Source organism: Aliarcobacter trophiarum LMG 25534, assembly GCF_003355515.1.
Lineage (GTDB): Bacteria > Campylobacterota > Campylobacteria > Campylobacterales > Arcobacteraceae > Aliarcobacter > Aliarcobacter trophiarum.
In genome coordinates this window covers 57,672-173,014 of sequence record NZ_CP031367.1, presented here as the reverse complement: position 1 = coordinate 173,014, position 115,343 = coordinate 57,672, and the positions used below count along the sequence as shown (strand labels likewise).

The window sequence follows — 115,343 nt, the reverse complement described above, 5'->3', positions numbered from 1 at the left end:
GGCTTTTTGATATACTTTTGTTAGTACAAAAGAATTATAATTTATTTTAATAGCAGTAAACTAGCATTTTAAAAATTTTATTTTCTACAATGTCAAAGATTACTAGATGGAGAGTTTTTTGTATAAAAAAGAGTTAAATATTATAGAGAAATCAAATAGATTTAGACATAGAGTTGTTTTTAATAAAAATCTTTTAGATTTAGCATCAAATGATTATTTGGGACTAGCAAAAAATAGGATACTTTTTAAAAAAGCTTATAAAAGAGTTTTAAAAAATCACTATTATTCACCAAAAGCTTCAATGCTTGTAAATGGATACTCAAATATTCATAAGAAATTTGAAAAACTACTTTGTAAAGTCAATGGTTTTGAAAGTGGAGTTATTGTAGGAAGTGGTTTTTTAGCAAATATCTCTATGATTGAAGCCTTAGTACGAAAAGGAGATACTCTTTTTATAGATGAAGAGTATCATGCAAGTGGAATTTTAGCCTCTAGGCTTCTTCCTAGCAACCAAGTTATAACATTTCTACATAACAATGAAAAAGATTTAGAATCAAAATTGCAAAATTGCGATACAAAAGGAAGAAAAATTATTGCAATAGAAGGTGTTTACTCTATGAGTGGAAATTTAGCAAAAAAAGAAATTTTTCTTCTAGCAAATCAATATAACTCTATCTTAATTGTAGATGAAGCTCATAGTAGCGGAGTTATTGGAGAAAATCTTTTAGGAATTTTTGACTATTATAATATCAAAATAGAAGAAAACCATATAAAAATGGGAACTTTGGGAAAAGCGTATGGCTCTTATGGGGCTTATATTTTAGCTTCAAAAAATATTATTGAATTTTTGCAAAATAGAGCAAAACCAATTATTTATTCAACAGCACCATCTCTTTTTGATACTGCTTTAGGGTATGAGAGTTTAAAGTATATTTTAAAAAATAGAGAAGCATTAAAGCAAAAAATTAAGGAAAACTTAAGTATAATCCAAAGCTATTTAGGAATAAGCTCAAAATCACTTATTATTCCAATATTAGTAAACGATAATAAAAAAGTCTTAAAGATACAAAATATCTTAAAAGAAAATGGCTTCTTGGTTGGTGCGATACGACAACCAACGGTTAAACAAGCGATTATTCGACTTATTGCAAAAATAGATATAAATTGTGATAATTTGAAAAAAGTTTCTAATTTAATAAAGGAATTAAATGCAGATAAATGATTTAGTAAAAGGTAATAAAAAGTTTAGAGAAGCCAGATTTTCTAAATATGAGACAGATTTAAAACAACTTACAAAAGATGGGCAAAACCCTGATATTTTATTTATTGGTTGTAGTGATAGTAGGGTTACTCCTGAACTTGTACTTGATACAAAACCAGGAGATATGTTTACTCTTAGAAATGTTGGGAATTTCGTACCACCATATAATCCAGATAATGATTATCATGGAAGCAGTGCTGTTATTGAATATGCTGTAAATGTACTAAATGTAAAACATATTATTGTCTGTGGTCACTCTTATTGTGGTGCTTGTAGAAGTTTATATAAAGATTTAGGAGATAGTTCTGAGCTTATTAATATCAAAAAATGGTTAGAACTTGGTAAAAAAGCTAGAGAATATACACTTTTAGCTGCTCCTGATAAGAATGACAAAGAGTATATCTATAGAACTACTGAAAAAGTATCAATTGTTTACCAAATGGAAAACCTTTTAACATTTCCATATATAGTAAAAAGAGTTAAAGAAGGTAGCTTACAAATTCATGGATGGTACTATAAAATTGAAAATGGGACTATAGAATTTTATGATGGAAGTGATTGTACATTTAAGCCGCTAGAAGAGTTTAAAAATGAGTCTTGAAAAGAGAAAACTACCTAAGAGAACTATTCTTTTAATCTCTATTCTTATATTTCTTGCAATATTTATATTCATTTCAATGGATACTTTAAGAAATGAGAAGTTTAATGAGATTTTAGTAGATTTAGGACATAAAGATATTAAAAACCTAAAAGTAGTAAATCGAATGAATGCAGAAGATACAGTTACTAAAGAAAAAAGCTATGTTTATAAACTAACATTTTTTGACAATAGTCTAAATAAACAATGTACAGGTTTTATAACTAAAGAGAAAGATAAAAAATATACAAAAGATTTTGATTGTAAATAAGAGGATATTATGACTTTAATTGAAAAACTGGAAAATGGTGCTAGATTAAACTATGAAGATGGAGTTAGACTTTTTGATTTAGATATTATAACTTTAGGATATTATGCAAATAAAATTAGAGAAGAAAAGCATCAAAAGAAGACCTACTTTAATATAAATAGACATATAAATCCTACAAATATCTGTAAAGATGTTTGTCAATTTTGTGCATATAGTGCAAGTAGAAAAAATCCAGACCAATACACTTTAAGCCACGATGAAATGTTACAAACAGTAAGAACTTCATCTAAAAATGGTATAAAAGAGGTTCATATAGTTTCAGCTCATAACCCAAATACAGGGCTAAATTGGTATATGGATATTTTTAAAAAAATCAAAAAAGAGTTCCCAAATATTCATATAAAAGCTTTAACTGCAGCAGAGATACACTTTTTAAGTAGTGAATATAACTTAAGCCATGAAGAGATTATTGATACTATGATAAAAAGTGGAATAGATTCAATGCCAGGGGGAGGAGCTGAGATTTTCGATGAAAAAGTTAGAAAAAGAATTTGTGGAGGAAAAGTAAGTAGCGAAGATTGGCTAAAAATTCACAAGCTTTGGCACGAAAAAGGTAAAAAAAGTAATGCAACTATGCTTTTTGGACATATTGAAAGTAGAGAAAATAGAGTTGATCATATCTTAAGGCTTAGAGATTTACAAGATATTACTGGTGGATTTAATGCATTTATCCCTCTTGTTTTTCAAACAGAAAATAACTATTTAAAAGTAAAAGAGCCAGTTACTGCAAATGAGATTTTAAAAACATATGCAGTTTCAAGAATTTTACTAGATAATATTCCAAATATAAAAGCATATTGGGCAACTTCTACAGTTAAACTAGCACTTATTGCTCAAGAGTTTGGAGCGAATGATGTGGATGGGACTATTGAAAAAGAGTCAATTCAAAGTGCAGCAGGAGCAAAAAGCAAACATGGTATTGCTCAAAATGAGTTTGTAGATTTAATCAGAAACTCTGGATTCATTCCAGTTGAAAGAGATAGTATTTATAATGAGTTAAAAGTTTGGTAAACTTTTAACTCTTAACTAAATTACTATCTAAGTTAAAACTTAACACTAAAATATCTATTTTCTAGCTTCTTTTAGAGTATTTGCTATCATAAATGCTAGTTCTAGAGCTTGATCAGCATTCAATCTAGGATCACATTGAGTATGGTAACGACTTGCTAAATCACTTTGAGTAATTGCAGCTGATTTACTTCCTGTACACTCTGTAACATTTTGTCCTGTCATCTCAAGATGAATTCCTCCAGCATAAGAACCTTGTGCTTTATGTATTTGGAAAAACTGTTTTACTTCTCCTAAAATAGCCTCAAAATCTCTAGTTTTATAACCATTTCCTGCTTTTATAGTATTTCCATGCATTGGATCACTTGACCAAAGTACTTTTTTACCCTCTTTCTCAACTCTTTCTAAAAGTTTTGGGAAATAATCTGCTATTTTCTCATTCCCCATTCTTACAATCAGATTTAATCTTCCAGCTTCATTTTCTGGATTTAAAGCATCTATTAGTTTGATTAGCTCATCCTCTTTCATAGAAGGACCAACTTTGCAACCAATTGGATTCTTAATACCTCTAAAGTATTCAATATGAGCTCCATCTAAATCTCTTGTTCTATCTCCAATCCAAAGCATATGGGCTGAACAGTTAAACCAATCTTTCGTGATTGAATCTCTTCTTGTAAGTGCCTCTTCATAATTTAGTAAAAGCGCTTCATGAGATGTAAAAAGTGTAGTTTGGTTTAACTGTGGAGTATTTTCGCTTGTAATTCCACAAGCTTTCATAAAAGCTAAGCTATCACTAATTTTTGTAGCTATCTCCTCATATTTAGTACCCAAAGTATTGTCTTTTACGAAATCTAAATTCCATAAATGAACTTGATTTAAATCAGCCATTCCACCTCTTGCAAAAGCTCTTAAAAGATTCATAGTTGCAGCACTTTGATTATATGCTTTTAAAAGTTTTTTCGCTTTTGGCTCTCTAGAACCTATATCAAACTCTATATCATTTATAATATCACCTCTGTATGAAGGAAGAGACAAGCCATCTACATCTTCAAAATCTGAGCTTCGTGGCTTTGCAAACTGTCCAGCAATACGACCAACTTTTACAACAGGACAACCACCTGAGAAAGTTAATACTACTGCCATTTGCATCATTACTTTAAATAAATCTTTAATATTTGTTGCATTAAATACATTAAAACTCTCAGCACAATCTCCACCTTGAAGTAAAAATGCTTTTCCATTTACAACATTTGCAAGTTGTTTCTTAAGACTTAGAGCTTCTCCTGCAAAAATAAGTGGAGGATAAGATGCCAACTCTTTTTCTACTTGTTTTAAGGTAACTAAATCATTATATGTTGGTTGTTGTTTTATTGGAAAATCTCTCCAACTACTTGGGCTCCAATTTTTCATATTTTTCCTTTTTTATTATTAGTTGATAAATTTTATCCAATATATCTTAAATCAAAATTAATGTTTTAACTTAGATAATAGCTCTTTAAATGATACTTTAAAAGCTTCTAATCCCTCAGTTAAGAGTTTTTCATAAATATCATTTAGTTTAATTCCATTTTGCTCTAAACTTATGAAATATTTATCACACTCATCTTCACTCATAATAGAGCTTTGCTCTTTTTTCCCATCTTTTAACCACTCTTCAATAGTTCCTAATGGAGCAGTGTTTATAGAGTGCGGAAAAATTAGATTATCTACATAATAACTAGGATTTAACTCATTCCCTTTTACACCAGTACTTGCAAAAAGTGTTCTTATATTTTGATTTTCCAATTTATTTACTTCATAATAGCATTTTGTAGCATTTACAATACCTAATTTTGATGTAGCTAGTGCTTTTGCTCCCAAAGTTAAATCCATTAATCTATCAAATCTTGAAACGAAAATAGATACTACACCTTTTGTATCTTTATTTGAATCTTTTATTCCTTCATCAAGTGCAATAGCACACTTTTTTGCTTGTTCTGGTGAAAAAATTAAAGTTGCATTTACATGAATTCCACGACTTGTAAGCTCTCTCATAGCAATATATCCAGCTTCTGTTGCAGGGATTTTTATCATAACATTTTCAACATTTAAACTTTTATAAATTCTTAAACCTTCATCAATTGTAAGAGAAGCATCATCACATAAAAGTGGATCAACCTCTATAGATATAAAACCATTATTTGTATCAAGCTTATAAAGTGGTTCTAAAAGCAAAGCAGCTCTTTTAATATCTGTAAAAGCTAACTCTTCATATATTTTTTTTGCTTTATTTGCTTGAAGCATATCAAGTTGTTGTTTATATGCAACAGAACTTGTTATTGATGCTTCAAATATAGCTGGATTTGAAGTTGCCCCTTTTATTGTACCATCTTCTATAATCTCTTTAAATCTACTTTCTAAAAAATCTCTCTCAATAAAATCACACCAAATTGAGTAATTTATATCTTCAAATAATCCCATTATTAAGCCTTTATATGTTCTAAGATTTTTGTTAAATCTTTTGTATCTATTATAATATTTGCCTCTTTTTTTAAAACCTCTTTTGCACAAAAAGCAACTCTTTTATCAGCTTCAGCAAACATAGATAAATCATTTGCACCATCTCCGCAAACCAAAGTATCTTCTTTACCTATTTTTAAAAGTCCTTGTAATCTTCTTATCATATCACCTTTAGAGTAACCAAACATCATATCTCCACCAACAAGTCCTGTTAAAACTCCATCTTTTTCGTGTAGTATATTTGAAAAATCAGCATCTAGCCCTAGTTTTTCTTTAGCTGGAGATGTTCCTACTCTAAATCCACCACTAAAACAAACTACTTTGTAGTTCAACTTTTTTAATTCACTTACTACTTCATAAGAACCTTTCATCAAAGGTAAATTTGCACAAATATCAACTACTTTCTTATAATCCATACCTTTTAAAAGTGCTACTCTTTGAATTAGTGATTCAAAAAAATCTAATCTTCCACTCATAGCTTCATCTGTTATTTTCTTAACCTCATCTCCAAGTCCAAAATGGTATGCTAAAATATCAATAGTCTCTCCATCCATAAGTGTTGAATCAAAATCAAATACTGCTAATTTCATAAATATCCTATAAACTTAAATATTAAAGGGTATAATATTATCCAAATTTTACTAAATAGTTTAAAAAGGAAATTTTTTTATGTTTGAAATACTAATTTCTAAACTTCAAGAGGATAAATATTTAACACTTGAAACAACACCTCAACATGAACCAACTATGCACAATATTATTGAAAAAATTAAAAAGTTCAAAATTGACACAAAAGTAGATGGTTTTACTTGTACAGATAACCCTTTGGCAAAACTAAAATACTCTTCATATTTTGCAGCGTTAAAACTTCAAATGGAGTTTAATAAACCAGTAATTGCTACAATGACCATGAGAGATCGAAATAAAATAGCTCTTCAATCTGACCTTTTAGGAGCAAATGATTTTGATATTAGAGCTATCTTAGCACTAACGGGAGATCCAGCAAATATGAGTGATCAGCCAAATAGTAAAGGTGTTTATGAAGCAAACTCTTTAATGCTTTTAAAGATGATAAAATCTTTTAATTATGGTATGGATTTTGCAGGTCGTCCTTTTAAAATAGAGCCTAAACAGATTTTTCCATTTGCAGTTGTAAACTCATATGCTAAAAACTTTGGGAGTTTAGAAAAAAAGATGCACCAAAAGATACAAAATGGAGCTGTTGGAGTAATTACTCAACCAGTTTTTGATATAGACAATGTAAAAAAACTTCTAGAAAACTTTGAAAATGCAAAAGAGAATGTAGAGGGCGAAAAACGAAAATCACAACTTATTTTAGGACTCTTTCCTATTACAAAACTAAGAACTGCCCTATTTCTATCTGCTCAAGTTCCAGGAATACATGTTCCACAGTTTTGGATTGATACTCTTGAAAAAGCTCATAGTATAAGTGAAGAGGAAGAGTATAAAGTTGGGATGCAATTAAGTAGAAATTTATACCATGAAATAAACAAAATTCACCCAAAAATTCACTTAATGACGGCAAACAATAGATTTGATGTAGCAAGTGAGATAATAGGGTGAGATTAGCCTCTATAGATGTTGGACTAAAAAGAGTTGGAGTTGCTATATGTCTATTAGAAAAAATTGTAACTCCTCAAAATGCAATTATTCGCAAAAATAGAAACCAAGCAGCTCTTGAAGTAAATGATTTTTTAAAAGAGTGGCAAATAGAAAAACTAATAATTGGGCTTCCTAGCTCAAACATCGATACTCAAAATAGAATAAAACATTTCACAACTTTGCTTGAGCTAAAAATCCCTTATGAATTTTGTGAAGAGAACCTAAGCTCACTTGAAGCAAAAGAGCTTATGAAAGGCGAGGTAAAACAGATAAGAGATGGTAGAATAGACTCAATTGCTGCAAAAATAATTTTAGAAAGATATTTAAATAAGGATAAAATATGAATATAGTGTTTAATGGCTATTACACTTTAATAGCTGCTGTTATTGTCTTACTTATTGGTAAGTTTTTAATAAATAAAATTGGATTTTTAAGAAGGTATAATATTCCTGAGCCAGTAGCTGGTGGACTTTTAGCTGCAATTTTTACAACAATTGCTTACAATATTTGGGATTTTAGTATTACAACTAGTGCTGAATTGCAAACTAGTTTTATGCTGATATTTTTCTCTTCAATTGGACTATCTGCAAACTTTTATAAGTTAAAAGAGGGTGGGAAAAGTCTTGTAATATTTCTTTTTGTAGTATCTTCTTTTATTATCCTTCAAAATTTTGTAGGAATATCTTTGGCTACAATTTTAGGAATAGATCCTATTATTGGACTTATTGCTGGATCTATTACTCTTACAGGTGGACACGGAACTGCTGGTGCTTGGGGTGAAATACTTGAGACTAAATATGCAATAGAAGGAGCAACAACTCTTGGAATGGCTGCAGCTACATTTGGACTTGTAATGGGTGGAATTATTGGTGGACCTTTAGCAAAACATTTAATAAATAGATATAAACTAAAAGAAGAGAACCAAAAATATACAGATGAAAAAGATAAAAAAGATGAAAAAACAATAGATGAGTTTGTTCCTTTTGAATATCCAGCAGCAGTAAGATTGATTACAACAAATAGTGCAATTACAACTTTAGGTCTTTTTGCAGCTTGTTTGGCTATTTCAGATTTTATGACTAATATAGCAAAAGATACATTTTTTGAACTTCCTACATTTGTTTGGGCATTAGCAACTGGTGTATTAATTAGAAATATTTTAGAAAATATTTTAAAAGTTACAATATTTGATAGAGCAATAGATGTCTTTGGTAATGCTTCACTATCTTTATATTTAGCTATGGCCCTTCTATCTTTAAAGCTTTGGCAACTATCAAGTTTGGCTGGAGCTTTAACTGTTATTTTAATTTCTCAAGTTGTTGTAATGATTTTATATGCTTATTTTGTAACATTTAGAGTTATGGGTAAAAATTATGATGCAAGTGTTTTATCTGCTGGGCATTGTGGTTTTGGATTGGGTGCTACTCCTACAGCGGTTGCAAATATGCAAGCTATTACAAATATGTATGGACCTTCACATAAAGCATTTTTAATAGTTCCACTTTGTGGTGCATTTTTTGTTGATTTAATAAATGCTTCAATTATCCAAGTAATTTTAAAGTTCTTTGCTTAGTTTTTTAGAGGGAAATTCCCCCTAAAACTATGCTATTTTTTTAGCAATTTTTTTAACCGCTTTTTTAATATTTTTTGGTTTTTTCTTTAAAACTTTTTTTGTAATTTTATTAGTAGTTTTCTCTACTTCACTCTTTTTTACTACTTTCTTAGCAGCTTTTTCTGCAAGTTTTGAAACACTTTTTTCATTTAATTTTTTTGCCATATTTTATCCTTTGACATTTTATTTTTTCACTAAAATTTAGCGAAACTTATCGATTATACAGTTTTAAAAAACTATTGTCAAACGAAATAAAATCCCAAAAATAAGTTACTCTCAAATATAGTTATTATCTTGTATAACAGATATTATATCTAGTAAGTCAAAACTTGCTTTGCATTAAGTGTCCAATTTCCAAGTAAATCTAGACTTCCTCTTATATCTTCATTTAAATATGGCTCATTTTTATAATCACCAGATCTTTTAAGGCTTGTTCCACATGCTTTTATCTCAACACCTAAATCCAAAACCTCTTTTATCATAGCTTGTAAATCTATATCATAAGAGTTTGGTTTTTTTGCAGCTCCTCGCACTAAGTCAACAGCATCTGCAATACAAAAAACTTTTACTTCTTCTTTCATTTCAACTAGTTTTTTTATTAATCTTAAAGCCCCATACATATTGTCACTTCCATCGTATGGTCTTGAACTTAAAATAAATAACACCATTTGTAACTCCTTTTAGATAAATTTAACAACATCATTGTGATATTTTAATAAAATCTCACTAACTCTTTTTTGCCAAGCAGTTCCAAAAGTCTCTAACTCCTCTTTTGTTGCAGTTTTTTGAAGACCTTTTTGCATTAAAAAACCATCAAAACCACTCAAAGCTACATTTGATAAATCATAAGTTACTTCTACACTATCTGTGCTATCAAGTCGTGTAAATCTCATTTCACCTTTGATAGGTGCTTCATATTTTAGAAGGTTATTTCTAAAATATTGTCCTTGAAGCCCTTTAAATCCATCTTCTTCTTTTGCTCCTGTTATAAATGAAGCTACATTTGCTAAAACTCCAGTTGTTCCAATATTTTTTGCATCTCTTAACTCAACTTTTATCTCACCACGTACAGGTAATTCGCTTTTATATAGCTCTTTTAGAGCCTTTAAAGTCATAAGATATGCACCAGCAACAGTTGGACAAGAGTGACCACTTAGTTTTACAGCATCTGTAAAAGTATATATAAAATCTTCATCAACTCCTAAAAATTCTCCCAATTTATCTTTTAGTTTAATAGTTTCAACATCTTTATAAAAATCTATATTTTTCATATTTTTACCTTTTTTGTTTTATTTTTTGGATTGTTTTAAAATTTTATAGAACATAAAAATTTGTATGGCGGACTTATTAGGAGAGATTCAGGGGCAAGTCCGCACATACAAGCTCTATATTAAGAGTAAGCAAATTTTAGTATATTAAAAAACTTAATCTATTGATATATATCAAAGTTATTTTACTTTTGTTTATTCACTACAATAGCGATTGCAAAACCACCGTCATGAGTTATACTTAAATATGATTTTTTTATCTTAAACTTTTTTCGTAAAACTTTACTATATTTTATCTTTGGAGCGTTATTTTTGTCTTTTTTTATTTTTATATCATAAAAAGAGCAAACCTCCCCAATTCCAGTACCAAGAGCTTTACTTGCTGCCTCTTTTGCTGCCCAAAAACCAGCTGCATTTTGACTAGATTTGACAAATTCTTTCTCATTTTCACTTAAAAATCTATCATAAAACTTATCCCCAAACTTTTCATACATCTTTTTTACTCTATCTATGCTTACTATATCTATACCTATCATTTAAACCTATCTTTTGTATAATCTATTTTATGAATATCTTTCTAAAAAAACTATTATACATTATTGTTATGCTTTTTATTATTAGCTTAATCTCTTTTATTGCAATAAATCTAGCTCCAAACTCATTTTTTGCAAGTGGGGAACTAAATCCAAATATCACTCCTGAAGCAATAGCCGAACTAAAAGCTATCTATGGACTTGATAGACCTTTATATATTCAATTTTTTTCTTGGATTTTAAACATCTTACAACTTGACTTTGGTATCTCTTTTTCAAGTGGGGTAAAAGTAAAAGAGGAGATTTTAAGTCGTATTGGAGTTACACTTATTTTAAATATTACTTCAATGTTTTTAATCTTTATTATAAGTTTATATTTTGGTATAAAATCCGCCTTAAAACCAAATAGCTTTTTTGAGAAATTTACAAAACAGCTTTCACTTATTAGTTTTTCAATGCCATCTTTTTATTTGGCTCTAATTTTAGTTTTAATTTTTTCTATAAAATTTGAACTATTCCCAATAGCTGGACTTCATAGTATGCCAAATGATGGATCTTTTACTTACTATTTAGATTTTGCTTGGCATTTAGCACTTCCAATATTTATAATAGTTTTTGGTGGAATTGGAAGTCTAATCTTATATATTAGAGCCTTAACTATTGAGATTTTAAAAAGTGATTATATCTTCTTCGCAAAAGCAAGAGGATTAAACAATAAAATTATCTTAAGATACTATATTCTACCAAATTTATATCCGCCAATTATTACACTTTTAGGACTATCACTTCCTGGTGTTATTGGTGGAAGTGTTATACTTGAAACTATTTTCTCAATAGATGGAATGGGTCTTTTATTTTATCAAAGTGCTTTAAGTCACGATTATCCTGTAATTATGGGAATACTTATAATTGGTTCTTTTCTTACACTTTTAGGAAATATATTAGCTGATTTAATCTTACTTAAAATAAATCCAAACTATAGTGAAAAATAATTAAAATTTAAAAAGGAAAAATATTGTTAGTAGTAAAAACTATTGAAGAGTTAAAAGAAATTAGAAAAGGTTTAAATGGAACTATTGGTTTTATCCCTACAATGGGAGCTTTACACGATGGACACATCTCACTTATAAAAAGAGCAAAAGAGGAAAATGAGCTTGTAATTGTATCTATTTTTGTAAATCCTACTCAATTTTTAAAGGGTGAAGACTTAAGCACATATCCTAGAAAAGCAGAAGCAGATATAAAAATTTGTCAAATGTGTAAAGTGGACTATCTTTTTATGCCAGAAATAAATGCTATTTATGAAAATGACGAAGTTTTAATTAAAGCTCCACAAAATAGCTATGTATTAGAGGGCTTTACAAGACCTGGACATTTTGATGGAGTTTTGCAAGTTGTTTTAAAACTATTTAATCTAACTCAACCCACAAATGCATATTTTGGGAAAAAAGATGCTCAACAACTAGCACTTATAGGTCAAATGGTAAAAAACCTTTTTATTCCTATAAATATTGTAGCTTGTGATATTGTAAGAGAGATTAGTGGTTTGGCTATGAGTAGCAGAAATATTTATTTAAGTGTTGAACAAAAAGAGGAAGCTCTTAAAATCTCAAAATCAATATATATGGCAGGAAACCTAATATCAAAAGGTGAAAGAAGCTCAAAATTAGTAAAAAATAAGATTTATGAAGTATTAGCTGGACTTGATGTTGAGTATGTAAAAGTTGTAGATAAAAAATTTAATGAAATAGAAGTTATAGAACCTTCAAATACAATAATCTTAGTGGTTGTAAGATTTGGTAGCATAAGACTTCTTGATAATATTTGGATGTAGATAAGCTAATAGCATTAAGTAAAAACTTCCTATAAAAAAAGTTCTTTTAGATGATATAAGAGAGTTAAATTATGATTAGAAAAGAGTTCTACTCTTTTCTAAATTTCGCTATTTCTACTACATCTTTATCAAAAAAGATTAAACTACTATTATCTATTTTATAAGTTTTTACATTTTGTAAAACTTTAGAAAACTCATTTTCTACACTCATATCAATACACATCATCATATTGCTTCCAACTTGCCCTATTTCTAAACTATCTTTATTTAATTTATAAGCTCCAAAAAAGTTATTACATCCTAAATTTCCAAAAACTCTATCTTTTTCAAAATTGATATTAGCAACTTTTTCAAGCTTTTTTATCTCTTTTTGATTTAAACTTATTAGTTCCCATTTACTATTTTCTAAACTACTATTTTTCATATCATCACCACTTTTTAAACTACAAGCACCAAAAAAAACTGCTACAAAAACTGCTAAAATTAAATTTGATTTTTTAAACATTTTAAATCCTTTATATTATTTTGACCTTTATATTACTATTTTTAGGCTTATTAATCTGTATAAATGTAATTTTTAGCTAAAATCTTGCAAAAAATTTATATATATTGGATAATTTTAGATGAAATTTAGTGAAGAAAAACCAAAAAAGAAACTACATATGGTAAGCCTTGGCTGTACAAAGAATTTAGTTGATAGTGAAGTAATGTTGGGAAAACTTAAAGATTATGAACTAACAGATGATGAGTCACAAGCTGATTTAATAATAGTAAATACTTGTGGTTTTATTGATAGTGCAAAAGAAGAGAGTATAAACACAACTTTAAATCTACATAATGAGAGAAAGAAAGAGTCTGTTTTGGTTATGGCTGGATGTTTAAGTGAAAGATATAAAGAGGATTTACAAAAAGAGCTTACTGAAATTGATATTTTTACAGGAGTTGGAGATTACGATAAAATCGATAAACTTGTACATGAAAAAAGAAGTAGTTTTTCAAATGAGGTTTTTTTAGCAAGTGAAGAGAACGATAGAGTAATAACAGGTTCAAATTATCATGCTTATGTAAAATTAAGTGAAGGGTGTAATCAAACTTGCTCATTTTGTGCAATTCCATCTTTTAAAGGAAAACTTCACTCAAGAACTTTAGAATCACTTATAAAAGAGGTTAAAAATCTAGTAAATAATGGGTATAAAGATTTCTCTTTTGTATCTCAAGATTCATCATCTTATTTGCGAGATTTAGGGCAAAACGATGGATTAGAACAGTTAATTGAAGCAGTTGAAAAAATAGAAGGTGTAAAAACTGCAAGAATTTTATATCTATATCCTAGTACAACAACACATAATCTTATAGATAAGATTGCAAACTCTAAAATCTTTGTAAACTATTTTGATATGCCACTTCAACATATCTCACAAAATATGCTAAAAATTATGAAAAGAGGAAAAGGTGCTGAAAAACTAATTGAACTAATGCAATATATGAAATCTAAACCTAACTCTTTTGTAAGAACAACTTTTATAGCTGGACATCCAGGAGAAAGCGAAGATGATTTTGAAGAGCTTTGCTCTTATGTAGAAAGTTTTGGTTTTGATAGAGCAAATGTTTTTTCATACTCTGATGAAGAAGGAACTCTTGCTGAAACTAGAGATGATAAAATAGAACAAGATTTAGTAGATGAAAGAGCAGAGATTTTAGGAGATATTATCTCAAAAACAACTACAAACTCTTTAGAAAATGATATTGGGAAAACTTTTGAAGTGTATATAGATGGAGAGAGTGACGAACATGAGTATCTTTTAAGTGCTAGGAAAACTCTTTGGGCACCACAAATTGATGGAGAAATTTATATAAACGACAATGAACTTGAAGAGCAAATAATCTTTGGTGAGATCTATGAAGTAATTGCTACAGAGCTTGCAGGTGACAAACTTCTAGCAAAAGTATTAAGAAAAATATAAGATGGATTTAGATTTTAGTAGGATAAAAAATAGCAAAAATCTTCTAGCCTTTTCAGGTGGAGTTGATAGTAGTGCTCTTTTTTTCTTACTTTTAAACTCCAAAACTAATTTTGATATCGCAATTGTAAATTATAATATAAGAGAGCAATCAAAAGATGAAGTTGAATATGCTTTAAACTTAGCTAATAAATATGATAAAAAAATCTTTTTAAAAGATGTAAAATTAGAAAGCAGCTCAAACTTTGAAAAAAATGCAAGAGATATAAGATATAATTTTTTCAAAGAAATTATAAAAGAAAATTCCTATCAAACTCTTATTACAGCTCACCAATTAAATGACCGTTTAGAGTGGTTTTTAATGCAACTATCAAAAGGTGCTGGGCTACTTGAACTTTTTGGAATGAAAGAGTTTGAAGAGAAAAAAGATTACTCAATTTTTCGCCCACTTTTAAATATAAGTAAAGATGAATTAGAAAAATATCTAAAAGAGCATAAAATAAAATATTTTATAGATAGTTCAAATATAGATGAAAAATACAAAAGAAACTATTTTAGACATAATTTTTCGGATAAATTCTTAAATGAGTTCCAAGATGGAATTAAAAATAGTTTCTCTTTTTTAGAAAATGATTTAAACTCTTTAAATATAAAGTTAAATCCAATAATAACTCTTGAAGAGTTAGAAGTTTTTGAGAATTTAAAAGATAACAATCTCAACCTTAGAGTTATTGATAAATCTTTAAAACAAAGAGGTTTTTTACTTAGTCAAAAAGAGCGAATTGAGATATTAAAACAAAAAGAGATTACAATCTCACATAAAATTAATATTGCAATTACAAAGGATTATATATTTATAGCGCCAAAGGCAGAAATTAATTTAACAAAAGAGTTTAAAGAGTTTTGTAGGATTAAAAAAATCCCACAAAATATAAGAGCTTATATCTTTTTAAAAAAACTAGAGATTAATTTTTAACTCTTTTTTTTCCAAATAAAAGTTTAAATATCTTTTGAAAAATATTTAAGTTTTTATCTACAATTTTTTGCTTTATATCTTTACTTAACTCTTCTAAATTTGTAGGAGTATATAGTGCTTTTTTATCATTGAACTCTATTTTCATTTTGTTTATCCAAATATTTTTGTATCTCTTTTATAGCCTCTTCATTTTTAATATTAAATTTAATCTCAATTCTTCTTGAAGCATCTTTATCTTCAAGCCCTTTTTTATCCAAAATAAGATCAGCAGAACTTCTTCCACTTGAGTTTACAAAAGTGCTTAAAAGCTTTTTATCTACGATATTTCCTTCATATAAAAACTGCATAACAGCCAATGCTCTTTGTTGTGACAACAAAAGATTTGCCAAATATGTTCCATCACTATTTGTATGACCTTCAATAGTTATATTTTCTATATATTTTGATATCTCTTTATCATCAAGTAACAGTGAAAGATAATTTTTCAAAACACTACTTAACTCTTTTTTTGCTTCCTCTTTTAAAATATAAGAGTTTTGGTCAAATAAGATATTTGATGAAAATTTTATAGCCCCACTTTTCTCATCTACATTTATAGAGTTTCCTAATTTCTCTTTTAATTTAGCAATAACATTTAACTTTATCCCTGTTAGAGTTTTTATCTTTAGTTTTGCAATATCAAAATCCTCTACCATTTTTTGGTGAATTTGTGTTTGAACTAAAAGCTTATCAGCTAGAAGTTTTAGTTCTTCATCTTTGAGAGTAATCTGATTTGAACTATCACTTAAAGCTAAATTCAGACTCTCATTTTTACTCTTCTCATCTTTTATATTAATATCATACTCAAGTAAAAGAGCTTTTAATTTTTCAACCTCTTTATTGCTTAAAACTATTTTCTGGTTAACACCTTTTAAATCTTCAAGACTCTTTTCATACATATTTTTTGTTTTCGCCAACTCATAAAATAGCTGTGATTTTGCATCTTCACTATCTTCAAGGCTATGCTGTGTATATAGATATTTTATAACTATTGAAGCAATCACTAAAATAAATACAAAAAGTAAACCTGCCATCAAATCGGCATAAGAGACCCAAAAGTTCTCCTCTTCTTTTCTATCTTTTTTATACATTTTTAACTACTTTGAAAGCTCTTTAAATATTGTTAAATCTTTTACAATATTTGTAGTTTGCTCATCTATTTGTCTTAAAGACTCTTTTAATCCCTCTTCAAATTTCCACTCAATTTTTTCCATATCACTTTTCATAGTTTCAATACTTTTTACAATATTTGAATAAATTGCTTTTAAATTTTCACTGCTTAAATTATTCATATGAGAATTTAACTCAAAAATATTTTTGTTTAAATTCTCTGAAATATCTTTAAAAATCATAGCTTGTGAATTTGATTGTAAAGATAAATTTTCTACAACTTTTACCAATTTCTCGAAATTTACAATATTTTCATCAATCCTTAAAGATAACATATACTCTTTTTGAAGTAATTCATCAATACTTTTTGCTCTTTGCTCTATTGATTTGTTTATACCTTGTATAGCTTTACTTGATGTCAACTCTTCAAAAATCTTATTCATATTTGTAAAATTGTCTAAATTACTCTTTATATGAAGTGATTCAATATCTATTTTTGTCCAAAAGAAGTTTTTTGTGCTCTCTTTTATAAGATAGCTATCATGGTGAAATCTGCTAAGTCCAAACTTTTCAAAAAATATCCACCAAATAGATAAAAATATTCCATAAATAGAGACATAAAAAGCAGTAGCTACTCCACCTAAAAGCTTTGTAATCTCACTATCAAGAGCCACAATATTACTAGATGTAAAATCAGGCATTGATAAAGCAATAGAGATAAAAGTTCCTAAAATTCCTAGAGTTGGAAAAATACCACTAGCAATTGTTGAAAAATTACTATTTCTTAGATTACTTGTATAATCTTGTAAGAAATCATCTACACTTCCATTTGCTTTTGAAGTATCTGCAATTGTAAGAAGATTCTTATTTATATACTCTAAAAGTGAAAGTTGCAAATCACCAGATAAAGTTCTAAACTTACAAGCTACAAAATAGGCATTATGCCTAATAAAAAATAGATAAATAATATATATAAAACCTATTAAAATAACTGTATGTATCTCAACTTTTAGTGGCAAAATATTTAAATAACATAAAATAACTAATACAAAAAGCACACTAGGGATTGTTAGGAGTGTAAAAACTCTTGAAAACGGTTTACATTTTCTATTTATTTTTGAGTTTAACTCAAAAAGATCTTCCTCTTTAAACATAAAATTTCCTTAATATCTATAAAATAAACTCTATTTTAGCAAAATTTAGTAAAATAGCAAAAATTTTCAAGGAATAGTATGAAAAAATCTATAATTTTAATACCATTTTTATCTATTTTCCTCTTTGCAAATAGTCCAAAATATACAATAGCAGTCTGTGCAACAGCAAATCTAGAAAATGCTCTTTTTTGTAAAAAAAGAATTTTTGATAATATGGATGGTGAGGTATTTATTGTAAAACAAAATAATAGATATTTTACAAATATAAATATCTATACAGATAAAGAGAAAGCTCAAATCGACCTTAAAAACTCATCAAAATATGTAAAAGAGCAAAAACCATATGTAAAAGCTTTGGATGAAAATATTGCTATTAGAGTAAGAAAAGATAAACTTTTTATTGACATGGATAATAAAACTACTATAAAGCAAGAGTTTGAAGTAAAAAAACAAAATATAGATCAAATAAAAGAGCAAAACCATGAAAATAGCTCTGTTAATATTCCAATTGTATCAATGATACCAGAAAACCTAGAGATTTTGGGAAGCTTACCTTACAATATAGAAGAGCAAAAAATAGATAAAACTATTGATAATAAAGAGACAAATATAAAGAATGAACTAAAAAGTGATATAGATTTTGGAAATCAAGTTTCAAATGATAATTTAAGCAAAAAAGATGAAGAAGAACTTTTACAAACTAGTTTAAATGAATTTGATTTACAACAGATAAAAGAGCCAAAGAGTAATCAAAGTTTTACAAACTCTTATGAAAAAAAAGTTTCAAAACCACTTATACAAAAAGCTAATATAAAAAATCTTATGAGTTATGATGAATTAATAGTAAAAGTGGATTCAAAAACAAATATTATGGATCTTTTTGCAAAAAGTGGTCAAAATGAACAAAAGATAAAAAGCTATATTGTTTCAACAGGAAAAAATAGTATAAAAAAACCTTTAGGAGAAGGGAGAATCACACAGATTTCTCTAAATCCAGTTTGGTATCCAACTGCTGATACTAAAAGAAGCTTTGCAAAAAAGGGAATTATTTTACCAGATGTAGTTCCTCCAAACCATAAATACAACTATATGGGACTAGCAAAATTAAATCTAACTCATAGCGTTGATGGGAATACAACCTATAGAATTCATGGAACTCTAAACGAAAAAACTTTAGGAAGCAATGAAAGTGCAGGATGTATTAGAATGAAAAATAATGATGTTGTAGAACTAGCAATTTTACTAGAAGAGTTTGCCAAGCTCAGAAGTCTAAACAAAGTAAAGGTTATTTTGATATAATCATCACTTTAATTTAAAGGAAATGAATGAAAAATAACTTTACAAACAATCAATCAATGAATGAAGATGAGATTGATTTAAGAGAACTATTTATAACTATCTGGAATAAAAAAATATTTATTATAATATTTACTTTTATAGTTACTTCTATAGCTTTTTTATATATTTTGTTAAAAAATCCAAATCCTATTTATGAGGGGAAAATATATTTTGAAATGGGTGAAATGAAAGGTGAAACATTTGGAAGTAAACTTATTGAAAATACAAATGATTTAGCAATGCTAATAAATATTACCTTTGATGAAAATATTATTGATAATAAAAATAGCAACTTAGAAAACCCTAGTGCAAAATTAAGTAAAGGTACAACAAAAATTTTAGAAATAAAATATGAAGATGAAGATAGAGAACTTATCAAAAATGAATTAAACAAAATAAAGGAATTTATTCTAGCAAGACATGAAGGTATTTCAAAGCTTTATAATATTGCTATTAACACAAAACAAATTGGTGAAATGAAAATCTCAAAGGAAGCTATAAATAAACCAAAAAAAGCCTTAATAGTAACTGTTGCATTTGTAACAGGGTTTATATTATCAATATTTTTAGTATTTTTTATGCAATTTATAAATAGCTTCAAAGAGGAAAAAAACTAAGTTTTTCTTCTCTTTTTTAACCTCTTTCTTTTATATCTTTGATAGTGTTTTTTTAGATAGTTTTTATAAGCTTCTGGATATGCTCGATTTTTTGGAATATTATTTATAACAAAAGCTATCAAAAAAAGTATCACCGCTCCACTTAACACAGGAACTAATACAAACAAATATCCCAAATCATGAATTTGTGGAGTTCCAATAACTGCTATTAAAGCTGTAGCACCACCTGGAGGATGCAAGGTAAAAGTTAACTGCATAATTAATATAGAACTAGATACAGCAATTGCTGTTGCCAAAAGAAGATTTCCACCAAAAAGTTTATAACAAGAAACTCCTATAATTGCACTAATTACATGTCCACCTATTAGATTTTTTGGTTGTGCAAGTGGCGAATTAATTGCTCCATAGATTAGTACAGCACTAGCTCCAAAAGAGCTTAAAACTAATAGTAAATCACTATCATCTAAAAAGTTTTTATGAAAATATGCAATTGATATAAGACCCAAAAAAGAGCCAATCCAAGACCAAAAAAGATTTGATATATCAAAGTTTTCTCTATTGTTTTTTGCAAAAAGTTTATAAAATAGGTTCATTTCCTAATCCTCTAATATTTAAAAAATCATAGTAATAAATTTTTGACCATTTTTTTATGATTTATATCAAGTATGTTATAATCAAGGCTATTTTATAAAAAGGTGCATGTTATGGGTATTTTAGAAGATTTAATAAAAAGAGCAGAAAATAGTTGTGAACTTTGTAAGTGTCAAAATGATTTAGATATTTTCGAAGTATCTCCAAGTGATGGCTCAATAGAGCAATCTGCACTTTTATGTCCAAAATGTCAATCACAATTTGAACAAAATTGCGAATTAGATCAAAATCATTGGTATTGTCTTAGTGAAGCTATGTGGAGTGAAACTCCTGCTATTAAAGTTCTATCATATAGAATGCTAAAGAAGCTGGATAATCAAGAGCTTTTAGATATGATTTATTTAGATGATGAAACTTTATCTTGGGCAAATAAAGGCCTAGAAGAATTTAACAATAGTGTTGTACAAAAAGATTGTAATGGTGTAATCTTAAATGCTGGAGATACAGTTACTATTATAAAAGATCTTGAAGTAAAAGGTGCTGGATTTACTGCAAAAAGAGGAACTGCTGTAAGAAATATCTCACTAGGAAGTGAAGATGGGCAAATAGAAGGTCGTGTAAATGGTGTTAAAATAGTTATTTTAACTCAATTTGTAAAAAAATCTTAAAGGTAACCAAATTGTAACCAAGCAAAACTAAACTTCCAAATATCAAATTATTAGGAAGTAAAATGAGTTTAAAAAGAACATCTATAGCTTTAATAGCAAGTACACTATTGGTTACAACTTTAAGTGCAAGAGAGCAAATAAAAATTGTTGGTTCATCAACAGTTTATCCTTTTTCATCTTCTGTTGCTGAAGAGTTTGGAGCTACAACATCATTTCCAACACCAGTTGTTGAATCAACAGGAACAGGTGGTGGAATGAAACTATTTTGTGCTGGAGTTAATACAAATACACCAGATATTGCAAATGCTTCAAGACAGATGAAAGCAAGTGAATTTAAAATGTGTCAAGAAAATGGTGTTACAGATATAACTGAAGCCTTAATTGGTTTTGATGGAATTGCTATTGCACAAAGTTCAAAAGTACAAGGATTTAATGTAACAAAAGAACAATTAGCACTAGCTGTTGCAAAAGAGGTTCCAGACGCTCTTGGAAAAACACTTATTGCAAACCCTTACAAAAAATGGTCAGATATTAGTAATAACCTACCAAATAGAGAAATCATTGTTTATGGACCACCAAAATCATCAGGAACTAGAGACTCTTTTGAGGAGTTAGTTCTTCAAGCTGTATTTGAGAAAAAAGCAGCTTATACTGATTTATTTAAAAAAGATGAAGTTGCAAATAAGAAATATAAAACATATTCTGAAATTAGAACAGATGGTGTTTATGTTGAAAGTGGAGAAAATGACAACTTAATAGTACAAAAACTTACAAAAAATGAAGCTGCTATTGGTATATTTGGATACTCATTCTTAGCAGAAAACAAAGATAAAGTTGTAGCTATTAGCATCGATAATATTTTACCAACAGTTGAGACTATTGCAAATGCTTCATATCCAGTAGCAAGGTCTATGTACTTTTATATAAAAAATCAACACTCAAAAGATGTTCCAGCTTTAAGAGAGTTTACAAAACTTTTTGTATCTGAAAAGATGATTGGAGAAGATGGAATTTTGACTGAAATTGGACTTATTCCATTAACAAATAGTGTAAAAACAAAAGCTAGAGCAAAAGTTTTAAATAGTGAGAAATTAAAAGTAGAAAATTTAAAACACTAACAATAAAATAAAAAGAGTTTAAAGCTCTTTTTATTCCCTCTTTTAAAATATTTTAGGATAACTATGATTAATTGGAATGAAATAATAGATAAATTAGATTATGCTTTTCAACCAATAATCTATGCACAAACTGGAAAAATATATGCTGTTGAAGCACTCTTAAGAAATGTTCATAATATACCAAATATTACAACGATTGATGATCTTTTTGATTTAGCATTTAGTAATGATTATTTATATGAATTTGATCTACTTTTAAGAGAAAAAGCTATCTCAAAATTTGCAAATTTAAATATTACAAATTTAAAACTATTTTATAATCTTGATAACAGAATAATATATAATAAAAATTATAGTTCTGGTAATACTGAAAAGATTCTTACAAAACACAATTTAACTAAAGACAAAATAATCTTTGAACTAAGTGAAAAAGGTACTTCAATAGAACAAAATGCTCTTTCTACTATGCTTCAAAGATACAAGCAAAGTGGTTACTCTATTGCAATAGATGATTTCGGAATAGGAGTTTCAGGTCTTAAACTTCTATATTTTAGTGAAGCAAATATTATCAAAATTGATAGATTCTTTATATCAAATATAGACCAAGACTCAAAGAAAAAACTTTTTTGCTCTTCTATTATTGATATGGCACATATTATGGGAATGCAAGTAATTGCTGAGGGTATAGAAACCCAAAAAGAGTTTTATACTTGTAAAGATATTGGTGCTGATTTTATACAAGGGTTTTTAGTTCAAAAGCCAACAAAAAATATTTATGAAATAGAGCCAATTTACACTAACATCTCAAACCTTATTTTGGATGATAAAAGAGAAAATCAAAATAAATTTATAGATGAACAATTTGTAGATAAGATTAGACCAATGCCTGTGAATAGCTCTTTATATGATATAATCTTACATTTTAAAAAGAGTACAGAGCATAATTTTGTACCAATAGTTGATGAATTTGGATATTTCTTAGGAATTATTTATGAAAGTGAAATCAAAAAAATATCTTACTCTCAATATGGATTATCTCTAGCACAAAATCAAAATTTCTCAACAACTCTTTTAAAATATTTAAAACCTGCTTTAAGTGTTGAAATATCTTGGGGAATTGATAAAATCTTAGAGATATATAATCTAAATTTTCAGAACTCTCTTGGAATTTTTATAACTAACTCTGATAAATATTTGGGATTAATAAATCTAAACTCTCTTTTAACAATGTCTTATAAAAGAAATATTGAAATAGCAACAAATCAAAATCCACTAACAAAACTACCTGGAAATAATCAAATTGAGAAGTTTATTGGTAACTCTTTTAGAAATATTCAAATAAATATAACTCACATAATCTACTTTGATTTTAATGATTTTAAACCTTTTAATGACATTTATGGTTTTAGACAAGGAGATAGAGCAATTCTTATATTCTCTGAGTTATTACAAAAAAGATATCCAAAAAATAGTTTTATAGCTCATATTGGTGGAGATGATTTTTTTGTAGGATTAACAGATTTTACTTTTGAAGATATTTTTGCATTAACTTTAGATATTCAAAATGAGTTTAAATATAGTGTAAAAAACTTATACTCAAAAGAGGACAAAGAGATAGGATATATTGTTTCAAAAGATAGATTTGGAATAACTAGAAGTTTCAACTTTTTATCTGTATCAAGTGCTATTATAGAGATAAATCCTCAATCAAATATCTTAAATTTTGATGATACTTTAAACTTTATGAAAAGAGAATCAAAAAAATCAATAGAGCCAGTTTATAAAGTTTTATAATCTGTAACCACAATGTAATCAAAGTCTATTAAACTTCATCAAAATTTAACACAAAGGTAAAGTTTGTTAAGTAGTCTTCAATCAGAAAAAAAACGAAGAGAACTAAATGAAAAGCTTATAAAATCTGCTCTTATCCTTGCAGCTGTAATATCTATATTAACAACTTTTGGAATTTTATTTTCAATACTATTTGAAGCTATAGAGTTTTTTAAGTTAAGAAGCTTTTGGTACTTTTTAACAGGTACAACATGGTCTCCAGGGGTTGCAAATAGTCAATTTGGTGCATTACCAATATTTGCGGGAACATTTGTAATCACAATTATAGCACTTCTTGTTGCTATTCCTATTGGTCTTGGAAGTGCTATTTATATGAGTGAATATGCAAGTCCTAAATTAAGAGATTATTTAAAACCTATTTTGGAAGTCCTTGCTGGTATTCCAACGGTTGTTTATGGTTTCTTTGCAGCTATTACTGTTGCTCCACTTGTTGTAAAAGTTGCTTCTTTTTTTGGACTTGAAGCTACTTTTAATAGTGCCTTGGCATCTGGAATTGTTATGGGAATTATGATTATTCCTTTAATATCATCTTTAAGTGACGATGTTATAAGAGCTGTTCCAGATAGTCAAAGAAAAGCAGCATTTGGTTTAGGAATGACTCATGGTGAGACTATAAAGAATATAGTAATTCCAAGTGCGATGCCTGGAATTATATCTGCGTCACTTCTTGCACTTTCAAGAGCTTTAGGAGAGACTATGATTGTTGTTATGGCAGCAGGTTTACGACCAAATTTATCGTGGAATCCTCTTGAAGATATGACAACAGTTACAGTTACAATAGTAAACTCATTAGTTGGAGATTTCGAATTTAATTCACCTGAAACACTTTCAGCCTTTGCTTTAGGTCTTGTACTATTTGTTGTTACCTTGATTTTAAATATGATTTCATTATCACTAATTAGAAAATTCAAAGAAAAATATAAAGTGAATACATTATGATAAAAAGAAAAAAAAGAAATAAAGCTCATAATCCATTTTATGACCCAACACTAAAAAAAAGACATGCAAGTGCAAAAAGATTTAAGAAGTTCACTCTAACTTCTTTAATATTTTCAATAGCATTTTTAGCATTCTTCTTATTTGATATGATTGGCAAAGGTCTTCCTGCATTTAATATAACTTATGTAAAAGTGGATGTAACCTTTAGTGAAAAAACTTTGGAAGATACAAGATTTGCAGTTCCAACATCTTATAGAAATTTAGTATCAAGAGCTGCTCTTAGAGATTTGCCAAAGTTATTAGAAAAAAACCCAACATATATGAATTCAACTCAAAATCTTTGGATTTTAGCAAGTAGTCAAGTTGATCAATATGTAAAAAATCATAATCATAATTTAAAAGATAAAGATATAGAAACAGTTAATGAGTTATATGCTGAAGGTTTAATAAAAAAGAAGTTTAATGCAATATTCTTTACAAATGGTGACTCAAAAATTCCAGAGTATGCTGGTATTTTTTCAGCTGTTATTGGTTCTATTTTAACTCTAACTATAACTATGCTTGTTGCATTTCCAATTGGAGTAATGACTGCAATTTATCTAGAAGAGTTTGCAGGTGACAACAAATTTACAAGACTTATTGAAATAAATATAAATAATCTTGCAGCTATTCCATCTATTCTATTTGGACTTTTAGGACTTGCTATATTTATAAATCTCTTTGGAATGCCTAGAAGTTCGCCTTTGGTGGGAGGACTAACTCTTGCTCTTATGACATTACCTATTATTATTGTAAGTTCAAGAGCAGCTCTAAGAGCAGTTCCTGATAGTATAAGACAAGCTGGATATGGCTTAGGATTAAATAAGATTCAAGTTACAAGAGACCATGTCTTACCTCTTGCATTTCCAGGAATAATGACTGGTTCAATTATAGGTTTAGCACAAGCTATGGGAGAGACTGCACCTTTAATAATTATTGGAATGATTGCTTTTATCCCAGATGCTCCAACTATGGTTACACAAGCAGCAACAGTAATTCCAGCTCAACTATTTACTTGGGCTTCTATGCCTGAAGGTATGTATATTGAAAAAACAGCAGCTGGAATTTTAGTTCTATTATCAATACTAATTTCACTAAATGCAGTAGCGATTTATTTAAGAAAAAAATTTGAAGTAAAATGGTAAAAGGAAAATATAAAATGAATAAAGAGATAAAATCAAAAATAGATGTTAAAAATCTAAATCTTTTTTATGGTTTAAATCAAGCTTTATTTGATATAAATTTAAATTTATATCAAAATAAAATTACTGCTTTAATTGGACCATCTGGTTGTGGGAAATCAACATTTTTAAGATGTATAAATAGAATGAATGATTTAATTCCTATTGTAAAAATAGATGGAAAAATTATAATTGATAAAAAGAATATCTATGATAGAGATGTAGATGAAGTAAGTGTTAGAAAAAGAGTTGGTATGGTATTTCAACAACCAAACCCTTTTCCAAAATCTATTTATGACAATGTTGCTTATGCGCCTTTAAAACATGGAATTGTAAAAAAGGGGAAAGAGTGTGATGAGTTAGTTGAAACTTCACTAATAAAATCAGGACTTTGGAATGAAGTAAAAGATAAATTACACCAACCAGGAACATCACTTTCAGGTGGTCAACAACAAAGACTTTGTATTGCAAGAACAATTGCAATAAAACCAGAAATTATTTTGATGGATGAACCAACATCAGCACTTGACCCAATTTCTACAGAGAAAATCGAAGCACTTATGCTTGAGTTAAAACAAGATTATACAATCATAACGGTAACTCATAATATGCAACAAGCCGCAAGGGTCGCTGACTATACAGCATTTTTCCATTTAGGAAAATTAATAGAGTATGATATAACAGAGACTATCTTTGTTAATCCAAGCAATAAAAAAACAGAAGATTATATTACAGGGAGATTTGGATAATGTTAAAACCATACGAAGATAAATTAAAACTTATTAAAAGTGAAGTTGAGAAATTAGGTTTAGATATTGTTGGAGCCTTAGAGGTTTCTTTGCAAGCTTTGAATGAAAGAAAGATAGAAAATCTAAAAAATATTGAAGTTAGTGAAAAAAAGTTTTTAGTGAAATCAAATGAGATTGATAATCTTATTATTACAACTTTAGCTTTATACACTCCAGAAGCTAAAGATTTAAGAAGTATGGTTGCCTTTTTAAAAATTACAAATGAGATAGTAAGAACAGCTGCAAATACAAAAGATTTTGCAAAAATGTTTAAAAAATCTTATAGTGATGATTTAGATACAAATACTATTTTAGAGTACACAATACCTCTTCTAAAATCAGCTTTATTATCTACAAAAACGGCAATTTCAATAATTAATGAACAAGACTCTTCTAAAGTTGAAGAGAAGTATCAAAAAGTTATTGTGGAAGAGAGTAAAACAGATGATTTATATTTAATGATAGAAAAAAATATCTTAAAACTAATCACAAAAAAACTAGATCTTTCAAAGGAGTATTTTGACCTTTTAAGTAGTTTAAGAAGATTAGAAAAAATTGCAGATAGATCAGTTTCTATAGCTAGTTTATTGCAGTTTGCCAAACTAGGAGGAGATATAGTTCAATCATAAAACTCTTTATGATATACTTTTTATATGAAAAAAGCTATTAATAAAATCTCAAACTACTTTAGTTCAAACTTTGAAGTTTTGGTTGCTACAGTTATATTTTTAACTGTAGTTATAGCTGGAAACGACTTCTATAGAGCAATTATTCTAATGCTTGAATTTGTTGTAATTATGGAAGTTGTAAAAATGATTTCTGATTTTATAAGAAAAGAGACATTAAGACTTAGATATGTTCTCGATATTTTTATAATCTTCTTAATAAGAGAAGTTATAATTCTCTCTGCTAATAAGAATAAAGATTATTTTGACATTGTCTTTTTATTGTTTGTTATTTTTATATTTTTTATTTTTAGAATATTGGCTATTAAATTTTCACCATCTTCAAATGATGTAAATAAGAAATCAGAGGAAATAAAATATGATGAAACAAAATGAAATACTGCTTTCAGGTAAAAATAAATTAATTTTAATAATAGAAGATGAAGAAGATATTCTTGAACTTCTTGAATTTACTTTGCAAAAAGAGGGTTATGAAACTATTGGGTTTTTAAATACAAATGAAAATGTAAAAAAAGTTTTAGATGAAGAGAAAATAGATTTAATTTTAATGGATAGGAATCTTCCAAATATAGAAGGTACCACTTTTATAAAAGAGATAAGAGCTTGTGGTTACCAAAATCCAGTTATTTATGTTACAGCAAAAGATAAATCAGAAGATATTTTAGATGGATTTGAAGCATATGCAGATGACTATATTACAAAACCATTTAATATTCAAGAACTTCTAGCAAGAGTTAAATCTGTTATAAAAAGATCTTCAAAAGATGTGGAAGTTTTAAAAGTAAGAGATATTGTTTATAATTTTTCAAATAAAATATTTTCAATTGAAAATGAAGATATTGAATTAACTTCCTTGGAAACAACTCTTCTTTTAGAATTTATAAAAAATAAGAATATCCTTCTTACTAGAGAGTATTTACTAGAAAAAGTTTGGGAAGACTCTTTGGATAAACAGGAAAAAACAGTAAATGTAGCTATCAAAAGATTAAAAGATAAGATAGACCCAAATTCAAAGAAAAATTATATCAAATCTGTTCGTGGAGAGGGTTACATCTTTTGTTAAAAATTCATCAACTTTTTTTACGAACTTACCTTACAATATTTATTGCAATTTTAATAACCCTTACTATTACAATTTATTTTTGGGCAAAAAATATCTACTTAAATCAAGTTGAAAAAAACTTAATCCAAAGTATTGATATTTTATCTATAATTCTAAAAGATACAAAAGAGATAAATAGTATCAAAAATATTGTTCAAGATTTAAGTAAAAAACTAAATTTAAGAGTTTCAATCATAGATGGAAATGGTGAAGTAGTAGCTGAAAGTCATAAAAAGATTGATGATATTAAAAATCACTCAAATAGAGTTGAGATTATTGAAGCAAAAAATATTGGTCTTGGTAAAGACACAAGATTATCTGAAACACTTAATAAAGATTTATTATATATTGCAAAAAAAGTCTCTTTTAATGGAGAAGTTTACTATATAAGAATGGCTGATTATACAGATAAGATTACTGATAATTTCAAAAAACTAACTTTTGAGATTTTTATTTATATCTCTTTCTTTCTAATAATAGCTTTTATCTCAACATATTTTATTAGTATCAAAATAAAAAGAGAAACAGACTCAATTTTGCACTTTTTAAAAGAGATAACAAATAAGAAAAAACCAATATTTCTACAATCAAACTATACTTTTGAGTTTTATAAAATAGCAAAACTTCTAAATAAAGTTGCAAGAAAACTAGCAAAAAAAGATGAGATAAAAGCAAAGCATACTGCAAAATTAACTTTAGCAAATAGACAAAAAGATGATATCATCTCTGCTATTTCTCATGAATTCAAAAACCCTATAGCCATAATTTCAGGATATAGCCAAACTTTAATAGAAGATGAAAATTTATCACAAACTTTAAAGACAAAATTTTTAAATAAAATTTTTACAAACTCAAATAAAATGTCACAAATAATTGATAAACTAAGACTTACCTTAAAACTTCAAGATAGTAACCATAATATAATTCTAAATAGAGTTTCTATTAAAAAAATAGTAGAAACCTCTATTAGTGATTTAAAAATAAAATATAAGAGTAGAGAGATAAAAGTTTTAGGAGAAGATAAAGAGATAAATGCTGATGAAATTTTATTAGGAATTGCTATTTCAAATCTAATTGAAAATGCTTTAAAGTATTCACAAGAAGATGTAACTATTGAGATAAATGAAAGTTTCTTAACTATTAGTGACAAAGGGATTGGAATTTCTCAAGATAATTTAGAAAATATATTTAAGAAATATTATAGAGCCACTAGCAATAACTGGAATAACTCTTTAGGATTAGGGCTATTCATAGTTAAATCTATTTTAAATATTCATAATTTTAAATTAGAAATTAGTTCAAAAATAGGAGTTGGTTCAACTTTTAAAATATATTATTAATTTATACTTAATTTAAGCCATTTGAAAGCGTAACTTAAATAGTATTCCAACTCAAATAAGAAAGGGAGTTAATAGATGAAATTTACTCAAATGGCAAAAGCCAACGAAATCGAGAGATCTTGGGTTGTAGTAGATGCGGAAGGTAAGGTATTCGGAAGAATAATTACAGAAGTTGCTACAATATTAAGAGGGAAGAATAAGCCTTGTTTTACACCAAATGTGGATTGTGGGGATTATGCAGTAATAATCAATGCAAGTAAAGCTAAATTTACAGGTGCGAAATTAGAAGAGAAGAATTACTATACACACTCAGGGTACTTTGGAAGTACAAAAACTCATAAGATGTCAGAGATGATAGAGAAGAATCCAGAGAAACTGTATAAATTAGCGACTAGAGGGATGCTTCCAAAAACTACTCTTGGTAAAGCTATGTTAAAAAAATTAAAAGTATATGCAGGAAGTGAACATCCTCATACTGCTCAAATTAAAGGATAATAGTAATGGCAAAAGTATATGCAACAGGAAGAAGAAAGACGGCAATCGCTAAAGTATGGTTAGAGAGCGGGAATGGGCAATTAACAGTAAATGGGCAAACACTAGACCAATGGTTAGGTGGGCATGATTCGATTAAGAAGAGAGTAATGCAACCATTACATGTATCAAAACAAGAAGCTAGTGTAAATGTAATAGTAAAAACACTAGGTGGAGGATATTCAGCACAGGCTGATGCGGCTAGACATGGGATAAGTAGAGCTTTAGTTGCTTATGATGAGCAATTTAGAACAATATTAAAACCACATGGACTTCTAACAAGAGATGCTAGATCTGTTGAGAGAAAGAAATATGGTAAGAAGAAAGCAAGAAAATCTTCACAATTTTCAAAACGTTAATTATTGTGGAGGAATACAAAAGAATATACTTTTGTATATCATTATATGTTTTACAAAGGAAGCGAAATCTCGCTTCCTTTTTTTATTTAGAAAATAGTAGTAAAAGAATAAATTTCTATTACTCTTGATTTTTACTCTCTTTCCACTCTTTTAGATTTAGTACATCTTTATATAATATCTTGACTATTTTTACTTTTATCTATATTTTAATTAGAATTTTCATTTTATGTTACTTTTATTCCACTTTGTGAACTAAACGATTGTATATTAGTATTTATATTCATAAGAAACTCTCTTATTTATTAATAATTTTTCTTAATACTAGTTTAATTATAATTTTTTAAACTTTATTTAACTTTAACATTAATAAAATAATATCTTATTTATACAAGGCTAAAAAATGGAAATAGGTAAAACAACAAATATATATCAGACTCAAAATGTAAAAGGAGATAAAGAGGCTTATTATAAAGAAACTCAGAAAGTTGATTATAGTAAATATTCAGCAGATGATTTAATGCAAATTCCTTTTGAAGAGGCAAAAGTAAATCAAGAATCTATAGATAAAAGATATCAAGAATTAGCTGATGATGGAAATATAAAAGCTAGACATGCTGTTGGACTTTTAGCTTTAAAAGGAGCTTTAAATTTTAGTGAGAATAATAGTATTGACAAAGCATATTATGAAACTTTACAAAGTACTCCAAAAGAAAATCTTGGGCTTGTAACAATTGAATTTCAAATGAATTTTCAAGGATTTGTTAAAAATGGAGAGATAACACCTTCTTTTATGAAAGATGAAAGATCTGGAAATGGAACTTATTTACTAAATAAAAATCAAGCTAAGAATATAGATTTTGATGCTTTTATAAATAGTGCAATTTCAAGTTTTGAAAAAAATTTAACAAAAGCAAAATCTTCAAATGCAGAAAATAGTGTACAAAATCAGTACCAAGGAATAGTTGATTTTTATAAAACATTTCAAGATAATTTTAATAAAGCTACAAAAGAGCCATATTATATTTAGATTTTAAAAAAGAGTATTTTAAAATACTCTTTTTTTCTGTTCTTTAGTGACAACCACATCCAGTACCACAGCTTTCACCACTATTTTTTTTGGCTTCATGCTCTGCTTTTATCTTTTGTCCCTCAGTTGAACAAGCACTCACACCTGCTGGCATAATTGGCTGAATTGCTTCATTTGTAACTTCACCCTGAGAATCAAGCATCGCTATTAATTTATCCGCAGCCATCATATATCTTTTTGCTGTAATTGATTCTGGTTCAAAATAAACTATTGGTTTACCACTATCTCCACCTTTTCTAATATTTGGCTCTATTGGAAGATGTGCTAAAACTTGAGTATTGTACTCTTTTGCCAAATCATCACAAGTTCCTGTTCCAAAAATATCGCTTTCAGTATTACAAGATGGACAGATAAACCCACTCATATTTTCAACAATCCCAGCAATTGGAATATGTAGTTTTTGGAACATATCTAAGCTTCTTCTACTATCATCTAGTGCAACATGCTGAGGAGTTGTTACATTTATTCCAGCACTTACAGGTACACTTTGAGCTAATGTTAATTGAGCATCTCCAGTTCCTGGTGGCATATCAATAAACAAAATATCAAGCTCTTCCCACAAAATATCTCTTAGAAGTTGTTGAATAGCTTTCATAATCATAGCACCTCTCCAAATAACAGCTTCTCCCTCTTTCATTAAAACACCCATAGACATAATATCTACTCCATAAGCGTTTAAAGGTTTTGCTTTATTTCCTACAACTTCAACCTCTTGCCCATTTACTCCCATCATTCTAGGGATATTTGGACCATAAATATCAGCATCTAAAACACCAACTTTTTTTCCTTGCATAGCACTTGCAATTGCAAGGTTTACAGTTGTTGTTGATTTTCCAACTCCACCTTTTCCTGAGCTAACCATTACAATATTTTTGATTTGAGGAACAATATTTTGTCCACTTACACTATTACTTTTTTGAGCTTCTACTTTTGGTTTATTAAAAATCATATTAATGTTTAAATTTGGAAGAGCTTTTGGTATCTCTTTTTTTAACTCATCCTCAACCTCTTTTGCAGTTGAAGTAATATCTAATAGTATCGTACAGGCATCCGCTTCAAGTTTAATATCCTTTACAAATCCAAAATCAATAATTGACTTTGAAAATCCAGGGTATTTCACACTTTGTAAAGCTTTTTTAATATCTTCTATATTCATAAAAAATCCTTCTATTTATTTTAAACTACTTTATTATAGCAAATTATAAAAAATTACTATAAGTAACTTGTTGTAAAACTCTCTTTGAGAAAACTCTAAAGGGCTTCGAGAACGAAGCCTTGTTTAAATCTAAAAGGTATTATAATTTAAATAGGATAATTATTGTCTTAAATTATCCTACCATATTGTCAATTGTCTCTCCATGAGTTTGTACAATTTTTTGAGTTATCTTATATGAACAAAACTTTGGTCCACACATTGAGCAGAATTCTGCTTCTTTAAATACATCTTGAGGTAGAGTCTCATCGTGATACTCTCTTGCACGATCTGGGTCTAATGCTAATTCAAACTGTCTATTCCAGTTAAAACTATATCTAGCATCACTCATCTCATCATCAATATCTCTTGCACCTTTTCTATTTCTAGCAATATCCGCACTATGGGCTGCTATTTTATATGCAATTATTCCATTTCTTACATCTTCAGCATTTGGAAGTCCTAAATGCTCTTTTGGTGTAACATAACAAAGCATTGATGCTCCATGCCAACCACCAACAGCAGCTCCAATTGCACTACTTATATGGTCATATCCAGCACCAATATCAGTTGTAAGTGGTCCTAAAATATAAAAAGGAGCTTCGTGACAATACTCTCTTTCTATTTTCATATTTCTCTCTATTTGATTTAAAGGTACATGTCCTGGACCTTCAATCATAACTTGAACATCTTTTTCCCAAGCTCTTAAAGTCAAATCACCAAGAACTTTTAACTCTCTTAATTGTGCTTCATCAGATGCATCTGCTAAACATCCAGGTCTTAAGCTATCACCTAAAGATAAAGATACATCATATTTTCTACAAATATCTAAAATCTTATCAAATGCCGTATAAAAAGGATTCTCTTTATGATAGTGCATCATCCAAGCAGCCATTAAACTTCCACCACGGCTAACTATTCCCATTTTTCTTTTTGCAATATGTGGCATAAACTCTAATAAAAATCCAGCATGAATTGTAAAGTATGAAACACCTTGTTGTGCCTGTCTCTCTATAACTTCAAGCATTTTTTCAATAGTTAAATCCTCTATTTTATCTTTTACATCATGTAATATTTGGTAAATAGGAACTGTCCCAATTGGAACAGTTGAGTGATTTATTACAGCTCGTCTAATCATATCAAGATCTCCACCTGTACTTAAATCCATAATTGTATCAGCTCCATGTTTTAAACAAACATTTACTTTTTCTATCTCGCCTTCAACATCACTAGCTATCGCAGAACTCCCAATATTTGCATTTATTTTACAGCTTGAAGCTAATCCAATAGCCATTGGTATTTGATTTGTATGATTTATATTTGATGGAATAATTAATCTTCCTCTAGCAATTTCACTTCTTACAAACTCTGGCTCAAGTTTTTCAACTTTTGCAACATATTCCATATGAGGAGTTATAACTCCTTGTTTTGCATAATACATTTGAGTTCTTACTTTATCGTTTTTATGCTCTTCTAACCAATTTTGTATATTCTGCATTTTTTGCTCCCAAATTAATATTCTTTTCTTTATTGCTAAGACAAATTTGAGCAAAAAAAAAGTACTCTCATAAGAAAGTACTTTTTATTAAATTTTATCTATTCTAGTTTTATCAAATTTAATTTTTAAAATTTACTTCCTACGCTGGTCTTAACCATCAGGTTCAAAGGGTCAGGTTTTACCTTCTCAACGCCAAAGCGTCCCCCCGCAATAAAAAAAATATTCTATCATAAAGAGTATTTAAAAGTGTATTAATTCTCTTTTCTCGTTTAACTCTAACTAATATCTATAGTATAAGTTACAATTTTATATAATCTTAGCTATTTCATATTAGGATTTTTAATTTATAATGATAAAAGATTTTGCAAAATATTTAAAAGAGATACCAACATTGCCAGAGATTATACTTGAACTCGATAACTTTCGCAAATCAAAAAATAGAAATTTTAAACAACTCGTAATGATTATAAAAAAAGATAAAAATCTTCATTTAGATATATTAAAAATTATAGATTTTAAAATATTTAATTTCTCAAATAAACCAAAAAATATACAAAACCTTATATCAATCACTAGTTTAGAGTTTGTTTGTGCGTTAGCAACATCTTTGTCTTTTTCAAGAACCATAAAAACAAATCTCTTTTCATATGCAGTTACTCCTCTTGATTTTTTGTATTCAAATACTCTTTCTATGCTAATTGTTGAGATGTGGCTAAAAAATAGTGACAGAAAGTTAAAAGATGAACTTTTAATCCCAGTATTCTTGCAAAATATATCAAAACCACTAATTTCTCAAGCAATAAGTGAGAATAAACTAACTGAACAGTTTTTAAATGATATAAGTAACTCAAATATTAGTGAAGCTGAAGAGAGACATATTGGTTTTAATGCCCAAAGAGTAAGCTCAAACATTCTTAAAAATTGGGGATTAAGCCACAATATCATTTTCCCTATTCTATTTTCAAAAGATTTAAAAAACTGTCCAAATGAGTTTAAAACAAAAGCCTTTATTTTGGATATTGTAGGTTTAGTTTCAGATTTTAGAGAGCCTTTAACAGATAAAAATATCAAAAAAGCTATTAGTCAAATTGAACTATTAAGTTTAGATAGTAATGGTTTCTTTACTACAATTTGTAACATAATTGATAATATAAAGAGTAACTCTTAAAAGCATTATAAGTAACATTTAGCTATAATATGTAACTTTTTTACTCAAAGGTATATAATTGGAAGATGTTACTTTAGTTATTTTATGTGCTGGAAATTCCACTAGATTTGAAAATAGTGTGAAGAAACAGTGGATTCGGCTTGAAAATGAACCATTATGGTTAAATGTTACAAATAGAGTAAGCTCATTTTATAATTTTTCAAAAACTATTATAGTCTCTTCTAAAGATGACCTAAAATATATGCAAAACTTTAGCGATGACTATATTTTTGTTGAAGGCGGAGATACTAGACAAAACTCTATTAAAAATGCTCTAAAATTTGTAGATACTCCTTTTGTTATGATTAGTGATGTAGCAAGAGCTTGTATCTCAAAAGATGTAGTTAATAATCTAATAGATAACAGATTAAAAGCATCTTGTATTGTTCCTATTTTAGATGTAAGTGATACAGTAATTTATGAAAATACAACTATAAATAGAGATAGTGTAAAATTAATACAAACACCTCAATTATCAAATACAGATAGTTTAAAAAAAGCTTTAAATACAGATATAGAGTTTACAGATGAAAGCAGTGCTATTAAGAATTTGGGTCTTGATGTTTTTTATATAAAAGGTGATAGTGCTAGTAAAAAATTAACTTTTGTTGAAGATATCTCTCAAATTCCATGCTTAAAAGCACCAGTTCAAACTCAATTTATTGGAATTGGCTACGATATTCATAGCTTTGAAGAGAATAAAGAGATGTTTTTGGGTGGAGTAAAATTACCTTATAATTATGGTTTTAAAGCACACAGCGATGGAGATGTTTTAATTCACTCTTTAATAGATTCTCTTTTAGGAGCAATTGGAGCTGGTGATATAGGTGAGTTTTTTCCTGATACTGATGATAAATTCAAAGGAATTGATTCAAAAATACTTTTGAAAAAAATTATAAGCTTTGTATCTAATGTTGGTTATGAAATTATAAATATTGATATTACAATAATTGCTCAAAAACCAAAAATAAATCCACACAAAGATTATATAAAAACTAGTTTATCTAAACTTTTAAATCTTCCTAAACAGTTTATAAACATAAAAGCATCAACAGCAGAAAAACTAGGTGCAGTAGGGAGAGAAGAGGGAGTAGTTGTGCAAACTATTGCAAATTTAAAATATTATGATTGGACTAAAAGATGAATATATTGATAATAGAAAATGAAGTTTATTTGGCGCAAAAAGTTGTTTCAAGACTTCTTGATGATGGGCATAATTGTGATTATGTAGAGAGTGTAAATCTTGAAAGTCTAACAAAAGAGTATGATATTATTCTTTTATCAACATCTATTGCTACATCTATTGTAAAAGGTGTTATAAAAAAATATGCTCACAACTCTATAATACTTCTTTTAGTATCTTATATCTCAGATGAAACTGTAACAAACCCTATACAAGATGGAGCAAAAGATTATATTATGAAGCCTTTTCTAATGGATGAATTGGTGCGAAAAATATATCACTATAAAGAGTGTAGAGCTATGAGAAGAGAACTTAAAGTTTTAAAAGATTATTTTGACTTTACTATGAGTGATATTGATATTAGTGATATTATAGTTCCATTCTCGTTCCCTTTATTGATAGAGACAAACTTCCAAAGTTATGCTGATAAACTTGTTTTTGAGATTGCAAAAAGGACTGATTTACCAATAAAATTTATATCATTATCAGCTTCTAACTGGCAAAAACAGCTATCAAGCTCTACTGGAAAAACTATTATTTATATTACAGATTATCATATTTTAAAAAGAAATATGAAAGATCAACTTTTAAAGCAGATTGTAGATAAAAATTGTGTACTTTGCTCTTTAGAGAGTGATGATGAATTTGTACATAAGAAAATAGTTTTTAATAATGAAAATAAATCTTTAGATCATAGTCAAATTATGTCTATAAATGATTACATAAAAACTATGGTAATAAACCATCAAGCTAGATATCCAGATACAGAACTTTCAAAAAAATTAGGAATTTCAAGAAAATCTCTTTGGGAGAAGAGAAAAAAACTTGAAATTGATAGAAAGAAGTAAATATGAGTTTTAGAAGATTTTTTTTAACAGTTGGTTTTAGTGGTTTAAGTCCAAAGGCTCCTGGAACTGTAGGAAGTTTTGTATCTTTAATTTTAGGGCTATTTTTGCTTGAATTTTTACACACTTCATCTTTACTTTTACTCTCTATTTTGGTAACTATAGTAGCCATTAAACAAATAGATATTTATGAAAAAGAAGCTGGTATTCATGATAGCAGCGAAATTGTAATAGATGAATTAGCTGGTATGTGGATAGCTTTAGCTATTTGTGGAATAAATAGTGAAAATGTTTTAATATTGGCTCCTCTTGCTTTTATATTTTTTAGAGTTTTTGATATTTGGAAACCTTCAATTATTGGAAAAATTGATAGAGATCTAAAAGGTGGTCTAGGAGTAATGGCTGATGATGTTGTTGCTGGAATATTTGCTGGAATTTGTACAGCAGGAACTTGGCAATTAATTGAGAAATTTATTATTTAAATATATGTTTTTATAATGTAGAACAAAAGGGCTTTTCTATAGCCCATTTGCTTCGATAAGTCTTGATTGATGATCAGCAATAAGAGGATCAATTACTTCATCAAACAAACCATCTTGAAGTATATAATCGAGCCTATAAAGAGTAAGATTTATTCTATGGTCACTTAATCTATTTTGTGGAAAATTATAAGTTCTAATTCTTCCACTTCTATCTCCAGTTCCAACCTGCTCTTTTCTGTTAGCACCTTCTGCTTCCATCTTTTTTTCAATCTCAATTTCATAAAGTTTAGCTTTTAGAACTTTCATAGCTCTCTCTTTATTTTTATGTTGAGATTTTTGGTCTTGATTGGTAACCACAATTCCAGATGGAATATGAGTAATTCGAACAGCGGAATCAGTAGTATTTACAGATTGTCCACCATTTCCACTAGCTCTCATTACATCAATTTTTAAATCGCTCTCATTTATTTCAATTTCAACATCATCAACTTCAGGCATAACTGCAACTGTAATAGCAGATGTATGAACTCTTCCTTGAGACTCTGTAGCTGGAACTCTTTGAACTCTATGAGTTCCACCTTCGTATTTTAGCTTTGAGTAAACATGGTCACCTTTTACTAAGATTACTATCTCTTTATAACCACCAGCCTCACTATCACTTGAACTCATTATTTCAACTTTCCAGTTATTGTTTTCTGCATATCGCAAATAACCACGAAATAAATCTCCAACAAAAAGTGCAGCTTCATCCCCACCTGTTCCAGCTCTTAGCTCTAAATAAATGTTTCTATCATCGTTTGGATCTTTTGGAATCATAAGAAATTTTATTTCATCTTCTAAGATAGGTTTTTTCTGCTCTAGTTCTTTTAACTCTTCTTTTGCTAAATCCCCCAACTCAGCATCATCTAACATAAGCTTGTTCTCTTCAATATCTTCAAGAACTTTTATATACTCTTTTGCTTTTTCTACAATTGGCTCTATACTTGATTGTTCTTTTGATAATGTTGTCATTCTTTTTATATCACTAGTTACATCAGGAGACATCAAAAGATTTGTAATCTCCTCTGATCTAGTAATAAAAGGTTGGAGTTTGTCTTTTAGCATAAATTATATAGCATTAACTTTTAATTGAAGTCTGCTTACTTTTCTAGAAGCTGTACCTTTTGCTAAAATACCTTTTGAAACACAGTGATGTAAGTATTTATTTGCAACTTTCATAGCAACTACTGCTTTTTCTTTATCAGCACTTTCTACTGCTGTTATAACATCTTTAGTGATGTTTTTAATTCTTGTTTTGTAAAATCTATTTCTTATAGTTTTTACTAATGTTTGTCTAGCTCTCTTCTCAGAAGATTTATGATTTGCCATTTTATTTAACCTCTTTATAAATTTTTAAAGGATAGAATACTATCCAAAATAACTTAAATAGAGTTTAATTTTAGGAAGATTTAATGAAACTATTTGGAACAGACGGAGTTAGAGGAAAAGCTGGAGAGTTTTTGGATGTTATAACTGTGATAAAACTAGCTCAAGCAGCTGGGATTTATTTTAGGAAACACTCAACTACAAATAAAATTCTTGTAGGAAAAGACACTAGAAGAAGTGGTTATATGATTGAAAATGCACTAGTAAGTGGTCTTACTTCTGTTGGTTATAATGTAATTCAAATTGGACCTATGCCAACACCTGCAATTGCATATTTAACTGAAAGTATGAGATGTGATGCTGGAATTATGATTAGTGCTTCACACAATCCTTTTGAAGATAATGGAATAAAATTTTTCGATAATCATGGTAATAAACTAAGTGTTGAAAGTGAAAAAGAGATTGAGAAGATTTTTAGAAATGATGAACTGCTAACTAACGAGCAAGCAACAGGGCTAAATATTGGTTCATCTAAAAGAATAGATGATGTTATTGGAAGATATATAGTTGTAATTAAAAGTTCTTTTCCAAAAGATTTAACTCTAAAAGGTCTTAGAATTGTTCTTGATTGTGCAAATGGTGCAGCATACAAAGTTGCTCCAACAATTCTTGAAGAGCTTGGAGCTGATGTAATTACAATAAATAATAAACCAAATGGTTTTAACATAAATGATAATTGTGGAGCTATGCATCCTGAAAATGTAGCAAAACAAGTTCTTGAATATAGAGCTGATATTGGACTAGCTCTTGATGGTGATGCAGATAGACTGGTTGTAATAGATGAAAAAGGTGATATTGTTGATGGAGATAAGCTTTTAGGAGCTTTAAGTGTTTACTTAAAAGATGAGAATTTACTAAAACACTCTTCTTGTGTTGCAACTGTTATGTCAAATAAAGCCTTAGAGGATTATTTAGAAAAACATCAAATAAAACTTTTAAGAAGTGATGTTGGAGACAAATATGTTCTTGACATAATGAAGCAAAATGGTCTAAATTTTGGAGGAGAACAAAGTGGACATATTATCTTCTCTGATGTTGCTAAAACAGGAGATGGTTTGGCTTCAGCTCTTCAAGTTTTGGCTTTAATAATAAAATCAAATAAAAAAGCTAGTGAAGTTTTAAATCCATTTACTCTATATCCTCAAATATTACACAATATGAAAGTAAATGAGAAAATCCCTCTAAAAGATATAAAAGGTTTAGATGAAATTTTAAAACCAATCAGAGAAAAAGGAATTAGAGATTTGATTAGATACTCAGGAACAGAGAATAAAATCAGACTTTTACTTGAGGGGAAAAATAAAAAAGATGTAGAAAACTCTATGCAAATATTAATAGATTTTTTCAAAAAAGCACTATAAATTTATGAGACAGTTTAAAATAGCCTTTTTTATATTTATATCTATTTTTATTATAGATCAAATAGTTAAATATGGTTTTGCAAATCTAGGATGGGATGCAAATGGCAGTGTAATGAGCTTAAAACTTGCATACAACTATGGTGTTGCTTTCTCTATGCTCTCTTTTTTAGCTGAATATCTAAAATATATTCAACTTTTTATAGTTATTATTGGAACAATTTATCTTCTCAAAAATAGAGATATTTTTTATAAATACCATATTCCAATTGCTCTTTTATATGCTGGTGGTTTATCAAATATTTTGGATAGATTTACATATGGAGCTGTTGTTGATTATTTTTATTGGCACTATATGTTTGAGTTTGCTATTTTTAATTTTGCAGATGTAATGATAGATTTGGCAGTTGTTATTATTATAATTATGCAGATAAAAGAGAGCAGAAAACAAAAAAACATATAGCTCAACTTTTAAAATAATTAAAACTGAGATTTTAATCTCAGTTTTTCTTAGTTAAAAACTAAAACTTATTTAAGCTTTTATTTTGTCTATTGCAGCTTGAAGTCTTACAAATCCTTCATCTATCTCACTTTTAAAAATAGTTAAAACTGGTAAAAATCTAAGGGTATTATTTCCAGATTTTAGAACCATAACTCCCTCTTCAAATGCTATTTTGATTAAGCTTGCTAAAGTGTCTGCATCTTTTACTCTTAAACCTCTCATCAGTCCTAAACCAACATGAGCTAGAAAAATATCTCTATTTTTCTCATAAAGCTCATCTAATTTTTTTGTAAAGTAAATAATAGTTTCGTCTAATTTTCCACTATCTTTGTAGTTCTCCAAAATATCTAAAACTTCTAAACCAGCACTTGTAACTAGATAGTTTCCACCAAAAGTACTTCCATGGTCACCAGCACCCCAAATATCTTTGTGTATTGTTAAAACGGCACCTATTGGAACTCCTCCACCAAGACCTTTCGCCAAAGTTATAATATCTGGCTCTATATCATATAAATTTGAAGCCAAGAACTCTCCAGTTCTGTAAACTCCTGTTTGAACCTCATCTATTATTAATAATATTTTATTTGCTTTTAAAAACTTTGCTAGTTCTTCTATTTTATCTTTAGGAAATGGATAAACTCCACCTTCTCCTTGTACTAACTCAATCATAACAGCAACTGTTTCATCATCTATTGAGTTATAAATATCATCTATTGCATTAAATGAAAAACCCTCTGGATATGGAGCAAATTTGCTTTGATGAAAAGAGCTCTGTCCTGTTGCTTTTACTGTTGTTATTGTTCTTCCATGAAATGAGTTCTCTAAAGTTATAATCTTATATCTTTTCTTTTCAAAATTTTGCTCACCATAAGTTCTAGCTATTTTTATAGCTGCTTCATTTGCTTCAGCTCCACTATTTGCAAAAAATGTTCTCACATCATAAGAAGATAGCTCTTTTATTTTCTTTGCCAAAAGAGCTTGAGGCTCTATTGCATACAAATTTGAAGTGTGTGTCAGGTTTGAAACTTGTTCAAAAATTCTTTGAGCGACTCTTTGATTTCCATGCCCTACACTTACAACTCCAATTCCAGATGTAAAATCTATATAATCTTTGTTTGTATCATCATAAAGTGTGGCATTTTTACCCTTTTTAAAGTTTACATAGTTTCTTGCATATGTATGAAGCACATAATCTTTATCAATTTTCTCTATCTCTTTCATATCTTTTCCTATAAATTCTTTTTTAAATTATAACTACAAATAGTTAAATTATCACTCATTACTTTCATCTATTACTGTTATATAATATCTATTTAAATCAAATAATCCATAATTTAAAGGATTAGATTTTCTAAATTCATTATTAAACCAATCAAAGTGCTTCCAAAAATCAGGATTTCCTCTGTTTATAGCATAATCCCTAATTTGCTCTTTTAATTTTATCTTACTTTCATAATTCTTTATAGTATTAAAGAAGTCTGGTAATTCATCTTGTTTTAACACAATAAAAAGGCTAGGATACGAACTTATGAACCCTTCAATAAAATCTATATCATCTTTTGTAGGGTCTAGCCTAGACTCTTCATCAAACATTAATGCTACATTATCATGCCATCTATTTACAATCATTGAGTAGGTGAAATTTTCACCATTATTCATAATAATTCTAATTAAAACAGCATTTGCATCTTTATCTGTAAAATGTTTTGTAATCTTTGTACTATTTGGAGCAGCTAAAGATTTAAAGCTCTCTTCTATCTCCTCTTTTGTATTATAAACCTCTTTTAAAGGAGTTGGTTTATACCAGTTTTCTATAAAATTTATCTTATCTCTCTTTGTCTTTGTATAATCAATTAACATATTTGAGAACTCATATTTGTAATCATTTGAGTAGTACTTTATTCCTGTTTCATTTTGTGATGGAGTATATACTGTAAGATATTTTGCTAACCAACCAATGTACCATGAGTTAAAATAATTAAGTCTGCTCTTTTGTGGTAAAAACTCTAAAAAATTACTCTCCCCTTCAACTCTTAATCTATCCATATGAGTTCTTACAAGTAGCTGATGAGCAGTATTCCCAAAAACATCAAAACCAGCAACTAAAGAGTAGTAAATCCTCTCTAAAAGAGGAAAGTCAATAACCCAAAGGGTTTTAGGAATACTCCCTAATGCTCCATAATGCAAAGATGCTGAGTCATAGTGTCTATAAACTGTTAATATAGAATCATTAAGCTCTTTATTATTACTTTTTCTAATATACTCCAATTTCATTCCATCTTGATAATATTTTTGATAAATATCTGCTCTATATTTTTGATATGCTTTTGTCTCTTTTTCATATCCCAAAGCTTTAAAGGTTGTAAATAGAGTAGGATCTTCTCCTAACTGATTTGGAACTCTTAAATATTTAAAGTTATCTTCCAAAAATCTTTTATTAATAACACTCAAATCATATTTTGGATCCATAAAAGCAACCCAAAAATGGTCTTGAATAACATTTAAAGCAATCTGCCCTTTACATACAGGTCCTTTTATGAAGCTATTTACAAAGAAATATACATCTTTTAATAAAAATTCATATCTACTAATTGCAGGAATTTGTTTAAATACTTCTAGTGCATTTGAAGCATTATCTTCAAAATATGAGATAATATATGGCTCTTCTTCCCAATTTGGTTTTATAAAAATATCATTATAAAATTTCAGCTTATCATCGTCTATTTTATATGGCATATGAGTTTTATGTACAATTGTACCTTCAACCTTTTTTAATCTATAATAAAATGGTTTTTTTATCTCATCATATGGAAATCTAGTTGCTATAATTTCTGGTTCTTCTCCACTAGGAGTACTAGAACGAATTAGCTCAAAGAAGTTTCCACTAGCTTCATCAAAATAGATATGTGCCAAAAAAATATGTTCATATATATATCTTGCTGTTACAATATTTTTTATATTTTTGTTATTTAGAAAATCTTCAAATTTTTTTATCTGTTTTTTTTCAAAATCTGTGCTTATATCTCTTTTAGTATCATCAATAGCACCATTATCTAGCCATGTCATAAGAATATTATACTCATCTTTTGAAATTGCAGGAAAACCATAAGGCATAGCTTTATGTGGATTATCATCAAAGAAATCTTCTAACTCCTCTTTATCTTTTGCACAAGTTAACTTATCAGTTTCAGGCGAATAATTACCAATATTTTTTGGGTTTCTATCTTTTTCAAAAAGAAATTGCATCATAATAGAAGCATTATGTTCTTCTAGTTTGTCTGTTACAGAGACAAAACCTTTTTTTCTCCAATCATTCGTATTTGATGCATCTATAAAAAGCCTTGTAGGATCTATAGCTCGTAATCTAGTATCATAAACTAGCTCTTTTGTGGAACCTCTATCAAGCCCATCAAAACTCTCCATTTTTAATTGACAAGGTGAATTGTAGCAAGAGTGACAAGATACACAACGATTATCTAAAATAGGTTTTATATCTTTTGTATAAGATATTTCTCTATCTACCTTATCAAAAACTACAGGGTCTAATGGTTTACTTGAACATCCAAAAAAAATAGCTGAAAAAATCAATACAATCAATATCTGAAATTTCATATCAATTTCCCTTTTTAAACAAAATTCTTTGATTATACAAAAATTTTATTTTTAAAGTGCTTTTTGCTAATATTCCAAACTAAAATGAAAGGAAAATTAGATGAAACACCTTATTAGAACTTCCGATTTTACAAAAGAAGAGATACTTGAAATTTTTGATGATGCTAGAGAGTTTAAAAATATTAAATTTAGTAGGATTTTAGAGGGTAAAATTATTGTTACACTTTTTTTTGAAAATTCTACAAGAACAAGAAGCTCTTTTGAAATAGCTGCAAAAAGATTAGGTGCTGAAGTTATAAATCTTGATGTTGGTACATCTTCACAAAAAAAAGGTGAAACAATGTACGATACAGTTGCAAATATAAATGCTATGAATCCAGATGCAATTATTATTAGACACAGTGTTCATGGTCTTCCAGAGAGTTTAATTGGATATGTTTCTTGTCCAATAATAAATGCAGGAGATGGAAGACACTCTCATCCAACTCAAGCTCTTTTAGATCTATTTACAATTACTGAATATTTTGATGGAGATACTGAAGGAAAGAAAATAGCAATTGTTGGAGATGTACGAAACTCAAGAGTTGCTGGAAGCAATAGAAGATTGTTGCCTAGATTTGGAATAGATGTAAATTTAGTTGCACCTGATTGTTTTAAATATGAAGGTGATGAGTTCAAACAGTTTGACTCAATATCTGAAATAGTTGATGATATGGATATTGTAATGAGCCTAAGAAGCCAACTTGAACGTCACAATATCACATATTTTGAATCACTTCAAGAGTATGCAAAAGATTTTTGTATTACAAGTGAATTAATGGAGAGAAAAGAGTTTTTACTTCTACATCCAGGTCCTGTAAATAGAAATATTGATATTACTGATGAAGTTTTAAAACACCCTAGATGTAAAGTTTTAGAACAAGTTACAAATGGTGTTGCAATAAGAGCTGCAATTTTGAAAAAATTAATTCTAGAGGATAAGTAAATCTTTTTGGAACTTAAAGATATTTTGAATAAATTTGGCTCTTCAAAAGAGCCTTTTTTATTTTTAATCTCTTATAATCTAAATAATTTCTATATAAAAAAACTAGATAACTGCCAAAAAAATATACAATTTAAAATATCTAATAAAAATCAAATATATACCAAAGATTATACTTTTAAGAAATATCCAATTAGTTTTAAAGAGTATGAAAGAAAGTTTAATTTAGTTCAAGATGAGATAAGAAGTGGGAATAGCTATTTATTAAATCTAACTACAAAAACAAAAATAGAGACAAATCTTAGTTTAGATGAGATTTATGAAAATGCCAACTCTTTATTAAAATTAAGAGTAAAAATAGATGATTTAGATTTTGTCTGTTTTAGCCCTGAAAAATTTGTAGATATTAGAGATAATAAAATCTATACATATCCTATGAAAGGAACGATAGATGCAAAACTAGAAAATGCCAAAGAGATTTTATTAAACAACAAAAAAGAGTTAGCTGAACACACTATGGTTGTTGATCTTCTTAGAAATGATTTAGGTAAGGTTGCAAAAAATATCAAAGTTGAGAGATTTAGAGATTTTAGTAAGATAAAAACAAAAAATAGTGAAATTCTTCAAACAAGTTCACTTATAAGTGGAGATTTACAAAATAATTGGCAAGAAAAAATAGGAGATATTTTTTCAAACCTTCTTCCAGCTGGAAGTATTACAGGAACTCCAAAAAAATCTACAATAGAAATTTTAAAAAATATTGAAAACTATGATAGAGATTTTTACAGTGGAGTTTTTGGGATTTTTGATGGAGAAAATCTTCAAAGTTTTGTACTTATTAGATTTATTGAAAAGATTAAAGATGAACTTTTTTATAAAAGTGGTGGTGGAATTACAAGTGATAGTATTGTAAAAGATGAGTATAACGAGCTAATAGATAAAATTTATTTGCCATTTTAGAATATAAGGATAAAAAGATGTTTTTTGAAACAATAAAATGTAATGATTTTGAGATTTTTAATTTGAAATATCACCAAAAAAGAGTTGCAAAAACTATTGGAAAAAACCTAAACTTACAAGAGTATATAAACCCTATATCTAATGAAACTTTACGATGTAAAGTTATATATAATGAAAATGAGATCCTAGATGTACAATATTTTCCTTATAAAAGAAGAGAGATAAGAAGCTTTAAGGTAGTTTTTGATGATACTTTAAATTACTCAAAAAAATATCTAAATAGAGAAAAACTTGATGAGCTTTTTTTAAAAAAAGATAGTTGCGATGAGATAATTATTGTTAAAAATGGGATTGTTACAGATACAAGCATTGCAAATATTGCTATCTTTTATGATGGAGTTTGGATTACCTCAAAAAATTGCTTATTAGAAGGAACTTCAAGAGCTAGACTACTTGAGCAAAAAGAGATTTTTGAAAAAGATATAAGTTTAGATATGTTGAAAAATAGTTCAAAAATTGCACTTATGAATGCTATGATAGGTTTTTATGAGATAAAAGAGTTTAAAATAGAATTTTAAAAGTATTAAAACCCTTTTCAAAACTATAAAGAAGTCTAAAATTATGTCTATCTAAAACTTTTTTTACAATACTTAAGCCTAATCCAAAACCATCTCTTTGAGCTAACTCTTGAGTAAAAGGTTTTAAATAATGTTCAAAATCTTTTACTAATTTGTCACCTCTATTTGAAATAGAAATTTCATTTTTAGATACTTCTATAATGATTGGGAAGTAAGTCGAATATTTTAATGCATTATCAATAAGATTTTTTAATGCAATTGATAAATAGTATAAATCTGCCTCTATTTTGAAATCTTCAGAAATCTTTATATCTATTTTTCTCTCATCTTCTAAATAAAGCTTCCCTAAGGAGTCTAAAATCAAAGTTTCTGCACTAAAAATAGTTAAATTTAACTTTGAGATATTTAGCTTTTCAAGCTCTATTAACTCATTTGTTAATCTCTCTAAATCATAAAAAATCTTTTTAAGTAGCTCTTTTTGTGAAAAATCATCTATATTCTCTATAGCAAATTTACCTTTTGTTATTGGCGTTCTTAACTCATGCCCAATATCACGGAGTAGTTCTTCTCTCGTTTTTATAGACTCTTCAAGAGAACTTGCCATTAAGTTAAAACTATTTGCTAAAGTACCTATTTCATCATTTGATTTTATATCTATTCTTGTTGATAAATTTCCATTTGAAAAAGCTTTTATCTCTTTTGTTATAGTTTTTAGTGGACTTAAAATTTTTATTATAAATAAAAACATTAATAAAAGGGCAAAAATATCTAAAAATACCAATATATTTAAAATAGTTTTATCACTTAAACTCTCTTGCTCTAAAGCTTTAAAGATATACTCTTCATCTAAATATTTTATTTTTAAAATGTAGCTATTTAATGATTTATATTTTAATATAGAGATATTTCCAAATGTTGAATCTTGTGTATATATAGTTTCTAAACCATTTTTATTCAAAACAGTTACTTGTTCTAAATCATTTTTTATCATCAAAGAGTTGATATAATTCTTGTTCTCTATATTCTTTAAAATATCATCTACTACTTTTAAATACTTCTCCTTCGCAAAATTATCTACCCTTTTTAGGTTTATATTATCAATCCACAGTCCAATTATTGTCATTAAAATAAAGCTTATTATAAAAAGAATAGTTAGTTTCTTAAAAATTGACATATTAACCTACAAACTTATAACCAATTCCCCAAACAGATTTTATATATTTAGGGCTTTTAAAATCATCTCCAATCTTAGCTCTTATATTTGATATATGCATATCAATAGTCCTATTTTTTGTATTAAAATCTAAAGAAGTTGCATTTAAAATCTGCTCTCTTGAAGATATTTTATTTTGATTTTCAACTAAATAGATAAAAATTTCAAACTCTATTTTGGTAAAATCAACAGCATAATCATCCACTAAGACAGTTCTATTATCTTTATCTATAGTAAAATCTCCAATTATAAGAGTTTTATTTAAATTCCTTTTTAAAATAGCCTCTATTCTTAAAACCAACTCTCGTGGTTCATAGGGTTTTGCTAAGTAATCATCAGCTCCAAGCTCAAATCCATGGATTTTATTACCTATATCACCTCTTGCTGATGAGATAATTATAGGTATATTTTTTATCTCTTTTAATTTATTAAATAGGTCAAATCCATCCATAAAAGGGAGCATTAAATCTAATATTATAATTGAATAATCATTGTTCTTTTTAAAATCTTCTAAAATATCTTTTGGATTATCAAAAGCTTTAACAATAAATCCATAATCCTTTAGATAATCAACTATCAAGTTTTGCATTTGTAAATCATCTTCAATCAATAAAACTTTTTTATTCAATTACCCACTCCTTAAAGTGATCAGCAAATTTATCTCTTTGTTTTTCATTTAAAATTTCATGAATCTTTTTTATCCTTTTTGATTCTAAAATAGTAGCTCTTTTTTTAATCTCCATAGTTTTTTTGATATATAAATTTTCATCAAAGTTTGGCTCTTCAATCATATCTTCAATCTCATCTTCAATCTCATCTTTATACTTATAAAACTTTTTATACTCATCTTTCAGCTCTACTAAAATATTTTTAATAGCTTTAACTTGATTATCATTTAAATCCAAATAATCAAGATTTTTATATGAGTGCTTATATTTTTTGTAATCCTTATCTCCATTTAGATATAAAAACATACTACATAAAATCAGAAATATCTTTAATATTCTCATCTTCAATTAATCCTTTTTCAATATCATTATGACAAGCTTTACAATTTGCAACACTTTTTATCTTCTCACTTTTAAAAATCTTTTTAGGTATATCTTCGTGTCTTTTTTCCCAATAATTAGTTTTACTTAAAGCTATTATATCTTTATTGCCTATAGAATTTATAAAATTCCAACTAGCTTCCATTGTTGAATTCTCTGCACTATTTTTTACTAGAAAACTTAAAATATTTTTATTTACTTCATTATCAACTGTTGCATCATCTCCAAAGTGATTTTCTAAATCATTCATAATCAATTCCCATGATTTTTTAGGTAATAGATTTGGTGGATAAAGAGTGTGACAACTGCCACACTCATCTACAAAAGAGATATTTTGTACTTTATAATCAATTGGTTCATAAATTGATGCTGTTAAAATATTATTAGGCTTGAATAGTGCAAAAAATATAAATATAAGAAATATAGTAAGAGCTATAAAGGAAAATAGCTTTTGAAATATATTTAATCTTACATCCTCTATACTCTTTACCACTTTATAACCTGTAAATATTGAATTTAAAGTTTGATGTTTTTTATGAAATATCCTATCAAAAGCTATCCCAAAAAGATGGATAATAATCAAAACTATTAAAAAATTTGCAAGAAACTCATGTATCTCTTCAATTAGCTTCATCTTTTTAAAATATTCACTATTTAAGAAGCTTAATACACCTTTTCCTTCTTGAATCCCAAGAGTTAATACACCACTTATAATCACCAAAAAAGTAGTTATAAGTATAGCAATCATTATATAAGATGCCATAGGATTATGACCTATATATTTTTGTTCACTATTAAAGATATTTTTCATAAACTCTTTGGCTTCATTTATGTTTGTTGAAAAGTCTTTAAATAAAGAGTATTTTGGTCCTATAAAGCCCCAAAATAGTCTAAAAATCAAGAGTATCAAAATTGCATAACCAATATTTGAGTGATAGTTGATTAGCTTATCATCATCTGTTAAAAAAGCAGCAAGAATAAAAATAGCTAATAAATGGTGAAATATCCTTGTAGGAAGTGACCAAATATATGTTTTTTTCATATCTATCCTTTTTTAATCGTTCCTATTTAAAAAGGAACAGTTTTTTTATTTCTACTTCGTATAGAAAAGATTCAAAATCTAAAAGACTTCAAGAATGAAGCCTTACTTTTTCCATTTTCCATAATTTGGAATTTTTACATCATCATCACTAAATACACCTTTTTCCGCATTTTGATGACAAGCTGTACAGTTAAACAGACCTTTTACCTCTTTTTGAGTTATTAAATTCTCTTTAATCTCTTCATGTTTTTTCTTCATATAAGGCATTTTAGAGATGCTATCTGAAGTTGTTCCTTTTAAGTTTTTGACTATTTTTTTACTTCTTTTATATTGCATAGCCTTTTCTGCACTATTCATATTTAAATAACTTGATAGTGTTTGAAAAGTTTTATCATCAACACTTGCATCATCTCCAAAGTGGTCACTTAAATTTAACATCATTTTATTCCAAGAGCTACTAGGCAATAAGCCAGCTGGATATGCAAAATGGCAACTTCCACACTCTTTTTTATATATATCATTATCAACTGGTTTTATACTTATTTTCATCTCTTGTGCATATAAGGCACAACTAAGCAGTGTAAAAATAATTAGCTTTTTCATCTTTTACTCCTCCTACTTATTTATGATGTAAGTTACTACATCACCTTTTTCAATAGCTGTTCCTTCACGATTATAAACATCATTAAAGTTTCTTTTTAACCATTTTTCAATATCTGCTTTATCTGTAAACCTTTTTTGATTTGCTTTTGGAGATAGAGCATCTATTGTTTTACCTGTAAAATAGTTCTGATTTGATTTATTTAAATCTGTACCATGACAAGATGCACAAGAGATTAGTTCTCCTTTTTTGCCAATATGTTTTGATAAAAAAAGCTCTTCTCCTCTTTTATAATCAAACTCTTTAAAACTAGGATTTTCTTTTATAGCCTCCTGCTTTAAAGAGCTTAAGAAATCATCAATCACTGAGCTAAAACCTAAGCTTGCTAAAAGACAAGCAACAATCACTATTTTCATAATTTACTCCTAAATATTTTATATTTAGAAGTATAAAGTAACTATTTCAAGATATTATGTACTATTTATTGACAATTTATTTACAATTTGGATTTAAAAGTTAGTAAGAACGGAGAGATTTTAATTCTGAGGCGATGCCTCAGATATTTTTAAAGTTTATTTTACCATTTTAGTAAACTCTTTATATATAGTCGAGTTTGAAGTTGGTGTAAATTCGCTACTTAATTCATTTTTATTATTATATTTTAAAGCAACTGCAGTATCATTAAATACTTTAATATGAGTTATATTGGCAATATTTTTAATATCTTCACTTATTTCGAAATCACTATTAACACTACAAATTTCTACAGTTTTATCACCTTTAATTGGATGACTTCCATATTTAATAGATTTTATTTTCTCTACTTTTCCACCATTTGCAAGAGCTAATAAGTAATGCCCTAAGCCAACTCCAAAAATTGGAATATTTGCCTCAATTAATCTTTTTATCTCTTCAACCTCATCTTTTAAAATATTTGGATTTCCAGCACCACTACTTAGAACTACTCCACCTATTTTACCTAATTTAAAGTTGTTTATTATTTCTTGAGATTTTGTAGAAGCTGGAACTACTTCAACTTCAAATCCTAACTCAACAAGTTCATTTAAAAATGATTTTTTAACTCCATAATCAATTACAAGAACTTTTTTATCACTCATACTAGCTTTATTGTAGTCTTGAATTTCATCGTTCCAAACACCTGATTTGTGAATATAAGCCTCTTTTGTAGAACTATCTTTAACAAAATTAATTTCATCATATTTTTTTGCTTTACTTAACTCTTTTGCTAACTCATCTTTTGAAGAGATTTTTGTAGATGCAATCATCATCATACTTCCCTCTTCTCTTAAAGTTTTTGTTAAGTACCTTGTATCAATATCACAAATTCCAATAACATTTTGTTCTATTAAAAACTCCTTTAAACTCATATCTGCTCTATAGTTCGAGTAAAGATCATGATAATTTCTCACAATAATCCCATTTGCATAGGCTTTTGAACTTTCCATATCGACTCTATTTGCACCTGTATTTCCTATTTCTACAGCTGTAAAATTTATAAATAATCCATTGTTTGAAGGGTCTGTAATAATCTCTTGTTGTCCAAATGTTGAGTTATTATACACTAGTTTTCCAACAGCAGTTGTATCTGCACCAAAAGAGTTTGCCTCTAAAAATATCCCGTTTTCTAAATAAATATATACTTTTTGCATCAAATTAATCCTCTTTTTATTAACTCTTCTTCATAAAGTCTATGATACACCAAATCATAGTCCTCAGTACCAGGAATTAGCTTTCTTTTATAATTTTTAAGCTTAGCTAACACTTCACCATCTGCTCTTTCAAACCCTTTAATAAAATCATCCAAAGAACCAAATATTACATTTTTAATCTGATTATCCGAACAAGTAAAATGTATATAATCCTCCTCCCATAGATAATCTAATATTTTGTGAGCAATATCAGAAAACCTATCTTCATTGTTTAAGATAACGCCAAAATCATTTGCAAGCCTTTTTTTTGTCATCCAGAAAAGTTGCCTTCTATCTGCATTTAGATACTCAATCTCTTCTATTTGAGAATCTAGAATCTCTTCTACTTTATCATCTAAAGCTTGCTCTTTAAGAATATCTTCATCTAAAATCCTCTCAACTTGCTCTTCTATACTAGCTCTATCTCTTCTTGCTTCTATAAAATCACAAGTAATTAAATCTCTTGTAATTCTTCTTGAAAGGTATGTAGTTTGGTGTAGCTTTAATCTCATTTTATCCCCTTAAAATTGTATCATCTCGTTCTGGCGAAGTTGAAATTATTCCAACTCTTACATTTGTTATCTCTTCAATTCTTTCTATATATTTTTTTGCATTTATTGGTAAATCTTCATATTTTCTAATCCCAACAACACTATCCCAACCATCTATCTCTTCATAAATAGCTTTTACACTCTCCATATTTGATGGCATGTAATCTACTCTTTCTCCATTATATTCATATGCAACACAAACTTTTATTTTATCAAAGCCATCTAAAACATCTAGTTTCATCAAAGCTAATTTATCACATCCATTTAATCTACTTGCATATCTAACTGCAACGGCATCAAACCAACCGCATCTTCTCTTTCTTCCAGTTACTGTTCCAAACTCTTTTCCAACTTCACCCATAGTTTTTCCATACTCTGTGAAATCTTCACTAGGAAATGGTCCATTTCCAACTCTTGTACAGTATGCTTTTACAATTCCAGTTATCTCACCTATATCTTTTGGATTTAAACCTAATCCAGTACATGCTCCTGCACTAACCGTACTAGAGCTAGTAACATAAGGATATGTTCCATGGTCAATATCTAGTAGTGTTCCTTGAGCACCTTCCAATAAAACTCTTTTATTTTCATCAAGAGCTTTCCATACCATATTTGTCGTATTTGTTATATATGGTGCTAATTTAGTATTATAGTCTTCAAGCTCAGCTAATAGCTCTTCTTTCAAAGGAGTTTTTATCTCTAAAACATCAAAAATTGCTTTATTCTGAGCAAAATAATCTAAGATATCATTACAAAGCTTTGAAGGATCTAATAAATCTCCAGCTCTAAAACCATTTCTACTTACTTTTTCAGAATATGTAGGACCAATTCCTTTTCCTGTTGTTCCAATAGCCTTATCACCCTTTAATCTCTCTTTTGCTTGATCAATTAAAGCATGAAAAGGAAGGTTTAAGTGAGCTTTATCAGATATATAAAGTCTTCCTTCAAGATTATCAAATTGACTCATCTCTTTTAATATATTAAAAGGTGATACAACAACACCATTTCCTATAATATTTATAGCTTTTTTGTTTAAAATACCTGAAGGAATTAGTTGAAGTGCATATCTTATTCCATCTACCCAAATTGTATGACCAGCATTATGTCCACCTTGGCTTCTACAAACCATATCATATTTTTGAGCAAGCATATCTACTATTTTACCCTTGCCTTCATCTCCCCATTGAATTCCAACTATTACATCTGCTTTCATTTTATCCCTCTAACATTTTTAATAAATTATCTGTGTATAATGCAAAACCTAAAGAGCTAATTCCATCAGCCTCGTACATTCCACCTCTACATAAAACTAAATTTTTATCTATTACTCTATAATAAACACCATTGTAGTATTTTAAACTTCCATAATACATAGGTGCAATAATAATATTTGAGTAACTTACCTCTCTTGCTTTTTCTAAAAGAGTCTCTAGCTCTTTTTTTAATGTATTTGGTACTACTTCTATAACCTTTTCCAAACTTTTAATATCTTTTACTCTTAAAAGACTATTTAGCCATTCACAATTTAATTTAAGTAGCTCTGATATTTCACCATTTTTGAGTATATCAATACTAATATTTAGCTCTGTGCTTATTAGTTTTGGTATATTTACATTTGATATTTGTAAAATTGGCTCTATTTTTATAGCTCTTAAAATATCTGCTGTTAAATTCATAATATCAGATATATTATTATGCTCTATCCACTCACAACCAATTTGATAATCCTCTTTTGAAGGATATGAAAAAATAGGTTGAATATAGAACCATTTTCTATGATTTGTAGCTCTTCCCAATCTTTTTGTAATAATTCTTACAACATCTAAAGTAGAATCAGCTCTTAAAGATACTTGTTCATTCTCTTCATCTGAAAATTTTATTAATTTTTTATTGTTCTCAATAGATTGATGCTGAGAATATGAAAAATTTGGTGTCAAAATCTCTTCAAATCCATTTCTCTCCAAAATTTGACAAACACTATTTTCTAAAACCCTTTTTGCTTTTGCAGTTTTACCAAAATATAGTCTGCTTCCTTTTGGAATTTCGTGTTCAAAAATCATATATGACTATTTCCCTTTATAAAATGATTGTGCAAATACTTTATTTGCTGTTCCATCAAATGTTCTAATTTTTAAATCATCCATAACTAATTCAATTGCATTTACAGCCCAAGAAGCTTCAAAATCTTCAACAAGACCCATATGATTTATCCTAAAAATTTTTCCAGACAAATGGTCTTGACCACCTGCTATATCAACATTATACTTATTTTTTAAGATTTTTCTAATCTCATTTGATTGTTCTGTATAAACTGTAGTCATAGCATTTGCAGGAGTTTTTGGATAAATTTTAAATCCAATAGCTTTTAATGCCTCTTGCGTTGCTTTTGCTATTTTTGATGTTTTTTCATATTGGTTTTCAAACCCTATCTCTTTCATCTTCTCTAAAACAGAGCCTAATCCAATAGTCAAAGTTGTCGCTGCTGTGTAAGCAGTTGTATTTTTTCTTTGATTTTTTATCTCACTTGCTAGATTAAAGTAGTAACCAGCTGGTTTTTCTTCTATTTTAGAAACTGCTTTACTCGATAATCCAATCATAGATAAACCTGGTGGTAACATAAATGCTTTTTGACTTCCAGTAATTACAGCATCAAAGTTTGAAACATCAATTTTTTCAACTCCAACAGCTGTAATTCCATCTGCAATTATCATTATTTCAGGATTAATTTTCTTTACCTCTTTTGCCATCTCTTCAGCTGGATGTCTTAACCCACCAGCGCTTTCACAAATTTGAATAAAAACTGCATCTATATCTTTATCATTTTTAATTATATTTACTACATCTTTAACATCTACAGGAGTATCCCACTCATTTTTTATCTCTACAAAATCTATATTAAAAGCTTTACAAATTTTTCCAAATCTCTCTCCGAACTTTCCAGAATTAACTGTAAGTGCCTTTTTTCTTGTAAGATTTGTAATACAAGCTTCCATAGCTCCTGTTCCACTCGAAGCTAACATTAAAACTTCAGGCATATTGTAAATTTCAATTAAAAGATTTCTAGTTTTCTCAAAAATAGCTTCAAACTCTTTTGTTCTATGGTGAATTGTAATATCACTCATTGCTTTTCGTGCAAATTCTGGTACAGGAGTTGGTCCTGGAGTTAATAACATATTAATTTTCCTTATATTAAAGTATTTCATATTTCAGTAAAACGGAATATTTTAGCTAAAAAAAGATTATTAAATGGTTAAAATATGTTTAATTAGATATAATTGCTCGACTAATTTTATAAGGTAAAAAATGAAAGCAACAAAAATTTTTTTCTCAATACTACTATTAACTCCTTTTCTTTATGCAAAAGAGTTTATTGTAAATAATAAAAATTCAAAAGCAAATTTTCAACTAATGTATCAAAAATCAAAGGTAATTGATGGGAGTTTTCAAGATATTACTGGATTAATAATTTTTGATGAAAAGGAAAATATAATAAAATCTTTACAAGGTTCTGTTGATACAGACTCTGTAGCTACACAGAATAAAGATTTAACAGCTTTAATCATAGGTGAAAAAATTCTAAACAATAAAAAATACCCTGAGATAGAGTTTAATGCTGATAAAATTACAGATGATAAAGTTTTTGGAGATATTAAAATAAATGGGGTAAAAAGAAATATTGAGTTTAATATTGTAAATAGTGGTGTTTTTCTTGACAAACTATATATTTCTATGAATACAACTTTAAAAAGAAGTAATTTTGACCTATCTTGGGATGTTTTGGATAGCCTAGGTAGTAGTGCTGTATCAAATGATATAAAAGTTACAATAAATATGGAAGCAACTTTGCAAAATGAGTTAAATTTTCAGCAAACAAAAGAGAAAAGAAAAAAGTAACCTTGACATTTAATACTAATTAGTAATACAATTTCTGCTAAGGAGTATTTATGAACAGAAAAAGTCTAAAGTCTTATGGTGAGAAATCAGATAAAGCTATGAAAACTGTTATGAGATTGGTAAGAGTTGCTCATATTTTAAACAATAAAACAGAACTTTTTTTATCAAAATATACTCTAACATTTAATCAATTTAAAGTTTTAGAAGTTTTATATCATAGAGGAAATTTAAATATAAGTTCTATTACAAAACTTATTATGGGAACTCCAGGAAATACTACGGTGATTGTTAGAAATCTCATTAGAGATGAATTAATAGAGTCAAAAAAAGCTTCAAATGACAATAGATCATCTATTTTGTCTATAACTCCAAAAGGAGTTGCTATTATAGAAGATATTTTCCCAAGTCATTCAAACAATTTAAATGAATTTTTAGATGTCTTAGATGATAATGAATTAAAAACTTTATTCGATTTATTAGATAAAATTTACAATAAAAACAAAAAGGATTAAAAATGAAAAAAATTAGTTTAGGATTATTAAGTATATTTACTGCTGGAACACTATTTGCAGGAACATATAGTGTTGATACAGTAAACTCAAATGCAGGTTTTACAGTAAAACATATGATGGTTTCAAATGTAGCTGGGAAGATAAAAGATGTTAGTGGAATATTTGAATACGATGAAAAAGCAAACACTCTTGTAAGTGTTAGTGGAGAGTTAAATGTAGCTTCTATTGATACAGCTGATGAAAAAAGAGATGAGCATTTAAGAGCAAGTGATATTTTTGATGTAAAACAGTTCCCAAAAATCACTTTTAAATCTACAAAAGTTGAAAATGATGTAGTTTATGGAGACTTAACAATTAAAGGTATTACAAAAAACATTAAACTAAATCTTGAAAATGGTGGAGCTTTAGGTAAAAAATCTGGGTTTACTCTAACTGGAAAAATAAATAGAAGTGAGTTTGGTGTAACTTGGAATAAAATTTTAGAAACAGGTGGAGTTGCTGTTAGTGACGAAGTTAAATTAAATATTGATATTCAAGGAAATCTTAAATAGTGTTAAGCTAAGCAAATTGCTTAGCTTTTTTTGGAGTTAAATATGATAAAAATCTTAAAAAAGCAAAATATGGGAAAATCTAACTTAGGGTGGTTACAAAGCAATTTTCACTTTAGTTTTGCAGAATATAGAAACCCTACAAATATAAGATTTGGAGTTTTAAGAGTTCTAAATGATGATATAGTAAAACCAAAAAGTGGATTTGATACTCATCCTCACGAGAATATGGAAATAATTTCATATATTGTTGATGGTGAAATAACTCACAAAGATTCAATGGGAAATAAGGAAACTTTAAAAAGAGGAGAAGTTCAATATCTTAGTGCAGGAGATGGAATTTACCATAGTGAAAAAAATGATGGAGATAAAGATTTAAGGCTGCTTCAAATTTGGATATTTCCTCCACAAAAAGGACTTCCAAGGCTTTATGGTTCATATAGATATAAAGAGGAAGAAAGAGATAACAAACTTTTAAATATAGTCTCAAGTCAAGTTGGAGAGAGCCATATAAAAATCTATCAAGATGTAAATATATATGTAAGTGAATTTGATAAAGATTTTACTTTTAAAATAGATAAAAATAGACAAATCTACTTTGTACAAATTGAAGGAAGCTCCAAAGTAAATGGAAATATTTTAGAAAGTGGAGATGCAGCAGAGATAATAGATGAAACCCTGTTAGAAGTAAATCCTATATCAAAAAGTCATATTTTGTTTATAGAGATGAAACAATAGTATAGTTTCAAATATATAAATAAAAGAAGTAAAAATGGATCCAAAAAAAAGATTTGATATAAAAATAGGTTTAAAAGTAAATATTGTGTTAAAAACTGATCAAAAAACAAGAAGGCTTACTCAAGGAGTTGTAAAAGATATTTTAACAAATTCTCCAACTCACCCACATGGAATAAAAGTAAGATTGCAAAGTGGTGAAGTGGGTCGAGTTCAAGAGATACTTTAAAAATAATCTACTTTTAACTATACTTACAAGAAATTATTTCTAAAAATTTGTAAACGAAAGAAGATTATGGGTATAAAAATCCTTTTAAATGGGGCTGGTAGAATTGGAAAATCAATTCTAAAACAGCTTTTAGTTGATAAAAAATTTGAAATTGTTGCTATAAATGATATAAATCCATCTATTGAAAATATAGTTTACTCAATAAACTATGATTCAACTTATGGAAAAATAGATGATAAATTTAAAGTCATAGAAGATAATTTTATAAAGAATAAAAGTTCCAAAATAAAAATTACACACTATAAAGATATTTCACAATTATACTTAGATGGTATTGATATTTTAATTGATTGTAGCGGGCAAAAAGTAGATATTTTAAAATTAAGAGCTTTAAATGTAAAGAAAATCATTTTAACTCATCCAGAAAAAGATGCTGATATAAATCTAATATTAGGTGCCAATGAGGATAAATATGATAGAAAAAACCATAAAATAATCTCTACTAGTTCATGTAATGCAACCGCCTTACTTCCTGCATTAAAACTAATAGATAATAAAAAAAAGATTATTTGTGGTGATATTGTAACTATCCATCCTCTCTTAAATCATCAAAGAGTTTTAGATGGTAGCTTTGTACAAAGTGCTACTAGAGATGTTGATTTAAACTTTGAATTTGGACGAAGTTCAACTCAAAATATAATTCCTAGCCATACAACTACTATAAAAGCTTGTTCATATTCTATAGAAAAATTCAACTCTGATTTAATAAGTTCAAACTCTTTAAGAGTTCCAACAGATACAGTTGGTGCTATAAATGTTACACTTTTTACGAAAGAGCCTTCAATTAAAAGTGAGATAGTAAACATATTTTTAGAATTTGAAAAAAATCAGAACTACCCAATAGTTTTAAATAATTTTGAAGCTTTGGTTTCAAGTGATTTTAAAAAAGAGAGATATACAACAATAATTGACCATAGATTTTTAGAAGTAAAAAACAGTATGATAAAACTTCTACTTTGGTATGATAATGAGTGGGGATATGCCTCTAAAGTTGTAGAGATTTTAAAATATATAGATTTAAAAAAGGTTAGTTAAAAACCAACCTTTACTCTTTTCATATTTTGAGAAATTAAGTTTTATATAAACTCTACTTTTCTCTCTCCAGCTTTTAACTCACCAATTACATAACCATCAGTTGAAGCTAAAACTGCATCTACATTTTTTGGATTTACTACAAGTATCATTCCAACACCCATATTAAATGTTCTATACATCTCCTCAAGTTCTACATGTTTTCCCATAAATTCAAATATTGGTAAAACTTTTATTTTGTCTCTATCTACAATAGCTTTTAGATTTTCAGGTAAAACCCTAGGAAGATTTTCAGTAATACCACCACCTGTTATGTGAGCTAAACCATTTATTTTATCTTTATTTGCTTTGAACTCTTTTACATAAATTCTTGTTGGCTCTAGTAATACATCTTTTAATTTTTTCCCAAAAAAATCATCTTCTAAACCCATTCCTAATTTTTCTAAAAGAAGCTTTCTAACAAGAGAAAAACCGTTTGAGTGAACTCCTGAGCTTGGAAGTGCAATTAAAATATCACCAGCTTCTACTTTTGAAACTCTATCAAGTTCATCTTTTTCTGCAATTCCCACACAAAAACCAGCTAAATCAAAATCACCCTCTTTGTACATTCCTGGCATTTCAGCAGTCTCTCCACCAATTAATGCACATTCACTTCTAATGCAACCTTCTGCAATTCCTTTTACCACTTGTGTAGCTTCTTCAACTTCAAGTTTTGCAGTTGCATAATAATCAAGGAAAAATAGTGGCTCTCCAAAGTTACAAAGTAAATCATTTGTACACATAGCAACTAAATCAATACCAACTGTATCAAATTTTTTTGCATCAATTGCTAGTTTTAACTTTGTTCCAACTCCATCTGTTCCAGCTAAAATAACAGGTTGCTTATATCCACTTGGTAGTTCAAAAGCACCAGCGAAAGAACCAATACCTCCTAAAACTCCTGGAATCCTTGTAGATTTTACATAAGGTTTGATATTTTCTACAAATTGATTCCCAGCATCTATATCAACTCCTGCATCTTTGTAACTAACTGTTGCCATTTTTTACCTTTTTTTATATTATTCTTAAATCTTAAGATTTATTAAAAATTTTTGGGTATTATAGCAGACTATTTATAAATTTTAAGGAATTCAAAAATGAAAGATAATATTGCATTTAGTGAAATGATGGTACATATACCACTTTGCACACATAAACTTGCTAAAGATATTTTAATAGTATCAGAACAAAACAGTGATTTAATAAATGAGCTTGACAGGCACAAAAAAGAGTCTATTTACAAGTTTATAGAGTTAAACGATTTAGAAAAAGTTGAAAACAAATCTTATGATGTAGTAATTTTAACAAACTCAAAACTAGATGTAAAAATTGTAGGAAAACTTTTTGATATTTTAAAAGATGATGGACTTATTGCATTTGCTTCAAAAGTTTTTTCAAGAGATGACAATAGATTAATTGATGATTTAAAACTAGTAGGTGAGAAATTTTGGATAGCAATGCCTTATAAATTCGGACACCAAGCTTCAATAATAGCTTCAAAAAAATATCACCCAACAGCAGATTTAAACCTTCAAAGAGCTGATTTTATTGATAATTTAGAGTATTATTCAAGTGAAATCCATACTGCTTCTTTTGTTTTTCCAGCAAAACAACATAGAGATTTAACAGGTATTGCAAAAAGATAATATGGAAGAGACAAAAAAAAATGTCTTTAAAAATGCTATTGCACTAACAGGTGGAATAGCAACAGGTAAAAGCACCGTTTGTAATATTCTAAAGCTTCATGGATTTTTAATAATTGATGCAGATAAGATAGCTCATATACTATTGGATGAAAATAGTCAAAAAATAGAGCAACTTTTTGGAAAAAAGTATGTAAAAGATGGAAAAGTTCTAAGAAAAGAGTTAGGAAAAATAATATTTTCAAATGAAAACAATAAGCTAAAACTCGAATCACTTCTTCATCCTCTTATCAAAGATGAAATTGAAAAAGAGGCAAAAATTTGTGAAGAGCAAAATAAGATATATTTTGTAGATATTCCACTATTTTTTGAAAAAATGCACTACCCTATCTCTAAATCAGTAGTAATTTACACTCCAAAAGAGTTGCAAATACAAAGATTACAAAGTAGAGACAATATAAGTAAAGAAGAGGCTATTTTAAAAATTTCAAATCAAATGGATATAGAAAAGAAAAAATCAAAAGCCACTTTTATAATAGACAATAGCAAAGATTTGAAACACCTTCAAAAAGAGATAGAAGATTTTTTGACTAAAATTGATATTTTATAGTAGTCTAATATGAATAGAGTAAGGAGATTAAATAGAGTTAGTCCCCTTACTTTAGCTTTTATTCAGCTACATTTATAGTAACTCCACTTTTTACAAGTTCATCTTGTCTCACTCTTAAATAGTCCAAATATGAGTTTGGATAGTTTTTATACTCTTTGTGACTTACATATCTTAAAACCTCTTTAAAGTGAAAAGGGAAAAGCAAAGCATCTATTGTAGAAATTAGTTTTTTATTATCATATAGTAAAACTCCTGGTCTATAATCTAGTTTTTGTTCTTTTGCCCACTCTTTTGGAGTTGTTTTTACACCATTTGGAGTTATTATAGTTTTATTACTATTTGCATCAACTCTTACAACTGTAAACTTAGAAAACTCATCTATTACCTCTTTATTTGTAAGAATTTTATTGTTAAAATGTTCACACTGTGTACAGCTTCCATCTTCAAAGATAATAGCTAGTGGGGATGCAATTTTACTTAAATCATCTAGCTCTTTAAACATCTTATTTGTTTTTAGTTTATACAGCTCTTTTTTCTCTACATTTTCCAAATATTTTGCTAAATCTGTAGTTTCATACTTTTTTTGTGCAACAAAATCTAAAATATATTGAAAATCACTAGAATTTCTATATCCATTTACTCTTGCAATTATCTCTTTTTTATCACTAAAAAATAGAATTGTTGGGCTATATTGGATTTTTAATTTCTCTGTTAGCTCTTTTTCAGTTACTACATCTTCATCAATCCAAGTAACTTCTCTACTTCCTTTTACATTTAGCTCTATTACATCAAAATTTGCTTTAATAAAATTGCTAGTATTATTTTTATCTTCAAAGCTCTCTTTTAACATTTTTGCACAATATGGACAACCTTCAAAATCCAAAAATATCATAAAGTGTTTAGAATTTTCATTAGCCTCTTCAATATCCTCTTTTATATCCAAAAAACTATCCTTAAACCATGATGGAGTTTGATGATTTGAAGCTCCTATTACTTTACCCTCTTTTGCATTTAAATTTAAAGCAAAAAGTATTGCCAAAGAAACTAAAAGCAGCCCCCTAAACATAATTTTCATAATCTCTCCTTATTTTAAATTTAATACTATTTTATTCAAATAATTATTACAATTAGCTATAAATATGAATACTTTAATTTAAAAATGATAAAATTCTTATTGTAAAATAAACTATGTTGTAAATATTACTTAATCTTATAATAAATATTTAAGGTATAAGTTATGTTTATAGAAAACTTTTTATAAAAAGGATTTATTATGATTGAAAAAAATGAGTTGTTGAAAAAAACCCCCTACAGAAAAAAAAGATATGTTACTTATGCTTTAATTACAATAATATCTATTGTATTACCATTTATTACAATAGATGGTAACCATATTTTCCTTCTATCCTTTGATAAAATGCAATTTCATTTTTTTGGAACAGCATTTGATATGCAAGAGTTATACTTAATGCCATTTTTATTAATGATCCTATTTTTAGGTATATTTGCAATTACTTCTATTGGAGGTCGTGCTTGGTGTGGTTGGTCTTGTCCACAAACTATTTTTAGAGTAATTTATAGAGATTTAATAGAGACAACTCTTTTAGGTCTAAGAAGAATAAAAAATAAACAAAAAGAGATAGATTTAAGTAAAAATGAAAATAAATTAAAAAAAGCTATAGGTGTTCTGCTTTGGTCAATTTTAGCACTTATAGCTTCCTCAAATTTTATGTGGTTTTTTGTACCGCCTGAAGATTTCTTTGCGTATCTAAGTGAGCCATTTGATCACTTAATGATGATTGGAATAGTTCTTTTTACAGCTGCTTTTATTATCTATGATATTATCATATTAAAAGAGGATTTTTGTGTCTATGTATGTCCATATTCAAGAGTTCAATCTGTTTTATATGATGACAACACTTTTCAAGCTATATACTCAGTAAAAAGAGGTGGAGCTGTATATAATGACAAAAAAGAGAAAACTATTTTTAATATAAAAGATTTTAAAGACCCAAATGCTGAATGTACAGCTTGTGAAGCCTGTGTTAGTGTTTGTCCAACTCATATTGATATTAGAAAAGGTTTACAGCTTGAGTGTATAAACTGTCTTGAGTGTGTAGATGCCTGTACAACAGTTATGAGAAAATTAGGAAGACCTTCTTTAGTTCAATGGTCAAATACAAATAATATTGTTGAAAACAAACCATTAAAGATTATTAGAAAAAATACAGTTATGTATTTTATAGCACTTTCTATTACTTTTGCTTTACTTTTTTTTATGAGTGGAGAGAAAGAGCATATGCTTTTAAATGTAAATAAAGATACAGAGCTATACAAAATAAAAGAGGATAATATTGTATCAAACAACTATCTACTTCTTTTCCAAAATACCGAGTCAAAACCATTAACTTATGAGTTAGAAATAGTAGATAATCCAGATATAAAAATCAAAAGATTTGAACCTTTTACTCTAAGCCCAGGGAAAATGGCAAAAAAAATTGTAATTCTTGAAACAGATAAACTTTTAGTCGATAATAATTTAAAAGATACTCCTATTTTAGTTACTTTTAAAGCATATGCACAAGAAGACCCTGAAAAAGTAAAGGTATTTAGAAAAGCTACTTTTTTCTTTCCTAGATCTGATAAACTTCAAAAATAAGCTTAGAGTGCTATAGCACTCTAAGCTTTAAATAACTTCTTAATTTAAATTTAGATATCATCACAGCTTATATTTTTTCAAAATTCAATAATATTTATGGAGTATTTTTATGACGAAATTCATTTTTGTAACAGGAGGAGTATTAAGCTCTTTAGGTAAAGGGATAACTTCTGCATCAATAGCAACAATATTAAAACAATCTGGATTTAAAGTAAGTATGTTAAAAATAGATCCATACTTAAATGTAGATCCAGGAACTATGAGCCCACTTGAACATGGAGAAGTTTTTGTAACAGCTGATGGTGCTGAAACAGATCTTGATTTAGGAAACTATGAGAGATTTATTGATGGAACTTTGACAAAGATAAATAGTTTTACAACAGGTCAAGTCTATCAAAGTGTTATAAAAAGAGAGAGAGAAGGTGGTTATCTTGGTAAAACTATTCAAGTAATTCCTCATGTTGTGGATGAGATAAAAGATAGAATCTTTAAAGCAGCAGATGGAAATGAGTTTTTAATCATTGAAATTGGTGGAACTGTTGGAGATATTGAGAGTCTACCATTCTTAGAAGCTATTAGATCTATTAGACATGAACTTCCAAAATCAAATACTATGAATATTCATGTAAGTTTAGTTCCATATATAAAAGCAGCAGGTGAACTAAAAACAAAACCAACTCAACATTCAGTACAAGAGTTAAGAAGAATTGGAATAACTCCACATATGCTTGTATGTAGAACAGAAAAAGAGCTTCCAAAAGCACTAAAAGATAAACTAGCACTATCTTGTGATATTGATAGAAATGCAGTTATTGAAGCTGGTGATGCAAAATCTATCTATCAAGTACCTCTTCACTTTATAAAAGAGGGGATTTTAACACCTCTTCAAGAGCATTTTAATATAAAAATAAAACCAAATATGGAGAAATGGGATACTTTAGTAAAAAATATTTTAGTTCCTCAAGATGAAGTTACTATTGCTTTTGTAGGAAAATATCTTGATTTAAAAGAGTCATATAAATCTTTAACTGAAGCTTTAATTCATGCAGGAGCTCACCTAAATACAAAAATAAATATCCACTGGTGTGATAGTGAGAGAATTGAAGACTTAGGAGCTTATGAAATTATTGGAAATGTAGATGCAATTCTAGTTGCTGGTGGTTTTGGAGCAAGAGGAGTTAAAGGAAAACTTGATGCTATAAAATATGCAAGAGAGAATAATATTACATTTTTAGGAATTTGTTTAGGAATGCAGTTAGCAATTATTGAGTTTGCTAGAAATGTTTTGGGAATTGAAGATGCAAACTCAATAGAGTTTAATAGCGAAACTAAAAATCCTTTAATCTACTTAATTGATGAATTTATTGATCAAAGTGGTAACAAACAGCTAAGAACAAGCAACTCTCCACTAGGTGGAACTATGAGACTTGGAGAATACCCATTTTCTCCAATAAAAGGAAGCAAACTTCAAAAAGCCTATGGAAATGATGAAAAGTATTTTGAAAGACATAGACATAGATATGAAGCAAATCCAAAGTATAAAGAGGCTTTAGAGAATGCTGGTATGCTTGTAAGTGGTGAGTCATATGGGCTTATTGAAGCAGTTGAATTAAAAGATCATCCTTGGTTTGTTGGTGTTCAGTTTCATCCTGAGTTTACATCTCATTTAGAGACACCAAATCCTATAATTTTGGATTTTGTAAAACACGCAAATTCTCATAAATAATGCCAAAAATCACAAAGCAAAGACTTTTTGAGATCTTAAATGCAAGACATTTGAATAATCCATATTCAAAACTTGCATCTCTTCCATCTTTTGAGAATTTTAAAGATATAGATATTGCAACTAAAAGAGTAAAAAAGGCTATTTTAAATAGTGAAAAAATCACTATTGTTGGAGATTATGATGTAGATGGTATTGTGTCAACTACAATTATGATAGATTTTTTTACTCTTTTGGGTGTAAAAGTTGATTATATTATTCCTAATCGCTTTGAGCATGGCTATGGTTTATCTCCTAAAATTGTTGATATGATTGATAGTGGTTTAGTAATTACTGTTGATAATGGAATAACTGCATATGAAGCATCTTTAAAATTAAAAGAGAAAAATATTGATTTAATAATAACAGACCACCACACTGTTGGAGACAAAGTACCTCTAGCTCTTGCAATTATAAATCCCAAACAGATAAATTGTAATTTTCCATTTAAAGAGATTTGTGGTGCACAAGTTGCTTGGTATTTTTGTGCTGCAATAAAAAATGAGTTGAAAATTGATATAAATATGAGTTCATATTTAGACCTTTTATGTTTGGCAATCATTGCTGATATTATGCCTATGACTAGCCTTAATTATACTATGGTTAGACAAGGATTAAAAAAAATAAAAAACTCTTCTAGAGAGGCTTTTAAGCTATTAAACTCTCACTTAAAAAAAGATACTTTAGTATCTGATGATATTGGATTTACAATTGCACCAAAATTAAATAGTGCTGGACGAATGGATGATGCAAGTATTGCTTTAAAGTTTTTATTATCAAAAAACCAATCTTCTGCCTACGAAAGTTTGGCAGTTTTAGATGAATTAAACAACTATAGAAAAACTATACAAGAGAGAATTTCAAACGAAGCAGAACAAAAATCAAGCAATAGTGATAGAGCTGTTATTGTCTGGGGAGAAGATTGGCATGAGGGAATTATTGGTATTGTTGCATCAAAACTATCTAATAGTCAAAAAAAACCTGCCTTCATATTTTCAGTTCAAAATGGTATTGCAAAAGGAAGCGCAAGAGCAAACTCAAATATAAATTTATATGATTTAATCTCAAAAGCTTCTCACCTACTTATAGGTTTTGGTGGACATAAAAATGCAGCTGGATTGTCTTTATTGGAAGAAAATTTAGAGATATTCAAAGAGATAATAAATAGAGAACTTGAAAAATCAGATGATATATTACACAATGAATTTATAACTTTAGGTGAACTTGATGTTAGTAGTGTTGATTTGGAGTTTATCTCTATTATAGAAGACTTTGAGCCTTATGGGCTTGAAAATAACAGACCTGTTTTTAAAGTATCAAATGTAAATATACTAAAATCAGAGTTAATAGGAAAAGATAAAAATCATCTAAAATTAACTCTAAATAGTGATGGTTTTGTATTTGAAGCTTTAAAGTTTTTCAATTCAAATAAAGAGTTAGGAAATAATTTGAATCTAATAGTATCTATATCAAAGAATGAGTTTAGAGGAGTCGTTACTCCAACTTTTTTAATTCAAGAGTTTTTATAAAACCATAGGTTTTCTAATACTATTTCTAAACTCATTGTCTCTATTTTGAGATATTCCTTCAAGATCTAATATCTCACTATCTAAATCTGTTCGTGCAAAAGATGAGCTTAATATATTACCACTATTTATATCTATTAGTTTTATAAAAAGATTTAGACTCTTATTTGAAATAGAGTAAGTTCCAACAACTGCATATCTTGATTTTACCTTGTCACTTAAAATTCTATTTTTTTCTCTTGTTAAAAGATTAAACCCAGAAGGTCCAAATTCAAACTCTTTTCCTAACTCTATCTCTCTTACAATAACATCCAAAGAAGACAACCTATCTTTTAAAAGATTTGAGAGTAGAAATCCTAGTTGTGACCTATTTTTAAGATTATCAAGATTTACAAAATCAGATACCAAAACAACCTCATCAAAAGCTACATTTCTCTTAATCTTAATAGCTGATTTTTTCACCATATCATTTAACATTGAGTCAAAATTTGTATTTTTTGAAATTGGGTCTTTATATGCTCCGCAAGAAGTTATAAAAAGGGCTAAGAGTACTAAAAAAATACTTTTTAGTACTCTTAAGTTTTTAAAGGGCATCTATTATTTCTCTTTTACGATTTTTATTGTTCTCATAGGTGGACAATCTCCAAACATTGTACAATCTTGAGCTAAGCCATGAACAAAAGTTGATCTCGCACTAGATATTACTCTTCCTGTTATATTATCTATAACTCTTGCATTTAAAATCACTTTTCCATTTTGTCTTGAGTAAGTTCCTACAACAACATACGTACTAGGAACCTCTTTTTTAATCTCATGAGGTTTTCTACTTAAAAAATACTCACCTTTATCATTTACAGAAATGGCCATTTGTCCTCTAAACTCTATAAGATTAAAACCTCTATTTGAAAGTTCATCTATCATACTCTCTCCAACAACTCTTCCAAATTCTGATGTAGTTTTAAATTGGTCTAGTCTTACAAAAGAGGTTACAATTACAGGTTTATTTGTATCAAGTTTTTTATTTATCATCATTTGAGTTGCCAATGAAGATATAGTTGCTTCTAAACTATTTTGAACAGTTATGTTTTCTTGTTTATAATTTGCAACAGTCATACCATCTCTCATCTGATTTACTTTATCTGATTCAGTTCTTACCTCTTTATTTTTTGAGTTACAAGCTGAAAAAACAGTTAATATCCCTAGAAAAATAGCAAATTTTAAGATTTGTTTAGACATTTCCAATCCCTTTTTTAAATTCTTAAGATTTTATTTAAAATTTACTTACAAAACCTTTATAAATGCTTATATAAACCAAACTTGTATATAATATTTATAAAATTCTCAAAAAAGGGTAGTTTATGGCAAAAATTTTAGTTCCAATATCAAATGGTTTTGAAGAGATAGAAGCAATTTCAGTTATTGATATTTGCAGACGTGCAGGAATAGAAGTTATAACAGCTGGAGTTGAAGATAAAATTTTAATAGGTGCTCATAATATTAAAATTGAGATGGATAAACGAATAGAAGAAGTGAGTTCTAGTGATTTTGATATGATAGTTTTACCTGGTGGTCTTCCAAATGCTTTTACTTTAGCAGAAAATAATAATGTTCAAAGACTTTTAAAAGAGTTTGAAGAGAACAATAAAAAAATTGGAGCTATTTGTGCAGCACCTTATGCACTTCACAAAGCAGGAGTTTTAAATCAAAACTATACTTGTTATCCTAGTTTCGAAAAAAAGATTAAAGCTGATGGTTATCAAGAGGATAAAAATGTGGTTACTGATAATAATGTAATTACTTCAAGGGGACCAGCAACTGCAATTGATTTTGCACTTGAAATTGTAAAAACTTTAAAAGGTGATGATATTTATCACCAAGTTAAAACAGGTCTTCTAGCATAATTAAATATAAGCTCCATTAGGGCTTATATGATATTAATATCTTCTCAATGAAGTTTTAGGTAAAATATATACATAAGAAATAAAATAAAAGATTTATAAGATATGTCACAAATACCACAATTTACACACTTACATTTACATACAGAGTATTCCCTTCTTGATGGTGCAAATAAAATCAAGCCACTTGCAAAAAAGCTAAAAGAGTTTGGAATGACAAGTGTTGCTATGACCGACCATGGAAATATGTTTGGAGCAATAGACTTTTACAATGCTATGAAGAATGAAGGAATAAAACCAATTATTGGAATGGAAGCCTATATCCACAATAGTGAAGATTTAAGTGATAAAACAAATCGTCAAAGATTTCACCTATGTTTATATGCAAAAGATGAAATAGGCTACAAAAATCTTATGTATCTAAGTTCACAAGCATATATAAATGGTTTTTACTACTATCCCAGAATAAATAAAGAACTCCTAAAAAAACACTCTGAAGGGCTTGTTTGCAGTGCAGCTTGTTTACAAGGAGAAGTAAACTGGCATTTAAATACTCAAAATGAGCGAAATGTAAAAAATGGTGCAAAAGGATATGAAGAGGCAAAAAAAATAGCTCTTGAGTATAAAGAGATTTTTCAAGATGACTTTTATCTTGAAATTATGCGACATGGTATTGGTGACCAGCATTTTGTAGATGACCAAATTCTAAAAATTTCACAAGAGACAGGTATAAAAGTAGTTGCTACAAATGATACTCACTATTTAGAACAAAAAGATGCTGATGCACATGAAGCATTTATGTGTATCGCAATGAATAAACTTTATGATGATCCAAATAGATTAAGACATAGTGTACATGAGTTTTATCTAAAATCACCTGAGCAAATATACAAGCTTTATGCTGATATTCCAGAAGCTATTGAAAGCACTCAAGAAATAGCAGATAAATGTAATCTAACAATAAAACTAGGAAATCCTACTCCTCCAAATTTTAAATTTACAAGAGATAAATTAGAAGAGTTAAATATAAAGATACCAGAACCACAAAATGAGTATTCACTAGAAAATGACAAAGTTTTATTCGCCTTTGAGTGTAGAAAAGGTTTAGAAGATAGGTTAAAATTAGTCCCTATAGAGAATCATCAAGAGTATAAAGATAGACTTGAACTTGAAATAAATATTATAAATAGTATGAAATTCCCTGGTTATATGCTTATTGTTTGGGATTTCGTAAAGGTTGCAAAAGATATGCAAATTCCTGTAGGTCCAGGACGAGGTTCTGCTGCTGGAAGTTTGGTTGCTTATAGCCTTAAGATTACAGATATTGATCCAATTCCTTATGGACTGCTTTTTGAGAGATTTTTAAATCCTGAAAGGGTAAGTATGCCCGATATTGATATGGATTTTTGCCAAAGTAGGCGTGGTGAAATAATAGACTATGTTGTAAATCAGTATGGAAGAGCCAATGTTGCACAAATTATAACTTTTGGTAAACTTTTAGCAAAAGGTGTTATACGAGATGTTGCAAGGGTTTTAGATATGCCATATGCAAAAGCTGATGCTATGGCAAAGCTAATTCCAGATGAGCTAGGAATAAATCTTACTTCTTCATGGGAAAAAGAGCCAAAAATAAAAGAACTTTGTGAAGCAGATCCACTAGCTGCTAGAGTTTGGGAGTACGCACTAGCACTTGAAGGTCTAAATAGAAATGCAGGAACTCATGCCGCTGGAGTTGTAATTTCAAATGAACCACTATGGAATAAAACACCACTTTTTAAACCAAGTGGGCTTGATACTTTAGCTACACAATATAACGGAAAATATATAGAAGATGTTGATTTAATAAAATTCGACTTTTTAGGACTTAAAACTCTTACAGTTATAGATGAAGCTTTAAAACTAATAGAGCAAAGACATGGTAAAAAAATAGATTTTAAAACTATAGATGTAAATGATAAAGGTGTTTATGATTTAATTCAAACTGGTGATACCCTAGGACTATTTCAAATTGAATCTGATGGTATGCAAGATTTGTGTAAAAGATTAAAACCATCAAACTTTGAGGATATTGTTGCCGTTCTTGCCTTATATAGACCAGGTCCTATGGAATCTGGAATGCTTGATGACTTTATTGAAAGAAAACACGGTCGTGCAAAAATTGACTATTTCCATGATGAGCTTGAAGAGGTTTTAAAACCAATTTTGGAAAATACTTATGGAGTAATCGTATACCAAGAACAAGTAATGCAAATTGTTCAAAGTGTTGGTGGTTTCTCTTTAGGTGGAGCTGACCTTGTGCGAAGAGCAATGGGTAAAAAGATTAAAGAGGAGATGGATAAACTAAAAGGTGAATTTGCAGATGGTGCAGAGCAAAAGAATTTTACAAGAGCCTATGCTGAAGAGCTTTTTGATTTGATTGTTAAGTTTGCTGGGTATGGATTTAATAAATCTCACTCAGCAGCTTATGCATTAGTTACTTTTTATACTTCATATTTAAAATGCTACTATAAAGCTGAATTTATGGCAGCACTTTTAACCCTTGAAAAAGATAATACAGATAAAGTTGTACGATATGTAGATGAAGTAAAAAGGCTAGGATTAGACCTTTTCCCACCAGATATAAATAAATCAGACCTTGTATTCTCAGCCACAAAAATAGATGGTAAAGAAGTTGTAATGTTTGGAATGGGTGCAATTAAAGGTGCTGGAGATGTTGCAATAAATTCAATATTAAAAGCAAGAGAAGATGGAAGCTTTATAGATTTATCAGATTTTATATCAAGAATAGATGCAAGCAAAGTAAACAAAAGAGTTATAGAATCTTTAACAAAAGCAGGAGTTTTTGATAGTTTTGGATACTCAAGAAATGCCCTTTTAAGCCAAATAGAAAAAATTGTTGATGGTGCTGGAAAAGCTTCAAATGCAAAAAAAATGTCTGTTGGTTCTCTTTTTGGAGATAGCACAGAGCTTACAAGTATAGAGGTAGAATTAGACAATTTACCTGAATACTCAAAAAAAGAGATATTAGAACTTGAAAAAGCAAGCCTTGGTTTTTATGTTTCAGGTCATCCACTTGATGAATATAAAGACAAGATAGAAAAGATAAACTATACACTATCATCTCAAATAGATGAGTTAGCAGATGGAAGTCAAATTCTAATAGTTGGAAAAATAGAGACAATTACTGAAAAAATATCAAAAAAGGGTAGTAAGTTTGGAATTGTCTCAATTTTGGATTTCCATGGAACTATCGAGTTTATGCTATTTGAAGATAAGTTAAAAGAGCTTCAGGAAAGTTTTGATTTAAATGAACCAATAGCCTTTAAAGTACGAATCTCAAAAAATGACCAATTTACACGAATGAGCGTTTTAAAAATAGAGACTATTTTAGATGCCCAAAAAGAGAGAGTAAATATAAAACAAAAAGAGATAGCAGAGCCACCTCTTACAATTGCTTTGATGTTTACTGAAGATGAAGATTCAATACTAAAACTATTTGATTTAGTAATAAACAACCAAGGGAAAAGAGAACTAAAAATTATAGTAAAATCAAAATTAGCAGACCTAGAGCTTGAAAGTGGTATAAAAGTTTCTAGTACAGTTGAAAAACTAATTCATAATATAAAAGGAGCATATATAGTAGATGATGAAAATTCTTCTAACAAATGATGATGGGTATGATGCAGTTGGTCTAAAAGCTCTAATAAAAGCACTTGAACCAATAGCAAAAGTAATGGTGGTAGCCCCTGCAAAAAATAAATCAGCTTGTGGTCACTCTTTAACTTTGGATAGACCTTTAAGGCTTATAAGTATAGATGATGAATACTATAAAATAGATGATGCAACACCAACAGATTGTATATATCTATCATTAGGACATCTTTTTAAAAATGGATATCGTCCTGATTTGGTAATAAGTGGTATAAATATTGGTGCAAATATGGGAGAAGATATTACTTATAGTGGAACAGCTAGTGCTGCTATGGAGGCTGTAATTCATGGAGTTCCAGCAATTGCTATATCACAAGTTTGCAAAGATATGTGCCGAAGTATTGTAGTTGATTGGGATTTTGAACTAGCATGTAAAGTAGTAGTTGATTTAGTAAATAAGATAGAAAATGGCTATTTTCCACTAGCTGAAAGAAAGTTTTTAAATGTTAATATTCCACCTTTAAAAGCAAAAGATTGCAATGGTGTAAAAATTACAAAAGCTGGATATAGAGTGTATGGAAATGATGCACATAGACATACAAATCCACGAGGAGAAGAGTACTATTGGATTGGTCTTCATCCCCTTAGTTGGAGAGCAAGTATTGATAGTTCTTGTGATTTTGAAGCTATAAAGAATGGCTATGTTTCAATAAGCCCTATTATGCTTGATATGACATCGCATAGCGATATAAAAGATTTAGAAAATTGGCTAAATAACTAGAGCTTTATTCATAAAGCACTTTAGGTTTTTGCTACTTTTTAGGGAATTTAAAATCCACCTATAAAAAGTAGTAATTAAATAGAAACATTTAAAAGGAAAGATTAAACTATGAATTTCACAAATTCAATTACAAAACATATAGTAAAACTTATAGGAACTCTAAAAAGTGAAGATGAGCTTCAAGAGGTATTAAAAAGAAAATTTACAAAAAGAGAGTACAAAACTTTCATAGCTTTTGAAGAGGGTAAAAGTATAGATGAGATAAAAACTCTTTTAAAAGAAGAAGATACAAAAGAGGTAGAAAAAATCTACCAAACAGCTATTAAAAAACTAAATCAAGAGATTTTTAAAAGGGAGTTAGTAGATTTATAAAAATCTACTAAAGTACCATTTTTATCTCACTATGCTCCCCTAAGAGTCTAAAAATTTCAGTTCTATCATCATCATTGTGAACTAACATCTCCAAGCTATAACTTTTAAATTTACCTTTAGAGCTAGTTCTTGATGGTTTTAAGTTATGTTCTCGTTCAAAAACAACCTCTTTTACACATTTTTTAATATTACAATCTTCTAAAACAACAAGTTTATATTCCCAACTACAAGGGTAGTTTAACTCTAATTTTTTATCACTTAAATCTATCATCTTTTAAAATCTCCACTTTTCCCACCACTTTTACTTTCAAGCTGAATATCTGAAATTATCATACTTTTATCAATAGCTTTTACCATATCATAAATTGTAAGGAGCCCAACACTAACACCTGTTAAAGCTTCCATTTCAACACCTGTTTGTCCATTTAATTTTGCTGTAACAAAAAGTTTAAAACTGTTTGTTTGTGGAAACTCTTCTATATCGCAATTAATCCCACTTAAAAGCAGTGGGTGGCACATAGGTATTAACTCACTTGTCTTTTTTGTACCCATAATTGCTGCTATTACAGCTGTTTGTAAAACTGGACCTTTTTTTACAACATTTCCTATAATTGCATCATAAGCATCACGGCTCATAGTGATTTTTCCACTTGCAACTGCAACTCTATGTGTCTCATTTTTCCCTGAGACATCTACCATTTTTGGTCTATTATTATCATCAATATGTGTTAAATTCATAATTTATTCCTTAATATTAAAAAAAATTATTCTATTCTAATATAGATTAAATAGGAATTAAGTTTATTTAATTATAATCCAAGCTCAAATTTAAAAAGAAAGTGGGTGATTTTAGTGCCAGGCATTAAAGTTAGAGATAATGAATCTTTTGACGAAGCGTATAGAAGATTTAAAAAGCAATGTGACAGAAACCTTATAGTTACAGAAACAAGAGCTAGAAGATATTTTGAACCAATGACTGAAATCAGAAAAAAACAAAAAATTTCTGCTAGAAAGAAAATGCTTAAAAAATTATATATGCTTAGAAGATACGAGTCAAGATTATAAGATCTGTTATTTTCCAAGTAAAGCCCAGTTCTTCGGAATTGGGCTTTTTTTATTTCAATTTTTAAAGTCTTCTAGCAATAATTGGAGCAATATTCATAACTATTAAAAGTCTTACAATATGGTGCAAAGTTATATATGGCAAGTTCGCACCAACCAAAAGAGCTATTAAGTTTATCTCAGTTTGTCCTCCTGGACCAAAGGCAAGTAAGATATCCAAAACCTTGAAATCCAAACTATAAAAGATAATTGCTATAAAAATAGCACATAAAATAAACAAAATAATAAAATGTCCAAAAGTAGCAAGTAGAGTTTTATATATTATTTTAAAAGGTACATTTCTAAAAGTAAATCCAATAATTACCCCAAAAACAATCTGAATAAACTTCAAAAACTCATCTGGAATTGCTACAGTAAAAACTCCAGTTGAAAACAAAAATATACTTAAAATCATAGGACCCATCAAGAATGCAGCTGTTACTTTGATTCTTTTTGCAAAAATTGCTGCAAAAATAGAGAGAGTATATAAAACAAAAAACTCAAAAAAATCTATATTTTTAAGTGGAGTAGTAAGTAACTGGTTACCACGGATATCTATTTGAAAAATATATTGAATAATAAAAGGTAAAGATACAACCACAAAAAATAGCCTAGAGCTTTGCATTAGAGTTATTTTAGTAGTATCTGCTTTTAGCTCTTCTCCTATTATTACCATCTCTATAACACCTCCTGGCATTGAGCCTAAATATGAGGTTTTTAAATCATATTTTAAAACTTTATAATAGTAATATGTTCCAAAGAATATTACTAAAATTGTAAATGGAACAACAAGTAATAGACTTACAAAATAGTGGGGAATATAGTTTAAAATCTCTGGAGTAAAAGCACTTCCTATTGCAATTCCTATTAAAATTCTTGCTGGTGGTGAAAAAGTTTTTGGACTAATTATTGGTAATTTTTCAAATCTTATAGACAAAGTTGTAGCAAAAATACTTCCCAAAAGCCAAGGAAGAGGTAAATGAAAATAGATAAAAACTATTGAGCCTAAAAGCCCAATAAGTAAAGCTAAAAGCATTTTTGCTAAATTTATCATATTAGCTAAATAGATTTTCTAAATATTTTATAGCTTCAAAAGAGTTGTCTTTTACAATATCTGTATAGTTCTTTAGCTCATCAAAACTACTGTATCCACACAAAACTCCAATAGAGTTTATAGATGCATTTTTTGCGGCTATCATATCTAGTTTTGTATCTCCAATCATATATGCAATATGTTTCTCTTTATCATAATTTAGATTTTCTAAAGCCTTTAAAATAGGCTCCTGGTGAGGTTTTGGATTTTCTACATCTTCTCTTCCAATAATAGTTCTAAAATCATTTCCTATATCAAAATTATCTAAAATTGGTGTTGAGTAAATCCTTGTTTTTGTAGTAACCACTCCCAAAGTTGCAAAACTAGAAGCTAATTTTACAGCCTCAAAAGCATTTTCTAATAAAGAAGTTTGTGCTACAGATATATTTTTATATCTCATTTTATAGCTATCTACAAAATCCCATACAATAGCTCTTGGAATTCCCAAATTCTCAAACATAATATCAAGTGGATAGCCAATTTGCTTTTTTATATCCTCAACAGTTTTTGTAAATGGATAGCTATGCTTTGCGAATACATATAAGAATGTATCAGTAATCGCAAAAGTTGAATCTATCAAAGTCCCATCTAAATCAAATAAAATAATAAGCTCTTTATCTCCTATTTTCTTTAAACTACTATTTATTATCAAAACTTCTCCTATATTTTTCTATTTTCACTCTTTTATCTCCCAATCTTTTTGATTATGCATAATTCCTATGAATGATGGTTCTATATTTTTTATATCCTTATTTATTGCTGTTATAGAGTCAGGGATATATAAAAATAGATATGGTAAGTCATTAGCAATTATTTTAAAAATCTCTTTATAAATAACACTTAACTCATCTTTATTTATAGTACCACTCCCTTTTTCTATTAGCTCATCTATCTTTTCATTTTTGTAATTTACAAGATTAAAGCCTCCCAGTTTTGCACTATTACTATGCCAAAGTGGGTAAGCATCAGGCATAAGTGCTAGTGACCATCCCAAAAGAACAGTTTCAAATTTTCGTGGAGTTACCACAGTATTTAAAAAGGCTTGCCATTCCATAACTCTTATTTTCATTATGACTCCAACTTTTTCTAGTTGATATTGCAAGATTTGAGCCGTATTTACTCTTATATCATTCCCTGTATTTGTGATTAGCTCAAAAGAGAGTGGATTTTTTTCATCATATCCAGCCTCTTTTAAAAGCTCTTTGGCCTTTTGTAAATTCTGTTTTGTCTCTTTTATCTCTTCATTATAAGCAAAAGAGTCTGGCATAAAAGGACCATTACAAACCTCTCCATATCCAAAAAACAAAATATCCACCAACTCTTGCCTATTTATTGCCAAAGAGAGTGCTTGTCGTACTTTTATATCTTTAAATTTTGGATTTTCTAAATTAAATCCCAAATATGTAAAACCAAAACTAGGTCGGCTTAAGATTTCAAAACTATCTTTAAATCCATCGTCTATTTGCCTCTTTACTTGCATAGGTGTAAGCCCACCAATATCCAATTTCTTTTGTTTTAGATATAAAAAAGAGGTATTTGAGTCTGGTATAAACTTATACAAGATTTTATCTATTTTTGGTCGTCCTTCAAAAAAATCATCATTTGCAACCAGCTCAATATCTTGTGCCGTTTTGAACTCTTTTAATTTATATGAACCTGTACCTATTGGGTTTTTATTAAAGCTACTTGTCATTAAATCTTTTTCATCTTTTAAAATATGATATGGTAAAAGACCTACCATCCAAGTTTCAAGAGCTTTAAAATATGGTTTTTTATAGATAATCTCCACACTTAATTCATCAAGAGCCTTTACACTTTCTACCTCTTTAAAATTTGACTTTATAGAGTTAAAAACTTTTGGGTCAATTATTTTATGATAAGTAAAAACCACATCTTTTGAAGTAACTCTCTCTTTATCATGCCATAAAACATTTGGCTTTAACTTTACTATTAGTTTTGTAGGTGTCACAAAAGTATAAGATGATGCAATCTCAGTTGTAATATTTCCATCTTTATCATATTTAAAAAGCCCATTAAAAAGCCAATCAGCTATCTCACTACTAGCACTATCATTTGCCAAAATTGGATTTAGTCTACTAGGACTTGAACTCATAGATAAATTTAGAGTTGAAGAAGCCAAAAAATTAAAAAGGATTAGGGTTAAAAATATAATTCTCATAGGTGTCATTTTATAGTTTTTTTGCAAAAAAAGGCATAAATTAGCTTTTAATTTTTATTTGTGATACAATTTTGTTTTTATTGCGGGGGAACACTTTTTGTGTTGAGAAGGTAAAACCTGACCCTTTGAACCTGTTGGTTAATACCAGTGTAGGAAGCTAATTTTAAAAATTAAATTAAAATTCTTAATAAAATTTAATACTAAAAGGTGCTTTCAAATGAAAGTGCCTTTTTTTTTAATAAAAAATTATGCTTTGCAATAAAAACATTATATTTTTAGGAAAAATTATGAAAAAAGTTTTGACTATTGCGGGAAGTGATTGTATTGGAGGTGCTGGAATTCAAGCCGATTTAAAAACCTTTAGTGCTTTTAAAACTTATGGTATGAGTGTAGTTACCGCTGTTGTAGCTGAAAATAGTTTTAGTGTAAATGATATTTTTGAAGTAAGCTCTAACTCTATAAAAAGTCAATTAAACTCCGTATTTAACGATATTATTCCAGATGCTATAAAAATTGGAATGTTAGGAAACATTGAAGTCATGAAAGTTATTTCAGAGTTTCTAAAAGAGAAAAAAATAGAATACCCAAATATTAAAATAGTAGTAGATCCTGTTATGTATGCAAAAAATGGGGCTGCTTTAATGGATATAAAAAACATGAGCAGTCTAATAGAGTATATTTTACCTCTTGCAGATATTTTAACTCCAAATATTGCTGAAGCAAAACACCTTTCAAATATGGATATTACCTCTATAGATGATATAAAAAAGGTAGCAAAAGAGATTTTTAATCACTCAAAAACTGCTATTTTAATAAAAGGTGGAGATAGATTTGATGCTCTTGATATTTTGTATGATGGTAAAAATTTTATTGAGTTTGCAACTCCAAAAATTAGTACAAAAAATACTCATGGTACAGGGTGTACTTTTTCAAGTGCAATAGCAGCAAATTTAGCTTTAGAAAATAGTTTAGAAAACTCTATAAAGATTGCAAAAAAATACATTTTTGAAGCTATCAAGAATGCTCCAAATTTAGGTTCTGGAAATGGTCCGGTAAACCATTTTTTTAATTTTTAGGATGTGAAAGATGCAAAAGGATTTAAAAGATAGATTAGCAGATATTTTGGAATTTACAAGAGAGAAAAACCCTCTTTGTTTTCAAATTACAAACTATGTAACTGTAAATGATTGTGCAAATGTAACTTTAGCTATTGGAGCAAGTCCTGCAATGGCTGACGAAAAAAAAGAGGTAGAAAGTTTAGTAAATATTGCTTCAAGCTTATATTTAAATATTGGAACAATAAATAAAAGAGTTAAAAAATCTATTCTGAAAGCTACAAAAAAAGCAAATAAGCTAGACATTCCAGTTATTTTAGATCCTGTTGGAATAGGAGTTTCAAAATTTAGAAAAGATTTAGTAGATAATCTCTTAAAAAACTATAAGATAGCAGTTGTAAGAGGAAATATCTCTGAAATAAAAGCTATTTTAAATGTAAGTTCAAAAAGTAAAGGTGCTGATGCTAGTTTTGAAGATTTAGAAAATATAGAAAATAGCATAAAGTTAGCAAATAAACTAGCAAAAAAATATAAAACAGTTGTTGCAATCACTGGAAAAGTTGATGTAATAAGTAATGGAAAAGAAGTAGCCACTATAGAAAATGAAAGTGATGATTTACCAAAAATTACAGGTACAGGATGTATGTGTACAAGTTTGGTAGCAAGTTTTTGTGGAGCTAAAAAAGATATGATTTTTGAAGCAACGGTTTTAGGAGTTTTAACTATGGCTTTAAATGGGGAGCTAGCAACTATATCTAGTAAGAGTAGTGGCTTAGGAACTTTTTATAAAGAGCTATTTAATAAAATTAGTAAATTTGATAGAGCTATTTTACTATCAAAAGCAAAAATAAATTTAGTATAAAGGAAAGAATATGTCGTTTTCAAGAAGTTTAAAACAAAAAGCAATAAAGGTTTGGGAAGATGGATATAACCATCCATTTGTACAGGAGTTAGGTGCGGGAACTTTACATAAAGAGAAGTTCAAATTTTATCTATTACAAGACTATTTGTATCTTTTGGAGTATGCAAAAGTATTTGCAATGGCTATGACAAAAGCAGATGATGAAAAGATGTTAAGTAATCTAAGCTCAATTACAAAAGCAACTTTGGTAGATGAGATGAAAGTTCATCATTTATATATGAAAGAGTTTGGAATTAGTGAAGAAGAGGTTAAAAGTGTAAAGGCTAGTCTGTTTAATAGAACTTATACTGCAAATATGCAAGCTATCTCTTTAAAAGGAGATTTAGTTGAAACTTTGGTAACTGTATTTCCTTGTGCTTGGACATATTGTGATTATGGGAAAAGACTAAAAGAACAATACAAAGATAATTTAGAAGATAACTTTTATAAATCTTGGATAGAGACTTACTCTGGATCTGATTTTGAAAACTCATTTGAGTGGTTTTATGATGCAATAGATGAACTAGTTGAAAACAAATCAGATAAAGAGCTACAAAAAATAGAAGATATTTTTATCTCTAGTGTTGAGTTTGAATATATGTTTTGGGAAATGGCTTACAATAAGCAGATGAGTTATATAAAAGATTAATCAAATAATTCTAAAATAAGAAGGGTTTTTCTACTCTTCTTATTAATTTCTAGCTAGAAGTAACTCTAAAGTAGTTATTTATTGCATTTTTCTTAACTAAACTAAAATTAAAATCCAAATTATTATTGAACTTATTTTTAAAATCAAAATCATATGTCTTCATAAAACTTCTCAATAAAGGGGTAAAAAGTGACTCTTTTTTATCAATTATAAATATATTCTTGCTATTTTCATATATAAAAACGAGGTTTAAATAGTAGCTATTATCTACAAAATAAGTTCTAAAAACATAGTGTGGATATATATACTCTTCAACTAAATCAAATCTTTTTGCAGATATCTCATCTTTTAAAAGTGATATAAAAAGACTAAAAGCATCACCACTCCAAGTTGTATCCACATAAGTCTCTATATATTCAAGATACAAATCATCCATTTTTAGAGTATAAGCACTTATTACATAACTATCATATCTTGTTTTTGTTTCCATACTTGAAAGAGGATATTTGTATATAAATTCACTTGTAATTTTAAATCTTAAGTTGTTTTCTCCAAGGCTAAAATATGGAATAGATAGCTTTGTTACTCTTTTAAATACAAATTTTAAAAACTTTATTATATTATCAAACATCTTTTTGCCTTTTTTACTATAAGTTTTCTCATTATCTTTTTGATACTAGATTTTTAACATAATAAAACTAAATAATTGAAATAAAAAAAGGAAGCGAGATTTCGCTTCCTTTGTAAAACATATAATGATATACAAAAGTATATTCTTTTGTATTCCTCCACAATAATTAACGTTTTGAAAATTGTGAAGATTTTCTTGCTTTCTTCTTACCATATTTCTTTCTCTCAACAGATCTAGCATCTCTTGTTAGAAGTCCATGTGGTTTTAATATTGTTCTAAATTGCTCATCATAAGCAACTAAAGCTCTACTTATCCCATGTCTAGCCGCATCAGCCTGTGCTGAATATCCTCCACCTAGTGTTTTTACTATTACATTTACACTAGCTTCTTGTTTTGATACATGTAATGGTTGCATTACTCTCTTCTTAATCGAATCATGCCCACCTAACCATTGGTCTAGTGTTTGCCCATTTACTGTTAATTGCCCATTCCCGCTCTCTAACCATACTTTAGCGATTGCCGTCTTTCTTCTTCCTGTTGCATATACTTTTGCCATTACTATTATCCTTTAATTTGAGCAGTATGAGGATGTTCACTTCCTGCATATACTTTTAATTTTTTTAACATAGCTTTACCAAGAGTAGTTTTTGGAAGCATCCCTCTAGTCGCTAATTTATACAGTTTCTCTGGATTCTTCTCTATCATCTCTGACATCTTATGAGTTTTTGTACTTCCAAAGTACCCTGAGTGTGTATAGTAATTCTTCTCTTCTAATTTCGCACCTGTAAATTTAGCTTTACTTGCATTGATTATTACTACATAATCCCCACAATCCACATTTGGTGTAAAACAAGGCTTATTCTTCCCTCTTAATATTGTAGCAACTTCTGTAATTATTCTTCCGAATACCTTACCTTCCGCATCTACTACAACCCAAGATCTCTCGATTTCGTTGGCTTTTGCCATTTGAGTAAATTTCATCTATTAACTCCCTTTCTTATTTGAGTTGGAATACTATTTAAGTTACGCTTTCAAATGGCTTAAATTAAGTAATATTTAATATTAAAAATTGTGATTTTTATAGTTTTGTATAAATTATTGAAAAAAAATTGTGATTAATTGTATATGAACTTTATTTATAAGTGAGGTTTTAACCACACTTATAATACTCTTGGAATAACTCTTCTACTTTTTCTATTACTAGCTCTTCATGCCAATTGTGTCTTTTTGCAAAAGTTTTAATTTCATAGCTTTTTTCCTCTTCAGTACAAAAAAAGTATAACTTTTTAACAAAAGGTTTTGGAACTGAAATTGCAATTTTTTGAAAATAGTTCTCTTTGCACATAGGAGAGCAAAAAACCTTTGAAATTGGTATTTTTTTAGAGCAGTGCTGACAGCTATTTGTCATAATAACTCCTTTTTTAGTTTTGAATGCGTGCATTATAACAAGCAATTATTAAATGCAACTTAGTTGTATAAGATTTTTTAATAATCTTTATTTTTTTCTTCTATTTTTCTCTTCAATACCAGAGATAGAAAATCTCCTTTTTAACTCTTGTTTTACTCTATCTGGATTTATATCTAAACTTGCAAGTGCAACTAAAATATGGTATGAAATATCGGCTGCTTCGTATATTGCTTCATTTGTATTTTTATCTTTTATTGCAAAACAAAATTCTCCAGCTTCCTCTACAACTTTTTTTAACATAGAGTTTGTATCACCTTTTAGGAGTTTTGCTGTGTAAGATTTATCAACACTATCATTTTTTCTACTTTGAATAATATGATATAAATTATCTATCACACTATAAGTATTAGTTGTATCAATTTTTATCTCTTCTTTTATTAAATCATCTTTTAAAGAGGTAAAAAAACAACTTTTTCTTCCCGTATGACAAGCTACTCCTTCTTGAATAACTTTAAATAGTAAAGTATCATTATCACAATCTAACATTATATCTACAATTTTTTGCGTGTGATTTGAGCTTTCACCCTTTTTCCAAACTCTTTGTTTGCTTCTACTAAAATAGTGAGCAAAACCTGTTTTAAGTGTAATTTGTAAAGCTTCTTTGTTTGTATATCCTAGCATTAAAACTTCATTTGTAGAGCTATCTTGAGTAATTACTGGAATTAAGCCTTCCATCTTTTGCCAATCTATTTTTTCTATATCTTTCATCTAGTTAATACCTTTAAATTTTGTCTCTACATCTATTCTTAGCTTATCAATAGTCATAAGTTCTCTATTTATATCTATATCCATACCAAATTTATAACTATCTTTTTCTTCTAACTTTTTAGTCTTTTTAAAATAATCATCATATTTTAGGCTTTGTGAATACTTTACAGGAGGTTTTATCTTTAGAACACTCTCAATATCTTTATCTTGTTTTTTATAATCTTTTGCAAAAAGGGGATTCAGTAGAAAAATAGTTAATATAATTAAAACTAATCTCATACTTTCACCTCCCCTTTTTCAATAAATCCTATTTTTGATTTAAAACTGTATCTCTACCTTTGTCTTTTGTATCAACCCAGATATTTGGAGTTGCCCCTCCAGGAGTTAAGAAGATTTTTGCATCTTTATTCTCTCTTAGAGCTTCATTAAACTTTCCTTGAACTTCAATTTGTTGCATTTGAAGAAGATGTGGAGTTAAACTTTGAGCTATCTCTTTGTTAGCTTCAGATTGTGCTTTTGCTTCAATTGTTACTGCATCTGCTCTACCTTGTGCTTCAATTCTTCTAGCTTCTGCCTCTCCACTTGCAAGTGCTGCTCTTTTTTCAGCTTCTTGTTTCGCTCTTTGAACTTCGTATCTTACTCTTTCAGCCTCTTGATTTGCTATTTGAACTTTTTCGATTTGCTCTTTAATTTTTTCAGGAAGTACAATCTCTTTTAATTGAACAGATTCAATTATAACTGCACTTTTAGATCTCTCTTTTACTTTCTCTTTTATAAGTCTATCAAGGCTTTCTGCTACTTCATTTCTTTTCATAGGAAGAACCTCAGCGTTATAACCACCAAGTACACTTCTTGCAACTTCTCCAACAACTTGGTTTACAATTTTATCTTCCCAAGATGGTCCCCATGTTGCAATTGTTTCAGGAACACCATCTGCTATAATATTGTACTGAACAGTTAACTCAATAGAAATAGGTAAACCTCTTGAATCAAGTACATTAATAGCAGGATTGTTTTTGATACTTTGATCAAATGATCCTATAGATTGAGTATTCATGTATGTCAAAAGTCTAACTTTTGTATCAACCACAATAACTTTTTGAATTACTGGAATATAAAAATGAAATCCTGGATTTAAAGGTTCTCTATCATATTTACCTGTTGTTGCTTTAATTCCCACTTGCCCTGATTCAATAATAACAAAAGGCTTAAATAAGAATAAAGCCCCAATTATAATAATTACAACATAAAGCATTCCAGCTTTTTTCCCAAAATTCTTGAAAAATTCTGGAGTTTCAAATGGTGGTTGAAAATTTCCACCTCCACCACCGCTTGGTCTGTTTCCCTGCTGTCTATTTTTAAAATAGTCGTTATCTATTGGCATTTTATTCCTTATCTTGTTTTTTAATCTTCTATACTAATAAAAATTAGTTAATATATGTTAAATACTTTGTATATTTTGGGTTTTTCCCAGTTACTACATCAAAATATGCAGACTGTATTTTTTCTGTAATTGGTCCTCTACTTCCACAACCTATAACTCTTGCATCAACTTCTCTAATTGGAGTAATTTCTGCTGCTGTTCCTGTAAAAAATGCTTCATCAGCTACATAAATCTCTTCTCTTGTTATTCTTCTTCTAACAACTTCTATTCCCATATCATTTGCCAAATCAATAGCAGTTGCTTGTGTAATAGACTCTAAAGAGTTATCATTTGGTGGAGAGATTAGTTTTCCATCTTTTACAATAAAGAAACAAGCTCCACTTGCTTCTGCTATGTAACCTTGGTCATCTCTTAAAAGGGCTTCATCATACCCAGCTTCAACAGCTTCAAATTTTGCCATTTGTGAGTTCATATAGTTTGCAACAGATTTTGCTTTTCCCATTCCTGAAGTATTTGGAGTTCTTGTAAATGAAGAGATTTTAACTCTAACTCCTTTTTTAAGCCCCTCTTCTCCTAAATAAGCTCCCCATTCCCAAGCTGAAATAGATACTTTTACAGGAGCATCTTTATGATATAGTCCCATAACTCCATATCCTAAATATACAAGTGGTCTAAGATATGCTCCATTTGTTAGCTCATTTTTTTGTAATAACTGTACTTGAGCTTTATTTAACTCTTCAAGAGTAAAAGGTACATTCATCAGAGTCATTTTTGATGAGTTTAAAAGTCTTTGAGTATGTTCATTTAGTTTAAAAATAGCACATCTTCCATCAACAGTTTTATAAGCTTTTGTTCCTTCAATAGCACCATTTCCATAGTGTAATGTATGGCTTAAAACATGTACTTTTGCTTCATTCCAAGGAGTAAACTCTCCATCCATCCAGATATATTTTGATTCAGTCATTTATTACTATCCTAAAAATTAGATTTTTAAGAGTTAATCTTATCTAAAAGATAATTAAAATAAGTTCTAAGATTAAAAAATGTAATATAGAGAAAAATATTTTTAGGAAATAAATGTTAAAAAGAATAATACTAATTTTACTAACTCTCCTTTTTAGCTCTTGTGCAGTTAATCAAAAAAAAGTAGAAATTGAGACAAAAGAGACAATCAATGAAGAACTTCTAAGCCATATTAGATATATTCTATATCTTTTTAATTCTGAAGATTTAAAAACTCTAAACGATATATACATAAATAAAGATTTTGGATATTTTGATGTATCTTTAGATGAGTTAAGCAATAAAATAGTTGTAGAAAAGAGAGCCTATTTAGAAGAAATTGATAATTTTATAGAGAGTTTTGATATAGAAAATAGAGAAATTTTCTTTAATTGTAGCCCTTATAATGATGCCTTTTATGGTTGGAGTGAAAATGGAACATTTATCTTTGAGGCTAAGAGCAACTATCTTGAAAACTATCAATCAAACAATACCAAAGAGTTAGATAATTTTATAAAAAAAGTAAAAAATAGTAGCTTCGAAGTTATTGCTACTTATAATACTATTTTTTATATTACAAAAATTGATAAAAAATATTATATTACCTTGATTGACAACTATAAAACAGATTGTCAAAATGCACTTATTCAAGCTTTTTAGCTATATTAAATTATAATATAAACTTTAAATAAATATAAGAAGAGCAGATGAAAAAAATAGTTGAAGATTTAATAAAAAATAGAGTTTTAATAATAGATGGAGCTATGGGAACACAGCTTCAAGAAAGAGATATAAAAAGTGAATATTGGCAATATGAAAGTAAAGATTTAGAGGGTTGTAATGAGTTACTAAACCTAACAGCTCCACATATTTTAGAAGAGATTTATGAAAATTATGCAAAAGCTGGAGCAAATTTTATAAGCACAAATACATTTGGTAGTATGCCTTGGGTACTTGATGAGTATGATATTGGACATCTAAGTTATGAATTATCAAAACTTGCAGCAACTCAAACTAAAAAAGCCATCGAGAAATATAGTACAAAAGATGAGCCAAAATTTGTTTTGGCTTCAATTGGACCAGGAACAAAGTTGCCATCGCTTGGACATATCACTTATGACTCTATGTATGAAGGCTATAAGATTATGGCTCAAGGTTTACATGACGGAGGAGCAGATGTTTTCCTACTTGAAACATGTCAAGACCCTCTTCAAATCAAAGCTGCACTTCATGCTCTAAATGATGTTGCTCCAGAAATTCCTATTATGGTTTCAGTAACAATTGAGCTAAATGGAACAATGTTAATTGGAACGGATGCTCAAACAATAGCAACTATTTTAAAACCATTTAATATCTTATCTTTAGGATTTAACTGTGGAACAGGTCCTATACAAGTTGAGAAACATATAAAAAGTTTAAGTGAAGTATCAAAATTCCCAATTTCTGTTCATGCAAATGCAGGACTTCCTCAAAACAAAGGTGGAAAGAGTTTTTATCCAATGGGACCTGATGAGTTTACAACACTTCAAAAAGGTTTTTTAGATATTAATGGAGTTTCATTTTTAGGTGGTTGTTGTGGAACAACTCCTGAACATATAAAAAAATTGAGCAACTCTGTAAAAGGTATTATTCCAAAAGCTCCTTGTGGATTCTTAAAAGCTTCATTAGCATCTTTATTCAATATTGTACCACTTAAGCAAGAACCTGCTCCACTTTTAATTGGAGAAAGAAGTAATGCAACTGGTAGTAAAGCATTTAGAGAACTTTTAAAAGCAAATGATTATGAGGGAACTTTGAGTGTTGGACAACAACAAGTAAGAGCAGGAGCTCATGTAATTGATGTTAGTGTTGGATTTGCAGGAAGAGATGAAACAGGAGATATGGATAAAGTTGTATCTTTATACTCTCAAAAAATCTCTCTTCCACTTATGCCAGATTCTACTCAGATAAAAGCTTTAGAAGCTGCACTAAAACAAATTGGTGGAAGATGTATTATAAACTCTGTAAACCTTGAAGATGGAGAAGAGAAATTTGATGCTGTTTGTAAATTAGCAAAAAGATTTGGTGCTGCTTTAGTCTGTTTAGTTATTGATGAAATTGGAATGGCAAAAGATAAAAAAAGAAAACTAGAAGTAGCTGAGAGAATTTTTGATTTATGTGTAAATAGACACGGTTTTGACCCAGCTGATTTAGTTTTTGATATGCTTACTTTTACTATTGGAAGTGGAGATGATGAGTATAGAACAGCTGGAATAGAGACAATGGAAGCAATAAGAGAGTTTCAAATAAGACATCCAGAAGCTGGTACAACTTTAGGCTTATCAAATATCTCTTTTGGACTTGCTCAAAATGCAAGAATTTATTTAAACTCAATCTATCTTGACCACTGTGTAAAAGCAGGTCTTACAAGTGCTATTGTAAATGTAAAACATATTATTCCACTAAATAAAATAAGTGACGAAGATAAAAAAGCTTGTGATGATTTAATCTTCAATAATCAAATAGATGGTGACCCACTTTTTAAATTCATAGAGCATTTCTCAAATTTAGAAGATCAAGAAGAGCAAAGTGATGAAGAGTATCAAAAATTAGAGCCAATTGATAAGGTGAAGAAATTACTTCTTGATGGTGATAAAGAGAGAATGCTCCCTTTAGTTTTAGAACTAAAAGATTCTATGCCACCTGAAATAATTGTAAATGAGTGGTTAATTGATGGAATGAAAGTAATTGGAGAACTTTTTGGAAGTGGACAGATGCAACTTCCATTTGTTCTTCAAAGTGCAGAGACTATGAAAGCAACTGTTGATAGCTTAAATCCATATTTACCAAAACAGGAAAAAACAAGTGAAACAACAATGGTTATTGGTACAGTAAAGGGAGATGTTCACGATGTTGGAAAAAATTTAGTAGATATTATTTTAAGTAATAATGGATTTAAAATAGTAAATATTGGGATAAAAGCTGATTTACAATCATTTTTAGATGCAGCAAAAGAGCATAATGCAGATGCTATTGGAATGAGTGGACTTTTAGTAAAAAGTACAGCTGTTATGAAAGAAAATCTTGAAGAGATGCAAAAACTTGGACTTAAAATTCCTGTAATGTTAGGTGGAGCCGCACTTACTAAAAATTTTGTTGATGATTATTGCAGACCAATTTATGATGGACCAATTTTCTATTGTAGAGATGCCTTTGATGGTGTTATTGCTATGCAAAGAGTAGAAAAAGGTGGAGAGCTTGATACAAGAATGGCAGCTGATTTAATTGAAAGAGTTGATACAAGCGATAGAGTTGAAAAAGAGGAGATAGAAATCCCTCCATATGAAGAAATAGAGATGCCAAAAAGAGATTTTGTGGTACCTCCATATTGGGAAAGGGTTGCAAAAAAGAGTGATGAGCTTGATCGTGAACTTATTTTTTCTTGGATTAATCATAGAGTTTTATTTAGACAAAGATGGGGATATAAAAGAGGAAAACAGACACCTGAAGCATTTATGAAATATGAAAAAGATGTGGTTGAACCATTATACTATAGTTTAAAGGATGAATTAATAAACAAAAAAATTCATGACCCAATAGCTATTTATAGCTATTTTCCTTGTATATCACATGATAATAAACTATATATCTTTGATAAAAAGTATAGTTTTAATAATCTTGAAGAGGCAAAAAATGTGCCACCACTTACTGAAGCTATAAAAGTTATGGAGTTTCCACGACAAAGAAGAAAACCTTTTAGATGTATAGCTGACTTTTTTAGCTCTGATAGACTTGATGTTATAGGCTTTACTTTAGCATCTTGTGGACTTAAAATCACTGATTATGAAAGAGAATTTTATGATAGAGGTGAATTTGCAAAATATTATCAAATTCATGGTCTAGGAGTTGAATTAGCTGAGGCTCTTGCTGAAGTTTTACATAAACAAATAAGACTAGATTTAAATATTGTTCCTAAAGAGGGGCATAAACTAAGTGATGTTCAAATGAAACAATATGTTGGTTGTAGATACTCTCCAGGTTATGCAGCATGTCCAGAACTATCACAAAATAGAGATATTTTTGATTTACTAAATCCAGAAGAGTTTGGAATAGAGCTTAGTGAAACATTCCAAATGCATCCAGAACAGACAACTTGTGCAATAGTAGTTCATAATAAAGAGGCAAATTACTACAATGTTTAGAGTTAAGAAGTTTTAGCTTCTTAACTCTTTTTAAATCTTTTCATTTTCTCTATATCTTTATCAAAATTAATCTTAGATATAATGTTTTAACAATTATTACAGCAAACTAAGGTAGAATTGTCACAATTTATTTTAGGAAATATTATGAATAGAGAAAAGAGTATTAAAAATTATATATTAAGTTACATTTATGCTACTTCAAAGCAACCAATTTTATTAAAAGATATGTTAGTTGCTTCTGTTCAATTTAGTAATGATATGGAAGTAGATAGTTCAAGACTAGGATTTAGACTAAGATTAACAAGAGCTTATCTTGTATATATTTGGTTGATTTTAGCAATTCTTGTCCCTATATCTCTTCTTACTCATAAAATGTTGGCAAAAATAGACTCTCATATCTCAATAATTGGTGGAATGATAATAACTGCACTTATCTTTATGGGATTTAACTATTTTAAAGATATTGTGAAAAATGCAATGACAAAAAGCAGACTTAAAAAAGCTTGGAGTTTACATTTTCCATTTTTTGCCTATGAAGAGTATGTTGATAAAGTAAATGAGATTTTTGAAGAGGCTATGAAAGAAGAGATTTCAAAAAGAGATTTACAAAAATATATTTTAGATAGATTGACTACTATTTAGCAATCTATTTCTTATCTAAAACTGTATCTAAAGCTAACTTTGTATTTTCCCATCTATTTTGTGAGTTGAGCATTACTAACAAAATATCCTTTTTCCCATCTTTTGCTCTTGCAATTAAACAAGGTCCAGCTTTGCTTGTGTATCCAGTTTTAACTCCAATCATATATTTCTCTTTTGGAAGAAGTTTATTACTTGTATGCACAGAGTAAGCTCTTTTTGTATTTATTGCTTTAAAACTATAGCTCTCTTTTTTTACAATATTATTAAATGAGCTATTTTTTATAGAGTATTCTGTAAGTTTTAATAAATCACTTGCTGTGCTTTTATGATTTGGTGCATCAAACCCACAAGGGTTTTGGAAATTTGTATTTTTCATACCTAGTTTTTTTGCTTTTGCATTCATCATATTTACAAACTTTTGTTTACTTCCATTTCCAAGATAAATTGCAATTGCATTTGCAGCATCATTTGCTGATTTTATCATAGCAGCATTTACTAAATCTTTTAGATAAAATTTTTCTCCAACTCTAAAATTCATAATTGTAGGCTCAACTTTTTTCATCTCAGCAGTAATCGTAACTATATTATTCATCTTACCACTTTCTATTGCTAAGATAGATGTCATAATCTTTGTAAGACTAGCAGGTCTTATTTGTTGATTTGCATCTTTTTGAAAAATCAACTGTTTTTTGTTTAAATCTTTTACAATAATTGAGTCTAAATCTTTTTCTATTTTTTGGAAAACATTAGCATCATTATAAGCAAGAGCAATTATTGGGCTTAAAAGCAAGACAAATATTTTAAAAAAGATTCTCATTTTGGTTTCCTGTTCGTTTTTAGAATTAGCATTATATTAAAAAAAAGTTAAATAAAGCTATCAAATAAGGCTTTTGCGTCTTTGTTTCTAATTTTTTTTAGTTCCATATCTATATATTTACCAATCATCATTTGCTCCTTTTTAAAGCCCAAAGTTATTTTTCTTTTTGTTGGTCTTGTTTCATAGATATAAAAACCAGATTCATACATAGATAATCTTATATTTGTAGAGATAGCATAAGTTGTAACAATAGAGTTATTTTTACATATTTTATAAATATCAGAAAAATACTCTTTTGTCCAAAGCTCAAAATTAACTTCACTTGAAAAAGCATCTTGATATACTATATCGAAAAAGTTTTCTGGAAAAGTTCTTATATACTCTCTTGCATCGCCTATAAAAATCTCTATTTTTATCTTTTCATCTTCATATTTTTGATTTGTTGATAGTTCATTTATAATATTTTTGAACTCATCAAACTCTTTTGGAAAAGTAAAATCTTTTAAAGTTTCTATCAAATCTAAATCAAATTCAGGAGAATAAATATTTATTTTAATATCTAAATTATTTTTTAAAATATAATAAATAGTTGCAAAACTATTATAACCAAGACCAAAGCAGATATCTAAAATATTTACCTCTTTTTTATCTTGTAAATATATAAATGCGGGAATAATATGTTTGTTTAAAGCTTCACTTAATCCACCATCTTCAGTGTTATGAAAATGTTGATTATATTTTTGCGAGAAAAGAGTATGGCTACCATCACTTGTGGTAACCAGTTTGTCATCTTTCAAATTTAGTTTCCTAGACTTGCTAGTTTCTCTTCACTTAAAAATAGTTTTTCATTTGACATTACTCCAATATTTGAAGATAAAATATCATTTGCAATATCTTTTGCTTCATCTAAAGAGTGCATAGCACATGTTCCACATTGAAAAATATTTAGTTCTGGAATATCACTTTGTTTTTCAACTTTTAATACATCTTCCATAGATTTCTTCCAAGCAAGGGCAACCTCTTCCTCTTTTGGAGTTCCTATTAAACTCATATAAAATCCAGTTCTACAACCCATTGGTGAAACATCTATAATCTCAACTTTAGGTGAGTTAAGATGATTTCTAATAAACCCAGCAAACAGATGTTCTAAAGTGTGAGTTCCTTTTTCACTCATAATTTTTTCATTTGGTACACAAAATCTTAAATCAAAAACTGTGATATTATCACCTTTTGGAGTTTGCATAACTTTTGCAACTCGTACTGCAGGTGCTGGCATAATAGTATGGTCAACTCTAAAACTATCTAATAATGGCATATAAAATCCTTTTTGATATATTAATTTTTGCAAGATTATAGCTAAAGAAATTTAAAGATAGTTTTCTTAAAAAAGAGTATTTTTGTAAATTTTAGATACTATAAACTATACTATTTTAAAAAGAGAAATAACAAAACTATGAAAAGTATAAGATATTTTATTTTAGAAAAACAAGAAGATAAATATAATTTAACTCTTCTAAATATTTGGAATAAAAATAGTATGCCAAATATTATAGAAGAGATGAAAAATTTGGATTTTCATTCAAATAAAAATATATCTCTAGATTTTGAAAATTTAAAAGAGCTTGATAGCATTGCTATTATCTATTTAATCTCATTTTTAAAAAAATTTAAAAAGCAAAACATCTCATATTTAAACTTTGAAAAGTATGAGCAAATTTTTGAGTTTTATCAAAAACATTATCAAGATAAATCTTTTGAAAACAAAAAAGTATTAAACAAATTCTTTGAAAGTGTTGGAAAAAAAACCTATGAGATATTAAAATCTACCAAACTATTTATAGATTTTGTAGGAAAAGTTTTCTATTTTCTTATCTATTTAATATTTAATCCAAAAAAAGTTAGAGTTAAAGCTACTTTAAAATATATTGAAACATCAGCCGTAGATGCACTCTTAATTGTAGGGGTTACTGCTTTTTTAGTTGGAGTGGTAATTGCTTATCAAGGAGCAGTCCAACTTGAAAAGTTTGGAGCAAATATTTTTGTAGTTGAGATGATAAGTATTACTATGTTTAGAGAGATAGCTCCTCTTGTAACTGCTATTGTAATAGCAGGAAGAAGTGCAAGTAGTTACACTGCTGAAATAGGAGCTATGAAAATAACAGAAGAGATAGATGCTATGAGAACTATGAATTTTGAGCCAATAATTTTTTTAACACTCCCTAGAATTTTTGCCTTATGTATCTCTTTACCACTTTTAGTTTTTTTTGCAGATATTATTGGAGTAATGGGTGGAATGTTAATTGCCTTTACAAGTTTAGATGTCACATATATAGAGTTTATAAATAGATTACAAAATGAAGTCCCTCTAAAACATCTACTACTAGGAGTATTTAAAGCAATATTTTTTGGATTCTTTATAGCTATTATTGGTTGTTTTAGAGGTTTTCAAGTCCAAAACAATACTACGAGTATTGGAAAATATACAACAATAAGTGTTGTAAATGCAATCTTTGTAGTTATTCTATTAGATGCAGTTTTCTCTGTGATATTTACTAAAATGGGAATATAAAATGGAAATAATAAAAGTTTCAAATCTTCACACAGCTTTTGGAGACAATATTGTCCACAATGATATCTCTTTTAGTGTAAATGAGGGCGAAATATTTGGAGTTTTAGGTGGAAGTGGAAGTGGAAAGAGTGTTTTGGTAAAGCAAATAGTTATGTTAAATCAAATACAAAAGGGGAAAATTGAGATTTTTAATAAAGATATTTCAAAACTAAAGATAGATGATTTAGAAACTCTAAAGCTAAATTTTTCATATCTTTTCCAATTTGGGGCATTGTACTCTTTTTTAAATGTGATTGAAAATATAAGTGTAATGTTAAAAGAGTACACAAATTTACCAAATGATTTGATAGAAAAAATTGCTTACACAAATTTGGATATAGTTGGACTTCCAAAACATACAGCAAAACTATATCCTAGTGAACTTAGCGGTGGAATGAAAAAAAGAGTAGCCCTTGCAAGAAGTCTTGCAATGCAACCAAAACTCCTCTTTTTGGATGAGCCAACAAGTGGATTAGATCCAGCTAGTACACAAAGTATAAATGAGCTATTGCTATATTTAAAAAAGAGTTTAAATATTACAACAGTTATAATAACTCACGATTTAGAAACTATAAAAACCGTACTTGATAGGTTTATAATTATAAAAAAACAGATAATATTTGATGGCAATATAGAGGAAGCTATGAAATCAAAAGATAAGTTTATACAAGATTTTTTAACTCACAAAAAGGCAGATTAATGGATACAAAAATTAATTTTTTTAGAATAGGTTTATTTGTAAGTGCAATATCTTTTTTATTAATAGTTGCAATATTTTGGTTAGGAAAATATGGCTTAGAAGATAAAAAATATGATACATACTATATCTATTTTGATGAAAGTGTCTCTGGATTAAATATAGGTTCATCTATAAAATATAAAGGCTTTGATGTTGGAGTTGTAAAAAATATAAAGATAAATCCATACAACTCAGAGCAAATTGAAGTAGAGATACAGATTCAAAAAGGAACTCCATTAAAAGAGGATAACTATGCAATTTTAGGAAATCTAGGGATTACAGGATTAAAGTATGTTGAACTAAAAGGTGGAAGCAATGATGCTAAATCTTTAGAGGAAAATGAGTATGGTATAAAAATAATAAATTCAAAAAAATCAGCCTTAAGTAATCTTGTTGATTCTACAGAAGATATTACAAAAGAGCTTACTATTTTACTTCACTCATTTAGAGATGTTTTAAATGAAGACAATTTAAAAAACTTCTCAATACTTCTTGAAAATAGTCAAAAAAGTATGGCAAATATTGAAAAGTTTTCTGACTACTTAGTAAAAAATCAAAATAATATTGATGAGCTTTTACTAGGTATGAAAAACTTTGCTACTATTGGAAGCTCTTCTTTTATAAGTGTAAAAACTTCAGCTGATAACTTTAAAGCACTAACAACTAAGATGAAAGAGGATTTTGATAAAGGAACTTTTGATATAAAAGGTATGGCTCAAGATAGTATTGATAACTTAGAAATAGTTTTAAAAAATTTGGATAATACTTTAAATCAAACTCAAGATTTAATGAAAAATCTAAATGAAAGTCCAAGTGACTTAATATTTAAACAAAAAACAATAAAATATGGACCAGGAGAGAAAGATGAAAATAGTAAATAAAATTTTGGCTTTTTTGATAGTTTTAATTTTTACAGGGTGTAGCTTCAAACAAGAGCGTATAGAGATAAATCACTATGCAATAGATTTCAAAACTCAAAAAATAGCCAAAACTCCAAAACTAAACTCAATTTTTATTGAAGAGGTAAATGTAAATAGAAGTTTTAACTTAAGTTCTATTTTTTATAGTACAAAACCATACTTATTTGAAGAGTACGCACAAAATAGATGGATAAATCTTCCCTCAAATATGATTTACAATCAACTTACAGACTCATTTTTGACAAGTAATATTTTTGAAAATATAGTTTTAAGAGATAAAAAAATAGAGTATGAATATAGTCTAAAAAGCGAAGTTATAAAACTTTATCAAACTTTTGAAGATAATAAATCCCATGCTATTTTAAAACTTAAATTTGATTTAGTAAAAGATGATAAAGTTTTAAAATCTTTTAATTTTGATAAAATAGTATTATGTAAATCAAATAATGCTTATGGTTTTGTAGAAGCCACAAATAGAGCTTTAAAAGAGAGTATAGAGAGTTTATTGAATAGTTTTTAATTATTTACTCAACTTTCGCACATAAAACCTAACTGTTTTTTAGTGTAAACTCTGAGTACATGAATGATTTGCTCTAAATCTTTATTTCTCTTGACTATTTGTGCAGATTGTATCAATTGTTCTAGGATTTTTACAAATAATTCCATAGATATTGCTAGAGTTTCAAGCTGGCATTCTAAATCTCTAAAAAGATTACCTAAGGTTTGTGGTTCATTTTGAACTCTATTAATATAGCTTGTAAGATTATAAGCTAAAAATGAAAGTGTAATACGAGCTATTAAAGCTTCAAAGATACGATTTTCTTCTTTACCAAATTGAAAGTATTCTCTTAAATCTTTATATCCTTGTTCAATATTCCATCGTTTTTTATATGTATTGATTATTTCAATATCAGATAAATTTGTATTTGTTGATATTATTGGAATTAGATTATCTTTGGTTTTAATAAATACAATTTTTAATCTACCAAGTGTTTTATGTGTAGTTGTAGTTGAAACATAATTGTATTTTATAGAGTTATAGTTTCCAAGTCTTGAAGCTTTATTTTGTTTTGCATAATTGTAAAGTGTTTCAAGTGTTTTAAATTTACCTGTAAATTGCCAGATTTTAGGATTGTTTGCAATTCTTGTAATTACATCAAGACCATTTTCTTTTACTTCATTTATAAAATTTGGTTTAGCATACCAGCTATCAACAAGAAGATAATCTGAATATATTCCAGATTTTAAAACACGTTTCAACATATCAAGAGCTAAAATATTTTTACCATCATTACCTTCAACTCTTCTTTTATAAGCATTGCTTTTATGATGAAAACTATTTTCATCAACATTTACAATTTGATTTTTATTATAATTTATAGAAAAATCCAACATCATATCCGTATAACAATCGCTATAATTAAGTGATACAATATTCAAACCTTTTACAGTTCTATGTTCTTTATTGCTCCAAAGATTTTTACAACTACCTTCTATAAATTTACCTCTTTTAATTTCAACAGTATCATCTATAATCAATACTTTTGTATCAGTAGTTTTTTGAAGTTTATGCAATTTGCTAATAAGTTTTATAGATGTCAGTAATAGTAATTTTCTCCAATTGTACTTACTACTTTTTAGTAATCTGTAGTAAACATCTTTTTTATAACTATCATTGCTATATTTCATAAATGTAGATATTTTTTTATTGATAATAAACATATATAAAAAATGTAAAATTATCATATATGGAGATTTGCCAATATCTTTTTTTATGAAATTGCTTTGTTTTAGAATAGAACTAAAATTTATATCTCTTAAAATAGAAAGAATAGGATTTTTTAATACATTGTTCATAGCAGTTTGGATAAAATTGTCAATACCCATAAAAATACCTTTTATAATTGATTTGTGGTGATGAAATTATATCAAAAAGTGTCTATTTATGGGCTTTTAAAAGCTTTTACATATAAGAAATTAATGATTTTTTATGTGCGAAAGTTGAGTTATTTAATAAACTAAATCTAACTCCTAAAATCTTACGAAATACAATAAAAATATCCTTAATAAAATAGCCAAATATTATATTTCAATCTCTAATCACATTATAATTCTATTTCTATTTATTATATTTCAAAAATCACAATTTTAAATAATTTCAAATAATTTTATAAAATAACTTATTTCTTAACTTTTATTAAAGATTACTTTTTATATTATCTTTTATAGCAAAAAATCTTTACTAAAACTGTAGGTAAAAGAGGAAGGAGAACAATGAAAAAAGTGTTATCAACGATAGTTTAACTATCCAATGTTTTATAGTAGTAGGAAATAAATTTAGGAGAGAATTTAAAAGTAAGATAAATTGAATTATAAAGAGGTATAAGATGAATTTCAATAAAGAGTATAAAAATAGATTTAGAATACTGGAATGACCCCAAGTTAGTAGACACTTTTTTAATCAGTTAACACCTTTGGTTGAGTAACACTATCATTGTATCTTTTCTCAAATTCATTTGGACTTATAAAATCTAAAAAACTATGTCGTCTTTTTGAGTTATAAAACATTTCTATATATTCAAATATTTTATCTCTAGCTTCTGCTCTTGTATGAAATATAGTTTTTCTAACTAATTCTTTTTTTAATGTCTTAAAAAAACTCTCTGCTACTGCATTATCATAACAATTACCTCTACGGCTCATACTTGGGATAATATTATGATGCTTTAAAAATGTTTGGTATTCATAAGAACTATATTGGCTACCTTGATCTGAATGAAGAATTACTTTATGATTTTTAATTCTGTGAGTTGTTTTTTTCAAAGCTTTAATAATTAAAGATGTTGATTGTCTATGTCCTGTTGCCCAACCAATTATTTTTCTTGAATAAAGATCTATAACTGTAGCTAAATATAACCATCCTTCATAAGTTCTGATATATGTGATATCACTAACCCAAGATTCATTTGGTTTATATGTTAAAAAACATTGTTTTAAATGATTTGGATGTGCTTTATGAATTGAACCAGCCTTATGCTTTGGTTTTCTTTTATAATTTCCTATTCCACAAAGTTTTGCTTCTTTCATTAATCTTGCAACTCTTTTCTTATTTACATGTATATTTGAAGCCTTTAAATCTTTATGAATATTTCTATATCCATATATCCCATTTGACTCTCTATATGCTTTTTTTATCTCTTGTAAAATTTGTTGATTTTCAATCTCTAAATTTGAAATAGGTTGTTTTAACCATTTATAATACCCACTAGGATGAACTTTCAATACAGTACACATTCTTCTGATTGTGTACTGTATTTGATACTCCTTTATAAATGCGTACTTTAATTTGGGTTGTTTGCAAAGTACGCTGCGGCCTTTTTTAAAATATCCCTCTCTTCTGTAACTCTCTTTAATTCTTTTTGCAATCTTTTTATTTCAGCTGTTGTATCTTGAGTTTTTTTTATTTCTACTTCAGCTTCTGGTGATTTGTATTTTTTTATCCAGTTTCTCAAAGAATCATAATGGACACCTAACCTCTCAGCTGTTTCAACAACCCCATATCCATTTTCTATAACTTGTTTTACAGCATCTCTTCTAAACTCTTCACTATATTCTCTTCTTGCCATTTTTAATTCCTTCAATTGTTTACAATTTTCTCTAAATTGTTATTTTAATTAACTGAATAAATTTCTGTCTACTTTTTTGGGGTCATTCCAATGTCAGGTGATAAGGGAATTTCAATGAGTAATGAATATTTAGTAAATAAAATATTAAATGTAGCATAAAAAGGGGTAAAAATGAATATTTATATAAAAAGAGTAAAAAATACTCAAGGGGGAATTATTGAAACTTTATGGGTAAATTATACAATAAATGGGAAAAGGTTTAGAAAATCTTTGGAGTTAGAAAATACAAAAGCAAACTATAAAAGAGCAGAAAATGAAATCTTGCCAATGCTAAAATATAAACTAATGAATGGAGAATTAAATACCAATAATAAAAAAATCCCAACTGTTGATGAATATATGAATTTTTCTTTTGAATTACATAGTGGAAATAGAAGTGAAAGCACGATTTATGGGCATATTAAAAATTATGATAAATATTTAAAAAATGATTTTGGACATAAATCACTGGACAAAGTAAAAGCTAGTGAAATTACACTTTGGCAAAACAAACTTCAGAAAGAATATAAATTATCTAAAAGTTATATTTTAAAAATAAGAGGTTTATTATTTACAATGTTTGAAGATGCTATTGAAAATGAAATTTTAAAAATAAATCCAGTTAAAAAGGTTAAAAGCTTAAATCAAACAGAAGATACAAAAATAAAAAGATTAGAATTAACACCTTTTAAAACTAATGAGATAAATAAAATATTATCAGTAGCTACTAATCAAGATAAAAACTTAATTGCTACTTTGTTTATGACAGGATTAAGGATAGGTGAATGCTTGGGGCTTAGTTGGGATTGTATAGATTTTGAGAATAGAACAATTACAGTTAAAAAGCAAATTGTGAATGGTCAAATAAAAAATATTCTTAAAACTTCAAAAAGTAAACGAATCATTCCCATTATTGAAGCTTTAATACCTTTTTTAGAAAATCAAAAAAAGCTAACTGGAGAAAAAAACTCTTTTTTATTTTTAACAAAAAAGACAAATAAGCATTATCATTCAGCAGGAAAAATCAGAGAGCAAATTTGGGTAAAAACTCTAAAAAAAGCAAATATTGAATATAGAAATTTACATCAAACAAGGGGAACATTTATATCAACCCTTATTTCAAATGGTGAAGATATAAATTATGTTTCAAAAATTGCTGGTCATGAAAATGTAAAAATTACACTAGAGAGATATTCTCAATATATTCCAGTTCAAAATATGAATTTTGGAAGTTGTTTTAAAAAAATCGGGACACTATTGGACACCGAATCGGCACCGAAAAAAAATTAAATCGATTGAAAGCCTATAAAATAGGGGGTTTGAGAGCCTAATGGCACGCCTGGTAGGAGTCGAACCCACAACCCCTCGGGTCGAAACCGAGTATTCTATCCAGTTGAACTACAGACGCACTTATAAAATTAGGATTGAAGTCTATCCTAATTTTACTTAAAATTTTTAAAAGAAGATATTATCTAAAACTATTAAAAAAAAGAAAACTATTCCTAAATATCCATTTACAGTAAAAAATGCTCTATCTATCTTTCTAAAATCTTTTGAAACCAAATAGTGTTCATAAGAGAGCATCAAAGTAGCTATAACTACAGCAAAATATGCAAAATAAGAGCTAGATGAATATATCACAAATAAAAGCCAAAAAATTATAGTTAGAGTATGAAATATTTTTGAAAAGAGCATAGTTTTATTCGCTCCAAAAATAGATGGTACAGAGTGAAGACCTAGTTTTTTGTCTACATCTATATCTTGTAGTGAGTAAAGTAAATCAAATCCAGCAACCCAAAACATAACTCCAATACTCAAAAATATTACCCATAAAGGAATAGTTTCACTCACAGCTACAACTCCAGCAATTGGTGCAAGTGCTAAAGATACCCCTAAAATTATATGTGCTAAATATGAGAATCTTTTAAAGTATGAATATGAACCTATTACTATTAAAATAGGAACTGATAAAATCAAAGCCAAATTATTTACAAAATAAGCTACTAAAATAAAAGCTAAAGCATTTGCAAAAAAGAATACAAACATAGCTTTTGCAGATATTCTTCCATCTACATTTGGTCTATTTTTTGTTCGTGGATTTAAAGCATCTATATCTCTATCCATAAAACGATTAAAACCCATTGCAAAATTTCGTGCAAATACTGCACATAAAGTTCCCAAAACCAAAAGTTTAAATCCAAACCAAGGAGTTCCATTTACTTGTGAAGATGATACAACCATTGCTATAAATATGAATGGCAATGCAAAAACAGAGTGCTGAAACATCACTAATTCACTAAAATCTTTTATCTTTTTTATTAATTTTTCCATGGGCAGGATTTTATCAAATAATGGGTAAATTAATGCTTTTTAGCTATAATCAACCAAATTTTGAATGGAAATCACCTATGAAAAAACCTATATTTATAATACTTTTAAGCCTTTTTTCTATACTTTTTACAGCTTGTGCTACAAAAATTGATGAAACAATAGAAAAATCAAATGTCTCAGATATCTCCTTGCTTTTAGAACAACTTGCACAAAAAGAGAAAGAGATAAATGATATTATAAAAGAGCTTGAGCAGTGCGAAGCTACAAAAAAAAGAGAAAAATAAATTAGAATATGAAAGAACTAGCTATTATTGGAACAACAGCTTCAGGAAAAACAGCACTCTCTCTTGATTTAGCTATAAAAACAAACTCTATAATTTTATCTTTGGACTCACTTTGTGTATATAAAGAGATAGATATAGCTAGTGCAAAGCCAACAACTATAGAAAGAGGGGATATAGTCCATTTTGGTATAGATGAAATTTTTCCAAATGAGAAATTTGATGTTATTGAATTTTTAAATTTGTATAAAAATGCAAAAAAATATGCAAAAGAGAATATGAAGAATTTAATTATTGTAGGTGGAACAGGCTTTTATTTAAAAGCTTTAACCGATGGAATAAGTGATGGTTTAAAAGAGAATACAAATTTAGATATGTGTTTAAATGATACTTATAATATGCTTTATAGTTTGGATAAAGAATATATGCAAAGAATTGAGCCAAATGATAGATATAGAGTAGAAAAAGCTTACTCTATTTATAAACAAAGTGGTTTAACTCCAAGTGAATATTTTTTGAAAAACCCAAAAATTGCTCTCTCAGCAAATTTAAAAATTTTTGAAATCTTATGGGAAAAGGATGAGCTTATAAAGCGAATAAAACTTAGAACAAAACAGATGATAAAATCTGGACTAATAGATGAAATTATATATTTAGAAAAAAAATATACAAGAGCTCCAAATTGTATGTCAAGTATAGGAATAATTGAGACTTTAGAGTATCTTGATGGCAAAATATCAAAACAAGAGCTAGAAGATAAAATTATTCAAAATACGCTAAAACTTGCAAAAAGGCAAAATACTTTCAATAAAGGTCAATTTACTAATAGAGTTTCAAATATAATTCCTAGCTTAAATTCAGAGATTATTAAGTATCTTTCGATATAATCGCCGTTCAAAAGTCTATTAAAGGACCTGCAAAGACTTGCTCTTTTTTTAGAAGTTTAAAAAATAAAAAGGAAATTGGAATGAAAAAAGATATTCATCCAGATTACAAAATATGCAAAGTTTCTTGTGCATGTGGAAATAGCTTTGAGACAAAATCAAATGTTGAATCTTTAAGAGTTGATATTTGTTCATCTTGTCACCCATTCTTTACAGGAGAGCAAAAACTTGTTGATGCTGCTGGAAGAGTTGAGAAATTCAAAGCTAAATATAATATGGCAAAATAGTCCATTATTATGTTGCGCTTAGTTCCAACACCAATAGGAAACCTTGATGATATCTCAAAAAGATCACTTGATGCACTATTGGAAGCGGAACTAATTTTTTGTGAAGATACAAGAGTCACAAAAAAACTTATAAATCTTTTAGCTGAAAAATATGAGTTAGATTTTTCAAATAAAGAGTTCAAATCTTTTCACTCTCACAATGAAGCTGATGTTTTAAAAACAATCTCAAAAGATACTTTTTCTAAAAATGTTGTTTATTGTAGTGATGCTGGAATGCCTTGTATTAGTGACCCTGGAGCTACTTTAGTTGATTGGTGTATAAAAAATAGTATTCCTTATGAAGTAATTCCTGGAGCAAATGCACTTTTAACAGCCTTTGCTATGAGTGGTTTTAGTAACACTGAATTTACATTTTTTGGCTTTTTAGACCATAAAGGAGTAAATCGTGCTTCAAAACTTGAAGAAGTTTTAAATAGTTCTAGAGTTAGTATTTTATATGAATCACCTCATCGACTTTTAAAACTTCTTGAAGAGCTCAATAAAAAAGAGCCAAGTAGAACAATATTTTTAGTAAAAGAGATAAGCAAGTTTTATCAAAGAACATATAAAAATAGTGCAAAAAATCTATATGAAGAGCTAAAAGATAGTGATATAAAAGGTGAGTGGGTTGTGGTTATTGAACCAAAAGAGAAGCCAGGTTATAATCTTGAATTAAATGATATTTTACCTCTTGATATTGCTCCAAAAATAAAAGCAAAATTAATAGCAAAGCTTACAGGTGCTAGTGTAAAAGAGATTTATCAAGATTTATTAGGTAAAATTCAAAATTAATTTAAACGAGAAGAAATGATAATATATGGAAAACAGATAGTTTTATATGTGCTTGAAAAACACCAAGATTTAATAGAAGAGATTTTTTTATCAAAAGAGATTGATAGTAAACTTTTTTCAAGATTTGCAAAACTAAATAAAAAAATTCATAAAGTTGATAACCAAAAAGCTCAAGCTTTAAGTAAAGGTGGTAACCACCAAGGACTTATTTTAAAACTTAGTGATTATCACTATGCACCACTAAAAGAGATAAAAAATATGAACTTTATCATCGTTTTAGATGGTCTTACAGATGTGGGAAATATTGGTGCAATAGCAAGAACTGCTTACTCTTTAGGAATTGAGGGAATGATTGCAGCAGATATAAAAACTATAAATAACTCAGGAACTATAAGAACTAGTGCTGGGGCTTTATTAGATTTACCATTTGCAATTCATTCAAGAAGTGTTGATTTAGCAAGTGAATTAATTGATGCAGGATTTACACTAATAGGTGCAACAATGGATGGAGTTGACCTCAAAAAATATGGAAAAATTGAAAAAACTGATAAGGTTGCACTATTTTTAGGAAATGAAGGAGAAGGAATATCTCCAAAAGTTGCAAAAAAACTAGACCTAAAAGTCTCAATAAAAATGGAACATGAATTTGACTCTTTAAATGTAAGTTCAGCAGCTGCAATTTTAATTTATACTCTAAAAAGATAAAAAGGAAAATATATGAAAAAACTACTACTTATAATATTTTTATGCTTAAGTTTAAATGCAAATATAAATCAAGCTGTAATTGGTCTAATTGGAAGTAGTGATTTCAATACTCATAGAAATTTAATAAGTAGTATCTTTAAAAATCAAAGCTATTTTTATACAAATGGTAGCCTTGATTATGCAAAAATTTCTCAAACTTTACAAAACAACAATCTTTTAAAACTAAATTTAGGTTCAACTCAATCAATTGAAGCAACTTTTATTTTTACTTCAAGCCCCAAAAAGTCTTTTAAGAATATAAATGATATCTTAAAAACGATAGGTGTTCAAAATTTTGTAACACTTGAGCAAAGTGTAGTTGATAATCAACTAAAATGGAGTATAAAAGTACAAACTGCAGCCGCCATAAACCCTCTTAGATTATCTCAAGAGTTACAAAGCACAAATTGTAGGATTATTGATATAAAAAAAGAGGGTAACAATAAATGGAGTTATTATATTGACTCAAAAAAATCTTCTATATATAAAGCTGAAGATTTAGTTACAAAAGCATCTGTGTCATTAAAAAAACCAATAAGACCATATATTTTAGAGATTGCAAATAGTGATTCTCTAAAAATAGACTCAAATATTGGGAATAGTTGGTATCCTACTATTATCTTCTATGATGATAGTTTTAATGTTATTGATGTTTTTGAGAGTGAAACTTTGCATAAAAATTTAAGAGTTGATATTCCAACAAATACAAGATTTGTAAAAGTTGATGATTTTTATGCTTTAACAAATATAAAAAATGGATTAATAATTACTAAGGAGTAGTAAGATGTTTGATGAGATAGAATTTGAAAGAATGAAAAGACTTCCAAACTATGTGTTTGCAGAAGTTAATGCTATAAAAATGGAAGCAAGAAGAAATGGTGAGGATATTATAGATTTCTCTATGGGAAATCCAGATGGTCCAACTCCAACACATATTGTTGAAAAATTAAGAGAAGCTAGTTTAAAACCAAAAAACTATGGATATAGTGCGAGTATTGGAATTTATAAATTAAGACTTGCTATTTGTAACTGGTATAAAAGAAAATATAATGTTGATTTTTTAGATCCTGATAAACATGCATGTGCAACAATGGGTTCAAAAGAGGGATATGTACATTTAGTTCAAGCTATTGTAAATGTTGGAGATGTTGCTGTTGTTCCTGATCCAACTTATCCTATTCACTCTTATGCATTTATGCTAAATGGTGCAGCAATTCACAAATTTGAACTAGTATTTGATAGTGAATTTAAAGTAGATGAAGATCTATTTTTCAAAAATTTACAAAAAACAATAGATGAGAGTATTCCAAAAGTTAAATATGTAGTTGTGAACTTCCCTCATAATCCATCTTGTGCAACAGTAACTCCTGAGTTTTATACAAAATTAGTAAATATGGCTAAAAAAGAGAGATTTTATATAATCTCTGATATCGCTTATGCTGATATTACTTTTGATGGTTATAAAACTCCTTCAATTTTTCAAGCAGAAGGTGCTTTAGATGTTGCTGTTGAATGTTTTACTTTGAGTAAATCATATAATATGGCTGGATGGAGAGTTGGATTTATTGTAGGAAATGAAAAACTTGTAGGTGCTTTAAAAAGAATTAAATCTTGGCTTGATTATGGAATGTTTGCTCCAATTCAAATTGCTGCAACTGTGGCTCTTGATGGTCCACAAGATTGTGTAGAAGAGATTATTTCTAAATATGAAAAGAGAAGAGATGTAACACTTCAAGCATTTGCAGAAGCTGGTTGGGTTATGGATAAACCAAATGCATCAATGTTTATTTGGGCAAAAATTCCTGAAAAAGCACAACATCTAGGAAGTCTAGAGTTCTCTAAACAACTTCTTAGAAATGCTGGTGTTGCAGTTAGCCCTGGTATTGGATTTGGACATTATGGTGATAAGTATGTAAGAATTGCCTTAATTGAGAATGAGAAAAGAATAAGACAAGCTGCGAAAAATATTAAAAGATATTTAGCGTCACTGTAAAAATAAAAATGTATGAGTACGATTCCTTTTAGATAGGAATCTTTTAAAAGGATTATTTTATGCTTAAAGTTGGAATTATTGGTGTTGGAACTGTTGGAACAAGTGTTGCAAATATCTTAAGAGATAATAAAAGTATTATCACTTCACGAGCTGGAGTTGAGATAGTTCCAACTATTGGAGTAGTTTCAAATTTAAATAAAAAAAGAGATGTTGAAATTGAGCTTACAACTGATGTATCAAAGGTTTTGGATGATCCAAATATTGATATTGTTGTTGAGCTTATGGGTGGAATAGAAAAGCCTTATGAGATAGTAAAAAAAGCTTTAGAAAATGGTAAATCAGTTGTCACTGCAAATAAAGCACTTTTAGCTTACCATAGATATGAGCTTCAAGAACTAGCAAGTGATACTCCTTTTGAGTTTGAAGCTGCAGTTGCTGGTGGAATTCCAATCATTAATGCTTTAAGAGATGGATTAAGTGCAAATAATATTAAATCTATTCAAGGTATTATGAATGGAACTTGCAACTATATGCTTACAAAGATGATAAATGAGGGTGCAAGTTATGATGAGATTCTAAAAGAGGCTCAAGATTTAGGTTATGCAGAAGCTGATCCTACATTTGATGTTGGTGGATTTGATACAGCTCACAAACTTCTAATTTTAGGTTCAATCGCTTATGGAATAGATGTAAAACCTGAAGAGATTTTAATTGAAGGTATTCAAAATATCAAACAAACAGATATAGAGTTTGCAAAAGAGTTTGACTATAATATTAAGCTTCTAGGAATTGCAAAAAAAGTGGATAATCAAATAGAGCTTAGAGTTCATCCTGTTTTAATTCCACTAAATAAGATGATAGCAAAAGTAGATGGTGTTATGAATGGAGTTTCAGTAATTGGTGACAAAGTTGGAGAGACTATGTACTATGGAGCTGGAGCGGGTGGTGATGCAACTGCTAGTGCTGTTATTGCAAATATTATTGATATAGCAAGACGAGGTAAAGGCTCACCTATGCTAGGTTTCGAAAAACAAGTTGGCATAAAACCAACACTTATGCCAAAAGATGAAATAAAAACAAAATACTACTTAAGACTAGAAGTTGCGGATAAAAGTGGTACTTTAGCAAAAGTTGCAAAGGTTTTTGGAGACAATAAAATCTCTATTGAAAATATGATGCAAAAAGCAAAAAAAGATGCAAAAGCAAACCTACTTCTTACAACTCATACTTGTGTAGAAAGAGATATTGTAAAAGCTATAAATGAGCTTGAAAATTCTGGAGTTGTACTTAAAAAACCTGCAATGATAAGAATAGAAGATTAACTCTTCTATTTAAAAAAACTCATCTATTATCTCTTGATTTTTTGAGCATATTTTATAGCTTATGTTTTTATAGCTAAACTCCAAATAGTTTGCATGAAGCCAAAGCCTAAATGAGCCACTTAAAGTAAATCTATCATCACTACTTAGAGTTTTATTTAGATAATTTTCTGCATTTACATCATCTATTCCATAAATTGGGTCTCCTAAAATTGTATGATTTATAGAGTGCAGATGAACTCTTATTTGATGTTGTCTTCCCGTTAATGGAATAGCTTCAACTAATGTTAAATCTTTTTCTTTATTATATTTTATTGGTTTTATAATTGTAATTGACTCTTTTCCACCCTCATTTTTTTCACAAACTTTCATTTTAACACCTATTAAAAGTCCTTCTTTATCGATATTTTTATCAATTCTTAACTCTTTTTCTATTTTTCCTCTTGCAATTGCTAAATAAGATTTATGGTATTTCTTATCTTGAAACATCTCTTTTAGCTCTACTTCACTTCTTTTATTTTTACCTACAATTACAAGCCCTGATGTTTCAGCATCTATTCTATGAATTAAGTTTGCATCTTCTCCAAAATGAAATCTTATCTCATCAAGTAAAGAGTACGGTGTATTTTTTGAAATAGGATGAACCATAAGATTTGTTGGCTTATCAAAAATTGCAAAATCTTTAAACTCTAAAAGAGGTTTCAAACCCCTACTTTGTCCCTCAAATACACCTATAAAAATCTCATCACAATCGATTATATCACTAGGATTAAAAGCACTCATATCACTTCTAAATACTCTTCCTTTTCCTATAAGTCTTTGGGCTACCTTGGGGTTGTAATTTAAATAATGTATTAAAAAAATCTGTATTTTCTTATCTTTTATAGCACTATATTTTTTGAGTATAAATGGCAAAATCATCTTCCTATATTTAAGTTCATAATGGATACAATATCCCTTAATTTTTAATAATAATAGTATAAATTTTATAGAAATATGATTAGAAGGATATTTTATGGTAGAGAGATATGCAAGAGAAGAGATGAGTTCAAAATGGACTCAAGAAGCAAGATATGCAGCTTGGCTTGAAGTTGAAAAAGCGGCAGTAAAAGCTTGGAATAAATTAGGTCTTATTCCAGATGATGATTGTGATAAAATTGTAAAGAATGCTAAGTTTTCAGTAGAGAGAATTGAAGAGATTGAAGCTATTACAAAACACGATTTAATAGCATTTAACACAAGTGTATCTGAAAGCCTAGGAGCTGAATCAAGATGGTTTCACTATGGAATGACAAGTTCAGATGCAGTTGATACTGGTGTTGCACTTCAAATGAGAGACTCTTTGGAAATTATAATCAAAGATGTAAAAATGCTTCTTGAAAGCATTAAAAAAAGAGCTATGGAGCATAAATTTACTTTAATGGTTGGTAGAAGTCATGGAATTCATGGGGAACCAATAACTTTTGGATTAACTTTAGCTGTTTGGTATGACGAAGTTAAAAGACATTTAAAAAATCTTGAAGAGACAATGGAAGTTATAGCTGTTGGTCAAATAAGTGGAGCTATGGGAAATTTTGCTCATGCACCTTTAGAACTTGAAGAGTATGCAATGGCTGAATTAGGTCTTAAGCCTGAACCTTGTAGTAATCAAGTAATTCATAGAGATAGATATGCAAGACTAGCAACTACACTTGCTCTATTAGCTTCAAGTGTTGAAAAGTTTGCAGTTCAAGTAAGACATCTTCAAAGAACTGAAGTTTATGAAGCAGAAGAGTATTTTGCAGCTGGACAAAAAGGGAGTTCAGCAATGCCACATAAAAGAAACCCTATTTTAACTGAGAATATAACTGGATTAGCAAGAATGATAAGAGCTTACTGTATTCCAGCTATGGAAAATGTAGCACTTTGGCATGAAAGAGATATTTCTCACTCTTCAACAGAGAGATTTTGGTTACCAGATGCATTTATCACAACAGATTTTATGCTTCATAGAATGAATAGTGTAATTGCAAATTTAACGGTTATGCCTGAAAATATGATGAAAAACCTAAACCTAACAGGTGGACTTGTATTTTCTCAAAGAGTATTACTTGAACTTCCTTTAAAAGGTGTAAGCCGTGAAGATGCTTATAAAATAGTTCAAAGAAATGCTATGAAAGTTTGGGAAGAGATACAAAAAGGAAAAGCTACTACAAATGAAAAAGGTGAAAGCTTATATCTACAATATCTTCTTGCAGATGATGAACTTGGAAAATCTTTAAGTCAAGAGCAAATTAGAGAGTGTTTTAATTTTGACTACTATACAAAAAATGTAGAGAAAATTTTTAATAGAGTTTTTAAATAAGTTTTTATAGGGACAAATAAATGACAATAATGATACAAAAAAGAAATGGAAGAAAAGAAGTTTTGGATATTACAAAAATCCAAAAAATGACTATAGAAGCAACGGCAAAACTCGATGGAGTTAGCCAAAGTGAACTTGAACTTGACTCTCGCATAAAATTTATTGATGGAATGCACTCAAGTGATATTCAAGATGCCTTAATTAAAACAGCTGTTGAAAAAATAGATATAGATGTTCCAAACTGGACTTTTGTTGCAGCAAGACTATTTCTATACGATTTGTATCATAGAGTAGGAATTGCAACTCATGGAGTAAAAGGTGATGCTTATAGACATTTAAAGGATTATATCAGCTTTGGAGTTGAAGCAGGAAGAATTATTCCAAACTTAGCAAATGGTTATGATTTAAATGATTTAAACTCTTATATAAAGCAAGAGAGAGATTTTTTATTTAACTATCTAGGGATAAAAACTCTATATGACAGATATTTATTAAAAAATAGCAAAGGTGAGCCAATTGAGTTACCTCAACAGATGTTTATGGCAATTGCTATGTTTTTGGCTCAAAATGAAAAAAATAAACAAGAAAAAGCAAAAGAGTTTTATGATGTTATCTCTAAATTTGAAGTAATGCTTGCAACTCCAACTCTAAGTAATGCTAGAACAAATAGACATCAATTAAGCTCTTGTTATATTGGTTCAAGTCCAGATAATATTGAAGGTATCTTTGATGGATATAAAGAGATGGCACTATTGAGTAAATTTGGTGGTGGAATTGGCTGGGATTGGAATCAAATTAGAAGTTTAGGTGGTGCTATTGATGGACATAAAAGTGCAGCAGGTGGAACAATTCCATTTTTAAAAATCACAAATGATATTGCTATTGCTGTTGATCAATTAGGTACAAGAAAAGGGGCAATTGCTGTGTATCTTGAGCCTTGGCACATGGATATTATGGATTTTATAGATTTAAAGAAAAATAGTGGAGAAGAGAGACGTAGAGCACATGATTTATTTCCAGCACTATGGATAAGTGATATCTTTATGCAAAGAGTTTTAGAAGATGGACATTGGACACTTTTTGATCCTGTTGAAGTTAAAGATTTAAGCGAGTGTTTTGGAGAAGAGTTTGAAACAAAATATATTGCATATGAAAATAATGATGATATTACTAAAAATAGAATAAAAGCAAAAGATTTATGGAAAAAAATCTTAACTTCATATTTTGAAAGTGGAAGCCCATTTTTATGCTTTAAAGATAGTGCAAATAGAGTAAATCCAAACCCTCATGTTGGGCATATTAGAAGTTCAAACCTTTGTACAGAGATTTTCCAAAATACAAATCCAAACCACTACAAAATACAAATAGAGTTTGAAGATGGAGTTATAAAAACTTTTGAAGAAGAGGATTTAGTTCTTGTTGATGGTGGAATTACAAAAAAAGCAAATAAGGTAACCGCTCTTGATAGTATAAATGGCAAAAAAATCTTTATAGTTGAAAAACAAAAAATAGATGGAAACACTGCTGTTTGTAATCTTGCAAGTATAAATCTATCAAGAATAAATACAAATGAAGATATAAAAAGAGTAACTCCAATAGCTGTAAATATGCTTGATAATGTTATAGATTTAAACTTTTATCCACTTAGAAAAGTAAAAGCTACAAACTTAAAATCTAGAGCAATTGGACTTGGTGTTATGGGTGAAGCCGAGATGTTAGCAAATAATAAAATATCTTGGGGAAGTAGTGAGCATTTTAAAAAAATAGATGAGATTATGGAGTGTATCTCTTATAATACTATTTTATCAAGTTCAAATTTAGCAATAGAAAAAGGCTCTTACCCTACTTTTGAGGGTTCAAATTGGAGCAAAGGTATTATGCCTCATGATCATACTCCACAAGCTGTAAATGCTATTGTAGAGAAAGATTTATTTGATAACTCTTGTGATTGGGAATATTTACGAGAAAAAGTTAAAAAAGATGGTATGAGAAATGGTTATCTAATGGCTATTGCTCCTACATCATCTATCTCTATTTTAGTAGGAACTACTCAAGCAATAGAACCTGTTTATAAAAGAAAATGGTTTGAAGAGAATTTAAGTGGACTAATTCCAGTTGTTGCTCCAAAACTAAGCCCTGAAACTTGGTCTTTTTATACACCAGCATTTGAAATAGATCAACTTCAAGTTGTAAAAGCAGCAGCAATAAGACAAAAATGGATAGATCAAGGTCAAAGCACAAATATCTTTATGAGTTTAGACAAAGCAAGTGGAAAACATCTTCATGAAATATATACATTAGCATGGAAACTAGGTCTTAAATCAACATACTATTTAAGAAGTCAAAGTCCAGAAGCAAAAAATGATGTAGAAGATAGAAGTATGGAGTGTGCTGGTTGTCAATAATAGTAAATTTTAGAAGGAGTAAAAATGCATAGTAATAAAAGAAAAACAATATATAATCCAAACTCAAAAGAGAGTTTAAATGACAGAAGAGTTTTTGGTGGTAACTCTGATGGAATGATAAATTTTACAAGAATGAAATATGAGTGGGCTTTGAGACTTT

The 115,343-nt window shown here is 28.4% G+C and carries 126 protein-coding genes, 1 tRNA gene and 2 riboswitches (1 of these 129 only partly in view); of the genes, 73 read left to right on the top strand and 54 right to left on the bottom strand.

The features are described from left to right. Window positions 1–106 precede the first annotated feature (106 nt). The 4 genes from ATR_RS00905 to mqnE are packed head-to-tail and all read left to right on the top strand — an operon-like array spanning window position 107 to window position 3,240. Window positions 107–1,222 (top strand): aminotransferase class I/II-fold pyridoxal phosphate-dependent enzyme, encoded by a 1,116-nt coding sequence (locus tag ATR_RS00905; protein ID WP_115427626.1) that lies wholly within the window; start codon window positions 107–109, stop codon window positions 1,220–1,222. Continuing rightward, the gene (locus ATR_RS00900) at window positions 1,209–1,862 is read left to right on the top strand and encodes a carbonic anhydrase (RefSeq protein ID WP_115427625.1); all 654 of its coding nucleotides are present in this window, start codon (window positions 1,209–1,211) and stop codon (window positions 1,860–1,862) included. Before ATR_RS00905 ends, ATR_RS00900 begins: the two co-directional genes overlap by 14 nt. Continuing rightward, window positions 1,852–2,169 carry a hypothetical protein gene (locus ATR_RS00895; RefSeq protein ID WP_115427624.1) on the top strand — a complete coding sequence of 106 codons (318 nt, stop codon included), beginning with the start codon at window positions 1,852–1,854 and terminating at the stop codon, window positions 2,167–2,169. Before ATR_RS00900 ends, ATR_RS00895 begins: the two co-directional genes overlap by 11 nt. 9 nt (window positions 2,170–2,178) lie before the next feature. Then, the gene (mqnE, locus tag ATR_RS00890) at window positions 2,179–3,240 is read left to right on the top strand and encodes an aminofutalosine synthase MqnE (RefSeq protein ID WP_115427623.1); all 1,062 of its coding nucleotides are present in this window, start codon (window positions 2,179–2,181) and stop codon (window positions 3,238–3,240) included. Window positions 3,241–3,294: 54 nt separating this feature from the next. Here mqnE and ATR_RS00885 read toward each other — a convergent pair whose 3' ends face one another. Genes ATR_RS00885 through serB form a run of 3 tightly spaced genes read right to left on the bottom strand, consistent with a single transcriptional unit; the run spans window position 3,295 to window position 6,326 of the window. Next, a complete protein-coding gene (locus ATR_RS00885; RefSeq protein ID WP_115427622.1) occupies window positions 3,295–4,647 on the bottom strand; it encodes a class II 3-deoxy-7-phosphoheptulonate synthase in 1,353 nt (450 codons plus the stop codon). 57 nt (window positions 4,648–4,704) lie between these two features. Next, a complete protein-coding gene (locus ATR_RS00880) occupies window positions 4,705–5,697 on the bottom strand; it encodes a transaldolase (RefSeq protein ID WP_115427621.1) in 993 nt (330 codons plus the stop codon). Between the two features lie 2 nt (window positions 5,698–5,699). After that, a complete protein-coding gene (gene serB, locus ATR_RS00875; protein ID WP_115427620.1) occupies window positions 5,700–6,326 on the bottom strand; it encodes a phosphoserine phosphatase SerB in 627 nt (208 codons plus the stop codon). Between the two features lie 79 nt (window positions 6,327–6,405). Here serB and ATR_RS00870 point away from each other — a divergent pair, with 79 nt between their 5' ends. The 3 genes from ATR_RS00870 to gltS are packed head-to-tail and all read left to right on the top strand — an operon-like array spanning window position 6,406 to window position 8,932. Then, window positions 6,406–7,320 (top strand): methylenetetrahydrofolate reductase, encoded by a 915-nt coding sequence (locus ATR_RS00870; protein ID WP_115427619.1) that lies wholly within the window; start codon window positions 6,406–6,408, stop codon window positions 7,318–7,320. Then, window positions 7,317–7,703 (top strand): Holliday junction resolvase RuvX, encoded by a 387-nt coding sequence (gene ruvX, locus ATR_RS00865; RefSeq protein ID WP_115427618.1) that lies wholly within the window; start codon window positions 7,317–7,319, stop codon window positions 7,701–7,703. Before ATR_RS00870 ends, ruvX begins: the two co-directional genes overlap by 4 nt. Continuing rightward, window positions 7,700–8,932, top strand: coding sequence for a sodium/glutamate symporter (gene gltS / locus ATR_RS00860; RefSeq protein ID WP_115427617.1), 1,233 nt, complete (start codon window positions 7,700–7,702; stop codon window positions 8,930–8,932). Before ruvX ends, gltS begins: the two co-directional genes overlap by 4 nt. A gap of 27 nt (window positions 8,933–8,959) precedes the next feature. Here gltS and ATR_RS09820 read toward each other — a convergent pair whose 3' ends face one another. From ATR_RS09820 to acpS, 4 genes are all read right to left on the bottom strand, one after another. Continuing rightward, window positions 8,960–9,136 carry a hypothetical protein gene (locus ATR_RS09820; RefSeq protein WP_164966895.1) on the bottom strand — a complete coding sequence of 59 codons (177 nt, stop codon included), beginning with the start codon at window positions 9,134–9,136 and terminating at the stop codon, window positions 8,960–8,962. A 149-nt stretch (window positions 9,137–9,285) separates the two neighbouring features. Continuing rightward, entirely contained in the window at window positions 9,286–9,639 is a 354-nt protein-coding gene (locus ATR_RS00855) for a DsrE family protein (protein WP_115427616.1), read from the bottom strand. Between the two features lie 12 nt (window positions 9,640–9,651). Then, complete coding sequence (locus ATR_RS00850) at window positions 9,652–10,242, bottom strand: ML domain-containing protein (RefSeq protein WP_115427615.1); 591 nt, start codon at window positions 10,240–10,242, stop codon at window positions 9,652–9,654. A 182-nt stretch (window positions 10,243–10,424) separates the two neighbouring features. Next, on the bottom strand, window positions 10,425–10,775 hold the full coding sequence (acpS, locus tag ATR_RS00845) for a holo-ACP synthase (protein ID WP_115427614.1): 351 nt from the start codon (window positions 10,773–10,775) through the stop codon (window positions 10,425–10,427). Between the two features lie 29 nt (window positions 10,776–10,804). Here acpS and ATR_RS00840 point away from each other — a divergent pair, with 29 nt between their 5' ends. Beyond that, window positions 10,805–11,764: an ABC transporter permease gene (locus ATR_RS00840; protein WP_115427613.1), complete on the top strand. Its 960-nt coding sequence runs from the start codon at window positions 10,805–10,807 to the stop codon at window positions 11,762–11,764. A gap of 23 nt (window positions 11,765–11,787) precedes the next feature. Then, window positions 11,788–12,606: a pantoate--beta-alanine ligase gene (panC, locus tag ATR_RS00835; protein WP_115427612.1), complete on the top strand. Its 819-nt coding sequence runs from the start codon at window positions 11,788–11,790 to the stop codon at window positions 12,604–12,606. A gap of 88 nt (window positions 12,607–12,694) precedes the next feature. Here panC and ATR_RS00830 read toward each other — a convergent pair whose 3' ends face one another. Next, the gene (locus ATR_RS00830; RefSeq protein ID WP_115427611.1) at window positions 12,695–13,111 is read right to left on the bottom strand and encodes an META domain-containing protein; all 417 of its coding nucleotides are present in this window, start codon (window positions 13,109–13,111) and stop codon (window positions 12,695–12,697) included. Between the two features lie 118 nt (window positions 13,112–13,229). Between ATR_RS00830 and rimO the strand changes: the two genes are divergently transcribed. Continuing rightward, window positions 13,230–14,570 (top strand): 30S ribosomal protein S12 methylthiotransferase RimO, encoded by a 1,341-nt coding sequence (gene rimO, locus ATR_RS00825; protein WP_115427610.1) that lies wholly within the window; start codon window positions 13,230–13,232, stop codon window positions 14,568–14,570. Between the two features lies 1 nt (window position 14,571). Further along, complete coding sequence (gene tilS, locus ATR_RS00820) at window positions 14,572–15,543, top strand: tRNA lysidine(34) synthetase TilS (RefSeq protein ID WP_115427609.1); 972 nt, start codon at window positions 14,572–14,574, stop codon at window positions 15,541–15,543. Here tilS and ATR_RS09815 read toward each other — a convergent pair. From ATR_RS09815 to ATR_RS00810, 3 genes are read right to left on the bottom strand one after another with little or no spacing between them, the layout of a single operon-like run. Then, window positions 15,533–15,688 carry a hypothetical protein gene (locus ATR_RS09815; RefSeq protein ID WP_164966709.1) on the bottom strand — a complete coding sequence of 52 codons (156 nt, stop codon included), beginning with the start codon at window positions 15,686–15,688 and terminating at the stop codon, window positions 15,533–15,535. The two genes, tilS and ATR_RS09815, sit on opposite strands and share 11 nt — an antisense overlap. Beyond that, entirely contained in the window at window positions 15,669–16,673 is a 1,005-nt protein-coding gene (locus tag ATR_RS00815) for an OmpA family protein (protein WP_115427608.1), read from the bottom strand. The genes ATR_RS09815 and ATR_RS00815 overlap by 20 nt, the downstream gene beginning before the upstream one ends. Before the next feature lie 6 nt (window positions 16,674–16,679). Then, window positions 16,680–17,846 (bottom strand): MotA/TolQ/ExbB proton channel family protein, encoded by a 1,167-nt coding sequence (locus tag ATR_RS00810; protein WP_115427607.1) that lies wholly within the window; start codon window positions 17,844–17,846, stop codon window positions 16,680–16,682. Between the two features lie 78 nt (window positions 17,847–17,924). Here ATR_RS00810 and ATR_RS00805 point away from each other — a divergent pair, with 78 nt between their 5' ends. Continuing rightward, window positions 17,925–19,145, top strand: a complete 1,221-nt coding sequence (locus ATR_RS00805) for a L,D-transpeptidase (RefSeq protein ID WP_115427606.1) — start codon at window positions 17,925–17,927, stop codon at window positions 19,143–19,145. 26 nt (window positions 19,146–19,171) lie between these two features. Continuing rightward, window positions 19,172–19,801 carry a Wzz/FepE/Etk N-terminal domain-containing protein gene (locus ATR_RS00800; RefSeq protein ID WP_115427605.1) on the top strand — a complete coding sequence of 210 codons (630 nt, stop codon included), beginning with the start codon at window positions 19,172–19,174 and terminating at the stop codon, window positions 19,799–19,801. Here the strand turns inward: ATR_RS00800 and ATR_RS00795 are convergent. Then, window positions 19,798–20,394 (bottom strand): HPP family protein, encoded by a 597-nt coding sequence (locus tag ATR_RS00795; RefSeq protein WP_115427604.1) that lies wholly within the window; start codon window positions 20,392–20,394, stop codon window positions 19,798–19,800. The genes ATR_RS00800 and ATR_RS00795 overlap by 4 nt on opposite strands. Window positions 20,395–20,505: 111 nt before the next feature. Between ATR_RS00795 and ATR_RS00790 the strand changes: the two genes are divergently transcribed. The 13 genes from ATR_RS00790 to ATR_RS00730 all read left to right on the top strand — a co-directional run bounded on the left by ATR_RS00790 (window position 20,506) and on the right by ATR_RS00730 (window position 32,021). After that, window positions 20,506–21,060, top strand: a complete 555-nt coding sequence (locus ATR_RS00790) for a PhnA domain-containing protein (protein WP_115427603.1) — start codon at window positions 20,506–20,508, stop codon at window positions 21,058–21,060. A gap of 62 nt (window positions 21,061–21,122) precedes the next feature. Beyond that, window positions 21,123–22,178, top strand: a complete 1,056-nt coding sequence (locus ATR_RS00785) for a substrate-binding domain-containing protein (RefSeq protein ID WP_115427602.1) — start codon at window positions 21,123–21,125, stop codon at window positions 22,176–22,178. Between the two features lie 63 nt (window positions 22,179–22,241). After that, window positions 22,242–23,972, top strand: coding sequence for a GGDEF domain-containing protein (locus ATR_RS00780; protein WP_115427601.1), 1,731 nt, complete (start codon window positions 22,242–22,244; stop codon window positions 23,970–23,972). Between the two features lie 63 nt (window positions 23,973–24,035). Next, complete coding sequence (pstC, locus tag ATR_RS00775) at window positions 24,036–24,968, top strand: phosphate ABC transporter permease subunit PstC (RefSeq protein ID WP_115427600.1); 933 nt, start codon at window positions 24,036–24,038, stop codon at window positions 24,966–24,968. Next, complete coding sequence (gene pstA, locus ATR_RS00770; RefSeq protein WP_164966710.1) at window positions 24,965–26,152, top strand: phosphate ABC transporter permease PstA; 1,188 nt, start codon at window positions 24,965–24,967, stop codon at window positions 26,150–26,152. Before pstC ends, pstA begins: the two co-directional genes overlap by 4 nt. A gap of 14 nt (window positions 26,153–26,166) precedes the next feature. After that, the gene (gene pstB / locus ATR_RS00765) at window positions 26,167–26,937 is read left to right on the top strand and encodes a phosphate ABC transporter ATP-binding protein PstB (RefSeq protein WP_115427599.1); all 771 of its coding nucleotides are present in this window, start codon (window positions 26,167–26,169) and stop codon (window positions 26,935–26,937) included. Next, the gene (locus ATR_RS00760; protein WP_115427598.1) at window positions 26,937–27,605 is read left to right on the top strand and encodes a phosphate signaling complex PhoU family protein; all 669 of its coding nucleotides are present in this window, start codon (window positions 26,937–26,939) and stop codon (window positions 27,603–27,605) included. Before pstB ends, ATR_RS00760 begins: the two co-directional genes overlap by 1 nt. A gap of 24 nt (window positions 27,606–27,629) precedes the next feature. After that, window positions 27,630–28,037: a phosphate-starvation-inducible PsiE family protein gene (locus tag ATR_RS00755; RefSeq protein WP_115427597.1), complete on the top strand. Its 408-nt coding sequence runs from the start codon at window positions 27,630–27,632 to the stop codon at window positions 28,035–28,037. After that, complete coding sequence (locus ATR_RS00750; protein ID WP_115429376.1) at window positions 28,024–28,725, top strand: response regulator transcription factor; 702 nt, start codon at window positions 28,024–28,026, stop codon at window positions 28,723–28,725. The genes ATR_RS00755 and ATR_RS00750 overlap by 14 nt, the downstream gene beginning before the upstream one ends. After that, a complete protein-coding gene (locus tag ATR_RS00745) occupies window positions 28,719–30,104 on the top strand; it encodes a sensor histidine kinase (protein WP_115427596.1) in 1,386 nt (461 codons plus the stop codon). Before ATR_RS00750 ends, ATR_RS00745 begins: the two co-directional genes overlap by 7 nt. Before the next feature lie 75 nt (window positions 30,105–30,179). After that, window positions 30,180–30,599: a 50S ribosomal protein L13 gene (rplM, locus tag ATR_RS00740; protein WP_115427595.1), complete on the top strand. Its 420-nt coding sequence runs from the start codon at window positions 30,180–30,182 to the stop codon at window positions 30,597–30,599. 5 nt (window positions 30,600–30,604) lie between these two features. After that, window positions 30,605–30,994, top strand: coding sequence for a 30S ribosomal protein S9 (rpsI, locus tag ATR_RS00735; RefSeq protein ID WP_115427541.1), 390 nt, complete (start codon window positions 30,605–30,607; stop codon window positions 30,992–30,994). Window positions 30,995–31,394: 400 nt separating this feature from the next. Continuing rightward, entirely contained in the window at window positions 31,395–32,021 is a 627-nt protein-coding gene (locus ATR_RS00730) for a hypothetical protein (protein ID WP_115427594.1), read from the top strand. Between the two features lie 43 nt (window positions 32,022–32,064). On the opposite strand, the gene ATR_RS00725 is transcribed toward ATR_RS00730, so the two are convergent. After that, the gene (locus tag ATR_RS00725) at window positions 32,065–33,237 is read right to left on the bottom strand and encodes an Mrp/NBP35 family ATP-binding protein (RefSeq protein ID WP_115427593.1); all 1,173 of its coding nucleotides are present in this window, start codon (window positions 33,235–33,237) and stop codon (window positions 32,065–32,067) included. A gap of 172 nt (window positions 33,238–33,409) precedes the next feature. Next, window positions 33,410–34,771: a phosphomethylpyrimidine synthase ThiC gene (gene thiC, locus ATR_RS00720; protein WP_115427592.1), complete on the bottom strand. Its 1,362-nt coding sequence runs from the start codon at window positions 34,769–34,771 to the stop codon at window positions 33,410–33,412. Between the two features lie 119 nt (window positions 34,772–34,890). After that, a riboswitch (TPP riboswitch) is annotated at window positions 34,891–34,988 on the bottom strand. A gap of 132 nt (window positions 34,989–35,120) precedes the next feature. On the opposite strand from thiC, the gene ATR_RS00715 reads away from it, so the two are divergent. The 4 genes from ATR_RS00715 to ATR_RS00700 are packed head-to-tail and all read left to right on the top strand — an operon-like array spanning window position 35,121 to window position 38,488. After that, window positions 35,121–35,939 carry an HDOD domain-containing protein gene (locus ATR_RS00715; RefSeq protein ID WP_115427591.1) on the top strand — a complete coding sequence of 273 codons (819 nt, stop codon included), beginning with the start codon at window positions 35,121–35,123 and terminating at the stop codon, window positions 35,937–35,939. A gap of 58 nt (window positions 35,940–35,997) precedes the next feature. Next, complete coding sequence (locus ATR_RS00710; RefSeq protein WP_115427590.1) at window positions 35,998–37,122, top strand: bifunctional 2-C-methyl-D-erythritol 4-phosphate cytidylyltransferase/2-C-methyl-D-erythritol 2,4-cyclodiphosphate synthase; 1,125 nt, start codon at window positions 35,998–36,000, stop codon at window positions 37,120–37,122. After that, window positions 37,119–38,009, top strand: coding sequence for a DNA-binding transcriptional response regulator (locus ATR_RS00705; RefSeq protein WP_115427589.1), 891 nt, complete (start codon window positions 37,119–37,121; stop codon window positions 38,007–38,009). Before ATR_RS00710 ends, ATR_RS00705 begins: the two co-directional genes overlap by 4 nt. Before the next feature lie 2 nt (window positions 38,010–38,011). Continuing rightward, window positions 38,012–38,488 (top strand): phosphatidylglycerophosphatase A family protein, encoded by a 477-nt coding sequence (locus ATR_RS00700; protein WP_115427588.1) that lies wholly within the window; start codon window positions 38,012–38,014, stop codon window positions 38,486–38,488. A gap of 36 nt (window positions 38,489–38,524) precedes the next feature. On the opposite strand, the gene prfA is transcribed toward ATR_RS00700, so the two are convergent. Together prfA and rpsT are read right to left on the bottom strand one after the other, a co-directional pair. Further along, entirely contained in the window at window positions 38,525–39,592 is a 1,068-nt protein-coding gene (gene prfA / locus ATR_RS00695; RefSeq protein ID WP_115427587.1) for a peptide chain release factor 1, read from the bottom strand. Window positions 39,593–39,595: 3 nt separating this feature from the next. Beyond that, on the bottom strand, window positions 39,596–39,856 hold the full coding sequence (rpsT, locus tag ATR_RS00690) for a 30S ribosomal protein S20 (RefSeq protein ID WP_115427586.1): 261 nt from the start codon (window positions 39,854–39,856) through the stop codon (window positions 39,596–39,598). An 83-nt stretch (window positions 39,857–39,939) separates the two neighbouring features. Between rpsT and glmM the strand changes: the two genes are divergently transcribed. Both glmM and lspA read left to right on the top strand, forming a co-directional pair. Further along, window positions 39,940–41,274 carry a phosphoglucosamine mutase gene (gene glmM / locus ATR_RS00685; RefSeq protein WP_115427585.1) on the top strand — a complete coding sequence of 445 codons (1,335 nt, stop codon included), beginning with the start codon at window positions 39,940–39,942 and terminating at the stop codon, window positions 41,272–41,274. Window positions 41,275–41,278: 4 nt separating this feature from the next. Next, window positions 41,279–41,734, top strand: coding sequence for a signal peptidase II (gene lspA, locus ATR_RS00680; protein ID WP_115427584.1), 456 nt, complete (start codon window positions 41,279–41,281; stop codon window positions 41,732–41,734). A gap of 69 nt (window positions 41,735–41,803) precedes the next feature. Here the strand turns inward: lspA and ATR_RS00675 are convergent, their stop codons facing one another. Both ATR_RS00675 and ATR_RS00670 read right to left on the bottom strand, forming a co-directional pair. Continuing rightward, complete coding sequence (locus ATR_RS00675) at window positions 41,804–42,994, bottom strand: aspartate aminotransferase family protein (protein ID WP_115427583.1); 1,191 nt, start codon at window positions 42,992–42,994, stop codon at window positions 41,804–41,806. Window positions 42,995–43,045: 51 nt separating this feature from the next. Continuing rightward, window positions 43,046–45,385: a fatty acid cis/trans isomerase gene (locus ATR_RS00670; protein WP_115427582.1), complete on the bottom strand. Its 2,340-nt coding sequence runs from the start codon at window positions 45,383–45,385 to the stop codon at window positions 43,046–43,048. A 100-nt stretch (window positions 45,386–45,485) separates the two neighbouring features. Between ATR_RS00670 and ATR_RS00665 the strand changes: the two genes are divergently transcribed. The 3 genes from ATR_RS00665 to ATR_RS00655 are packed head-to-tail and all read left to right on the top strand — an operon-like array spanning window position 45,486 to window position 47,905. Next, complete coding sequence (locus ATR_RS00665) at window positions 45,486–46,370, top strand: aspartate carbamoyltransferase catalytic subunit (RefSeq protein ID WP_115427581.1); 885 nt, start codon at window positions 45,486–45,488, stop codon at window positions 46,368–46,370. Between the two features lie 6 nt (window positions 46,371–46,376). Further along, a complete protein-coding gene (locus tag ATR_RS00660; protein WP_115427580.1) occupies window positions 46,377–47,327 on the top strand; it encodes an aminodeoxychorismate synthase component I in 951 nt (316 codons plus the stop codon). Window positions 47,328–47,344: 17 nt separating this feature from the next. Further along, window positions 47,345–47,905 carry an aminotransferase class IV family protein gene (locus ATR_RS00655; protein WP_115427579.1) on the top strand — a complete coding sequence of 187 codons (561 nt, stop codon included), beginning with the start codon at window positions 47,345–47,347 and terminating at the stop codon, window positions 47,903–47,905. Here ATR_RS00655 and ATR_RS00650 read toward each other — a convergent pair. From ATR_RS00650 to ATR_RS00600, 11 genes are all read right to left on the bottom strand, one after another. Further along, a complete protein-coding gene (locus ATR_RS00650) occupies window positions 47,889–49,028 on the bottom strand; it encodes an ArsS family sensor histidine kinase (protein ID WP_170126871.1) in 1,140 nt (379 codons plus the stop codon). The two genes, ATR_RS00655 and ATR_RS00650, sit on opposite strands and share 17 nt — an antisense overlap. Window positions 49,029–49,080: 52 nt before the next feature. After that, entirely contained in the window at window positions 49,081–49,746 is a 666-nt protein-coding gene (locus ATR_RS00645; RefSeq protein ID WP_115427577.1) for a response regulator transcription factor, read from the bottom strand. Continuing rightward, on the bottom strand, window positions 49,739–50,128 hold the full coding sequence (locus ATR_RS00640) for a hypothetical protein (RefSeq protein ID WP_115427576.1): 390 nt from the start codon (window positions 50,126–50,128) through the stop codon (window positions 49,739–49,741). The genes ATR_RS00645 and ATR_RS00640 overlap by 8 nt, the downstream gene beginning before the upstream one ends. Continuing rightward, complete coding sequence (locus tag ATR_RS09910; protein WP_115427575.1) at window positions 50,094–51,209, bottom strand: cytochrome b/b6 domain-containing protein; 1,116 nt, start codon at window positions 51,207–51,209, stop codon at window positions 50,094–50,096. Before ATR_RS09910 ends, ATR_RS00640 begins: the two co-directional genes overlap by 35 nt. A 102-nt stretch (window positions 51,210–51,311) precedes the next feature. Further along, window positions 51,312–51,812, bottom strand: a complete 501-nt coding sequence (locus ATR_RS00630; RefSeq protein WP_115427574.1) for a diheme cytochrome c — start codon at window positions 51,810–51,812, stop codon at window positions 51,312–51,314. A 12-nt stretch (window positions 51,813–51,824) separates the two neighbouring features. After that, entirely contained in the window at window positions 51,825–52,226 is a 402-nt protein-coding gene (locus ATR_RS00625; protein WP_115427573.1) for a DUF1924 domain-containing protein, read from the bottom strand. Between the two features lie 156 nt (window positions 52,227–52,382). Beyond that, a complete protein-coding gene (locus tag ATR_RS00620; RefSeq protein ID WP_115427572.1) occupies window positions 52,383–53,480 on the bottom strand; it encodes a carbamoyl phosphate synthase small subunit in 1,098 nt (365 codons plus the stop codon). Next, entirely contained in the window at window positions 53,480–54,031 is a 552-nt protein-coding gene (locus ATR_RS00615) for a DUF507 family protein (RefSeq protein ID WP_115427571.1), read from the bottom strand. The genes ATR_RS00620 and ATR_RS00615 overlap by 1 nt, the downstream gene beginning before the upstream one ends. A gap of 1 nt (window position 54,032) precedes the next feature. Then, the gene (locus tag ATR_RS00610) at window positions 54,033–55,283 is read right to left on the bottom strand and encodes an adenylosuccinate synthase (protein WP_115427570.1); all 1,251 of its coding nucleotides are present in this window, start codon (window positions 55,281–55,283) and stop codon (window positions 54,033–54,035) included. Window position 55,284: 1 nt separating this feature from the next. Beyond that, entirely contained in the window at window positions 55,285–56,130 is an 846-nt protein-coding gene (locus ATR_RS00605) for an ATP phosphoribosyltransferase regulatory subunit (protein ID WP_115427569.1), read from the bottom strand. A gap of 6 nt (window positions 56,131–56,136) precedes the next feature. Next, complete coding sequence (locus tag ATR_RS00600) at window positions 56,137–57,243, bottom strand: pyridoxal-phosphate-dependent aminotransferase family protein (RefSeq protein WP_115427568.1); 1,107 nt, start codon at window positions 57,241–57,243, stop codon at window positions 56,137–56,139. Window positions 57,244–57,373: 130 nt separating this feature from the next. Between ATR_RS00600 and ATR_RS00595 the strand changes: the two genes are divergently transcribed. The 6 genes from ATR_RS00595 (at window position 57,374) to ATR_RS00570 (ending at window position 61,083) form a co-directional block, all read left to right on the top strand. Further along, window positions 57,374–57,964 (top strand): YceI family protein, encoded by a 591-nt coding sequence (locus ATR_RS00595; protein WP_115427567.1) that lies wholly within the window; start codon window positions 57,374–57,376, stop codon window positions 57,962–57,964. Between the two features lie 50 nt (window positions 57,965–58,014). Next, entirely contained in the window at window positions 58,015–58,476 is a 462-nt protein-coding gene (locus ATR_RS00590; protein WP_115427566.1) for a MarR family winged helix-turn-helix transcriptional regulator, read from the top strand. A gap of 2 nt (window positions 58,477–58,478) precedes the next feature. Beyond that, window positions 58,479–59,027, top strand: coding sequence for a YceI family protein (locus ATR_RS00585; protein WP_115427565.1), 549 nt, complete (start codon window positions 58,479–58,481; stop codon window positions 59,025–59,027). A 42-nt stretch (window positions 59,028–59,069) separates the two neighbouring features. Beyond that, a complete protein-coding gene (locus tag ATR_RS00580; protein ID WP_115427564.1) occupies window positions 59,070–59,762 on the top strand; it encodes a pirin family protein in 693 nt (230 codons plus the stop codon). A 34-nt stretch (window positions 59,763–59,796) separates the two neighbouring features. Further along, on the top strand, window positions 59,797–59,988 hold the full coding sequence (locus ATR_RS00575) for a YwbE family protein (protein WP_115427563.1): 192 nt from the start codon (window positions 59,797–59,799) through the stop codon (window positions 59,986–59,988). A 66-nt stretch (window positions 59,989–60,054) separates the two neighbouring features. After that, a complete protein-coding gene (locus ATR_RS00570) occupies window positions 60,055–61,083 on the top strand; it encodes a glyceraldehyde 3-phosphate dehydrogenase NAD-binding domain-containing protein (RefSeq protein WP_115427562.1) in 1,029 nt (342 codons plus the stop codon). Window positions 61,084–61,124: 41 nt separating this feature from the next. Here ATR_RS00570 and purM read toward each other — a convergent pair whose 3' ends face one another. Next, the gene (gene purM / locus ATR_RS00565) at window positions 61,125–62,120 is read right to left on the bottom strand and encodes a phosphoribosylformylglycinamidine cyclo-ligase (protein WP_115427561.1); all 996 of its coding nucleotides are present in this window, start codon (window positions 62,118–62,120) and stop codon (window positions 61,125–61,127) included. Between the two features lie 96 nt (window positions 62,121–62,216). Between purM and ATR_RS00560 the strand changes: the two genes are divergently transcribed. Both ATR_RS00560 and coaE read left to right on the top strand, forming a co-directional pair. After that, window positions 62,217–62,765, top strand: a complete 549-nt coding sequence (locus ATR_RS00560) for a class I SAM-dependent methyltransferase (RefSeq protein ID WP_115427560.1) — start codon at window positions 62,217–62,219, stop codon at window positions 62,763–62,765. 1 nt (window position 62,766) lies between these two features. Further along, complete coding sequence (coaE, locus tag ATR_RS00555) at window positions 62,767–63,372, top strand: dephospho-CoA kinase (RefSeq protein WP_115427559.1); 606 nt, start codon at window positions 62,767–62,769, stop codon at window positions 63,370–63,372. Between the two features lie 58 nt (window positions 63,373–63,430). Here the strand turns inward: coaE and ATR_RS00550 are convergent, their stop codons facing one another. Further along, window positions 63,431–64,447 (bottom strand): thioredoxin family protein, encoded by a 1,017-nt coding sequence (locus ATR_RS00550; protein ID WP_115427558.1) that lies wholly within the window; start codon window positions 64,445–64,447, stop codon window positions 63,431–63,433. A gap of 198 nt (window positions 64,448–64,645) precedes the next feature. Here ATR_RS00550 and ccoG point away from each other — a divergent pair, with 198 nt between their 5' ends. The 3 genes from ccoG (at window position 64,646) to recJ (ending at window position 69,322) form a co-directional block, all read left to right on the top strand. Next, window positions 64,646–66,031 (top strand): cytochrome c oxidase accessory protein CcoG, encoded by a 1,386-nt coding sequence (gene ccoG / locus ATR_RS00545; RefSeq protein ID WP_115427557.1) that lies wholly within the window; start codon window positions 64,646–64,648, stop codon window positions 66,029–66,031. Window positions 66,032–66,140: 109 nt separating this feature from the next. Then, a complete protein-coding gene (locus ATR_RS00540) occupies window positions 66,141–67,757 on the top strand; it encodes a CTP synthase (RefSeq protein ID WP_115427556.1) in 1,617 nt (538 codons plus the stop codon). Further along, window positions 67,757–69,322 carry a single-stranded-DNA-specific exonuclease RecJ gene (gene recJ / locus ATR_RS00535; protein WP_115427555.1) on the top strand — a complete coding sequence of 522 codons (1,566 nt, stop codon included), beginning with the start codon at window positions 67,757–67,759 and terminating at the stop codon, window positions 69,320–69,322. Before ATR_RS00540 ends, recJ begins: the two co-directional genes overlap by 1 nt. On the opposite strand, the gene ATR_RS00530 is transcribed toward recJ, so the two are convergent. Next, window positions 69,317–69,913: a FlgO family outer membrane protein gene (locus ATR_RS00530; RefSeq protein ID WP_115427554.1), complete on the bottom strand. Its 597-nt coding sequence runs from the start codon at window positions 69,911–69,913 to the stop codon at window positions 69,317–69,319. The genes recJ and ATR_RS00530 overlap by 6 nt on opposite strands. Window positions 69,914–69,916: 3 nt before the next feature. Then, a complete protein-coding gene (locus ATR_RS00525) occupies window positions 69,917–70,555 on the bottom strand; it encodes a FlgO family outer membrane protein (RefSeq protein WP_115427553.1) in 639 nt (212 codons plus the stop codon). Window positions 70,556–70,677: 122 nt separating this feature from the next. Between ATR_RS00525 and ATR_RS00520 the strand changes: the two genes are divergently transcribed. The 4 genes from ATR_RS00520 to ATR_RS00505 all read left to right on the top strand — a co-directional run bounded on the left by ATR_RS00520 (window position 70,678) and on the right by ATR_RS00505 (window position 76,021). Beyond that, the gene (locus ATR_RS00520; RefSeq protein WP_115427552.1) at window positions 70,678–71,220 is read left to right on the top strand and encodes a DJ-1 family glyoxalase III; all 543 of its coding nucleotides are present in this window, start codon (window positions 70,678–70,680) and stop codon (window positions 71,218–71,220) included. Window positions 71,221–71,322: 102 nt separating this feature from the next. Beyond that, on the top strand, window positions 71,323–74,886 hold the full coding sequence (gene dnaE / locus ATR_RS00515; RefSeq protein WP_115427551.1) for a DNA polymerase III subunit alpha: 3,564 nt from the start codon (window positions 71,323–71,325) through the stop codon (window positions 74,884–74,886). After that, on the top strand, window positions 74,861–75,649 hold the full coding sequence (gene surE / locus ATR_RS00510) for a 5'/3'-nucleotidase SurE (protein ID WP_115427550.1): 789 nt from the start codon (window positions 74,861–74,863) through the stop codon (window positions 75,647–75,649). Before dnaE ends, surE begins: the two co-directional genes overlap by 26 nt. A gap of 108 nt (window positions 75,650–75,757) precedes the next feature. Then, the gene (locus ATR_RS00505) at window positions 75,758–76,021 is read left to right on the top strand and encodes a hypothetical protein (RefSeq protein WP_115427549.1); all 264 of its coding nucleotides are present in this window, start codon (window positions 75,758–75,760) and stop codon (window positions 76,019–76,021) included. Window positions 76,022–76,028: 7 nt separating this feature from the next. Here ATR_RS00505 and ATR_RS00500 read toward each other — a convergent pair whose 3' ends face one another. Beyond that, window positions 76,029–76,292 carry an HP0495 family protein gene (locus tag ATR_RS00500; RefSeq protein WP_115427548.1) on the bottom strand — a complete coding sequence of 88 codons (264 nt, stop codon included), beginning with the start codon at window positions 76,290–76,292 and terminating at the stop codon, window positions 76,029–76,031. Beyond that, the gene (gene moaC, locus ATR_RS00495) at window positions 76,289–76,759 is read right to left on the bottom strand and encodes a cyclic pyranopterin monophosphate synthase MoaC (protein ID WP_115427547.1); all 471 of its coding nucleotides are present in this window, start codon (window positions 76,757–76,759) and stop codon (window positions 76,289–76,291) included. The genes ATR_RS00500 and moaC overlap by 4 nt, the downstream gene beginning before the upstream one ends. A gap of 114 nt (window positions 76,760–76,873) precedes the next feature. Here moaC and rpsU point away from each other — a divergent pair, with 114 nt between their 5' ends. Further along, a complete protein-coding gene (rpsU, locus tag ATR_RS00490; protein WP_066157053.1) occupies window positions 76,874–77,086 on the top strand; it encodes a 30S ribosomal protein S21 in 213 nt (70 codons plus the stop codon). 61 nt (window positions 77,087–77,147) lie between these two features. On the opposite strand, the gene ATR_RS00485 is transcribed toward rpsU, so the two are convergent. From ATR_RS00485 to ATR_RS00475, 3 genes are read right to left on the bottom strand one after another with little or no spacing between them, the layout of a single operon-like run. Next, window positions 77,148–78,176, bottom strand: coding sequence for an AbrB family transcriptional regulator (locus tag ATR_RS00485; protein ID WP_115427546.1), 1,029 nt, complete (start codon window positions 78,174–78,176; stop codon window positions 77,148–77,150). 1 nt (window position 78,177) lies between these two features. Then, entirely contained in the window at window positions 78,178–78,867 is a 690-nt protein-coding gene (locus ATR_RS00480; protein WP_228254238.1) for an HAD family hydrolase, read from the bottom strand. Window positions 78,868–78,891: 24 nt separating this feature from the next. Then, window positions 78,892–80,394, bottom strand: coding sequence for a peptide-binding protein (locus ATR_RS00475; RefSeq protein WP_115429372.1), 1,503 nt, complete (start codon window positions 80,392–80,394; stop codon window positions 78,892–78,894). A 74-nt stretch (window positions 80,395–80,468) separates the two neighbouring features. Then, window positions 80,469–80,567: riboswitch (TPP riboswitch) on the top strand. Between the two features lie 114 nt (window positions 80,568–80,681). Between ATR_RS00475 and thiD the strand changes: the two genes are divergently transcribed. The 3 genes from thiD to tenA are packed head-to-tail and all read left to right on the top strand — an operon-like array spanning window position 80,682 to window position 82,999. Further along, entirely contained in the window at window positions 80,682–81,470 is a 789-nt protein-coding gene (gene thiD / locus ATR_RS00470) for a bifunctional hydroxymethylpyrimidine kinase/phosphomethylpyrimidine kinase (RefSeq protein WP_115427545.1), read from the top strand. A 10-nt stretch (window positions 81,471–81,480) separates the two neighbouring features. Continuing rightward, the gene (gene thiM, locus ATR_RS00465; protein ID WP_115427544.1) at window positions 81,481–82,311 is read left to right on the top strand and encodes a hydroxyethylthiazole kinase; all 831 of its coding nucleotides are present in this window, start codon (window positions 81,481–81,483) and stop codon (window positions 82,309–82,311) included. Between the two features lie 10 nt (window positions 82,312–82,321). Continuing rightward, entirely contained in the window at window positions 82,322–82,999 is a 678-nt protein-coding gene (tenA, locus tag ATR_RS00460) for a thiaminase II (protein WP_115427543.1), read from the top strand. Between the two features lie 49 nt (window positions 83,000–83,048). On the opposite strand, the gene ATR_RS00455 is transcribed toward tenA, so the two are convergent. The 8 genes from ATR_RS00455 to ATR_RS00420 form a co-directional block, all read right to left on the bottom strand. Further along, on the bottom strand, window positions 83,049–83,630 hold the full coding sequence (locus tag ATR_RS00455) for a hypothetical protein (protein ID WP_115427542.1): 582 nt from the start codon (window positions 83,628–83,630) through the stop codon (window positions 83,049–83,051). 166 nt (window positions 83,631–83,796) lie between these two features. Further along, window positions 83,797–84,186 carry a 30S ribosomal protein S9 gene (rpsI, locus tag ATR_RS00450; protein ID WP_115427541.1) on the bottom strand — a complete coding sequence of 130 codons (390 nt, stop codon included), beginning with the start codon at window positions 84,184–84,186 and terminating at the stop codon, window positions 83,797–83,799. A 5-nt stretch (window positions 84,187–84,191) separates the two neighbouring features. Next, entirely contained in the window at window positions 84,192–84,611 is a 420-nt protein-coding gene (gene rplM / locus ATR_RS00445) for a 50S ribosomal protein L13 (protein ID WP_115427540.1), read from the bottom strand. Window positions 84,612–84,780: 169 nt separating this feature from the next. Further along, window positions 84,781–85,038 carry a hypothetical protein gene (locus ATR_RS00440; RefSeq protein ID WP_115427539.1) on the bottom strand — a complete coding sequence of 86 codons (258 nt, stop codon included), beginning with the start codon at window positions 85,036–85,038 and terminating at the stop codon, window positions 84,781–84,783. An 87-nt stretch (window positions 85,039–85,125) separates the two neighbouring features. After that, on the bottom strand, window positions 85,126–85,806 hold the full coding sequence (hisIE, locus tag ATR_RS00435; protein ID WP_115427538.1) for a bifunctional phosphoribosyl-AMP cyclohydrolase/phosphoribosyl-ATP diphosphatase HisIE: 681 nt from the start codon (window positions 85,804–85,806) through the stop codon (window positions 85,126–85,128). After that, on the bottom strand, window positions 85,807–86,085 hold the full coding sequence (locus ATR_RS00430; protein ID WP_228254237.1) for a membrane protein insertase YidC: 279 nt from the start codon (window positions 86,083–86,085) through the stop codon (window positions 85,807–85,809). Window positions 86,086–86,113: 28 nt separating this feature from the next. After that, window positions 86,114–87,190: a prohibitin family protein gene (locus tag ATR_RS00425; RefSeq protein WP_115427537.1), complete on the bottom strand. Its 1,077-nt coding sequence runs from the start codon at window positions 87,188–87,190 to the stop codon at window positions 86,114–86,116. Window positions 87,191–87,233: 43 nt separating this feature from the next. Next, window positions 87,234–88,154: a branched-chain amino acid transaminase gene (locus ATR_RS00420; protein WP_115427536.1), complete on the bottom strand. Its 921-nt coding sequence runs from the start codon at window positions 88,152–88,154 to the stop codon at window positions 87,234–87,236. 113 nt (window positions 88,155–88,267) lie between these two features. Between ATR_RS00420 and ATR_RS00415 the strand changes: the two genes are divergently transcribed. From ATR_RS00415 to ATR_RS00405, 3 genes are all read left to right on the top strand, one after another. Beyond that, window positions 88,268–88,852 (top strand): hypothetical protein, encoded by a 585-nt coding sequence (locus ATR_RS00415; RefSeq protein WP_115427535.1) that lies wholly within the window; start codon window positions 88,268–88,270, stop codon window positions 88,850–88,852. 47 nt (window positions 88,853–88,899) lie between these two features. Further along, entirely contained in the window at window positions 88,900–92,373 is a 3,474-nt protein-coding gene (gene metH / locus ATR_RS00410) for a methionine synthase (RefSeq protein ID WP_115427534.1), read from the top strand. A 144-nt stretch (window positions 92,374–92,517) separates the two neighbouring features. Continuing rightward, window positions 92,518–93,015 carry a hypothetical protein gene (locus tag ATR_RS00405; protein ID WP_115427533.1) on the top strand — a complete coding sequence of 166 codons (498 nt, stop codon included), beginning with the start codon at window positions 92,518–92,520 and terminating at the stop codon, window positions 93,013–93,015. A 4-nt stretch (window positions 93,016–93,019) separates the two neighbouring features. Here ATR_RS00405 and ATR_RS00400 read toward each other — a convergent pair whose 3' ends face one another. Genes ATR_RS00400 through luxS form a run of 3 tightly spaced genes read right to left on the bottom strand, consistent with a single transcriptional unit; the run spans window position 93,020 to window position 95,147 of the window. Further along, complete coding sequence (locus ATR_RS00400) at window positions 93,020–93,832, bottom strand: D-alanyl-D-alanine carboxypeptidase family protein (RefSeq protein WP_115427532.1); 813 nt, start codon at window positions 93,830–93,832, stop codon at window positions 93,020–93,022. Between the two features lie 47 nt (window positions 93,833–93,879). Continuing rightward, a complete protein-coding gene (locus ATR_RS00395; protein WP_115427531.1) occupies window positions 93,880–94,629 on the bottom strand; it encodes a tRNA (5-methylaminomethyl-2-thiouridine)(34)-methyltransferase MnmD in 750 nt (249 codons plus the stop codon). A gap of 2 nt (window positions 94,630–94,631) precedes the next feature. After that, complete coding sequence (luxS, locus tag ATR_RS00390; protein ID WP_115427530.1) at window positions 94,632–95,147, bottom strand: S-ribosylhomocysteine lyase; 516 nt, start codon at window positions 95,145–95,147, stop codon at window positions 94,632–94,634. A gap of 138 nt (window positions 95,148–95,285) precedes the next feature. On the opposite strand from luxS, the gene ATR_RS00385 reads away from it, so the two are divergent. From ATR_RS00385 to ATR_RS00370, 4 genes are read left to right on the top strand one after another with little or no spacing between them, the layout of a single operon-like run. Next, window positions 95,286–96,401, top strand: a complete 1,116-nt coding sequence (locus ATR_RS00385; protein ID WP_115427529.1) for an MlaE family ABC transporter permease — start codon at window positions 95,286–95,288, stop codon at window positions 96,399–96,401. Window position 96,402: 1 nt separating this feature from the next. Further along, window positions 96,403–97,140 (top strand): ABC transporter ATP-binding protein, encoded by a 738-nt coding sequence (locus tag ATR_RS00380; protein ID WP_115427528.1) that lies wholly within the window; start codon window positions 96,403–96,405, stop codon window positions 97,138–97,140. Continuing rightward, entirely contained in the window at window positions 97,140–98,060 is a 921-nt protein-coding gene (locus ATR_RS00375) for an MlaD family protein (protein ID WP_115427527.1), read from the top strand. The genes ATR_RS00380 and ATR_RS00375 overlap by 1 nt, the downstream gene beginning before the upstream one ends. Next, complete coding sequence (locus ATR_RS00370) at window positions 98,044–98,619, top strand: ABC-type transport auxiliary lipoprotein family protein (RefSeq protein WP_115427526.1); 576 nt, start codon at window positions 98,044–98,046, stop codon at window positions 98,617–98,619. The genes ATR_RS00375 and ATR_RS00370 overlap by 17 nt, the downstream gene beginning before the upstream one ends. 8 nt (window positions 98,620–98,627) lie before the next feature. Here the strand turns inward: ATR_RS00370 and ATR_RS00365 are convergent, their stop codons facing one another. Together ATR_RS00365 and ATR_RS00360 are read right to left on the bottom strand one after the other, a co-directional pair. Continuing rightward, complete coding sequence (locus ATR_RS00365) at window positions 98,628–99,986, bottom strand: IS4 family transposase (RefSeq protein ID WP_115427525.1); 1,359 nt, start codon at window positions 99,984–99,986, stop codon at window positions 98,628–98,630. A gap of 570 nt (window positions 99,987–100,556) precedes the next feature. Next, window positions 100,557–101,725 (bottom strand): IS3 family transposase gene (locus ATR_RS00360; protein ID WP_115427524.1). Its coding sequence is split into 2 segments (ribosomal slippage): window positions 100,557–101,473 and window positions 101,473–101,725, totalling 1,170 coding nucleotides; the frame shifts between segments, so codons are not numbered across the junction. Window positions 101,726–101,896: 171 nt separating this feature from the next. Between ATR_RS00360 and ATR_RS00355 the strand changes: the two genes are divergently transcribed. Further along, window positions 101,897–103,054: a site-specific integrase gene (locus ATR_RS00355; RefSeq protein ID WP_115427523.1), complete on the top strand. Its 1,158-nt coding sequence runs from the start codon at window positions 101,897–101,899 to the stop codon at window positions 103,052–103,054. Between the two features lie 41 nt (window positions 103,055–103,095). Here ATR_RS00355 and ATR_RS00350 read toward each other — a convergent pair. Both ATR_RS00350 and mqnP read right to left on the bottom strand, forming a co-directional pair. Continuing rightward, a tRNA-Arg gene (locus ATR_RS00350) sits at window positions 103,096–103,172 on the bottom strand. Between the two features lie 47 nt (window positions 103,173–103,219). Beyond that, on the bottom strand, window positions 103,220–104,095 hold the full coding sequence (mqnP, locus tag ATR_RS00345) for a menaquinone biosynthesis prenyltransferase MqnP (protein ID WP_115427522.1): 876 nt from the start codon (window positions 104,093–104,095) through the stop codon (window positions 103,220–103,222). Between the two features lie 20 nt (window positions 104,096–104,115). Between mqnP and ATR_RS00340 the strand changes: the two genes are divergently transcribed. The 8 genes from ATR_RS00340 (at window position 104,116) to ATR_RS00305 (ending at window position 110,437) form a co-directional block, all read left to right on the top strand. Beyond that, window positions 104,116–104,379 (top strand): hypothetical protein, encoded by a 264-nt coding sequence (locus ATR_RS00340; protein ID WP_128997251.1) that lies wholly within the window; start codon window positions 104,116–104,118, stop codon window positions 104,377–104,379. Between the two features lie 8 nt (window positions 104,380–104,387). After that, a complete protein-coding gene (miaA, locus tag ATR_RS00335; RefSeq protein ID WP_115427520.1) occupies window positions 104,388–105,263 on the top strand; it encodes a tRNA (adenosine(37)-N6)-dimethylallyltransferase MiaA in 876 nt (291 codons plus the stop codon). Window positions 105,264–105,343: 80 nt separating this feature from the next. After that, window positions 105,344–105,547 carry a 50S ribosomal protein L31 gene (rpmE, locus tag ATR_RS00330; protein WP_115427519.1) on the top strand — a complete coding sequence of 68 codons (204 nt, stop codon included), beginning with the start codon at window positions 105,344–105,346 and terminating at the stop codon, window positions 105,545–105,547. A gap of 9 nt (window positions 105,548–105,556) precedes the next feature. Continuing rightward, window positions 105,557–106,378 (top strand): 16S rRNA (cytidine(1402)-2'-O)-methyltransferase, encoded by an 822-nt coding sequence (gene rsmI, locus ATR_RS00325; protein WP_115427518.1) that lies wholly within the window; start codon window positions 105,557–105,559, stop codon window positions 106,376–106,378. Window positions 106,379–106,393: 15 nt separating this feature from the next. Next, window positions 106,394–107,083 carry a 23S rRNA (guanosine(2251)-2'-O)-methyltransferase RlmB gene (gene rlmB, locus ATR_RS00320; RefSeq protein ID WP_115427517.1) on the top strand — a complete coding sequence of 230 codons (690 nt, stop codon included), beginning with the start codon at window positions 106,394–106,396 and terminating at the stop codon, window positions 107,081–107,083. Window positions 107,084–107,095: 12 nt separating this feature from the next. Then, on the top strand, window positions 107,096–107,902 hold the full coding sequence (locus tag ATR_RS00315) for a hypothetical protein (protein ID WP_115427516.1): 807 nt from the start codon (window positions 107,096–107,098) through the stop codon (window positions 107,900–107,902). Between the two features lie 4 nt (window positions 107,903–107,906). Then, window positions 107,907–109,115: an LL-diaminopimelate aminotransferase gene (locus ATR_RS00310; protein ID WP_115427515.1), complete on the top strand. Its 1,209-nt coding sequence runs from the start codon at window positions 107,907–107,909 to the stop codon at window positions 109,113–109,115. A gap of 59 nt (window positions 109,116–109,174) precedes the next feature. Continuing rightward, entirely contained in the window at window positions 109,175–110,437 is a 1,263-nt protein-coding gene (locus ATR_RS00305; protein ID WP_115427514.1) for a homoserine dehydrogenase, read from the top strand. Window positions 110,438–110,446: 9 nt separating this feature from the next. Here the strand turns inward: ATR_RS00305 and ATR_RS00300 are convergent, their stop codons facing one another. Then, a complete protein-coding gene (locus ATR_RS00300; RefSeq protein ID WP_228254236.1) occupies window positions 110,447–111,355 on the bottom strand; it encodes an RluA family pseudouridine synthase in 909 nt (302 codons plus the stop codon). 94 nt (window positions 111,356–111,449) lie between these two features. Here ATR_RS00300 and purB point away from each other — a divergent pair, with 94 nt between their 5' ends. The 3 genes in view from purB to ATR_RS00285 are tightly spaced (at most 24 nt apart) and all read left to right on the top strand, a layout consistent with a single transcriptional unit that may run on beyond the window. Beyond that, window positions 111,450–112,778 (top strand): adenylosuccinate lyase, encoded by a 1,329-nt coding sequence (purB, locus tag ATR_RS00295; RefSeq protein WP_115427512.1) that lies wholly within the window; start codon window positions 111,450–111,452, stop codon window positions 112,776–112,778. Between the two features lie 20 nt (window positions 112,779–112,798). Continuing rightward, the gene (locus ATR_RS00290; RefSeq protein WP_115427511.1) at window positions 112,799–115,183 is read left to right on the top strand and encodes a ribonucleoside-diphosphate reductase subunit alpha; all 2,385 of its coding nucleotides are present in this window, start codon (window positions 112,799–112,801) and stop codon (window positions 115,181–115,183) included. Window positions 115,184–115,207: 24 nt separating this feature from the next. Beyond that, window positions 115,208–115,343, top strand: partial view of a ribonucleotide-diphosphate reductase subunit beta gene (locus ATR_RS00285; protein WP_115427510.1) — the 5' end (the start) only. It continues 896 nt past the right edge of the window; 136 of the gene's 1,032 nt are visible here — the first part of the coding sequence; its start codon is at window positions 115,208–115,210; the stop codon falls past the right edge of the window.

Coding starts and splice junctions, on each gene's coding strand:
- ATR_RS00905 (WP_115427626.1), top strand. CDS start 107: ATGGAGAGTTTTTTGTATAAAAAAGAGTTAAATATTATAGAGAAATCA.
- ATR_RS00900 (WP_115427625.1), top strand. CDS start 1,209: ATGCAGATAAATGATTTAGTAAAAGGTAATAAAAAGTTTAGAGAAGCC.
- ATR_RS00895 (WP_115427624.1), top strand. CDS start 1,852: ATGAGTCTTGAAAAGAGAAAACTACCTAAGAGAACTATTCTTTTAATC.
- mqnE (WP_115427623.1), top strand. CDS start 2,179: ATGACTTTAATTGAAAAACTGGAAAATGGTGCTAGATTAAACTATGAA.
- ATR_RS00885 (WP_115427622.1), bottom strand. CDS start 4,647: ATGAAAAATTGGAGCCCAAGTAGTTGGAGAGATTTTCCAATAAAACAA.
- ATR_RS00880 (WP_115427621.1), bottom strand. CDS start 5,697: ATGGGATTATTTGAAGATATAAATTACTCAATTTGGTGTGATTTTATT.
- serB (WP_115427620.1), bottom strand. CDS start 6,326: ATGAAATTAGCAGTATTTGATTTTGATTCAACACTTATGGATGGAGAG.
- ATR_RS00870 (WP_115427619.1), top strand. CDS start 6,406: ATGTTTGAAATACTAATTTCTAAACTTCAAGAGGATAAATATTTAACA.
- gltS (WP_115427617.1), top strand. CDS start 7,700: ATGAATATAGTGTTTAATGGCTATTACACTTTAATAGCTGCTGTTATT.
- ATR_RS09820 (WP_164966895.1), bottom strand. CDS start 9,136: ATGGCAAAAAAATTAAATGAAAAAAGTGTTTCAAAACTTGCAGAAAAA.
- ATR_RS00855 (WP_115427616.1), bottom strand. CDS start 9,639: ATGGTGTTATTTATTTTAAGTTCAAGACCATACGATGGAAGTGACAAT.
- ATR_RS00850 (WP_115427615.1), bottom strand. CDS start 10,242: ATGAAAAATATAGATTTTTATAAAGATGTTGAAACTATTAAACTAAAA.
- acpS (WP_115427614.1), bottom strand. CDS start 10,775: ATGATAGGTATAGATATAGTAAGCATAGATAGAGTAAAAAAGATGTAT.
- ATR_RS00840 (WP_115427613.1), top strand. CDS start 10,805: ATGAATATCTTTCTAAAAAAACTATTATACATTATTGTTATGCTTTTT.
- ATR_RS00830 (WP_115427611.1), bottom strand. CDS start 13,111: ATGTTTAAAAAATCAAATTTAATTTTAGCAGTTTTTGTAGCAGTTTTT.
- rimO (WP_115427610.1), top strand. CDS start 13,230: ATGAAATTTAGTGAAGAAAAACCAAAAAAGAAACTACATATGGTAAGC.
- tilS (WP_115427609.1), top strand. CDS start 14,572: ATGGATTTAGATTTTAGTAGGATAAAAAATAGCAAAAATCTTCTAGCC.
- ATR_RS09815 (WP_164966709.1), bottom strand. CDS start 15,688: ATGAAAATAGAGTTCAATGATAAAAAAGCACTATATACTCCTACAAAT.
- ATR_RS00815 (WP_115427608.1), bottom strand. CDS start 16,673: ATGTATAAAAAAGATAGAAAAGAAGAGGAGAACTTTTGGGTCTCTTAT.
- ATR_RS00810 (WP_115427607.1), bottom strand. CDS start 17,846: ATGTTTAAAGAGGAAGATCTTTTTGAGTTAAACTCAAAAATAAATAGA.
- ATR_RS00805 (WP_115427606.1), top strand. CDS start 17,925: ATGAAAAAATCTATAATTTTAATACCATTTTTATCTATTTTCCTCTTT.
- ATR_RS00800 (WP_115427605.1), top strand. CDS start 19,172: ATGAAAAATAACTTTACAAACAATCAATCAATGAATGAAGATGAGATT.
- ATR_RS00795 (WP_115427604.1), bottom strand. CDS start 20,394: ATGAACCTATTTTATAAACTTTTTGCAAAAAACAATAGAGAAAACTTT.
- ATR_RS00790 (WP_115427603.1), top strand. CDS start 20,506: ATGGGTATTTTAGAAGATTTAATAAAAAGAGCAGAAAATAGTTGTGAA.
- ATR_RS00785 (WP_115427602.1), top strand. CDS start 21,123: ATGAGTTTAAAAAGAACATCTATAGCTTTAATAGCAAGTACACTATTG.
- ATR_RS00780 (WP_115427601.1), top strand. CDS start 22,242: ATGATTAATTGGAATGAAATAATAGATAAATTAGATTATGCTTTTCAA.
- pstA (WP_164966710.1), top strand. CDS start 24,965: ATGATAAAAAGAAAAAAAAGAAATAAAGCTCATAATCCATTTTATGAC.
- pstB (WP_115427599.1), top strand. CDS start 26,167: ATGAATAAAGAGATAAAATCAAAAATAGATGTTAAAAATCTAAATCTT.
- ATR_RS00760 (WP_115427598.1), top strand. CDS start 26,937: ATGTTAAAACCATACGAAGATAAATTAAAACTTATTAAAAGTGAAGTT.
- ATR_RS00755 (WP_115427597.1), top strand. CDS start 27,630: ATGAAAAAAGCTATTAATAAAATCTCAAACTACTTTAGTTCAAACTTT.
- ATR_RS00750 (WP_115429376.1), top strand. CDS start 28,024: ATGAAACAAAATGAAATACTGCTTTCAGGTAAAAATAAATTAATTTTA.
- rplM (WP_115427595.1), top strand. CDS start 30,180: ATGAAATTTACTCAAATGGCAAAAGCCAACGAAATCGAGAGATCTTGG.
- rpsI (WP_115427541.1), top strand. CDS start 30,605: ATGGCAAAAGTATATGCAACAGGAAGAAGAAAGACGGCAATCGCTAAA.
- ATR_RS00730 (WP_115427594.1), top strand. CDS start 31,395: ATGGAAATAGGTAAAACAACAAATATATATCAGACTCAAAATGTAAAA.
- ATR_RS00725 (WP_115427593.1), bottom strand. CDS start 33,237: ATGAATATAGAAGATATTAAAAAAGCTTTACAAAGTGTGAAATACCCT.
- thiC (WP_115427592.1), bottom strand. CDS start 34,771: ATGCAGAATATACAAAATTGGTTAGAAGAGCATAAAAACGATAAAGTA.
- ATR_RS00715 (WP_115427591.1), top strand. CDS start 35,121: ATGATAAAAGATTTTGCAAAATATTTAAAAGAGATACCAACATTGCCA.
- ATR_RS00705 (WP_115427589.1), top strand. CDS start 37,119: ATGAATATATTGATAATAGAAAATGAAGTTTATTTGGCGCAAAAAGTT.
- ATR_RS00700 (WP_115427588.1), top strand. CDS start 38,012: ATGAGTTTTAGAAGATTTTTTTTAACAGTTGGTTTTAGTGGTTTAAGT.
- prfA (WP_115427587.1), bottom strand. CDS start 39,592: ATGCTAAAAGACAAACTCCAACCTTTTATTACTAGATCAGAGGAGATT.
- rpsT (WP_115427586.1), bottom strand. CDS start 39,856: ATGGCAAATCATAAATCTTCTGAGAAGAGAGCTAGACAAACATTAGTA.
- glmM (WP_115427585.1), top strand. CDS start 39,940: ATGAAACTATTTGGAACAGACGGAGTTAGAGGAAAAGCTGGAGAGTTT.
- lspA (WP_115427584.1), top strand. CDS start 41,279: ATGAGACAGTTTAAAATAGCCTTTTTTATATTTATATCTATTTTTATT.
- ATR_RS00675 (WP_115427583.1), bottom strand. CDS start 42,994: ATGAAAGAGATAGAGAAAATTGATAAAGATTATGTGCTTCATACATAT.
- ATR_RS00670 (WP_115427582.1), bottom strand. CDS start 45,385: ATGAAATTTCAGATATTGATTGTATTGATTTTTTCAGCTATTTTTTTT.
- ATR_RS00665 (WP_115427581.1), top strand. CDS start 45,486: ATGAAACACCTTATTAGAACTTCCGATTTTACAAAAGAAGAGATACTT.
- ATR_RS00655 (WP_115427579.1), top strand. CDS start 47,345: ATGTTTTTTGAAACAATAAAATGTAATGATTTTGAGATTTTTAATTTG.
- ATR_RS00650 (WP_170126871.1), bottom strand. CDS start 49,028: ATGACAATAATTGGACTGTGGATTGATAATATAAACCTAAAAAGGGTA.
- ATR_RS00640 (WP_115427576.1), bottom strand. CDS start 50,128: ATGAGAATATTAAAGATATTTCTGATTTTATGTAGTATGTTTTTATAT.
- ATR_RS09910 (WP_115427575.1), bottom strand. CDS start 51,209: ATGAAAAAAACATATATTTGGTCACTTCCTACAAGGATATTTCACCAT.
- ATR_RS00630 (WP_115427574.1), bottom strand. CDS start 51,812: ATGAAAAAGCTAATTATTTTTACACTGCTTAGTTGTGCCTTATATGCA.
- ATR_RS00625 (WP_115427573.1), bottom strand. CDS start 52,226: ATGAAAATAGTGATTGTTGCTTGTCTTTTAGCAAGCTTAGGTTTTAGC.
- ATR_RS00620 (WP_115427572.1), bottom strand. CDS start 53,480: ATGCAAAAAGTATATATTTATTTAGAAAACGGGATATTTTTAGAGGCA.
- ATR_RS00615 (WP_115427571.1), bottom strand. CDS start 54,031: ATGAGATTAAAGCTACACCAAACTACATACCTTTCAAGAAGAATTACA.
- ATR_RS00610 (WP_115427570.1), bottom strand. CDS start 55,283: ATGAAAGCAGATGTAATAGTTGGAATTCAATGGGGAGATGAAGGCAAG.
- ATR_RS00605 (WP_115427569.1), bottom strand. CDS start 56,130: ATGATTTTTGAACACGAAATTCCAAAAGGAAGCAGACTATATTTTGGT.
- ATR_RS00600 (WP_115427568.1), bottom strand. CDS start 57,243: ATGTTATTAACTCCAGGACCAACTCCTGTACCAGAATTTGCACGAAAA.
- ATR_RS00595 (WP_115427567.1), top strand. CDS start 57,374: ATGAAAGCAACAAAAATTTTTTTCTCAATACTACTATTAACTCCTTTT.
- ATR_RS00590 (WP_115427566.1), top strand. CDS start 58,015: ATGAACAGAAAAAGTCTAAAGTCTTATGGTGAGAAATCAGATAAAGCT.
- ATR_RS00585 (WP_115427565.1), top strand. CDS start 58,479: ATGAAAAAAATTAGTTTAGGATTATTAAGTATATTTACTGCTGGAACA.
- ATR_RS00580 (WP_115427564.1), top strand. CDS start 59,070: ATGATAAAAATCTTAAAAAAGCAAAATATGGGAAAATCTAACTTAGGG.
- ATR_RS00575 (WP_115427563.1), top strand. CDS start 59,797: ATGGATCCAAAAAAAAGATTTGATATAAAAATAGGTTTAAAAGTAAAT.
- ATR_RS00570 (WP_115427562.1), top strand. CDS start 60,055: ATGGGTATAAAAATCCTTTTAAATGGGGCTGGTAGAATTGGAAAATCA.
- purM (WP_115427561.1), bottom strand. CDS start 62,120: ATGGCAACAGTTAGTTACAAAGATGCAGGAGTTGATATAGATGCTGGG.
- ATR_RS00560 (WP_115427560.1), top strand. CDS start 62,217: ATGAAAGATAATATTGCATTTAGTGAAATGATGGTACATATACCACTT.
- coaE (WP_115427559.1), top strand. CDS start 62,767: ATGGAAGAGACAAAAAAAAATGTCTTTAAAAATGCTATTGCACTAACA.
- ATR_RS00550 (WP_115427558.1), bottom strand. CDS start 64,447: ATGAAAATTATGTTTAGGGGGCTGCTTTTAGTTTCTTTGGCAATACTT.
- ccoG (WP_115427557.1), top strand. CDS start 64,646: ATGATTGAAAAAAATGAGTTGTTGAAAAAAACCCCCTACAGAAAAAAA.
- ATR_RS00540 (WP_115427556.1), top strand. CDS start 66,141: ATGACGAAATTCATTTTTGTAACAGGAGGAGTATTAAGCTCTTTAGGT.
- recJ (WP_115427555.1), top strand. CDS start 67,757: ATGCCAAAAATCACAAAGCAAAGACTTTTTGAGATCTTAAATGCAAGA.
- ATR_RS00530 (WP_115427554.1), bottom strand. CDS start 69,913: ATGCCCTTTAAAAACTTAAGAGTACTAAAAAGTATTTTTTTAGTACTC.
- ATR_RS00525 (WP_115427553.1), bottom strand. CDS start 70,555: ATGTCTAAACAAATCTTAAAATTTGCTATTTTTCTAGGGATATTAACT.
- ATR_RS00520 (WP_115427552.1), top strand. CDS start 70,678: ATGGCAAAAATTTTAGTTCCAATATCAAATGGTTTTGAAGAGATAGAA.
- dnaE (WP_115427551.1), top strand. CDS start 71,323: ATGTCACAAATACCACAATTTACACACTTACATTTACATACAGAGTAT.
- surE (WP_115427550.1), top strand. CDS start 74,861: ATGATGAAAATTCTTCTAACAAATGATGATGGGTATGATGCAGTTGGT.
- ATR_RS00505 (WP_115427549.1), top strand. CDS start 75,758: ATGAATTTCACAAATTCAATTACAAAACATATAGTAAAACTTATAGGA.
- ATR_RS00500 (WP_115427548.1), bottom strand. CDS start 76,292: ATGATAGATTTAAGTGATAAAAAATTAGAGTTAAACTACCCTTGTAGT.
- moaC (WP_115427547.1), bottom strand. CDS start 76,759: ATGAATTTAACACATATTGATGATAATAATAGACCAAAAATGGTAGAT.
- ATR_RS00485 (WP_115427546.1), bottom strand. CDS start 78,176: ATGATAAATTTAGCAAAAATGCTTTTAGCTTTACTTATTGGGCTTTTA.
- ATR_RS00475 (WP_115429372.1), bottom strand. CDS start 80,394: ATGAGAATTATATTTTTAACCCTAATCCTTTTTAATTTTTTGGCTTCT.
- thiD (WP_115427545.1), top strand. CDS start 80,682: ATGAAAAAAGTTTTGACTATTGCGGGAAGTGATTGTATTGGAGGTGCT.
- thiM (WP_115427544.1), top strand. CDS start 81,481: ATGCAAAAGGATTTAAAAGATAGATTAGCAGATATTTTGGAATTTACA.
- tenA (WP_115427543.1), top strand. CDS start 82,322: ATGTCGTTTTCAAGAAGTTTAAAACAAAAAGCAATAAAGGTTTGGGAA.
- ATR_RS00455 (WP_115427542.1), bottom strand. CDS start 83,630: ATGTTTGATAATATAATAAAGTTTTTAAAATTTGTATTTAAAAGAGTA.
- rpsI (WP_115427541.1), bottom strand. CDS start 84,186: ATGGCAAAAGTATATGCAACAGGAAGAAGAAAGACGGCAATCGCTAAA.
- rplM (WP_115427540.1), bottom strand. CDS start 84,611: ATGAAATTTACTCAAATGGCAAAAGCCAACGAAATCGAGAGATCTTGG.
- ATR_RS00440 (WP_115427539.1), bottom strand. CDS start 85,038: ATGACAAATAGCTGTCAGCACTGCTCTAAAAAAATACCAATTTCAAAG.
- hisIE (WP_115427538.1), bottom strand. CDS start 85,806: ATGAAAGATATAGAAAAAATAGATTGGCAAAAGATGGAAGGCTTAATT.
- ATR_RS00430 (WP_228254237.1), bottom strand. CDS start 86,085: ATGAGATTAGTTTTAATTATATTAACTATTTTTCTACTGAATCCCCTT.
- ATR_RS00425 (WP_115427537.1), bottom strand. CDS start 87,190: ATGCCAATAGATAACGACTATTTTAAAAATAGACAGCAGGGAAACAGA.
- ATR_RS00420 (WP_115427536.1), bottom strand. CDS start 88,154: ATGACTGAATCAAAATATATCTGGATGGATGGAGAGTTTACTCCTTGG.
- ATR_RS00415 (WP_115427535.1), top strand. CDS start 88,268: ATGTTAAAAAGAATAATACTAATTTTACTAACTCTCCTTTTTAGCTCT.
- metH (WP_115427534.1), top strand. CDS start 88,900: ATGAAAAAAATAGTTGAAGATTTAATAAAAAATAGAGTTTTAATAATA.
- ATR_RS00405 (WP_115427533.1), top strand. CDS start 92,518: ATGAATAGAGAAAAGAGTATTAAAAATTATATATTAAGTTACATTTAT.
- ATR_RS00400 (WP_115427532.1), bottom strand. CDS start 93,832: ATGAGAATCTTTTTTAAAATATTTGTCTTGCTTTTAAGCCCAATAATT.
- luxS (WP_115427530.1), bottom strand. CDS start 95,147: ATGCCATTATTAGATAGTTTTAGAGTTGACCATACTATTATGCCAGCA.
- ATR_RS00385 (WP_115427529.1), top strand. CDS start 95,286: ATGAAAAGTATAAGATATTTTATTTTAGAAAAACAAGAAGATAAATAT.
- ATR_RS00380 (WP_115427528.1), top strand. CDS start 96,403: ATGGAAATAATAAAAGTTTCAAATCTTCACACAGCTTTTGGAGACAAT.
- ATR_RS00375 (WP_115427527.1), top strand. CDS start 97,140: ATGGATACAAAAATTAATTTTTTTAGAATAGGTTTATTTGTAAGTGCA.
- ATR_RS00370 (WP_115427526.1), top strand. CDS start 98,044: ATGAAAATAGTAAATAAAATTTTGGCTTTTTTGATAGTTTTAATTTTT.
- ATR_RS00365 (WP_115427525.1), bottom strand. CDS start 99,986: ATGGGTATTGACAATTTTATCCAAACTGCTATGAACAATGTATTAAAA.
- ATR_RS00355 (WP_115427523.1), top strand. CDS start 101,897: ATGAATATTTATATAAAAAGAGTAAAAAATACTCAAGGGGGAATTATT.
- mqnP (WP_115427522.1), bottom strand. CDS start 104,095: ATGGAAAAATTAATAAAAAAGATAAAAGATTTTAGTGAATTAGTGATG.
- ATR_RS00340 (WP_128997251.1), top strand. CDS start 104,116: ATGGGTAAATTAATGCTTTTTAGCTATAATCAACCAAATTTTGAATGG.
- miaA (WP_115427520.1), top strand. CDS start 104,388: ATGAAAGAACTAGCTATTATTGGAACAACAGCTTCAGGAAAAACAGCA.
- rpmE (WP_115427519.1), top strand. CDS start 105,344: ATGAAAAAAGATATTCATCCAGATTACAAAATATGCAAAGTTTCTTGT.
- rsmI (WP_115427518.1), top strand. CDS start 105,557: ATGTTGCGCTTAGTTCCAACACCAATAGGAAACCTTGATGATATCTCA.
- rlmB (WP_115427517.1), top strand. CDS start 106,394: ATGATAATATATGGAAAACAGATAGTTTTATATGTGCTTGAAAAACAC.
- ATR_RS00315 (WP_115427516.1), top strand. CDS start 107,096: ATGAAAAAACTACTACTTATAATATTTTTATGCTTAAGTTTAAATGCA.
- ATR_RS00310 (WP_115427515.1), top strand. CDS start 107,907: ATGTTTGATGAGATAGAATTTGAAAGAATGAAAAGACTTCCAAACTAT.
- ATR_RS00305 (WP_115427514.1), top strand. CDS start 109,175: ATGCTTAAAGTTGGAATTATTGGTGTTGGAACTGTTGGAACAAGTGTT.
- ATR_RS00300 (WP_228254236.1), bottom strand. CDS start 111,355: ATGATTTTGCCATTTATACTCAAAAAATATAGTGCTATAAAAGATAAG.
- purB (WP_115427512.1), top strand. CDS start 111,450: ATGGTAGAGAGATATGCAAGAGAAGAGATGAGTTCAAAATGGACTCAA.
- ATR_RS00290 (WP_115427511.1), top strand. CDS start 112,799: ATGACAATAATGATACAAAAAAGAAATGGAAGAAAAGAAGTTTTGGAT.